This is a genomic window from Actinomycetospora sp. CA-084318 (genome assembly GCF_050955885.1).
Lineage (GTDB): Bacteria > Actinomycetota > Actinomycetes > Mycobacteriales > Pseudonocardiaceae > Actinomycetospora.
The window spans coordinates 4,848,615-4,959,623 of record NZ_CP192098.1 but is presented as its reverse complement, the minus strand read 5'-3'; the positions used below and the strand labels follow the sequence as shown (position 1 = coordinate 4,959,623).

Genomic DNA, 111,009 nt, shown 5'->3' with positions numbered 1-111,009 from the left:
CCGGTCGGCGGCCGGGCGGGATCGCCACGCGGGTGCACGACGAGCACGTCGCGGTCGGCCTCGTGCAGCCAGGTGATCACGACGAGCTCGTCCCCGGCGGCGACGTCGGCGGCGGCCTCGGCGACCGCCTCGTCCAGCACGAGCCACGCGTCGGGCGCGCCCTCGTCGGCCTGCTTCGGGGCGTCGGCGCGGTCGGTCAGGGACGACGAGACGTGGCCGATCGGGCGGACCTCGAACCCGGTCACCGGACGGCGCTCCCGACGATCGAGTCGACGACGGCCGCGACCTGTGCCGGCAGGTCCACGGCGGGCAGGTGCCCCGGCCGGGCCACGACGACGTGGCGGCCCGGACCGTCGGCGATCCCCGCCAGCCGCGGCGGGCCGGCGTCGAACGCGTCGCTCACCACCAGGACGTCGAGCTCGTGCACGGTGCCGTCGACCATCTCCACGCCCGCCGGGCCGACGCGGGCGAGGTCGGAGAGCGCGGCGAGGGCAACGTGGTCGCGGGCGAAGGCCTCGAGGTAGCCGTCGTCGAGCGTCACCGCCCCGGGCGGCCCGTCGGGCAGGAGGCGCGGATCGTCGGTGCGGGCCCGCATGGCGGCGCGGTCGGCGATCACGGGCTCGGCCGGCGTCGGGTCGGCGAACCGGGCCCGGTAGTCGTCGCGCTCCTGCCAGCCGTAGACCGGGTTGTCCCGGCGGACGACGTCGACCGCCCCGTCGCCCAGGACCAGCAGGGACGCCACGCGGTCGACGATCCACGGCACCAGCTGCACGGTGGCCGGGATCGTCCCGACGACGCCGACCCGGCGCCCGGCCAGGTCGTGGCCGTCCTCGGGCCAGGCGGCGGTCCGCACGACGAGGCCTCCGAACGCGGCGGTGTCCACGGCCGGTTCCACCGGGTGTCGCCCGGGGCAGACGACGAGCTCGCGGGCCCGCACGGGACCGCCGGGCGCGGTCTCCAGCCGCCACCGGTCGTCGTCGGGAACGGCGGACAGGACCTGCGTCCGCAGCGAGAGCGAACGACGCAGGTCGAGCCGGTCGGCGACGAAGCGGAACCAGCGCTGCACCTCGTAGCCCGCGGGGTAGCGCTCGCTCCAGCCCCAGTCGCGGTAGAGCCCCTCGTCGACGCGGTACTGGTAGTGCTCGCCCGGGGTGTCCAGGTGCGCGCCCGGGTAGGCGTGCCACCACCAGGTGCCGCCGACGTTCCCGGCCGCGTCGAAGGCGTGCACCCGCAGCCCCTGCTCGCGCAGCAGGTGCAGGGCGAGCAGCCCGGAGAAGCCGGCGCCGACGACGGCCACGTCGAGGTCCATCATCGGATTCTGATGGACGGCATCCCGCTCACGACACTGAACGACGGCAGGTCGATCCCGCGGTTCGGGCTCGGCGTCTACCACGTCCCGCCGGACCGGACCGCCCGCGTGGTCGCGACGGCCCTGGAGCTGGGCTACCGGCACGTCGACACCGCGCAGGGCTACGGCAACGAGGCGCAGGTCGGGGAGGGCCTCCGCGCCTCCGGCGTGTCGCGCGAGGACGTCTGGATCACGACGAAGCTCGACGACGGCCGCCACGGCGACCCGCGCGCGGCCCTCGCGGAGAGCCTCGAGCGGCTGGGCACCGACCACGTCGACCTGTTCCTGATCCACCGGCCCGGCGACCGGGACGTGGACACCTGGCGGGCGTTGCTCGACCTCCGCGACGACGGGGCCGCACGCTCGGTCGGGGTCTCGAACTTCTCCCGCCGCGGGATCCGCGCGCTCGTCGACGCGACCGGCGTGGTGCCCGCGGTGCACCAGATCCGCGCCAACCCGCGGACGCCGCACCGCGCGATGCAGGCCTTCCACCGGCGGCACGGCATCGCGACCGAGGCGTGGGGCCCGCTGCGCGAGGGACGCCTGACGACGCACCCCACGGCCCGGCGGGTTGCCGCGCGGGTCGGAGCCACCCCGGCCCAGGTGCTGCTGCGCTGGCACCTGGACCGGGGGCTGATCGCGTTCCCGAAGAGCGCATCGCCCGAGCGGCTGGCCGAGAACATCGGCGTCGCTCGCGTGCGGCTGGCGCCGCGGGACCTGCGGGCGATCGACCGGATGCGCCGACGGCCGTGACCGTCCCCTAGGAGACGGTCACCGTCAGGTGCTCGTACCCCCGCAACCCGTTGTTGATCATCGGGGTGCGGTCGACGACCTCGAAGCGGCTCACCCGGTCGGCGAGCCGTTCGAGCAGCGTCGACATCTCCAGGCGCGCGAGGTGCATCCCGACGCACACGTGCTCCCCGCGCCCGAACGCGAGGTGGTCGGAGGGCTTGCGCGTGACGTCGAAGCGGTCGGGGTCGGGGTACTTGCGCTCGTCGCGGTTCGCCGAGCCGTAGAGCAGGGCGACGCGGCTGCCGGCTGGAAGGGCGACGCCGTCGATCTCGTGGTCGTCGGTGAGCACCCGGGTGAACTGGGGGACCGGCGTCTCGATCCGCAGCGCCTCGTTGATCGCGTGCGGGATGAGCGAGCGGTCCGCCCGGACCAGGTCCCACTGGTCGGGGTGGTCGGCGAACAGCGCGATCATGGACGCGATCCCGAGGATCGTCGTGTCGAGGCTCGGCGTGACGTAGTCGAGCATCATCACCGGGCACTTCTCGCGCGGCATCTCCCCGCGGTCGGCGGCCTCGTAGAGGTGCGCGGCCCAGCCGTTCGGGTCGATCCGGCCGGGGACCGCGTCGTTCGCGGCGAAGTCGAGGAACTCGCCGACCTTCGGGCCCGCGTCGAGGAAGCGCTGGTTGCGCGGGCCCTGGACGTCCCAGATCGCGGCCGCCCACTCGAGCATCTTCACGCGGTACTCCTCGCCGAGGCCGACGAGCGTGGACACCACGGCCATCGGCAGGTGCTCGGCGAGGTCGGTGACCGCGTCGAACCGGCCCGCGGAGACGACCCGATCGACGACCCGGTCGGCCTCCTCGTTGATCGTCGGGGTGATCTCGCGCATGCGGTCCGGACGCAGCGGCCGGCCGAGGACCGAGCGCATCATCGTGTGGTCCGGCGGGTCGGAGCACAGCGTGATGCCCTCGAGGTTGCGGTTGGTCTCCTCGTCCACGAACACCGACTTCGCGGAGGAGAACGTGCGCCAGTCCATGAGGGCGGCGCGCACGTCGGCGTAGCGGGGCAGCGCGTAGTGCCCGTGCCGGGCCATCTCGACGACGGGTCCGGCGTCCCGGAGCTCGCGGTAGATCGGGTACGGGTCGACCCGGGCGTCGTCGGCGAACAGGTCGACGTCGCTGACCGGGATGTCGCGAACAGCAGTCACGGCGCCATCGTGCTCAATCACCGTGACCCGGGACACCCCGCTGCCGCCGAGCGGAAACCGACGGATGTCCTTTCCTGGACGAACCCGGCACACTGGCAGCGATCCGGCGGCCGAGGAGCACCCATGAGCCAGGACACGCGCATCCAGCAGCACCCGGCCGAGCCCCTCGAACCGCCCACCGGGGCGGCCCGGTTCCGCGGCCTCGGGCCGGGCATCCTGGCCGCCGCCGCGGGCGTCGGCGCGGGCGACCTCGTCGCGACGATGATCGCCGGGGCCGAGTACGGCACCGCCCTGCTGTGGGCGGCGCTGCTCGGCACGGTGCTCAAGCTGGCCCTCGGCGAGGGGGTCGGGCGCTGGCACCTGGCGTCGGGATCGACTCTGCTCGACGGCTGGCGCCGCCTCGGCCGGTGGGCCACCGGGTTCTTCGCGGTCTACATCGTGATCTGGGGCTTCGTGTACGGCGCCACCGCGATGTCGGCGGTGGGCCTGCCGCTGAACGCCCTGTTCGGCGGACTGTCGGTGCGCTACTGGGCGATGATCGCCGGGGTCCTGGGCCTCGCCCTGGTGTGGGCGCAGCGCTACCAGGTCTTCGAGCGGTTCATCACCGTGCTCGTGGCGCTCAAGTTCGTCACGGTCGTGTCGGTCGCCGTGCTGGTCACCCCGAACCTCGGCGACCTGGCCTCGGGGCTCGTGCCGCGCCTGCCGGTGGGGTCGACGGTCTACGTCCTCGGCCTGATCGGCGGCGTCGGCGGCACCATCACGATGGCCGCCTACGGCTACTGGATGTTCGCGAAGGGCTGGAAGGGCACCGGCTGGCTGTCGATGATGCGGCTGGACAACGCCGTCGGGTACGTCATGACCGGCATCTTCGTGGTCGCGATGCTCATCGTCGGCTCCACGCTGCTGCTCGGGCAGGACCTCACCGAGTCCGACCGCGGCCTGCTCACGCTCGGCGAGGTGCTCGCCGCGGACTACGGCCAGTGGGCCCGCGTGCTGTTCCTGGTCGGCTTCCTCGCGGTGACCACCAGCTCGCTGCTCGGGGTGTGGAACGGCGTCAGCCTGCTCTTCGCCGACACCCTGCGGACCCTCCGGCTGCCGCACGGGAGGCGGGCCGAGGTCGCCGAGGCCTCGGTCACCGGCGAGGACGCCGATCCCGTCGCCTACTCCGCGGCGGCCGTGGAGCGCTCGTGGCCGTTCCGGGGCTACCTGATCTGGCTGACCGTGCCGCCCATGGCGCTGCTGTTCATCGACCGGCCGTTCGGGCTGACGCTGGTCTACGGCGTGCTCGGATCGGTGTTCATGCCGTTCCTCGCGATCACGCTGATGCTGCTGCTCAACTCGTCGCGGATCGCCCGGGACGGTCGGTCCGGCTGGCTGTCGAACACCCTGCTCGGGGCGTCGTCGCTGCTGTTCCTGACGCTGCTCGTCACCGACCTCGTGAACCGGCTGGGCTGATCCGGCTCCCGACTCCCAGTGGCAGCCAAGCGTCGTTGCTGTCATCCAGTGGCAGTAGAGCCACATCGTCGATCACGTTGCGCCGCCTGCGAGCGGCCCGGCGGAGGTTCGGCGCAACTTTCAACCAGCGTCGATCCGATCCCGTCGCGGGGCACGGACGTCCCGGTGTGAACGCTTTTCCCGAATCCGTCCCGGACCCGCTCGCGGCCCTGCCGGTGCTGCGGGAGGCCGGGGTGAGCGTCTACTGGGAGCAGCTCGAGGGACGCACGGCCTGGGTGGCCGACCCCGCGTCCCGCGAGGTGTGGCTCTCGCGGGCGATCCCGCCCTCGTCGCTGCTGCATTACTTCGTCCAGGCGTTGCAGGCGCTCGACGACGGGTCGGACGCGGAGCCCGGACCGACGATGGCCCTGGTGCACGCGGCCGACGAGGTCGAGCAGCCCTCGTCGGCGCGGGCGACCCTGCGGTCGGTCTAGAGCCCCTCGCCGAGGCCCGCGATCGCGCCGGAGCCGTGTCCGGCCGCGAGCAGGGGGTCGCGCACGTCGCGGTCGAGGTCGGGCAGGTACCCGGCGAGGACGTCGGCGGGCCCGTCGATCCGGATCTCCCCGGTGAGCGCCGGCAGGACGACGGTGCTCGCCCGCCCGAGGACCTCGCGGTGGTCACCGACCGCGAGCCGTACCGGGGCGCCGACGTTGGTGAGCACGACCGCCGTCGTGACCGGACGGTGCAGCGCCCCGGTCACCTGCCAGCGTTCGAGCGCGAAGTACGGCCCCGCGGTGAGCACCGTGCTCGTGGCGTCGTCGCCGACCTCGAGGTCGAGTCCGGGCCGGAACACCGGACGCGGCTCGGGGTCCCACTCGGCCAGCAGCGCCTCGATGTTCGCCCGCCACGTGTCCTCGTCGAGGGCCGCGCCGTCCTGCATCCGCCACGGCATGGCGTGCTGCTGGACGTCGGAGGTCTGCTCGATCTCGTAGACGAGGGTGTCGGGGCCGAAGCTGTGCAGCGTCCCGCCGGGCACGTAGATCGTCTGTCCCGCCCGCACCGGGAGCCGGCGCAGGACGGCGTCGAAGTCGCCCGCGATCAGGGCGGAGCGCAGCCGGTCGGCGTCGACCCCGTCGCGCGTGCCGCACAGCGCCGTCGCGCCGGGAGCCGCCTCGAGCACGTGCCAGGCCTCGGTCTTGCCGCGCGGGACGCCCTCCAGGCGGCGGGCGGTGGCGTCGTCGGGGTGCAGGTGGACGGGGAGGGTCCCGGCGGCGTCGATGAACTTGGTCAGCACCGGGTAGACGTCCTCGCGCCACCCGCGGCCCACCAGTTCCTCGGGACACGCCTCGACGAGTTCGCACAGCGGGCGTCCCGCCCACGGGCCGGACGTCACGGTCGACGCCATGCCGGCGACGTCGCTGACCTCCCAGGTCTCGGCCACCGGCCCGTCGGGCAGGCCGGTCCGGCCGAGCCGGTCGGCGATTGCGCGCCCGCCGAACACGTGCTGCGCCACCGGGGCGGTGACGTGCAGCGGCAGCCGGCCCGGACCCGTCGTCGGGAAGGGCATCACAGGATCGGCGTGCCGCCGGTGACCGCGATCCGGGCGCCGGAGACGTAGCTCGACTCGTCCGAGGCGAGCATGACGTAGACCGGGGCGAGCTCGGCGGGCTGACCGGGGCGTCCGAGCGGGGTCGAGGTGCCGAAGCCCTCGACGTCCTCGGGCTTCATCGTCGCCGGGATCAGCGGGGTCCAGATCGGGCCGGGCGCGACGCTGTTCGCGCGGATGCCCTTCGGCCCGTACTGCTGGGCGAGGGCGCCGGTGAAGTTGGCGATGCCGGCCTTCGTCGTGTCGTAGGCGATCAGCTGGGGCGGCGGCTGGTCGGAGTTGACCGACGTGGTGTTGATGATCGACGCGCCCGGACGCATGTGCGGCAGCGCCGCCTTGGTCACGTGGAACAGGCTCCCGAGGTTGGTGGCCATCGTGTGGTCCCACTCGTCGTCGGGGATGTCCTCCACGGTGTCGCGCACCATCTGGAACGCGGCGTTGTTGACCAGGACGTCGATCCGGCCGAGCTCGTCGACGGCCGTCGCGACGAGGTCGCGGCACGCCTGCGGGTCGGCCAGGTCGCCGGGGGCGAGGACCGCGCGACGCCCGGCGTCCTCCACCCACCGGGCGGTGGTCCGGGCGTCGTCCTCCTCGGCCGGGAGGTAGCCGATCACCACGTCGGCGCCCTCGCGGGCGAAGGCGATCGCCACGGCGCGGCCGATGCCGCTGTCGGCGCCGGTCACCACGGTCGCCTTGTCGACGAGCCGGCCGCTGCCGCGGTAGGTCTGCTCGCCGTGGTCGGCCGGCGGGTCGAGCAGCGACTCGTGGCCGGGGTGGTCCTGGCCCTGGGCGGGCGGGTTCGTCATGAGGGTCCTCGTTCTCGACGGCGGGTCGCGGCGGATTGCCGGGCCCACGTCGGGGCGAAACGGACGCTCAGGCGTGCTGCTCCTGCGAGCGCTTCGGCAGGAGGTGGGCGATCCCGACGATGAGCCCGCCGACCACGAGACCGATCACCGCCGAGCACAGGGTGTTCACCAGCCAGCCGAGGAAGCCGCCGCCGACGATCTCCTCGAGGTGGTGCACGAACGCGTAGGGCGGGTGGAACCCGAGTTCGTCGACGCCCACCAGCAGGATGTGCCCGCCGACCCAGAGCATCGCGACGATCCCGACGTTCGACAGCGTCGCCAGCACGATCGGCATGGCCTTCACCAGGCCCCGGCCGAGGCCGGCCACCCCGGCGTTCTCGCGCTTCGAGAGCGCGAGCCCGGCGTCATCCATCTTCACGATGAGCGCGACGACCCCGTAGACGAGCACGGTGATGACGACCGCGACGAAGGCGAGGATCACCGCCCGCGACACGAGCCCCTCCGAGGCGACCTCGTTCAGCGCGATCACCATGATCTCGGCGCTGAGGATGAAGTCGGTGCGCACCGCCGACGAGACGATCTTCTTCTCGTTCTCCTCGGGGGCGGCCGCGACGGCCTCGTTGCGGGACTCCGGGTGCTCCTCGTGCCCGGCGATCTTCTCCCACACCTTCTCGGCGCCCTCGTAGGAGAGGTAGAGCCCGCCGAGCATGAGGATCGGGGTGAGCGCCCACGGCGCGAACTGACTGAGCAGCAGGGCGACCGGCAGGATGATCAGGATCTTGTTGATCAGCGAGCCGCGCGCGATCCGTCCGATGATCGACAGCTCGCGCTTCGGCTCCAGGCCCTGCACGTAGCGCGGGGTCACCGCGGCGTCGTCGACGACCACGCCGGCCGCCTTCGCGCTCGCCCGCCCGGCCGCGCCGGCCACGTCGTCGAGCGAGGCGGTCGTGAGCTTCACCAGCGCCGCGACGTCGTCGAGCAGGGCGAACAGTCCGGCTGCCATGACGCGGAGTTTATGTCCTGATTCCCGGGTGGCCAGGGGCGCCTCGAGGGGTCGCGCGGAACGGATCCCTGTGGTGGAGTCCCGTGTGACCTGACACACGTGGAGGTGGGCATGGCGGGCTCGTGGCAGCCGGGTGACTCGGTGGCGGACCGGTGGTTGCTGGATCTGGAGGCGGGCCGGGTCTCGCTCGACGACACGGTGGCCGCGTTGTCGGCGCACGAGTGGCCGGACGCGACGCCGGCCAGTTCGAGCCTGGGCGACACGGACCCGTTCCCCGAGGGCGGCTGGGTGAAGACCATGGACGCCGCCCACGACGACGGGCGGATCACCGACGAGCAGTACAAGGCGATCTACGACGCCTGCCGGAAGCGCTGAGGGACCCGCGATGCCCGCGGTGGAGACGGTCCGTGGCCCGGTCGAGGTCGGCGACCTCGGGACGACGCTCATGCACGAGCACGTGTTCGTGCTGACGCCGGACATGATGCAGAACTACGGCGACGAGTACTGGGACGAGGAGGTCCGCGTCGCGGACGCCGTCACCAAGCTCCGGCGGCTCCGGGACCTCGGCGTGACGACGATCGTCGACCCCACGGTCGTCGGGCTGGGCCGCTACATCCCGCGGGTCGCGCGGATCAACGCGGAGGTCGACCTCAACATCGTCGTGGCCACGGGCCTCTACACCTTCGACGAGATCCCGCACTACCTGCACTACCGCGGGCCGGACACCCTGCTCGGCGGCGACGAGCCGATGGTGGAGATGTTCGTCAAAGACATCCGCGAGGGCATCGGCGGGACCGGGATCAAGGCGGCGTTCCTCAAGGGCGTCGTCGAGGAGCGGGGCCTCACTCCGGACCAGACGCGGGTGCAGCGCGCGATCGCCGCGACGCACGTCGAGACCGGAGTACCGATCACCGTGCACACCAACTCCGCGCACCAGACCGGGCGGCTCGCCCTGGACCTCTACGAGGCGCACGGCGTGGACCTCACCAAGGTCGTCATCGGGCATGCGGGCGACACGAACGACCTGGACTACCTGCGCGAGATCATGGACCGCGGCGCGACCATCGGCTGCGACCGCTTCGGGCTCGACCTGTTCAACCCGACCGAGCAGCGCGTGGCCACCATCGCCGCCCTCTGTCGCGAGGGGTACGCCGACCGGATCGTGCTGGCTCACGACGCCGCCTGCTACATGGACTTCTTCTCGGGGGAGGCCGCCCAGGCCGCCCTCGCCCAGGCAGCGCCGAACTGGCACTACGAGCACATCCACCACGACGTGCTGCCCGCGTTGCGGGAGCAGGGCGTCGACGACCAGCAGATCGCCACGATGCTCGTCGACAACCCGCGTCGCTACTTCGCGGCGCGGTGAGCACGATGAGCCCCGAGCCGCTACCGCGCGGACCCGCACCCTTCGACACCTCCGGCATCACCCGGGCCGCCGACGGGATCGCGCGGTACGACGGTCTCGCGCCCTCCGTCGTCGCGATGGTGCGGGCCTCGGTGGAGCGCCATCCCGACGTCGAGGCGCTCGTCGAGGTGGGCGAGCAGCGGCTCACCTACGCGGAGCTCTGGGAGCGGGCCGCGACGGTCGCGGGCGGGCTCGTGGCCGACGGCGTCGACCGGGGCGACCGGGTGGCCTCGCTCCTCCCGGCGGGGGTCGACTGGGTGGTCGGGTTCCTCGGGACGCTGCTGGCCGGCGCGGTCGCGGTGCCGGTGAACACCCGCTTCGCCCCGCCGGAGGTCGAGCACGTGCTCGCCGACAGCGGGGCCTCGGTGGTGCTGCGGCCGGGCTCGCCGCTGCCGTCGGGCCATCCGCAGGCGCTCGAGGACCTCGTCCCGGGCGACCTGGCCGCGATCTTCTACACGAGCGGGACCACCGGCCGTCCCAAGGGCGCCCGCACCACGCACGGGAACTTCCTGTCCAACGTCGAGACCGCGATCCGGGTGATCGGCATCGACCGGGCCGACGGGCCGACGCTGCGCAACCTGGTCTCGGTCCCGCTGTTCCACGTCACCGGGTGCAACTCGCAACTGCTGGTGCAGCTCGGCCTCGGCGGCACGACCGTCGTCCTGCCCGCCTTCGACGGGGCCGCGTTCGTCTCGACGATCGTCGACGAGCGGATCGACACGCTCGTCAGCGTCCCCGCGATCTACGGGCTGACGCTCGCGCGTGACGACCTCGGCGTGGACCTCTCCCACGTGCGCCGGGTGACCTACGGCGGCGCCCCGATCGCCCCGGCCCTCGTGCGCCGGCTCGCGGAACGGCTTCCGCAGGCGCGGCTCGGCAACGGGTTCGGCCTCACCGAGACGTCCTCGATCTCCACCTTCCTGCCCCACGAGTGGGCGGCCGAGCACGCGGACGCGGTGGGCTTCGCGGCCCCGGTGGTGGACCTCGCGCTCGACGACGTCGACGACGCCGGGGTGGGTGAGCTCCTGATCCGCGGCCCGAACGTCGTCGACGGGTACTGGGCCGCACCGGAGGCGACGGCGGCCACCTTCGTGGACGGCTGGCTGCGCACCGGGGACCTGGCCCGGGTCGACGACGGCATGGTCCGCGTGGTCGACCGGGCCAAGGACGTCATCAACCGCGGCGGCGAGAACGTCTACTCGGTCGAGGTGGAGAACGCGCTCGCCGGCGCCCCCGGGATCGCCGAGGCGGCGGTGGTGGGGGTGCCGGACGACGTGATGGGGGAGAAGGTCGGCGCGGTGCTCATCGGGCGTGGCATCGACGTCGACGCCGTGCTCGCCCACCTCGCCGACCGGCTCGCCGACTTCAAGCTGCCGCAGTACGTGGTGGTCAGCGAGGACCCCCTGCCGCGCAACCCGGGCGGCAAGCTGCTCAAGCGCACCCTGCGCGACCGGACCGACTGGGGTCGACCGGTACGCGGACGGTAGTTCCCCGCGCGCGGCAATGGGCGACGTTCGTCCGTTCGTGACCCGATCGGCGCCGAAATGACTACGGAACGCTCCACGATCCCGCCTATCGTTCCCGACGGGGGGAAGGAAGGGGGCGTCATGTGGATCATCGCACCGCTCACGCCGGGTGCGTGCCGTGCGGACCGGGAGTGGCACCGCCGGGAGGTGGCGGCGCTCGAGCACGAACTGCGGAACATCTGGACCAACGTCTGCCTGGTCACGCACCTCGCGCAGGTGATGCCGCCGCCGGGCGCGATCCTGCAGGCCCCGACGATCGGCCGGATCACGCTCGACGACGCGCCGGCCCGGTTCTCGGTGAAGCTGCGGGCGGGCCAGCTCCCGATCGACTTCGAGCGTCGGGCCGAGCGGTTCGCGGCGGCGTTCCGGGTGCCGAAGGTCGAGATCCGGCCGCTCACCGCCGACCGACAGTGGATCTCGGTCGATCTGCTCGAGCCGTACTGGATCGAGTACCCCGACGAGTACGTGGTCGCCGCGGGGGAGGACCGGACGGTGGTCGACGGCATCCCGGACGCCGAGGAGCTCGAGCCCGCCGAGCGCGTCCGCGTGGTGGACGTCGAGCCGGTGCCCACGACCCGGGGCGGATCGTTCCGCCGGTTCTGGGGAGACCTCTGGCGCGTCCCCACGTCGGACCGGGTCGAGCCGGCGAACTGACCGGCGATGCGCGTGCTGGTCGCCGCCACCGGGGGAGCGGGTCACGTCACGCCGCTCCTCCCGGTCGCCGCGGCCTGTCGGCGGGCGGGTCACGAGGTGGTGCTCAGGTCGGGGTCGGGCTGACGGCGGCGCACCGGCAGATCACCACCCTGGCGGCGGACGCGGCCGACGCGTGGCACCCGGGCCTGACGGCGCGGATCGCGACCACCCCCTACCTCACGTTCTTCCCGCCGTCCCTCGACTCCGGGCCCGGGTCCGACCCGCCCCGGACCTATCGCTTCCGGCCCCCGCCGGCGGTGCCCGAGCCGGTGCCCGACCACTGGGCCGGCGACGACCGGCCGCTCGTGTACGTCACCTTCGGCAGCGTCGCCGCGAGCGTGCCGACCGCGGCCCCGATCTACCACGTGGCCCTGGCGGCGGTGGCGGAGCTGCCGGCCCGGGTCCTGCTCACCACCGGGCACGGGGGCGGCGACCTGCCGGTCCCGCCCGGACCGCACGTGCACGTGGCGCGGTGGGTGCCGCAGGCCGACGTGCTCGCCCGGGCGAGCGCCGTGGTCTGCTACGGCGGGTCGGGCACGGTCCTCGGCGCCCTGACGGCCGGGGTCCCGCTCGTCGTCACGCCGTTGTTCGCCGACCAGCCGGTGAACGCCGACCGGATCGCCGCCGTCGGCGCGGGTGTCCGGGTCGGTCCGCGCGCGGAGGGCGGCCCGACCGCCGCGGTCGATCCGACCGAGCTCCGGCAGGCCGTCGAGCGGGTGCTGTCCGAGCCGGTCTTCGCCGCCGCCGCCCGTCGGCTGGCCGACGAGATCGCGGCGCTGCCGCCCGTGGACGAGGCGGTCGACGTGATCACGGCGCAGGCGGGCTCAGCGGCTCCGGCTCCGCCCAGCGGATGAGGGCGATCGCGACGACGACGAGCGCCCCGCCCGCCGCCTGGGCGCCCGTGGGTCGTTGGGCGACGAGCCACCACGCCGTGAGCACCGCGAAGAGCACCTCGGTCAGCCCGACGAACGAGGCGAGCCGCGAGCCGAGCCGGCCGACCGCGGCGATGCCGGAGAGGTAGGCGAGCGCGGTCGACACGGCGGCGACCAGCAGCACGCCGACCCACCACGGGGCGGTCCACCCGGCGAGGTCGATGGGGGCGGTCGCCGCGCGCAGCGGCAGGACGCCGACCAGACCGAGAACCGCGACGACGGCGCTCCCGACGAGCGTGCCGCCCGCGATGAGCACCAGTGCCGGCGGACCGTCCTGCCCGCGACCCGATGCGGCCGAGAGCTGGAAGTACGCGGCGAGGCAGACCGCAGCGGCCAGCCCCCACACGATCCCGACGACGTCGACCGCCGCCCCGCGCCCGACGTCGAGCACGAGGACGAGGCCCGCGATCGCCAGGGCCGCGCCGAGCAGCGTCAGGGGGCGGGGACGCGCGCCGGACCGGGCCCACGTCCACCCGAGCAGCAGCACCGGCGCGGTGTACTCGATCAGCAGGGCGACGCCCACGGAGAGGCGCTCGACCGCGCCGAAGTAGCAGACCTGCGCCCCGGCGAGCGGGACGACGCCGTAGACGGCGACCGCGGGGAGGTGGCCGGGCCGCGGCCGCCAGCCCCGGGCGAGGAGGACCAGCAGCGGGACCACGAGCAGCAGCGCCGTGCCCGCGAGGCGACCGAGGGCCACGGCGGGCGCCGACCAGCCGGTGGCGAGCAGGGACGCGGCGAACGGCCCGGCCAACCCGAAGGCGAAGCCGGACAGCAGCGCGATCGCGAGGCCCGAGACCGGTTGCGGGGCGGCCCGGACGGTCACGGGACAGTCGGCGTCGGGTCGAATCCCGGGACCCACCGCCGCGCCATGTCGCGGGCCGCGACGGTCACGTCGAGCTGCGCCAGGACGTTCATCCAGCCTCCGGTCACGCGCAGAATCTGCACGTACTCCGGCGGCAGGTCCAGCGCGCGGCCGGTCCCGGCGTGTGCGGCGCTGAAGGGGTTGACCACCCGGGCGCCCTGGCGACGCATCCATGCCTCGGTGAAGTGGAACGTCTCGTGACGCACGGGCTCGGCGAGCGCGCCCACCCAGGCGACGATGTCCTCGGTGCCCGTGTCCGCCGTCACGAACCCGGCCTCTCGGGCGAGGTCGGTGCCGGCCCCGGCGTCCCCGTCGGCGAGGTGGCGCATGATGCGGCTGAGGATCGCCGGGACCCCATCGGGGAGGCGGGCCACGGCGCCGAAGTCGACCACGCCGAGCCGCCCGTCGTCGAGCACGAGGACGTTGCCGGGGTGGGGGTCTGCGTGCAGGAGGCCGACCCGCGCGGGGGAGGAGAACAGCCACTCGACGAGCGCGCCGGCGACGCGGTCGCGCTCGTCCTGGTCGTCGGACCGCCAGCGCGACAGGGGCGCCCCTTCGAGCCACTCGCTGACGAGCACCGCCGGGGCGGACGCGACGACGGCGGGGACGCGGACCTCCGGGTCGCCGGCCGTCGCCGCGACGAAGCGTCGCTGGTGGTCGGCCTCGGTGCGGTAGTCGAGCTCCTCGAGCGTCCGGTCGGCGATCTCGGCGATCAGCCGGCGGGCGTCGAGGCCCGGCAGCGCCACCTCGACCAGTCCGGCGAAGCGACGCAGCGTCCGCAGGTCCGCGGCGAGCACCGTGTCGGCACCCGGGTACTGGACCTTGACCGCGACCTCGCGGCCGTCGTGCCAGGTCGCGCCGTGGACCTGGCCGAGACTGGCGGCACCGTGGGCCTCGTCGTCGAACGTGGTGAAGCGGTCGCGCCAGCGAGCGCCGAGCTGGCGCGCGAGTACCCGGTGGACCTGCTCGGCCGGCATGCCGGCGCTCTGCGTCTGCAGCCGGGTCAGCGCCTCGTGGTACGGCTCGGCGACCTCCGCCGGCATCATCGGCTCAAACACCGCGAGGGTCTGCCCGAGCTTCATCGCCCCGCCGCGCAGCTCGCCGAGCACGGCGAACAGTTGGTGCGCGTTGCGTTCGAGCACGTCGCGGCCGATCGCCTCGGCGTCACCTCCGAGTGCGGCGCGCACCCAACCGCCGACCCGGCGACCCGCGAAGCCCACGGGCAGGCCGCCGAGCCGGCTCGCCCGTCGGAACGTCCCGACGGCAGGTCCTCGGCCATGGCGCTCCTCCCGGCTCCTCGTGATCGACAACGAACGATCAGCGCATGTGGGGACGGGTCGGTCGTCGTGGGGCGATCTCGCCGCCCGGTCCATCGGCAGGCCCTTGGGCCCGGGCGCTCGTCGGAGCATGATCGGCCGCGCCGCGCTCCGACCACCTGTAGGGATGGTCCGGGCGCATCCGTCGACGGTGCTGGAGGAGACCGGGCATGGATCGGTGGACCCGGTTGGTGGAGCACCTCTCGGATGGTGGCGATCGCGTCCGCGTGAGCTGGGCCCAACTCGAGGGTCTCGTCGGCCCGCTTCCTGCGTCCGCATCGAACCACCGTGCGTGGTGGTCGGGCGACCGGCCGCACGTGCGCGCGTGGCGGACTGCGGGGTTCGTGCTCGGAGGACTCGCGCAGGGGGAGTTCGTGGAGTTCCGTCGAGAAGGTCCGACGGTGGCGCCCCGTCGTGCCACCACGGCGGTCGCGACGCCGGTGCGTTCAACGTCGAGGGCCGACATCCTCCTGATCGCATGCGTGAAGACGAAGCGCGACGTTCCGGCCGCGGCCAAGGACCTCTACGTCTCGCCTCTGTTCGCCAAGGAGCGCGCCTACGCGGAGAGTCGACCGATCCCGTGGTTCATCCTCTCGGCCGAATACGGTCTCGTTGCTCCCGACGAGTGGCTGGAGCCGTACGAGAGGTACCTCCCCGACATGTCGTCGAGCGCGCGAACGTCGTGGGGCGCGAGCGTGGTCGAACGACTGGAGGAACTCGCGGGTCCACTCGACGCTGCAGCGGTAGAGATCCATGCGGGCCGGGCCTACATCGACGCTCTGCGCCTGCCTCTGCGTCGGGCGGGCGCTCAGCTGAGCGACCCCCTGGTCGGGCTCCGGCAGGGGGAGCGACTTCGGTGGTACGACGCACGAGCGCACGGGCCGACGACAGCAGTGTCCGTTCCTGCCGCGCAGGCGTCCGCGAACGACGAGGCAGAGGGCGTTGCGGAGGTGGTCATCGCGCACCTCGTGAACCGGCAGGCGGGCGTCTCCCCGGAGGAGTTCATCGCCCGCGGTCGAGGCGGGCTCACGTCGCCGGGCCTGTACAGCTGGTGGGTCGACCAGCAGGGAGCCGATGATTTGACCGCCGGTCTCGGTCAGCCCCTCGAGGAGGGGCTCGTCTACGCCGGTGCGGCCGGCGCCACGCGCTGGCCGAGCGGCCGGCGCTCGACGAACACACTCTGGGGCCGCATCGCAGGGATGCACCTCGGGCGGAGCCAGGAGCTCTCGACGTTCCGGAAGACGCTCGCCGCCATCCTGGCCGCTGCATGGTCAACTCCGGGCTTGTCCGAGGAACGCCTGACAGAGTGGATGCGGCGCCACCTGACCGTGATCTCGGTGGTCAGCGAGGACGCCGACCGCCTGGGCCGGTTGGAGGAGTCGGTCCTCCAGCACCTGGATCCGCCCCTGAACCTCCGAGGGATGGAGCCGACCGCGACGCGCCTTCGCCTGAGGGCGCTGCGTCGCGCACTGCCCAGCCCGCGGCCCCGGACGAGAGGTCGACGGTGATGGTGGCTGCGTGCTGCCGCTCGTGTCCGCGATCGCTCCCGTCCTGCAGGGCCGGGTGCTCTTCGTCGTGCCGACCCGGGCGCCGCGGTTCGCGCTGACGTTCGACGACGGACCCGACCCCGCGACGACGCCGGCGCTGCTCGACGTGCTCGCCCGGCACGCGGCCCACGCGACGTTCTTCCTCATCGGCGAACGGGCGGCGGCGCACCCGGACCTCGTGGCGCGGATCGCGGCGGCGGGGCACGAGATCGGCAACCACAGCTGGCGTGACCGGCCGACCTGGCGGCTCCCGCTCGATGAGTTCCGCGGCGACCTGCGCAGAACACAGCAGCTGCTCGCCGGGTTCGGGCCGGTGCGCTGGTTCCGGCCGGGCTCGGGGTGGCCGACGCCCGGGCACCTGGCGATCGCGGAGGCCGAGGGGCTGCGCTGCGTCCTGGGGAGCGCGGTCGCGGTTGCCGGCTCCGGGGCGGGGACGCCGACGAGTGCGGCCTGGCTCGACCCGGTCGTGCGGCGCGGCTCGGTGGTCGTCCTGCACGAGGGGCCGCAGCGCCTCGGCGTCGCCGACACCGTCGACGGGCTGCTGGCGAGGACCGCACGCCGCGGGCTGTCGGGCGTGACGCTCTCCGACCTGGTCTGAAGGGCGCCCCCGGCAGGATTCGAACCTGCGACACCCGCTTTAGGAGAGCGGTGCTCTATCCCCTGAGCTACGGGGGCCCGGGTGCAGCGTAACCGCTCTCTCGGCCCCGGCCCCGCGCGTGGTGCACCAGGCAGCTGCGGCGGCCCGGAACATGCCTCGTGTGCCTCTCGCGAACGGAGCAGCATCCTCGGCGCCCGCGAGTGGTTCCTCAGACATCGTCACGCGCCTCAGGACCTGCGTGGTGTGCCGTTCGCGGCGGCGAGGGAGGAGGCAGCGGGTCGAGGAGCGCCCGCTCGACCCCGTCCACGAACAGTCGCCCACCCGGGCGGAGCGCGGCGCCGATCGCGCAGAGAGCCGCGCCGCCCGGGTGTCGGCCGTCCAGGACCCCGACCCGCACGGCGAAGGCCAGGTCGAACGGCTCCTCGTCCGGGTGCAGCGCGAAGTCCTCCACGTCGACGCAGCGCACGGCCAGCCGCCCCGCCGCGATCCTGGCCGCACCGGCCGTGCGGAAGGCCCGGACGGCGGCGGGGGAGCGGTCGACGCCGAGCAGGAAGGCCACCCGGCGGGACACCTCACGCGCGGCTGCCCCCGGTCCGCACCCGATCTCGAGCACGCGCATCGAGGGCCCGAGCGGCAGGGCGTCGACGACCGCGGCCAGGCGGGGCGAAAGGGTCGTACGAGGAGGACGGCCGGTGCGCCGCCGACTCATCGGGCCCGGCCCGTGATCAGCGAGCACCTGGGGTGGCGTCGACGGTCCTGTGGCCGCCGAGGGTGCTCGCCGGGTCACGCGTCCAGGGGCTCGGCGAACACCCGGAACTCGTCACGAGCCGTGTGCATCGACCACAGCGTGTCGGCCAGGACGGCCGGGTCCTTGCGCGGGTGCCCGGGCTCGATCGCGCCGGGGATGATCAGCTGCGCGACGTGGATGCCGTCGGCGGCGACCTCGTCGTGCAGCATCGTCGCGAAGGCCCCCAGCCCGGCGAAGGCGATCGACGTGCCGGCCACGCGCGCGGATGGCCGGGCCCCGGACCCGCCGTTCACGAAGAGCACCGTGCCGCGGCCGAGGAACCGCATCCCCGGCAGCACCTGGTGCACCGCGGCGACCGGACCGTAGATCGACGTCTCCACCGGCCCGACGAGGTCGGCGGCGGTGGTCTCGAGGACCGGACGCAGGAAGTCCTTCTGCGGCAGCGGGCTGTACTGCAGCACCTCGATCGGCCCGATCGTCTCGGTGATCTGCTCCAGCGTGCGCGCCAGCGCGACCGGATCGCGGGCGTCGGTGGCGAACCCGTGGGCCGACACGCCCTCCGCGGCGAGGTCGGCGGCCAGGGCGCGCGCCCGGTCGGGGTGGCGGGAGACGAGGGCGACGTCGAGACCCTCCGCCCCGAACCGCCGGGCCGTGGCCGCGCCCAGCCCTCGCCCGGCCCCGATGATCGCGATCGTCGTCACGGGGCCCGGACTGCCCGCGCTCAGGCGTCCTTGAACCCGGTGAGCTGCGCGCCGATCCGTTGCCCCATGGCCGCGCCGAGCGCCTGGAGCCCGGACAGCGGACGCACCATCACCTCGAACTCGGTGATCAGCCCGTCCTCGTCGACGTGGATCAGGTCCACCCCGCGCAGCGCCTTGCCGTCGACCGTCGCCGAGAACTCCAGCACCGCGTCGGACCCGTCGCGGAACTGCCGGTGGTAGCGGAAGTCCTCGAACACGGTGAGCACGGTGGACAGGGCGAGCACCACCGCGTCGCGCGAGGGGTACGGCGTGTGCGCGACCGGCGACCGGAACACCGCGTCGGCGTGCACGATCTCGGGCAGGCCGCTCATGTCCCGCCGCTCGACCATGGCGTGCCAGCGGGCGAGGGTGTCGTCGAGGGTCATGCGTCGAGCGTGCCCGGGGTGTCGTCGTCGCGCACCAGCGCCCCGCCGTGCTCGGTGTACGCGCGCAGGCCGCCCGCCAGGTTCGACGCGTCGACGCCGGCTCCGGCGAGCTGCTCCGCGGCCCGGCCGCCGCGCCCGCCGCCGCGGCAGGTGGTGATCACGGAGCGGCCCGCGAACTCGGTGGGATCCAGCTCGCCGAGCGGTCGGTGCAGTGACCCGGGCGCATGCCCGGTGGCCCACTCGTCCGGCTCCCGCACGTCGACCAGGACGGCCTCCCCGGCCGCCAGCCGGCGTCGGGCCTCGTCGGGATCGATCTCGGTCATCGGGTGCCTCCCAGGTGGACGTCGTCGCGTTGGATCGACCAGGGCGCCGAGCGCCGGCCGAAGCTCGCCGTGAGGTGGAACCGGTCGGCGCGGATCATGGTGTACCGCCACTCGACCGGTCGCTCCCCGGCGGTCCCGAGCCGCTCGATGCGGAAGACGGGCGCGCCCGCAGTGATGTCGAGGAGCTTCCCGACGGCGGAGGTGGCCACCTCCGCGTGGATGCGCTCGCGGCCGCCGTCCACGCGCAGCCCGGCCCGCGTGGCGAGCTCGGTGTACAGGGCAGTGCGGGTGAGGTCGGCTCCGACGAGCGGCTCGGCGTCGGCGAAGGGCAACCACGCGCGGTCCCAGGCCAGGGGCTCGCCGTCGGAGAGCCGGAGCCGTTCGACGAGGAGCAGCGGGGTGGACTCCTCCAGGCCCAGACGCCGGGCGACGACCCCGTCCGCGACGCGCTCGAGGCGCCGGACCTCGCTCGTCTGCGTGCGCCCGGCCTCCTCGACGGCGGTGAACAGGCTGTACGCCTCGCCGACGGGCTGGTCGATGGCCGGCGGCGGGCCCGGGCGCGCGACCCGCGGCGCGCGGCCGCGCTCGGCCACGACCACCCCGTCCGCCCGGAGCTGGGAGAGCGCCTGCCGCACGGTGTAGCGGCTCACCGCGTACTCCTCGGTGAGCGCGATCTCGCCGGGGAAGGCGGCGTCGAACTCGCGCGCGTGGATGCGTCGGACGAGGTCGTCCTGCAGCTGTCCCCACAGCGGCCGCCCGTCGGCCCGGTGCAGTGCCCGCGGTCCCATCGACCACCTCCTCGCTTGACCGTACATCCTGACGAGCCTAATGTCCGGACAGGTCGGTACGGACATTTGCTGCGGAAGGAGTCCGCGTGGCCACCCGAGAGACGACACGTCCCACCACCGGGGTCGCCCCCGCGCCGTCGACCGAACGGGTCGTGCGCCGCTGCCGTGAGGTCGCGCCCGGCCTGCTCGCCGCCCTGGCGGTCGCCGGGGTCGCCACCGCGGCGGGCGCGGAGGTGCCGGTGATCGGGGGTCCGGTGTTCGGCATCGTCATCGGCCTGCTGCTGGCCACCGTCCTCGCGCCGGGCGCCCGGTGGCGTCCGGGCTTCGCGGTGGCGTCGAAGCCGGTGCTGCAGACCTCGATCGTGGTGCTGGGCGCCACGCTCTCGCTCACGCAGGTCGCGTCGGTGGGGGCCTCCTCGCTGCCGGTCATGCTCGGCACGGTGGCCGTGGCGCTCGGCGGGGCCTGGCTCGTCGGCCGCCTGCTCGGGATCGAACGGGACACGACGCTGCTGGTCGGCGTCGGCACGGCGATCTGCGGCGCGTCCGCGATCGCAGCGACGCAGTCGGTGCTGAAGGCCCGCGAGTCGACCGTCGCCTACGCCGTGGGGACGATCTTCGTCTTCAACATCGCCGCGGTCCTGGCGTTCCCGTCGCTCGGGCACCTGCTGGGGCTCGACCCGCACGCCTTCGGGCTCTGGGCGGGCACGGCGATCAACGACACCTCCTCGGTGGTCGCGGCCGGCTACGCCTACGGGGGCGACGCCGGGCCGTACTCGGTGGTCGTGAAGCTCACGCGCAGCCTGATGATCATCCCGGTCGTCATGGCGGTCGCGTTCCTGGTCGCTCGCCGCGGGGGTGCTGCCACGGGCGAGGGGCGTCGGTCGCTGCCGTGGACGCGACTGGTCCCGCTGTTCCTCGTCGGCTTCGTCGTGGCCTCGGCGCTGACGACGATCGGGGTGGTGCCGACGTCGTGGCACCCCGCACTCACGGTGGTCGGCACCTTCCTGATCACCACGGCCCTGGCCGGCATCGGGCTCTCGATGCGGATCGCGGACCTGCGCCGCGCCGGGGTGCGGCCGCTCGTGCTCGGGGCGTGCCTGTGGGTGCTGGTGGCGGCGAGCAGCCTCGGCATCCAGGCGCTGACTGTGAGCTGACCCTCAGCAACCGCTTTCGGTTGTGTCCTACCGGGTACTCGTTAGGCATGCGAAGCAACGGGGATCGCTGGGACATCACGACGAGCGTCGGGGCCACGGCCCTGGCGGTCGCCGCGGCGCGGGCGGTGGAGGGCAGACACCCCGACCCACTCGTCGAGGACCCCTACGCGCAGGCGTTCGTCGACCGCGCGGGGCTCGACGTGAAGCTGCCCGGGACGCCCACGGCGGACGCGGACTCCGAGGGCACCTGGCAGGCCATGTCGACCTACATGGGCGTCCGGTCTCGTTTCTTCGACGAGTTCTTCACCGACGCCGCGGGCGACGGGGTCCGCCAGGTGGTGATCCTCGCCGCCGGGCTCGACGCCCGTGCGTTCCGTCTCGTGTGGCCCGACGCCGTGACGGTGTACGAGGTCGATCAGGACGCGGTGCTCGAGTTCAAGGACCGGGTGCTCGACGAGCAGTCCGCCCACGCGACGGTCCGCCGGGTCCCGGTCACCGTCGACCTGCGCGACGACTGGCCCGCCGCCCTCACCGCGGCCGGGTTCGACCCCTCGGTGCCGACGGCCTGGCTCGCCGAGGGGCTCCTGCCCTACCTGCCCGCCGAGGCCGAGGACCTCCTCTTCGAACGGGTCCAGCAGTTGTCCGCGCCGGGTAGTCGCATCGCCGTCGAGCACTTCGCGGCGGCCTCGACGATGACCGCCGACCACCCGCGGTTCCGCGGGATGCAGCAGGCCCTCGGACTCGAGATCAGCGAGCTGTTCTACCCGGAGGCGCGCGGGCGCACACCCGAGGTCCACCTCTCCGAGCTGGGCTGGAAGGCCCTGGCCACGAGCGCGAAGGACCTCGCCGTCGCCTATGGCCGGCCGCTCGACGACGACACATTGGAGGCCATGGGCCGGGTCGAGCTCCTCGAGGCCGTCCGGCTCTGACGCACGGTCCCGACGGCGGGTGCCCGGCGCCCGCCGTCGAGGTGCTCGGCCGGCCCCGCGGCCGTGATCTCGATCTATGGTGCGTCCCGCTGAACCGATCTCGCCCCTGCCGGGTGGGCACCTCGCTGGTTAGGGTTCCCGACCATGACGACGGTGCTGGTGACCGGTGGTGGCGAGCGGCTCGAGCAGGTGGCGGCCGCGGTGAAGGCGGCGGGTGCCGACGCCGTCGTGGTGGACGACCCGGGCCGACTCGGCGAGGCCGTGAACGGGAAGACCTTCGACGGCTACGTCCAGCTTCCGGTGGCCATGACCCCGAGCGAGGGCAGCGTCGTCGCGAAGGTCGAGCAGTTCCTCACGCAGGGCATGCTCTCCCGCTTCCGGGCGGCCGCGACCGTGCTCCCGACCTTGGCGCCGGGCGCGAACGTCATGCTCGTCGGCGGGCAGACCAACGTCGACGTCGACGCCCCCGATGACGCCGACGCCCGCGCCGCCATGCTGCGCGTGCTCGCCCACGCCCTGCGCGCCGAGCGGGCGCCCGAGCGCCTGACCGTGCGCGTCGCGAACTCGACGTGGACCCCCGAGCAGATCGCCGCCAAGGTGACCGGCACCGGCCCGGCGGGCCCCGGCGAGCAGGGCCCGGAGGACGCCGCGATCGGCAAGGCGTACGCCGACTGGCGCGCCGAGGTCGTCGGGCTGGCCCGGGTGGAGTTCTAGAGGTGCGGAGCTCGTGAGTACTGGTGACGGGTACAGCCGTCACAGGTACTCACGGGCCTCAGGCACCTCTCAGGACTCCTGTCCATAGTGGTGGCATGCGGATCCTCGTCGTCGACGACGACCGGGCCGTGCGCGACTCCCTGCGCCGGTCCCTGGCGTTCAACGGGTACCAGGTCGAGCTGGCCACCGACGGCCAGCAGGCCCTGGACACCATCCAGCAGGAACGTCCGGATGCCCTGGTCCTCGACGTCATGATGCCGCGCCTGGACGGCCTCGAGGTGTGTCGGCGGCTGCGCAGCGCGGGCGACGATCTCCCCGTGCTGGTGCTGACCGCCCGCGAGGCGGTCTCCGACCGGGTCGCCGGGCTCGACGCGGGCGCCGACGACTACCTCGCCAAGCCGTTCGCGCTCGAGGAGCTCCTCGCACGGCTGCGGGCACTGCTGCGGCGCACCTCCCCCGAGGACCGCGACCGCGACGACACGCCCGACCCGCTGACCTTCGCCGACCTCTCGCTCGACCCCGTGACCCGCGACGTGAAGCGCGGCGACCGCGCCATCACGCTCACCCGCACCGAGTTCAGCCTGCTCGAGCTGCTCATCGCGAACCCCCGCCGCGTGCTCACCCGCAGCCGCATCCTCGAGGAGGTCTGGGGCTACGACTTCCCGACGACGGGCAATGCGCTCGAGGTCTACATCGGCTACCTGCGGCGCAAGACCGAGGCGGACGGCGAGCCCCGGCTGATCCACACCGTGCGCGGCGTGGGGTACGTGCTGCGCGCCGACGCCTGACCGGTCAGCGCCGGGGCGTGATGCCCTGCACGTTGATCGACTCCGCGGTGGGGCCGGCGACGAGGCGCGTCGTCGTCATCGCGGAGTCCTGCGTGATCGACGGGTCGCGGTAGAGGCCGAGCTTGAGGTAGTCGCCGCCGTCGAGCAGCGTGCCGCGCGGCGGGTGGTACCCGAGCACCTCCGGTCGCCCGTCGCGCCACACGTCGATCACCGCGTCGTCCGGCGAGCGGGAGAAGTGCACGTGCAGCACCACGTCGATCGTGTCGTCGGGCCGCAGCGGGCCGAGGTCCTGGTGGTCGGTGCCGACGTTGGCGAGCCGCAGCCGGCCCTGCCCCGCCTCCAGGGCGATCGGCGGCGACCCGGAGTTCGCGCGCTGGTGCCACTGCAGGACGAGCTGCCAGGTGTCGGTCGGCAGGTCCTGCAGGCGGCTGACGTCGTGCACCCAGAGGTCGTCGCCCTCCTGGTACTCGGGCAGGTGCGGCAGCACCTCGGCGCGGCGCGCGCCGCCCGGGACCACGAAGCGCAGCCCCGGTCCGTCGACGACGGTGGGCCGCGGGGCGCCGTCGACCTGACCGTCGGCGGCCATGTCGAAGTGGCCGGCGAAGTCCCCGACCGCGGTGTCGAACACGCCCTCGCCCGTGGCGGGACGGGCGGCCAGCGCCCGGCCCGCGGCGAGGGGATCGACCCGCACGGTCGCGGGCGCCTCGTCGTCGGTGATCGCGAGCGCCGGCGGCGGGACGGCGGGCGCGGCCGCGAGGTGGCCGCCGGTGAGGGCGATCGGGACGGCGATCGCGGCGCCGGCGAGCACCGCGGCGAGCAGGAGGCGGGCCCGGCCCGGCCGCGGCGGCTCCGGTGAGCGGTGCGCCGGTGGGCGCGGCAGCGTGGTGGTCATCGCACGCGCCCGACCCCGTCCATGCCTGCTCAACGACGGGCACCAGACCCCGGGTGCGCCGTCCGGGGGACCCGGTGGGCCGATCAGGGCGCCCGGAGCGTCCGTCGGTGTGCCGGGCGGCCCGCGACGTCGGATTCTGCGGGCCCTCGCTGCGCCGTACGGGACCGCCGATCCACAGCAGGCTCATCCGGTCGTCTCATGGAGTCGACGCCGGAACGCGCGTACCCATGGAGGGGTGGCGGATGGTGGACCGGCCCGGTGGGCCGTGGTGACGGGACTCGACGACGCGCGACGGGCGGCGGCGTGGCTGGCGGCGGTGGCCGTCGACTCGCTGGACCTGGTGGGGCAGGGTCTGGCCGCGATGTGGCTGTCCCGGCCGGGCGGCTCACGCGCGCGGCAGCCACAACCGCAGTAGCGCCCCGCCCGACGGCGCCTCGTGCGCGGCGACGCCTCCGTGGTGGCGGGTCGCGGTCTGCGCGACGATCGAGAGGCCGAGCCCCGAGCCCGGCATCGTGCGGGCGTCGGCGGAGCGGAAGAAGCGGTCGAAGACGAGCTCCCGCTCCTCCGGGGCGATCCCGGGGCCCTCGTCGGCGATCTCGAGCACCGCGGTGCCGGGCCGCTCGGGCGCCACACCCTCGCGCAGCACCACGGTCACCGTGGCACCGGGCGGGCTCCACTTGGCCGCGTTGTCGAGCAGGTTGAGCACCGCCCGCTCCAGTGCACTCGCGTCGCCGACGACCTCCAGCGGGGCCAGCTCGGCGGCGAACGTGACGCCGGGGGCCCGCGGCCGTGCCCGGTCGAGCGCACGCTCCACGACCTCGGACAGGTCGAGGTGCTCCGCCGCGATCTCCGGGGGGTCGTCGCGGGCCAGCTCCACGACGTCGCCGACGAGGGTCGCGAGCTCGTCGATCTGCGCCCGGAGGTCGGCGGTGAGCTCGGCCCGGTCCTCCGGCGAGAGCCGCGGCGCGTCCGGCCGGCCGGAGGCGGCCCCCTCCTCGGCGGCGACGAGCAGCTCGAGGTTGGTGCGCAGCGACGTCAGCGGCGTCCGCAGCTCGTGCCCGGCGTCCGCCACCAGACGTCGTTGTCGGTCGATCGACGACGCGAGGGCGGCGAGCATCGCGTTGAAGCTGCGGGTGAGGCGGGCGATCTCGTCGCCGCCGGTGACGGTGATCGGCTGCAGGTCGCCGGTGCGCGCGACCCGCTCGGTCGCCGAGATCAGCCGCTCCACCGGACGCAGCCCGGCACGGGCGATCGCGACACCGACGAGCGCCGCGAGCACCACCCCGATCGCCCCCACGACGACGAGGACGATCGCCAGCCGCGACAGCGTCCGTCGCGTCGGTTCCAGCTCCTGCGCGAGCACCAGCGCCCGGCCCGTCCCCGCCTGCACGGCGACGACCCGGTAGGGCGCGCCGCCGACGACCCCGGTGCGCGGGGGTTGCGGGGTCCCGCGCGCGACCGCGACCTCCTGGCTCCCGATCGGCGGCACACTGCCCTGGATCGACAGGGCACGACCGTCGGCGAGCACGATCGCGACCCGGAAGTCACCCGCGGCGAGCGCGTCGGAGGACACCGCCCGGTAGAGCAGCGAGGGGTCGGCGAGGTCACTGGAGGCCGCCGCGGTGGCCCGCTCGACGAGGCTCTCGTCGAGCTGGTCGTACAGCGCGCGGTAGGCGGTGAGGAAGACCGCGACGGCGATGAGCGCCACGAGCAGCCCGGCCCCGACCGACACCAGGATCGCCACGCGGCGGCGCAGCGGGATCTCCAGGAGCACGTGCCAGCCCGACGGTGGGCCGGGCCGCTCGGTGCCCGCCGCCGCCGTGGCGTCGTCGGGGGCGTCCGGTCCGGGGTTCATCACCCCCGATCCTCCCCGATCACGGCGTGCGAGGACCGTGACCTCCCCGTCGGGCCCGCACGGCGACGATGAGGAAGGCTGGGGAGCCATGAGCGAGACGCCCCGACCCGACGGCGAGCCGGCCCGCGCGGGGGAGGAGCCGTCGACCGTCGAACGGCCCGGTCCGGGCACCGGCTACGGGTCGGGCGGCGGGGTGCGCTGGGCCGACGCGCCGGGTGGTCACGGCGGTGGCGAGGCGACGCGGCCCTGGTCCGGCGGCCCGGCCGCGGACTACGGCTGGGGCCGGCCCGGTCCGTCGTCGGGCATGACCGCCACGCCGCCCGGCGGCTTCCCCGCCGACGCCGGAGCAGGCTGGAGCACCCCCGGTCCCGGTCGCCCGGAGCCCGTTCCCGACGACGGGCGGGGTGGCGTCGGGCGGCGCGGTCTCGTCCTCGTCGCGGTGGTGGCGCTCGTCGCGGGCCTCGTCGGCGGCGCCGTCGCGGGCTCGCTGTTCGCCTCGTCCTCGGTCTCGCAGACCTCGCTCGGGTCCACCTCCGACGCCGATCCGCTGCCGCCGGCCCCGGCCGGCTCGGTGGAGGCCATCGCCGCCACGGTGCTGCCGAGCACGGTGCAGATCGTCGGCTCCTCCGGGGCGGGCTCCGGGGTGGTCATCTCCGCCGACGGGCTGATCATGACGAACAACCACGTCCTCGCCGCCGGTCGCGCCGGGGGCCTGCAGGCGCTGTTCGCGGACGGCACGGCGGCGCCGGTGACGCTCGTCGGGACGGCGCCGTCCGCCGACATCGCGGTGGTCCGCGCGAGCGGGGTGGGCAACCTGCGGCCGGCGACGCTGGGCGACTCCGACGAGCTCAGGCAGGGGCAGGCGGTCGTGGCCGTCGGCTCGCCGCTCGGGCTCTCCGGCACCGTGACCACCGGCATCGTCTCCGCGCTGCGCCGCCCCGTCGCGGCCGGCGGGTCGGCGGCCGACCAGAGCAGCGTCATCGACGCGATCCAGACCGACGCCGCGATCAACCCCGGCAACTCCGGCGGGCCGCTCGCGGACTCCGCCGGACGCATCGTCGGGATCAACACCGCGATCGCGAGCGTCACCGGTGGCGGGGCCGGCCAGGAGGGCGGGTCGATCGGGCTCGGGTTCGCGATCCCGATGAACCACGCGCGGCGTATCGCGACCGAGCTCGTGGAGACCGGGCGCGCCACCCAGGCGATCATCGGCGTGCAGGTCGCCGACCGCGGTGCCCGCGGGGCGTCGATCGCGTCGGTCACGCCCGGGTCGCCGGCCGCGGCGGCCGGGCTGCAGCCGAACGACCTGGTGACCCGGGTCGACGATCGGCCCATCGAGGACGCGAACGCCCTCGTCGCCGCCGTCCAGTCGAGCCCGCCGGGCCAGGTGGTGACGCTGACGGTCGTCTCGGGCGGTGGTGCGCCCCGCGAGGTGCCGGTGACCCTGGGCAGCCAGGTGATCGGCGGGCGCTGACCCGCCGGCTGGTCCCGGCGGTGACCCGTCGGGCTCAGCGGGCGAGGACGGCGAACGCCCGGCCGTCGGGTCGGGCGGTGCCCGTCGGGTCCGGCAGTGCGGACTCCGACCAGGACCGCTCCACGACCCGCAGTCCCGCGGCCTCGGCGACCTCGTCGACGGCCTCGGACCCCAGCACCGCCCACGGGAACCACGTGCGCGGGGTGTCCGGGGTCTCCTCGCGGTCCTCGCGGACCAGGTGCGCGCCGCCCTGCCACAGCCCCGTCCCCGGCTCGACCTCGAGCAGGACGGTGCCGGACTCGGTCAGCAGCTGGTCGCACCGCCGCAGCAGCGCGACCGGGTCGCCGCCGATGCCGATGTTGCCGTCGGCGAGCACCACGTGCTGCCAGCGGCCCTCCCCGGGGAGGCGCTCGAAGGCGTCGCGGTGCAGCACTGCGGCGCCCCGCTGCAGGCACCGCTGCACGGCCTGGACCGAGACGTCGACGCCGAGCGCGGGGACCCCGCGGTCGGCGAGTGCGACCACGAGCCGGCCCGGGCCGCACCCGAGGTCCAGCGTGGCCCCGGAACACCGCTCGAGCAGCCAGTCGTCGGCCTCGTCGGCGTCGTCCTGCCAGCGCTGCACCGCCAGCGGCAGCACCACGCCGTCGGTGCGCACGAGACGGTGCTCGAACCCGGCGAGCGCGGCGTCGAAGACGGTGCCCTCGAGGGTGTCCGCGCCGGCTCCGGGACGTTCGCGGGCGGCGTCGACCACGGCGAACGGCTCGGTCATGGGGCTGCTCACCGACGTCACGGGCGTCCACCTCCGGAAACGGTTGCGGTGGTGCGGCGCAGCGGGGCGGCGTCGTCCCGGTCGCCGAGGAGCTCCGCGACGGCCCGGGCGAACCGGCCGTCGGGCGCGAGGTCGGCCACGGCGACGGCGTCGTCGGCGGTGTCGACGTCGGACAGCGTGTCGAGCTCCGCCACCGCGTCGTGGCCGAGGGCGTCGCGCAGGGCGGCCAGGGTGCGGGCGCCGGTGTCGTCACGAGAGGTCGGGATGGTCGAGATGATCGCCGCCCGACGCGGGTCGCGCAGTGCGAGGGCCCACCAGCCACCGTCGTGGGCGATCCCGATGCCGGCCGGCGTTCCGGACTCGACCGTGCGCAGCGCGCCGTCGAGCAGCGCGGCGTCGAGCTGCGGGGTGTCCATGCCCACCTGCACCGTCGCCGCGCCCGGGAAGAGCTCCGCGGCGTCGGCGTGCACGGCCTCGATGCGCTCGCCGAGCGCGTCCCCGCGCTGGCGGACGACGGAGTGGACGGCGAGGACCTCGGCGATCTCGTCCCCGCGCTCGGCGTCGGCGAGGTCGCCCTCGAGGGCGACGAGCACGCGGGCGCCGGGGACCGCGGCGGCGGCGTCGAGGGTGTCCAGCAGTGCGGCGGCGGCGATGCGCGCCGCGCCCTGCGGGGTCGCGGGCGGGGTGAGCCGCGTCTTCGCCCGGCCGGCGACCGGTGCCTTGGCCAGCACCAGCACCACCCGGGCAATCGGGTCGTCCTGCATGATCGGCGCGTTCGCACCGCCGGGTGTCATCGGTTCACCCGGATCGATGCGCCGTGTGCGCGGGTGCGGGCCAGCGCCTTCGTCATGTCCCGCACCGCGCGGGCCGTGCCGCGCACCGAGCCGGACACCTTGGAGCGCCCGCCCGCGCGCGGCCGGTAGGCCACGTCGACCTCGCGGATCGTCCAGCCCGCCGCGCCCGCCCGGATGAGCAGTTCGAGCGGATAGCCGAAGGCGCGGTCGGTGATGCCGAGGTCGAGCAGCGCCTGTCGGCGGGCGACCCGCACCGGGGCGATGTCGCGGACCCCGACGCCCTGCGCCCGCATGAGACCCGACAGCACGAGGTTGGACAGCCGCGCGTGCCACGGCCACACCCCCTTGGCCGCCGGGACGCGACGGCCGACGACGAGGTCGGCGTCGGTGTCGAGCAGCAGCCGGACCATCGCCGGGAGCTCGGCGGGGTCGAGGGACCCGTCGGCGTCGATCGTCGCGACGACCTCGGTGCGGCTCGCCTCCAGCCCGGCGTGGACCGCGGCGCCGTAGCCCTTGCGCTGCTCGTGCACCACCAGCGCGCCGCGGCCCGCGGCGAGCTCCGGGGTGCCGTCGGTGGAGCCGTTGTCGGCCACCACCGCGTCGAAGCCCTCGGGCAGGGCGTCGAGCACGGCAGGGAGCGCCTCGACCTCGTTCAGGCACGGGAGCACCACATCGACACGACTGCTCACCGTGGTCACGCTATGAGGTCGGGTTCCGACGCGCGCAACCGGGTTGGTTTCTCGTGTCCGCCGTGAAGCGGCGGTGAAGGTGATCCGATCGGAGCACCTTTTCCCGCCGCTCGGGCCCTGCTCACTGCGTCCTGACGTCGGCTTCGTACCCTCCGTGGCGATGAGCACGGTGCTCGGGCCGACGCGCCCGCAGGACGACGAGGCCCCGGACGCCCCCGCACGACGGGGCCCCCGGCTCCGTGGTGACCTGATCGCGGTCGCCCTCGGGTGCGCGCTCGTCGCGGGGGCGGCCCTGTACGGCTGGGCCGCGATCGACCGCGGCGTCAAGATCCTCGTCGGCTGGCCACCGATCCTCGCCGAGTGGATGCCGCACTTCTCGCCGGGCGGGCTCTCCGCGGTCGTCGTGGCGGTGCTGGTGGTGACGGCCGGCCCCACCGTCGCCGCGCGCCTGCGCTGGGGGCCCCTGCTGCTGCTGACCTACGTCGCCGCCGCCGCGTGGACCTTCTGCCTCGCCCTCATCGACGGCTACCAGGTCGGCATCGTCGACCGGCTCACCACGCCGACCGAGTACCTCGTCGAGGTCGGCCGGTACCCGGGGCTCGGCCCGTTCCTCTCGACGTTCGCCGACCGCATCGTCGGGATGACCCCCGACACCCTGGTCACCCACTCCTCGGGGCACCCGCCCCTCGCGACGCTCGTCTACGTGTGGATCGCGCGGTTCTGGGAGCCGGGCGGCGAGGCGGCGTCGTTGGTGACGCTGTTCGTCGGGGCGTCGGCCGCGGTCGCGGTGGCCGTGACGATCGGCGCGCTCGGCGGCGTGACGTGGGGTCCGCTGCGCCCCGGGTCGGTGTCGCTGCCCCTCGCGCCGGACGCCGTCGAGGCCGGCCGGGCCGTCGCCCGCCGCTACATCCCGTTCGGTGTGCTCTTCCCCGGCGCGGTGTGGGTCGGCGTCTCGGCGGACGGGATGTTCGCCGCGGTGTTCGCGTGGGCGGTCGCGTTCTTCGCGCTCGGTGCCGTGCGTCGCGGGGTGCTCGGCTCGGTCCTGTGCCTGATCGGCGGACTCGGCTTCGGCGCGAGCCTGTTCCTGTCCTACGGGCTCGCCGCGTTCGGGCTGGCGCCGGTGGCGGTCGCGGTGCTGGTGCGGCGCTGGTGGCCGCTCGTCGTCGCGACCGTGGGCGTGCTGGCCGTGGTGGGCCTGTTCCACCTCGGCGGGTTCTTCTGGTTCGACGGCTACACCCAGGTCAAGATCCGGTACTACCAGCCCGGCGAGTTCGGCCTGATGCGCCCGTACAGCTACTGGGTGTGGGCCAACTTCGCCGCGTTCGCGCTGGCGATCGGGCCCGCCGTCGTGGCGGGTCTGCGCCGGCTGGCGTGGTGGCCGAAGCAGGCGCCCGTCGCGCTCGTCGCCCTCGTGGGGGTGGCGGTGCTCGCCGTGCTCGTCGCCGACGTCTCGGGGCTCTCCAAGTCCGAGGTCGAGCGCATCTGGCTGCCGTTCGGCACGTGGATGGTGCTGGCCTGCGCCCTGCTGCCGACGAGGTCGGTGCGCTGGTGGCTCGCGGCGCAGGCCGTCCTGGCGCTCCTGGTGAACAGCCTGGTGCTCACCACCTGGTAGGTCGGCTCCGTCCGTCGACGCGACGTGACGGGCCATCACGAGGCGCTCCGGAGAACCGGTGCCGACGGCATCGGTCCCGGGAGCGGTCGGCGGACCGAGGTGACGGCGGGCGACCGCCCGGTCACGGCTCGGAGTCGGTGGGGCCGCACCCGAACTGAACGAACGCGTCGTTCGTGGCTTCCAGCTGCACGAACGACCCGTTCGTTCCGGGAACGGAGCCCTCCGTCGTCAGGAGCGGATCGCGGCGCGCAGCGGGTCGGTGGCGAAGCGGGTGATGCCCTCGGCGAACCCGACCTGCGCGCGGAAGCCGAGCAGTTCGGCGGCCCGGGCGGGGTCGGCGGTCACGTGCCGGACGTCGCCGGGACGGGCGCCGCCCACGATCTGCGGCGCCGGCCCGTCCATGGCCTCCGCGAGCTGGCCCGCGAGGTCGGCGATCGTGCGGACCTCGCCGGAACAGACGTTGAGCGGGGTGCAGGTGCCCGCCGGGGTGGTGTCCTCGGCGGCCTCGAGCGCGGCCACGTTGATGCCGGCGACGTCGCTGACGTGCACGAAGTCGCGCCGCTGCCGCCCGTCCTCCATGACCCGCGGGGCCTCGCCGCGCTCGAGCGACGAGCGGAAGATCGAGGCGACGCCGGCGTACGGCGTGTTCTGCGGCATCCGCGGGCCGTACACGTTGTGGTAGCGCATCGCGTACACCCGGCCGCCCGTCGCGCGGGCCCACGCGACCGCGAGGTGCTCCTGCGCGAGCTTCGTGGCGGCGTAGGTGGAGCGGGGCTCGAGGGCGGCGTCCTCGGGGATGAGCTCACCCTGCAGGTCGCGGCCGCAGACGGGGCACGGCAGGTCGTAGCGGCCGGCGTCGACGTCGGCCTGCGTCCGCGCGGGCGGGGGCTGCACACCGTGCTCGGGGCAGGAGTAGCGGCCCTCGCCGTAGACCACCATCGAGCTCGCCATCACGAGCTTCCGGTGTCCCGACCGGTACATCGCGGCGAGGAGCACGGCGGTGGCGACGTCGTTGTTCTCGGCGAACGCGGGCGCGTCGTTGGGGTCCACGCCGTGCCCGACCATGGCCGCCTGGTGGCAGACCGCGTCGACGTCGGGCAGGAGACGGTCGAGGAGGTCGGCGTCGCGGACGTCGCCGTGGACGAGCTCGTACCGGTCGAGCCACTCCGGGGCCTTGCCGTCGGCGTGGGCCTGCGGGAGCAGGGCGTCGAGGAGCACGGGCGTGTGGCCGCGTTCGGCGAGCTGGTCGGCGATGGCGGAGCCGATGAAACCGGCACCGCCGGTCAGGAGGACGCGCACGGCGGTCACGGTAGGCGTTGCCCCGGCGCCGACTAGGGTCTGGGGTATGGAACTCCCGCGGGCCACGACGACGTCGATCGAGAACCTGGGCGGCAGCGACGACCTGCTCGGTCGGGCGCTCGTCGTCATCGTCGACGACCGCGTCTCCACCGGGGAGCTCGCCGACACCACCGGTCCGCTGGTGACCGAGCTGCTGGGTGAGGCCGGGCTGGTCGTCGACGGCACGATCGTGGTGCCGGGCGAGTCGGTGGCGATCCGCAACGCGCTGAACACGGCCGTCATCGGCGGGGTGGACGTGGTCATCACCGTCGGCGGCACCGGGGTGTCCCCGCGCGCCGTGACCGCCGACGCCACCGCCGGGGTGCTCGACCGCCCGATCCCGGGCATCGCCGAGGCCATCCGCGCCTCCGGGCTCGCCGCCGGCGCGGTCGACGCGGGCCTCTCGCGCGGGCTCGTCGGGGTCTCCGGGTCGACGCTCGTGGTGAACCTGGCGTCCTCGCGCGCCGCGGTCCGCGACGGGATGGCGACGCTGACGCCGCTCATCGCGCACGTGATCGCCGAGCTCTCCGGGCTGGAGGAGAACTGACCGACCCCGACCGTGCCGCACGGGCCCGTCGCCGGGCCCGTGAGGCGTTGTTCGGCGACGTCTCCCCGGCGAGCGCCGACGAGCGGGACGACGCCGACCGGGGGCGGGACGAGGACGCGCGCAGCTTCTACGAGCGGGAGCGGCCACCCCACCACGACCGGGAGCGCTGACCCCGCGTCGGCGCGAGGGCGCCGGGACCCGACACGCCGGTCGCCTCACCGCAGCGTCAGGGTCACCTCCTGACCGATCGTGGCCGCCGCGACCCGCGCGGCGACCGGCCCCGGGAGGGCCACCACCACGACCGGGCTGCTGGAACGGTCCTCCGCGGGCAGGACGGCCAGCACCCGGGCGCCCGGCGCCAGGATCGTCCCGCCCTCCCCACCGCCGCGGGCCCCGCCGACGACGTCGACGAGCGCGCCCGGGCGCACCAGCGCCGCGACCGCCGGGTCGGCCAACCGCAGCGGCACCCCCGCGGCGTCGGCCGTCCCCGCCGAGGCCCGCGCGGCCTCCGGCCCGACCAGCCGGACGTCGGTCAGCACCTCCCCGGCGCGCACCCCACCGACGAGGCGACCACCGGTCACGGCGGCCGCGGTGGTCAGCGCGCCCTCCGGCACGGTGCCGGGCGGACGGCTCACCACGGCGAGGTCGGCGGGGCCGATCGCCTCGCCCGGCGTGAGGTCCCGGGACGCCACCACGACGGGTGACCCCGCCACCTCGGGGGACGCCGCCCCGAGCCCTCCGAGCACGACGGCGAGCACCACGAGCACGCCGGCCACCAGCCGGCGCAGCAGCAGCGCGCGGCGCCACCCCGCGGTGCGCCATCCGACCCGTCGTCCGGAAACCCTCACGCGTCCGACGGTAGGGCGGCGACCGCACCCACCGGGCGTGGAGATCACGCCCTGTGGACAATGGGGGCGGAGCGTGCCGGTTGTGGATGGCCGGGCTCAACCCGATCCGCCGGAGACGTGAGGGGCTGCACCCGAATGGCCGTGGTGCTCGTCCTCCTGGCCTGTCTCGGCAACGCGCTCGCCCTCACGCTGCAGCGCAAGGCCGCCCAGGACAGCGCCCGCCAGCGCGGACTGTCGGCGGGCTCGTTCCGCGACATGGTCCGCCGGCCGCCGTGGCTGTTCGGGATCGTGATCTTCGCCGGCGCCGTGATCTGCCAGGTGCTGGCCCTGCAGCTCGGGTCGATCTCGCTCGTCCAGCCGGTGCTCGTGATGGAGCTGCCGTTCACGCTGCTCGTCGGCTGGTGGATCCTCGGTGGCGCGCTGCGACCCTACGAGTGGTCGGCCGTGGGCCTGATGAGCGTCGGCCTGGTCGTCCTGCTCGCCTGCCTGCGTCCGCACGGCGGGCAGGCGCTCGAGGCCGGCAATGTGCGGTGGGTGCTCGGCACGCTGGTCACGCTGATCGCCCTCGGTGTGTGCGTGTGGATCGCGCGCACGTCCCGCGCGGTGGGCAAGGCGGCGTTCTTCGGCATCGCCGCGGGCATCGGGTCGGGGTTCGTCGCCGTGATCATCAAGGCGATGGCCGACGCGCTCGCACTCGGCGGCCTCGGTGAGGTCCTCGCGACCTGGCAGAGCTACCTGCTGATCCCCGTGGCGCCGGTCGCGTTCTGGACGCTGCAGAGCGGGCTGCGGGCCGGGCGGCTCCTCGCCAGCCAACCGGGGCTCACCCTCGGCAACCCGATCCTCTCGTTCCTCTGGGGCACCGGGCTGCTGGGGGAGGAGGTCGCCGGGGGGTGGTGGCTGCTCGGTGGTGCGGTGGGAGCGCTGATCCTCACCGTCGGTGTCTTCCTGCTGGCCCGCTCGCCGGTGCTCGCGGCGCAGGAAGGCACGCCGACCGCGTCACGCACCACGAAGACCACGAACAGTCGCCGAGTGCTTTGAGCCGTTCACTCCGTCGAGTGAGACTGGTGCTCCAAACATGTTTCGGGGCAACGCGCGACGGGCGGGCGCGTCTCTCGTTGTACAGAGCACGGGGCCACCGACCGCTGGGGAGCGGGTCGAGCCGCGTGTGGGTCCGGGTCGACGGCTCGGGGTCGTCGACCCGGACCTCTCTCTCAGGCGCTCTTGGTCGCGGTCGACGACCCCGCCGAGCCGGACCCCGACGACGTCGAGGACGACCCGGCGCCCGACGACGAGCCCCCCGACGACGAGCTTCCGGACGTGGAACTCCCGGACGACGAGCTGCCGGACCCCGACGACGAGTCCGACGAGGACGACGAGCCGCCCGAGGACTCCGACGAGCCGGACGAGCCCGAGGACGCGGAGGACTCCGACGAGCCCGACGTGCTCGACGAGGAGCCCGAGCGGCTGTCGTTCCGGTAGAACCCGCTGCCCTTGAACACGATGCCGACCGACGAGAACACCTTGCGCAGCCGCCCGCCGCACACGGGGCACTCGGTCAGCGAGGGGTCGGTGAACGCCTGGACCTGCTCGAACCGGTGGTCGCACTCGGTGCAGGCGTAGGGGTAGGTGGGCACGCGCACTCCTGTCATCACCCGGAGGGTCGCCGGGGAGTGTAACTGGCACTCACCCGACGCGAGTGCCAACAACGCCACACCTCAGGCTGTTCCGACCAGCCCCGCCGTCGGGCGCCACACGGAGTGCACGCGGACGTCGTGCGGCTCGCTCGGCAGCTCCGGGAGCAGCTCGTCGTCGGCGACCACCGCGACGATCGTGGTCGACCCGGAGACCAGCGGCAACGTGCGGTCGTAGTACCCGCCACCGCGTCCGAGCCGGACCCCGTCCGGAGCTGCGGCGAGCGCCGGCACCACCACGACGCCCGCCGACGCGACGGCCCCCGGCCCCTCCCGCGGCCGGGACGGCTCGAGCAGGCCGTGCGGCCCGGCCACCAGGTCCCCGCGGTCGCGGAACCCCGCCCAGTCCAGCGGGCCGTCCCCGGCGACGACGGGGAGCAGCACCCGCCGTCCGATCGCGACGGCCGCGTCGAGCAGCGGCAGCGCCCCGTTCGGCGTCGCGCCCGGCTCGGTGCGGACCGGGACGTAGAGGCACAGCGGGCGGGCCGGGTCGGCGCCGAGCGAATCGAGCACGCCGGGCAGGGAGGCGGCGAGGTTCGCGGCGTCCTGCCAGCGCGCCGCCTCCGAGCGTTCCCGACGACGCGCGAGCAGCTGGGCCCGTAGCTCCGCCTTGCCCGCGGTCACTCCAGCGTCCCGGACACCTCCGCCGGACCCTCGACGACGACCGACCCGCGCACCGTCGTCGGGCCGGTGAAGGTGACGTCGCCGCGGACCTCCAGGCGCTCGGCGTCGATCAGGGAGGGGGCTCCGGCGGGGAAGCGGGCCTCGAAGTCGCGCAACATCCCGAAGTGGGCCTTGTCGAGCGAGACCACCGGTGGCTGCCCGTCGAAGTGGGGCACCAGGGCGCCGTCCTCGCGCAGCTCCCAGAGGTCGGACCGGGCGACCAGCAGGTCGTCGGTCGTCTTCACCGGCGCGAAGCGGGTGCGCGGCACCTCGAGCGCCGCCGCCCCCGCGATCGAGGAGACCGCGGCCCCCATCGCCGTCTCCAGCTGGACGACCTTGGTGGAGCCCTTGTCGGTGGGGTCGACCGTCTTGCGGTTGACGATCAGCGGGAGCTCCGGCGCGGCCGGGTCCGCCTCCTGCAGGGCGGTGATCGCCTGCAGGTCGAACCAGATGTTGTTGGTGTTGAAGTAGTGCCACCGCGTGAGGTCGCCGAACGAGGGGTCCCCGTCGGGCACCTGCGCGGACTCGCGGAGCACCAGCCGGCCGTCGCGCATCGCGAGGTGCCCGCCCTTGCGGTCGGACTCCGTGCCGCGCACCACCTCGAGCAGGAACGGCACCTCGTGCTCGGCGAGCCACGCCGCGATCCGCGGGTCGGGCCGGGCGCCGAGGTTGTCGGCGTTCGACACGAAGCACCAGCGCACGCCGGCCTCGAGCAGCGACGCCGCGATCCCGCTCGCCGCGAGCGCCGTGTAGATGTCGCCGTGGCCGGGCGGGCACCACTCCAGCTCCGGGTTGGCGGGCCACTCGACCGGCTCCCACGTCGAGGCGTCGAGCTTCGGCTCGATCCCCTGCAGGAAGTCCAGCGGCAGCCCCTGGTCGGCCAGCCCCGCGTGCGCGGCGAGCCGCTCCAGCGACGGCGGGCGGGTGGTGGGGGAGTCCATGAGCAGCAGCGGCAGCCGCGCGCCGGTCGACGCCCGCAGTGCGAGCGTCTGGCGGGCGATGACGTCGAGGAAGCTCTGGCCGGGCTTGATCTCCAGGGTCGACTTGGGCCCGTCGAGCCCCATGGAGGTGCCCAGGCCGCCGTTGAGCTTGACGACGGCGAGCCGGTCGAGCACCGCGCGCGTGGTCTCCGCGTCGGGCTCGGGCAGGTCCGCCAGGCGGGGCAGCGGTTCGACCGGGGAGAGCTCGTCGCCGGGCACCTTGCCGGCGTCCGGGTCGTCCAGCTGGGCCAGCCGGCGCCGGAACGCGGCGACCTCGATCGGGTGCGCCCCGGCCTTCTCCAGCTTCTCGACGGCGGGGTGGTCGCTGGTCATGCGCTCTCCGGTGATCGAGGTGGGCGGTCCGCCCGGTGTGCCGACGAGGCTAGCGAAGGGGTGCGACACCCTCCTTGCGGGCGCGTCGTTACCCTGCTCCGCCGCCCGGTCGGGGCACGATGGACCCCGTGAGGACCGTGGATGCCCAGCTGCGCCGGGTGCTCGACGCCGCGGTGCGCCCCGCCCCGATCCGGATCGCCATCTCCGAGGCGCAGGGCCTGTTGTGCGCCGAGGAGGTCGTGGCCGACCGTGCGCTCCCGGGGTTCGACCAGGCGGCCGTCGACGGGTTCGCGGTGCGCGCGGTCGACGTGCGCTCCGCCGACGTCGAACCCGTCGAGCTGCCCGTGGTCGGCGAGGTCGCGGCCGGGTCGCGCCAGGCCCATCGGCTGAGCCCGCGCCAGGCCGTGCGCGTCGCCACCGGCGCGCCGCTACCCACGCTGGCCGACGCCGTCGCCCCGCACGACCACACCGACGACGCCGGTCCGTCCAGCCGCGCGCGGGTCACCGTCAAGGCGCCGGTCGCGAGCGCCGAGTTCGTGCGCCGCACCGGCGAGGACGTCGCGCCCGGCGACGTGGCCGTGCGGCGCGGCGTCGTGGTCGGCCCCGCCCAGGTGGGGCTGCTGGCCGCCGTCGGCCGGACCACGGTGCTGGTGCACCCCCGGCCCCGCGTGTCGGTGATCGCGGTCGGCGACGAGCTCGTCGACGTCGACCGCACCCCCTCGGCCGGCCAGGTCGTCGACGTCAACTCCTACGCGCTGGCCGCGGCCGCCCGCGACGCCGGCGCCGAGGTCACCCGCGTGGGCATCGTCGGCGCGGACGCCGCGACCGTGCGCGAGGCCGTCGAGGCGCGGCTCGGGCTCGCCGAGGTGGTGCTCGTGGCCGGCGCGGTCGGCGGGGCGCACGGCGAGGCGGTCGCGGCCGAGCTCGGCGAGCTCGGCCCGGTCGACACCAGCCGCGTCGCGATGCACCCGGGCAGCGTGCAGGGCTTCGCCCGCCTCGGCGACGACGAGATCCCGACCTTCCTGCTGCCCGCGAACCCGACGTCGGCCCTGGTCGTCTTCGAGATCCTCGTGCGCCCGCTCATCCGCCTGGCCCTCGGGCGGCCGGAGCTGCACCGACGCGAGGTCACGGCCCGCCTGCTCTCGCCGGTGGCCTCCCGGCCGGGGCGGCGCAGCTACGTCCGCGGCCGCCTGCTGCGCGACCGCAGCACCGGCGAGTACCTCGCCCAGCCCCTCGGGACGGCGGGCTCGCACCTGCTCTCCTCGCTGGCCGAGGCGAACGCGCTGATCGTCCTCGACGAGGAGACGACCGAGGCCGGGCTCGACACCCCGGTCCGGGTCGCGTTCCTGTCCCCCCGCTAGCGCACACTGCTCTCCATGGGCGGCGCGCCGATCTGGGGAGGGACACGACCCGCCGGTCGGCACCCCGGGTGGCCGGACCGGCTGCGGGCGCTGCGGGTGCCCGCCGGGGTGGTGACGCTGCGCCCGGTGCGCTTCCGCGACGGCCGCGAGTGGTCGCGGCTGCGCCTGCGCGACGAGGACTACCTGACGCCCTGGGAGCCGATGCCGCCCGGGCGCTGGGCCGACCACAACGCGCTCGTCGAGTGGCCGGGCCGCTGGGGCACGCTGCGGGCCATGGGCCGCGCGGGGACGGCGCTGCCCTGGGCACTGACCGTCGACGGTCGCTTCGCCGGGCAGGTGGTCGTCGGCAACATCGTGCGCGAGCCGCTGCTGTCCGCCTACGTCGGCTACTGGGTCTCCGCGGAGCACGCCGGCAAGGGCGCGACGACGGCCGCAGTCGCCCTCGCGGTCGACCACTGCTTCTCCCGCGTCGGGCTGCACCGCGTCGAGGCGACGGTCCGTCCGGAGAACGCGGCGAGCCTGCGCGTGCTCGGCAAGCTCGGGTTCCGCGAGGAGGGGCTGCTCAAGCGCTACCTCGAGGTGGACGGCGACTGGCGCGACCACGTGGTGCTCGCGGTGACCGCGGAGGACGTCCTCCCGGACGGTCTCGTGGCCCGGCTGCTGCGCGCCGGCCGGGCCGAACGCGCCTGACCTGCGGTCCTGACGACCCGTCATGCGGCTCTCACGGCCGGTGACGACGCTCGACCGGCGCTGGACCACCCACACGGCCCAGCCCCTTCAGGGTTTCACCAGCCCATCGAGTGGTCATGGGCCGGACCCCCCAGCCCGGCGCTTCCCTCACTGGAGGGTGATGGTCACGGTTCGCACACGACACGCCGCCGCGGTTCCGGGGCTGATGGGACTCGTGTGACTAGCGTGGCGAGCGGCTGGAGGACGGGGCCACGGGTCGGGGAGGTGGACGGGTGCCGAGTTCATTGGTCTTCACCGCGCTGGTGGTCGCGTGGCTCGCGGTGCTCGTCCCGGTCGTCGCCCGACGTCGCCAGATGGTGCCGCGACCCGCCGACGCCGATCTGAGCGCGCGGGTGCTCGCCCGACCGGAGCGGTCGGCGGGTGTCGCCGGAACGAGCGTCGCGGCGGTGGATGAGGAGGTCACGATGACCAGCACGACCGACGAGGTCCGGGACGAGGACGTCCGCGCTGCGGCGCCGGAGGGTCGGGTCCTCGACCGCGCCCGCCGCGGTCACGACGACGGGTACCTCGACGACGGGTACCTCGACGACGAGGCCTACGCCGACGAGGCCCACGACACCGACGGGTCCTACGACGACGACGTCGACGTCGAGCCCGACCACCGGCCGCGCGCCTACCGGCCCGGGCGGGGCGGCTTCGACGCCGAGGCGGCCGCTGCGGCGGCCCACGCCCGCTACGCGTTCCGCCAGCGGGTGGCGATCGGGCTGATCGTGGTGGCGGTGCTCTCGGCGCTCGCCGCGATCGTCGTCTCGGCCGCGCTCTGGTCGCTGTTCGGGATCACCGTCGTCGGGCTCGCCGGCTACCTGGTCTTCCTGCGGCGTCAGACCCGCATCGAGGACGAGGTCCGTCGTCGTCGCGCCGCGCGCCTCTCCGGCGAGCGCCGCGCGATCGAGGCCCGGCGGGAGCGTCAGGTCGAGCACGAGGAGCGGCTCGCCGCGGCCGAGCAGTGGGGCCGCTACGAGTCCGGCGAGCACGAGGTCCCCGACCTCCCGCAGGCCCGCCGCGGCGACGCCGACGACGAGTACGGCGACGAGTACGACGACGAGGTGCCCGGGCCTCGCTGGATCGCGCCGCGCACCCCGGCGCCGGACATGCCCGCGGGTACCGAACTCGTCGGTGACACCGAGGACGACCCGGCCTTCTGCGACCTCGACGACCACCGCGTCCCGGCCTACCGCCGCGGCGCCTGAGGCCCGCGCGCCCGGCCCCGTCGCCGGGTGGACGCCCACCGACCGCTGCCGCCCCCGACGGCGGCCGGTGGACGTCCACCCGGGGGCGGGGCCGTCGTCGTGAGGAGGGTCGCGGTGCCACCCGCTGATCGCGGGCCGGACGCCGTGGCGTAGAGTTCTCGCCTGTTGGGGCTGTGGCGCAGTTGGTAGCGCGACTCGTTCGCATCGAGTAGGTCAGGGGTTCGATTCCCCTCAGCTCCACCCTGATGACCCCCGTCGGACCCGCTCCGGCGGGGGTCGCGTCGTTCCGGCCCGCCCCGCACACTCGGGGGATGACCGACGGGCTGCCGTGCTGGGCGGACCTCACCGCCGGCGCCGGGCCGGAGTTCTACGGCGCGGTGCTCGGCTGGACGTTCACCGACGAGGGCGCCGCCGCCCACCACGACGCCGTGGCTCTCGCCGACGGACAGCGGGTCGCGGGTCTCGGCGCGCCGGAGGGCAGCCCGCCGGGCTGGACCCTCTACGTCGCGGTGGAGGACGCCGCCGAGGCCGCGGAGGCGGTCGAGGAGGCCGGCGGGCAGGTCCTCCACGGTCCGGACGACGACGGGTCGGGCGGCCTCGTCGTCGTCGCGATCGACGCGGGCGGCGCGGCGTTCGGGCTGTGGGAGGCCGACGAGCACGCGCCCCCGCTGCACTGGGCGGAGGCCGCGTCGGCCGAGCCGGGGCAGACGAAGAGCTTCTACTCGGCGGTGCTCGGGTGGACGCACCGGCCGACCGACGAGCCCGGCACCAGCACGCTGCACCTCGAGGACTCCCCGGCGTTCGGGGCGGTCACGTTCGCCGGGGACGCGCTGCCGCACTGGCTGGTGCACTTCCCGGTCGCCGACGTCGACGCGGCCGGCGCGGCGGCGGAGGCCGCGGGCGGGGTCGTCGTCGGGAAGGACGCGCAGCGGGCGGTGCTCGAGGACCCCACCGGGGCCCGGTTCGCCGTCGTCAGGCGATGAGCTCGTCGAGCAGCAGGTAGATCAGGAAGCCCACGAAGAACCCGACCGACCCGAGCGCGGTCTCGCCCTGCTCGTGCGCCTCGACGAGCAGTTCCTCGGTGGCGAGGTACATGAAGGCGACGGCGCCGAAGGCGAGGACGCCCGCGAGCAGCGTGGGGGAGGCGGCGCCGAGCCAGAGCACCCCGATCGCGGTCCCGACCACGGTGAGCAGCGACAACGCCGTCGGGGCGACGGCGACGAGGGTGCGGGACGCGCCCCCGGCCATCGCGGCGGACAGGGACAGGCCGACGAACAGGTACTCGATGGCGAGCGCGATCGAGAGCAGCACGCCTGTCGTCGCACCCGCCGCGAAGCCCGCGCCCAGGACGACCCCGTCCACGGCGAAGTCGACCCCGGTCGCGACGGCCAGCCCCACGGGCAGCGTGGCCGCGCTCGGACGGGCCTCGAGGGCCTTGCCGGCGGCCCGGAAGCTGAACATCACCGCGATGCCGGCCGCGAACCCGGCGATCGCCACCCACGGCTCCTGGCGCAGCACCCCGGGCAGCAGCTCGATCGCCGCCGCGGCGAAGACCACACCGGCCGCGAAGTGCTGGATGCCGCTGGTCACCCGCCGCCCCGGCGGGCGGATCGCGGCCACCAGCCCGGACACGGCGGCCGCCGCGACGGGGATCAGCGAGAAGAGGACGGCGCGCGTCAGCACCCGGTCAGCGCCAGGACGGGAGCCAGAGCTCGGCGTTCCACCGGGCGGCGGTGATCGAGGCCCCGACGAGGATCGGCCACAGCCAGGCGAAGTTGGCCACGACGACCCCGACGTACAGCGCGACGACCATCCGCCCGGTGGAGCGCCGTTCGGGTCCGGCCGTGCGGCGGCCGAGGATCTCGCCGAGCACGAGGGTGAGCGCCAGGACCAGGAACGGGATCACCGGCGTCATGTAGAAGAAGTACATCTGCCGGTCGATGTCGGTGAACCACGGCAGGATGCCGGCGCCGTAGCCGACGAGCACCGCGGCGTAACGCCAGTCGCGCTGCGTGATCCAGCGCCAGAGGCCCCAGCCGAGGACCGGGAACGCGAGCCACCAGATCGCCGGGGTGCCGATCGCCATGACCGCGCCGACGCAGTCGTCGGAGCCGCAGCCGGCCGCGTTCGGCCCGGACTCGTAGTAGTAGAGCATCGGGCGCAGCCCCATCGGCCACGTCCACGGCTTGGACTCCCAGGGGTGCGGGTTGCCGCGCGGCGTGGAGAGCGTCGCGTGGAACTCCAGCACCTTGGAGGAGAAGTACGCCATCCCGCGGAACCAGTCGGGCAGCCACGACGGCAGCAGCGCGTACAGCCCGACGGCGTCGCCCTTGGCCTCGGCGACGTGCCGGTCGGTGCCGGTCTCCGAGGCGATCCACGGCAGCCAGCTCGCGAGGTAGACCAGGACCGGGATCGCGAGGAACGCCCACACCAGCGGCAGGACGTCGCGGACCAGGGCGCCCACCCACGGCCGCGCCACCCCGGACGCCCGCCGCGCGGCGACGTCGAACCCGACGACGAGCGCGCCGAGGAAGAGCACGTAGTAGAGCCCGGACCACTTGCTCGCCAGCGCGAGCCCGATGCACAGCCCGGCGACGAAGCGCCACCACCGGATCCCGAGGCGCGGGCCGAACGGGGTGTCGAGGATGCGGCCCTCGGCCACCACGGTGGCGAACCGGGCCCGCACGTCGTCGCGGTCGGCGAGGATCGCGGCGAACGCGCCCAGCACGAACACCGCCGGGTACACGTCGATCATCCCGACGCGGCCGGACACCTGGGAGAGGCCGTCGCAGATCAGCAGGACGCCCGCGACCCCGCCGAGCAGCGTCGAGCGGGTGAGCCGGCGCCCGATGCGGATGACGAGCAGGACGCAGACCGTCCCGGCGAGCGCGCTGACCACGCGCCAGCCCACCGGGTCGTACCCGAAGATCCACTGGCCGACCGCCATGAGCTGCTTCGACAGCGGCGGGTGCACCACGAGCTCGTAGCCCGGGTTGTCCTCGTACCCGCCGTTGCGCAGCACCTGCCAGGTCTGCGGCACGTAGTGCTTCTCGTCGAAAACGGGCGTGCCGTTGTCGCTCGGCCAGCCCAGGTTCCAGAGCCGCACCACGCCCGCGACCAGCGTCAGCGCGAGCGTCACCAGCCACCCGCGGAGGCGGTCGGTCGGCATCGGCCGGCCCAGGAGGCTCTCCACCCCGCGCGGCCCCGGCGCGAGCACACCACGCGGATCGGCGTTCCCGACGGCGGGTGTGGTCGGCTTCTCGAGCGTGCTGCCGGCCGTCACGGGAGCTGATCGTACGGCGCGCCGACGTCGATCCGAACCCGCGGGAACCGTGGGGCGCCGGGCGCCCGCCTCGGCATGATCAACGGCCCCTCAGCGGGCTCGTGGGGTCTCGACGAGCCCGCTGAGGGGCCGTTGATCACCAGCCGCTCGGCGAGGGCGCCTACCCTCGGGTCCGTGTCCGACGGTGTCCTCCTGCTCGCCGCGACTCCGCTCGGCCATCCCGACGACGCCTCGCAGCGGCTCCGGGACGCGCTCGCGACGGCGGACGTGGTCGCGGCCGAGGACACCCGGCGGCTCGGGCGGCTCACGGCGGCGCTGGGCGTGACCGTGGCCGGTCGGAAGGTCAGCTTCTACGAGGACGTCGAGCGCGCGCGCATCCCGCGGCTCGTCGAGGACCTGCAGGGCGGCGCGACGGTCCTCGTCGTCACCGACGCCGGCATGCCCGCGGTGTCCGACCCCGGCTACCGCCTGGTCGCGGCGGCCGTCGAGGCCGACGTGCCGGTGCGGTGCCTGCCCGGGCCGTCGGCGGTGCTCGCGGCGCTCGCCGTGTCGGGTCTGCCGACCGACCGGTTCTGCTTCGAGGGGTTCGCGCCGCGGCCCGAGGGTAAACGCCGCAGCTGGCTGGGCGAGCTCGCCGACGAGCCGCGCACCGTCGTCTTCTTCGAGTCGCCGCGGCGGCTCGGGGAGCTGCTCCGGATCGCGGTCGAGGTGCTCGGCCCCGACCGGCGGGCTGCCGTGTGCCGGGAGCTGACGAAGACCCACGAGGAGGTCCTGCGCGGCACGCTCGGCGAGCTCGCGACGTGGGCCGGGGGCGAGGTGCTGGGCGAGATCACCGTGGTCCTCGCCCCCGCCGTCCGGAAGGCCCCCGAGCCCGACGACCTCGCCGCGGAGGTCCTCGCCCGCGCCGAGGGCGGGCTGCGGCTCAAGGACGCGGCGAAGGAGGTCGGCACCGCCCACGGGGTGCCGACCAACGCCCTCTACGACAGCGCCCTGAGGCTCAGGGGACGATGACGAGCTTGCCGCTCACCGCACCGGTGCGGTTGTCCTCCTGGGCCTTCCCGACCTGCTCGAGCGGGTAGACGACCACCTCGGGTGCCCGCACCGTGCCCGCGGCCAGCAGCCCGACGAACTCCGCGAGGGCACCGTCGACGCCGCCGCCGGAGGAGAACGCGACACCCTGGGCGTCGGCGTCGGGGTGGGCGATGGTGACGACGCGGTCGGGCGAGCCGGCGAGCGCGACGAGGTCGGCGAGCGATCCCTTGCCCGCGGTGTCGAACACGGCGTCGACGCGGTCGGTGACGGCGCGGACGTGGTCGACGAGGTCGTCGCCGTAGACGACCGGGGTGGCGCCGAGCGCGCGGACGTCGTCCTGATGACGCTCGCTCGCGGTGCCGATGACCGTGATGCCGCGGGCGAGGGCGACCTGGGTGGCGACGATGCCCACCCCGCCGGACGCGCCGTGCACCAGCAGCACCTGACCGGGCGCGAGGCCCAGCCGCTCCAGCACCACGTAGGCGGTGGCGACGACGGTGGCGAGCGAGCCGGCGACCTCCCAGGGGAGCGCGCCGGGCTTCGCGACGAGCCCGGACGCGTCGGCGACGACCAGCTCGGCCTGCGCTCCGCCGTTCGTGCCGCCGAGCACCTCGTCCCCGACGCGGAAGGCCGTGACGCCCTCGCCGACCGCGTCGACGGTGCCCGCGACGTCGAAGCCGGGGACGACCGGCCGGCGCGGGGCGTCCTGACCGGGCGCGAAGGCGCCGGTGCGCAGCTTCCAGTCCGCGGGGTTCACCCCGGCGGCGCGGACCGCGAGCCGGACCTGGCCGGGACCCGGCTGCGGGTCCTCCCGCTCGACGACCTCGAGGACCTCCGGCCCGCCGTAGCGGGCGTACTGCGCGGCGCGGGATGTCATGTCGGGTGCAAACCGCGCCTGCCGCGGTTCATTCCAGGGTGCGCAGGGCCACCGTCGCGCCCAGCTCCCAGGCGGCCTCGCGGTCGGCGGTCGCGGGCGGACCCGTCGTCGTGACCGGTGCCGCGGCCTGCTCCCAGCTCAGCCCGCCGGTGATGCGCAGGACGTCGCGGACCGCGCCCGCCGTGTCGTCCCCGCCGTGCACGTAGAGCCCGAACGGCAGGCCCGCCGAGTCCTGCAGGGCGGGGTAGTAGATCTGGTCGAAGAAGTGCTTGAGCGCCCCCGACATCGTCCCGATGTTCGCGGGCGTCCCGAGCACGACGCCGTCGGCGGCGAGCAGGTCGGCCGCGCCCGCGGTGAGGGCCGGGCGGGTGACCACCTCGACGGTGCCCGGGAGCTCGTCGGTCCCCGCCCCGGCCAGGACGGCCTCGAGCAGCTCCTGGCAGGCCGGCGAGGGGGTGTGGTGGACGACGAGGAGCCGGGTCACGGCATGGCCGCCTCGACCAGCCCGCGCAGCAGCGCCCCCGTGCGGGCGGCCGCGGCGTGGACCGCGTCGAGCACGGCGAGGTGGTCGATCTTCTCGGCGGTCGTGCCCGCGGCGGGGTTGGAGACGAGCGCGATCCCGACGACGCGTGCCCCGGCCGCCCGGGCGGCGATCGTCTCCAGCACGGTCGACATGCCGACGAGGTCGGCGCCGAGGGTGCGCAGCATGCGGATCTCGGCCGGCGTCTCGAAGTGCGGGCCGACGAGGCCCGCGTAGACCCCCTCGACGAGCGTGGGGTCGAGCGCGCGGGCGGCCGCGCGGAGCTCCGGGTCGTAGGCGTCGGTGAGGTCGACGAACTGCGGGCCGACCAGGGGGGAGCGGGCGGTGAGGTTGAGGTGGTCGGAGATCAGCACCGGCTGGCCGACCGTGTACGACGGGTCGATCCCACCCGCCGCGTTCGTCAGGATCACCGTCGACGCGCCCGCCGCGCAGGCGGTGCGGACGGCGTGCACGGCCTGCGCCTCGCCGTGGCCCTCGTAGAGGTGCGTGCGGCCGAGCAGCACGAGCGCGTGCCCGCCCGCGACCGGCACCGAGCGCGCGATCCCCTTGTGGTCGGGTGCGCCGAGCGGGGTGAACCCGGGCAGGTCGGCGACGGGGATCTCGGCGTCCGGCGTCCCGACCCCGTCCGCGGCGGGGCTCCAGCCCGAGCCCAGGACGACGGCGACCTCGTGGCGGTCGATCCCGGTGCGGCGGGCGAGTTCGGCGGCGGCCTGCTCGGGGGTGCTCATCGGTCCCAGGACCCTAGTGGGACTCAGACCGGCGGGTCGAAGCTGTCCGCGACGGCGGCGAACTGGTCCGGCGCACCCCCCGGGGCGGCGCTCGGCGCGGTCATCCGCACGACCCAGAGGTCGCGGCCGGACGGGATCAACCGCGTCCAGGTGACCCGGTCGTCGACGGCGGCGCCCTGGCCGCTCTGCGTGCGGTACACGGTCTGCTGCACCGGCTCGCTCGCCCCCGAGCGGGCCGGCGAGACCTGCGTCAGCGGCTCGACCCGCACGCCGTCGGCGCCGACCCGCTCCGGCTCGGCCAGCAGCCGGGCGTAGTCCGCCACGGTCTGCGCGGGGTAGAACCCGACGAGCTTGTCGATGCGCAGCTCGCGGTTCGCGTCGTCCGAGACGTACCGCACGACGATGTCCCCGCCGGGCTGCTGCAGGCGGAACTGCTGCCAGGTGGCGGGGACCAGCGCGGTGAAGCCCATGCCGGTGCCGCTGTAGCGGGCGTTGTCGTCGGAGTGCACGACGAGCTGCTCGCCGTCGACGACCGGGCCGTCCGGCGCGAGCGAGATCGAGAACGGCGCCTGTCCGCCGACCAGCCGCGTCACCACGTAGCCGCCCACCAGCCCCGCGAGCGCCAGCAGGACGACGAGGGCCACCACCGCGATCCGCCGGCGCCGCTGCTGTTCCGGCGTGGGTCCGGTCGGGCGGGACGGGGCGAACGGCAGCGGACCCGGGTCGGACGCGAGCGCCTGCGGCCCGCCCGGACGGCGGGGACCGCCCGGGGCGTTCGGGTACGGCGGCCGGCGCGGCGGGTGCGCCGGGTTCGGCCAGGGACCCGGCGTGGTGGGACCCCGGCGCGGCGGCACGCGCGGGGTGACCATGGTCGTCTCGGCCGCCGACGGCGCGGGCACGGGCATGCCGCCGGATGGGGTCGACCGCGGCGTCCCGCCGGAGGGGGTCGTCGTGCGCGTCCCGCCCGGTGGGGTCCCGGTCCGTCCCGACGACGGGTCGGGCGGCGGCGCGCCGGTGGGCTTCGCGTCCGTGTCGCCGGCCTTGCCCTTCGCCGCGGCGGCCGCGGCGGCGGCCGCCGCCGTGCCTGCGACCAGCGTCGTCCGGCCGCCGTCGAGCCCGCCGGGGGCCTCGTCGGCGGTGGTCGTCCGGTCGGCGGGGGTGGCGGGGGTGGGCTCGCCGTCCTCCGCCTCCCCCTCCTCGTCGGCGCCGGCGGGCTCCGGGGCGATGGGCCCGGGGGCGGCGAGCTCCTCGGCCTCGGGCTGGTCGGTGTGCTCCGCGGCCGAGGCGTCGGTGTCCTCGGCGGCCGGGTCCTCGGTCGCCGCCGGGGCGTCCGCCTCCGCCGCCACCTCCCCGGAACCGGTGCCGGCGGCACCGGTCTCCGCGGGCTCCGGCGGGGTGGCGGCCTCCTCGGCCTCCTCGGCCTCCTCGGCCTCGGGGGTCGCCGGCTCCGGGGCGTCGGCCCCGGTCGGCGCGGCGCGCTCCCCCTCCGCCGCGGCTGACGTCGGCTCGGCGGGCTCCGCCTCCGCGGCGGGCGCGGCCCCGTCGCCGGGCTCCGCCTCCACCGCGGGCGCGGCCTCGTCGGCGGGCGCGGCCTCGTCGTTCGCGGCCTCGTCGGAGGCACCGTCCGACGACGCGTCCGACGTCTCGTCCGCGGCCGGTGCGTCCGGGGTCTCCGCCGCGCCGTCCGCGTCGTCGAGCCCGGCCGCGTCGTCGGGACCGACCTCCGGCGCAGCGGGGGAGTCGGCACCCCCCTCGGCGGCCTGCTCGGCGGGGCGTGACGACTCCGGCGCTGCTGCCGCCGCGCCCGCGACCGCCGCCGACCCGCCCGAGCCCGCCGACGCGTCGTCGGGGGAGCGACCGGGCGCCTGCAGGGGTGCGGTGCGCGGGGCGGCGCCCGGACGTTCCGGGGGCACCTGACCGTCGACGAGCGTGCCGCTGCGGCCGCGGGCGACGGGGATGAGACCGGAGTGGGCGTCGGGGTCGGGCCGCGCGGGCGGCGGGAGCCGGAACTCGGTGGTGGCGGGGGAGGGCGGCGACGAGAGGATCGGGCCCTCGGGGTCGGCCATGAGCGGGCGCAGCCGGCGGCGGACGGCCGGCAGCGGCATCCGCAGCGTCGGGTCCTTAACCATGAGCCCGCGGATCACGTCCTGGACGGGGCCCTGGCCGCCGGGGCGGGGGACGTCGCCGTGGACGACGGCGGAGACGGTGGAGACCGGGTCGCCGGCGTCGTAGGGCGGGCGGCCCTCGAGGCAGGCGTAGAGCGTGGCGCCGAGGCCCCAGAGGTCGGCCGGCGGACCGACGGCGCGGCCCATCGCGACCTCGGGCGCGATATAGGGCGGCGAGCCCAGGACGGTGCCGGTCTGGGTCATGGACGACTCGGCGGCGTTGCGCGCGATCCCGAAGTCCGTGAGCTTGATCTGGCCGTCGGTGCCGATGAGGACGTTGCCGGGCTTCACGTCGCGGTGGGTGATGCCGGCGCGGTGGGCGGTCATCAGCGCGGAGGCGACGGCGGAGCCGATCTCGGCGGTCTCGGACGGCGTGAGCGTGCCCCGCTCGCCGATGTAGGAGGCCAGGCTGCGCGAGGGCAGCAGCTCCATGACGACGTAGGGCTCGGCGTTGACCTCGACGACGTCGTAGAGGGTGACGACGTTGGGGTGGCTGAGCATCGCGGTGGCGCGCGCCTCGCGCAGCGTCCGCTCCCGCACGATGGCCCGTTCCGAGACCGGGACCAGGGAGAGCCGGACCTCCTTGACGGCCACCGGGCGGTGCAGGACCTCGTCGTAGGCCGACCACACCGTGCCCATCGCGCCGCGCCCGAGTTCGGAGTCGAGGCGGTACCGCCCGACCAGGCGGCGGGTGTCGGCGGGGCGGGGACTCACCCCTCCATGATGGCGTCCCCTCCGACCGTGGCCCCCGCCCCACCCGTCCGGCCGCGCACCGCGGCGACCCTCCGGGACGGACGGTGGTGCGCGACCGACCGCTCACGACCGCCGGGCCGCACGACCGACCGCTCGTCCCGTTTCCCGCTCGTCGACGGACCGCTGACCCGGTGACCTGCGAGAACCGTCCGCTCGTCTCGCGGGCGGAGGGAGACCTCCGCCACTGACAGCATCGTCGGGACCCCTCGGCGCCACCGCCTCGGACCGAGCTGAAGCGGCCGTTCGGGCGATGGATAGTGGTGGGCATCCGCCGCGGAGCGAGCCGCTCCGTGGCTCGAGGAGGTGGAGACGGTGACGCTGCTGCAGACCCGGCCGGACGACCCGAGTGTGGTGGACCTCGGGGCCGGCACCGGCCCGCAGTGGTTGGACGCCTGGCTCGCCGAGCACACCGCCGACGTCGTCGGCTGGCGCCGCGCGATCCACGCCCACCCCGAGCTGGCCCGCGCCGAGCGGATGACCACCGAGCTGTGCGCGAACGTGCTGCGCTCCGCCGGGCTACGGCCGCGTCTGCTGCCCGGCACCGGGCTGGTGTGCGACATCGGGTCCGGGCCGCGCACGATCGCGTTGCGCGCCGACATGGACGCCCTGCCGCTGCACGAGCAGTCCGACCTCCCGTTCGCCTCGCGCACGCCCGGCATCGCGCACATGTGCGGGCACGACGCCCACACCGCCGTCCTGCTCGGGGCGGGCGTCGCCCTCGCCTCCGTCGCCGACCGGCTGCCCGGGCGGGTCCGGCTGGTCTTCCAGCCCGCGGAGGAGGTGCAGCCGGGCGGGGCGCTCGAGGTCATCGCCGCCGACGGGCTCGCCGACGTCGACCGCATCTTCGCCCTGCACTGCGACCCGCGGCTCGAGGTCGGCCGCGTGGGCACGCGCGTCGGGCCGATCACCTCGGCCTGCGACATGCTCGAGCTGCGCCTCACCTCGCCGGGCGGGCACACGTCCCGGCCGCACCTGACGGCCGACCTCGTGCACGCGCTCGGCACCGTCATCACCGGCCTGCCGGACCTGCTGTCGCGCCGCATCGATCCGCGCTCGGGCACCGTGCTGGTGTGGGGTCAGGTCGACGCCGGGCACGCCGCGAACGCGGTGCCCGAGGTCGGCACGCTCTCCGGGACGCTGCGCACCGCCCAGCACCAGACGTGGAACGAGCTCGAGCCGCTGGTCCGCCAGCTCGTGACGGCGCTGCTCGCGCCCACCGGCGTCGGCTACGTGCTGGAGCACCGCCGCGGTGTGCCGCCCGTGGTCAACGACCCCGTGTCGGCCGACCTGCTGGCGCGGGCCGCCGAGCGGGCGGTCGGGCCGGGCGCGGCGACCGACACCGAGCAGTCGTCGGGCGGCGAGGACTTCGGCTGGTACCTCGAGCACGTGCCGGGCGCGATGGGCCGGCTAGGCGTCTGGTCCGGCGAGGGCCCGCAGTCCGACATCCACCAGCCCACCTTCCGGCTCGACGAGCGGGCGTTGCCGGTCGGCGTGCGGACCATGGTGCAGGCGGCGCTGCTGTCGCTGGAGGGCTGAGCACGGTCCCCGTGCCAGCAATGCGTCACTGCTTGCACCCAGTGACAGGAAAGGCGGCTTCGTCGCCCGGCCTGCCATACGCCGTCCGGGCGACGGGTCGCGGGGCCCGGCGAGGCTGTCGGTGGGGTGTTGCACGATGACTCCCGTGACCGCTCCCGCACCCGCGCAGCTGCCGCCCGTCCCGAGCCGCATCGCCTCCGAGCTGGAGGTCGGCGAGGGGCAGGTCCGGTCGGCGATCGAGCTGCTCGACGGCGGGGCCACGGTCCCGTTCGTCGCCCGGTACCGCAAGGAGGCCACGGGCGGGCTGGACGACGCCCAGCTGCGCACGCTGCACGAGCGCCTGGGCTACCTGCGCGAGCTCGAGGAGCGGCGCACGGCGGTCATCGACTCGGTGCGCGAGCAGGGCAAGCTCACCGACGAGCTGCACGCCCAGCTGCTCGGCGCGGAGACGAAGAGCCGGCTCGAGGACGTCTACCTGCCCTACAAGCCGAAGCGCCGGACGAAGGCGATGATCGCCCGGGAGGCCGGGCTCGAGCCGCTCGCCGACGGCCTGCTGGGCGACCCGACCGTCGAGCCGCGGGCCGCGGCCGCCGCGTTCGTCGACCCGGAGCGCGGCGTGGCCGACGCCGACGCCGCGCTCGAGGGGGCGCGGGCCATCCTCGTCGAGCGCCTCGCGGAGGACGCCGACCTGGTCGGTGAACTGCGCGAGCGGATGTGGACGCGCGGACGCCTCACCGCGGTGGTGCGCGAGGGCAAGGCCGACGACGCCGACGCGGCCAAGTTCTCCGACTACTTCGCCTTCGACGAGCCCTTCACCCGGCTCCCCTCGCACCGGATCCTCGCTCTCCTGCGCGGGGAGACCGAGGAGGTCCTCCAGCTCACCTTCGACCCGTGCTCGCACGACGACGACGGCGACACCTCCGCCTACGAGGGACGCATCGCCGCGGTCGCCGGGATCGCCGACCGCGGCCGCCCCGCCGACTCCTGGCTGCTCGGCGTCGCGCGCTGGGCCTGGCGCACCCGCATCTCGTCGCGTCTCGCCGTCGACCTGCGCGTCCGCCTGCGGGAGGTCGCCGAGGAGGGCGCGGTCGGCGTGTTCGCCGGCAACCTGCGCGACCTGCTGCTCGCCGCCCCGGCCGGCGCCCGGCCGACGATGGGCCTCGACCCGGGGCTGCGCACCGGGGTGAAGGTCGCCGTGGTCGACGGCACCGGCAAGGTCGTCGCGTACGACACGATCTACCCGCACGTGCCCCGCAACCAGTGGGACGCCTCGCTGGCCACCCTCGCGAAGCTGGCGGCCGAGCACCGGGTGGAACTGGTCGCGATCGGCAACGGCACCGCGAGCCGGGAGACGCACAAGCTCGCCGTCGAGCTCGCGAAGCTCCGGACCGGCCTGATCCCGGCGATGGTGTCCGAGGCCGGGGCGTCGGTCTACTCGGCGTCCGAGGAGGCGTCGAAGGAGCTGCCCGACCTCGACGTGTCCATCCGCGGCGCGGTCTCCATCGCGCGCCGCCTCCAGGACCCGCTCGCCGAGCTGGTCAAGATCGACCCGAAGTCGATCGGCGTCGGTCAGTACCAGCACGACGTGTCCGGCACGCTGCTGTCCCGGTCGCTCGACGGCGTCGTCGAGGACTGCGTGAACGCGGTCGGGGTCGACGTGAACACGGCCTCGGCGCCGCTGCTGCGTCGCGTGTCGGGCATCTCGAGCGGGCTCGCCACCACGATCGTCGGGTTCCGCGACGAGCACGGTCCGTTCGCGTCCCGGACGGCGCTCACCAAGGTGCCGCGCCTCGGCGCGAAGGCGTTCGAGCAGTGCGCGGGCTTCCTGCGCATCCCCGACGCCACCGACCCGCTCGACCGCTCGGGCGTCCATCCTGAGGCCTACCCGGTGGTGCGGCGGATCGTCGAGCGGACGGGCACCGACGTCGCCTCGCTGGTCGGCAACTCGTCGCTGCTCGGGCGTCTCGACCCGAAGGACTTCACCGACGACACGTTCGGCGTCCCCACCGTCACCGACATCATCGCCGAGCTCGACAAGCCGGGCCGGGACCCGCGCCCGGCCTTCGAGACGGCCACGTTCGCCGAGGGCGTCGAGAAGATCACCGACCTGAACCCCGGCATGGTCCTGGAGGGCGTCGTCACCAACGTCGCCGCCTTCGGGGCGTTCGTCGACGTCGGCGTGCACCAGGACGGGCTCGTGCACATCTCGGCGATGTCCAAGGAGTTCGTGTCCGACCCGCGCGCGGTCGTCGGTCCGGGTGACGTGGTGCGGGTGAAGGTGCTCGAGGTCGACGTGCCCCGCAAGCGCATCTCGCTGACGCTGCGGCTCGACGACGAGCCCGGGGCCGGCTCGGGCGGCAAGGGCGCCCGCGAGGCGGGCGCTCCCCGGGGTGGCCAGCAGCGGGGTGGTCAGCAGCGGGGTGGCTCGCCGGGCCGAGGTGGCCAACAGGGCCAGCAGCGCGGCGGGCAGGGCCAGCAGCGCGGCGGGCAGTCGAAGGGCCGCGGCAACGACCGCGACCGGCGGCCTGCTCCCGGCGGCGCCATGGCCGACGCCCTGCGCCGGGCGGGTTTCGACAAGTAGCCCGTCGCGCGGGGCGGGGCCGGCCGTCGTCCCGCGAGAGGCACGAAGGGCAGCTTCCGCGGCCCGGGAACCTGCCTCGTGTGCACCTCGCGGGCGGCCCCGGGGAGAGGTGCGTCCGCGAGAGGTACACAGCGCACGTTCCAGGGCCCGGCGACCTGCCTGGTGGACACCTCGCGAGGCCAGGAGCCCTACATCGAGGCGGAGCCGGGCCCCACGGAGCGGCAGGGTCGTTCGCGCAGCGCCTGGACGTAGTCGTCGGGAGCGCCCGCGGCCTCGGCCGCATCGGAGAGGACCCCGATGTAGCGCGCGGACGGCAGCCCGCCCTCGTAGGCGTCGAGCACGTAGACCCACGCCAGCTGCGGACCCTCCATGGTCTGCACCCGCAGGCGGAGCTTCTTGTGCATCCCGAGCTCACCGCCCTCCCAGCGGTCGAGCTGGTCGACGTCGAGGGGGCTGACGTCGTAGAGCACCACGAACACCCGCGACGACGGGTCCTCGACGACGGTGGAGAGCGCGCCCTCCCAGCCGAGGTCCTCGCCCCCGAACGTCAGCCGCCAGCCCTCGAGCCAGCCGGTGCCCGAGACAGGCGAGTGGGGCGCGCGTTGCATCATCTGCGCGGGATCCATGTTCGACCCGTACGCGGCGTAGAGCGGCACGGCGCACAGGGTAGCCAGGAGTGCGCCGTTCGTTGTCGACGGTCGAGCCGGAGGGCACACCGCGTCCGCTGAACGGGCACCCGACGCAACGGGCAGGATGGGACCTGTCCGGTCAACCCGGCAGCACCACCACGCAGCCACCACGCAGCAACACGGAGGGACGTCACACCCATGACGCGCATCGTGATCCTCGGCGGCGGACCCGCCGGGTACGAGGCCGCCCTGGTCGCCGCGCAGCACGAGGCCTCCGTCGTGCTGGTCGAGGAGGACAGCGTGGGCGGCTACTGCGTCGCCTACGACTGCGTCCCCTCCAAGACCTTCATCGCCTCGGCCGGCGTCCGTGCCGGGTTCCGGCGCAACGCCGACATGGGCATCGAGGTCGACGAGGACGAGGCGGTCGTCGATCTGCCGCGGGTCAACAGCCGGGTCAAGGGTCTCGCCCTCGCCCAGTCCGGCGACATCAAGGCGACGCTGCAGCGCGCCGGCGTCCGCGTGGTCGACGGCCGGGGCCGCTTCCGCGCCGCGTCCGGCAACAGCGCCACGCACGACATCGAGATCACCCCGTCGAACGGGTCGGCATCCGAGGTCGTCACCGCCGACGTCGCCCTGATCGCCACCGGCGCGTCGCCGCGGGTGCTGCCCGACGCGGTGCCCGACGGGAAGCGCATCCTCACCTGGCGCCAGCTCTACGACCTCCAGGAGCTGCCCGAGCACCTCGTCGTCGTCGGCTCCGGCGTCACCGGCGCCGAGTTCGTGTCCGCCTACGCCGAGCTCGGCGTCCCGGTCACGCTGATCTCCAGCCGCGACCGGGTGCTGCCGCACGAGGACCCGGACGCGGCGGCGACGTTGGAGGAGGTCTTCACCGAGCGCGGGGTCACCATCGAGCCCCGCTCGCGGGCCGACAAGGTCGTCGCCACCGCGGACGGCGTCCGCGTCACGCTCTCCGACGGCCGCGAGGTCACCGGGTCGCACGCGCTGATGACGGTCGGCTCGATCCCGAACACCGGCGACCTCGGGTGCGACGAGGTGGGGCTGGAGCTGCGCGAGTCCGGCCACATCACCGTCGACCGCGTGTCGCGGACCTCGGTGCCGGGCGTCTACGCCGCGGGCGACTGCACCGGGCTGCTGCCGCTCGCGTCGGTCGCGGCCATGCAGGGCCGGATCGCGATGTGGCACGCGCTGGGGGAGGGCGTCGCGCCGCTGCGGCTCAAGACCGTCGCGTCGGCGGTGTTCACCCGGCCCGAGGTGGCGACGGTCGGGATCGGGCACAAGCAGGTCGAGTCCGGGGAGTTCGCCGCCCGCGAGGTGCTCCTGCCACTCGGGACCAATCCGCGCGCCAAGATGCAGGGCCTCGACCGGGGCTTCGTCAAGATCTTCTGCCGGCCGGCCACCGGCGTCGTCATCGGCGGCGTGATCGTCGCCCCGGTGGCGAGCGAACTGGTGCTCCCGCTGGCGATGGCGGTGCAGAACAACCTCACGGTGGACGACCTCGCCCACACGTTCTCGATCTACCCGTCGCTCTCGGGCTCGGTGACCGAGGCGGGCCGTCGGCTCATGCAGCACGACGACCTGGATTAGAGGTGCGCTGCGCGCCTGTGAGTACTAATCCGTGCCGGAGCACGGATTAGTACTCACAGGGCCGTAGGCCACCTACGCCCAGTCGAAGGTGCGCGTGACGGCCTTCTTCCACTCCGCGTAGAGCCGGTCGCGCTCGCCCGGGTCCATGTTCGGCTCCCAGACCTTGTCCTGCGCCCAGTTGTCCCGGATGTCCTGCTCGGACCCCCAGAACCCGACCGCGAGGCCGGCCGCGTAGGCCGCGCCGAGCGCCGTCGTCTCCGAGACCACCGGGCGCACGACCTCGACGCCCAGCAGGTCGGCCTGGAACTGCATGAGCACCTCGTTGCCGACCATGCCGCCGTCGACCTTGAGCGTGGTCAGCGGCACGCCGGAGTCGGCGTTCATGGCGTCGATGACCTCGCGGGTCTGGAACGCCGTGGCCTCCAGCACCGCACGGGCGATGTGGCCCTTGTTGACGTAGCGCGTCAGGCCGACGATCACGCCGCGCGCGTCGGCGCGCCAGTACGGGGCGAACAGCCCGGAGAAGGCGGGGACCACGTAGGCCCCGCCGTTGTCCTCGACCGACTTCGCGAGGTCCTCGATCTCCGGCGCGGAGGCGATCATCCCGAGGTTGTCGCGCAGCCACTGCACCAGCGATCCGGTGACGGCGATCGAGCCCTCGAGCGCGTACACCTGCGGCTGGTCGCCGATCTTGTAGCAGACCGTGGTGAGCAGGCCGTTCTTCGACTCGACCTTCTCGGTGCCCGTGTTGAGCAGCACGAAGTTGCCGGTGCCGTAGGTGTTCTTGGCCTCGCCGACCGACAGGCAGGCCTGCCCGAAGGTCGCCGCCTGCTGGTCGCCGAGGATGCCGGAGACCGGGACGTCGCGGAACGTGCCGCGGGCGCGGATGTTGCCGTAGGTCTCCGACGACGACCGGATCTCCGGCAGCATCGCCATCGGCACCCCGATCTCCTCGCAGAGCTCCGGGTCCCACTCCAGGGTGTCGATGTTCATCAGCAGGGTGCGCGACGCGTTCGTCGGGTCGGTGACGTGCAGGCCGCCCTCGATGCCCCCGGTCGCGTTCCACAGCACCCAGGTGTCCATCGTCCCGAAGGCCAGCTCGCCGCGCTCCGCCCGCTCCCGGGCCCCCTCGACGTGGTCGAGGATCCAGCGTGCCTTCGGCCCGGCGAAGTACGTGGCGAGGGGCAGGCCGGTCTTCGCGCGGTAGCGCTCCGCGCCGCCGCCGAGCGCCCCGAGCTCGTCGCAGATGGCCTGGGTGCGGGTGTCCTGCCAGACGATCGCGTTGTAGATCGGCTCGCCGGTGGCCTTGTCCCAGACGACGGTGGTCTCGCGCTGGTTGGTGATCCCGACGGCCGCGATGCTCGACGCGTCGAGGTCGGCGCGGGCGAGGGCGCCGCCGCAGACCTGGCGCGTGTTGCCCCAGATCTCGGCCGCGTCGTGCTCCACCCAGCCGGCCTTCGGGAAGATCTGCTGGTGCTCGAGCTGGTCGACGGCGACGACCCGCCCGGAGTGGTCGAAGATCATGCATCGCGTGGACGTGGTGCCCTGGTCGATCGCCGCGACGTACTGGGTCATCGAGCGTGCTCCTGTTCTCCGGTCCGTGGGGGACGCGATCGTGTCAGCTGTAGGTGGGCACGACGAGGGACACGAGGGCCGCGAGCGCGGCGCCGAGGAACGGCCCGACGATCGGGACCCACGAGTAGCCCCAGTCGGCGGTGCCCTTGCCGGGGATCGGCAGGACGGCGTACGCCGCCCGGGGGCCGAGGTCACGGGCGGGGTTGATGGCGTAGCCGGTCGGCCCGCCGAGGGCCGCGCCGATCCCGACGACGAGCGCCGTGACGGCCGCGTAGTTGGCGGGGGAGTCGTAGGGCGCCTGCAGCAGGAAGAGCAGCAGCACGAACGTCGCGATCGTCTCGCTGACCAGGTTCCAGACCGGCTTCTTGATCGGCGGGTTGGTCGCGAAGATCCCGACGGTCTCCTCGTTGTGCTCCCGGTTGCCGTCGAACTGCAGCTTGTAGAGCAACCAGGCGAGCCCGGCGCCGACGAAGGCCCCGAGGAACTGCCCGATCAGGTAGAACGGCACGTCCGCCCACGGCGTCTTCCCGGCGATCGCGAGGCCGAGGGTGACCGCGGGGTTGATGTGTCCGCCGGTCGGGTTCGCGATGCTCGCGCCCGCGAAGACACCGACCCCCCAGCCGATGACGATCAGCACCCACGGTGCCGTGTCCCCGTCCTGGTTGGACCGCGGCAGGATCACGTTCGCGACCACGCCGACGCCGAACAGGAGCAGCGTGGCCGTTCCGAGGAACTCCCACAGGATGATCTCTCCGCCGCTGAGGACCGGAGTCACGTCGACCTCCCCCGTCGTGCCCTCGACGCAGCCCGGGTCGGCGTCGACGAGCGCGGCGGACGCTAGTCGCGCACGTCACATGTGTCTATGGTCTTGGATCGGGACGAAAGCGCTTTCCCGACGACGCCGCGCTCACCCTGCCGGGGCCGCGCGCGCGGGTAGCGTGGACGGTGCCGTCGCGGGGGACCCTGGGGGTGTTGCCGCAGGTGGCGACGGGGGAGTGCCCGTTGCACCGCACGGAGCAGAGGCCTGACACCGAACGTACGAGGAGGCCCGACGTGGCTGCCAAGTCCGCCGACAACGGTGCGAGCGAGCCCACGGCGGCCGCCACGCCCGAGGCCGAGTCGCTGGACGCCGTGACCGAGCCCGCGCGCCTCGGTCCCGGCGAGCGCGAGCGGTCATGGGACCGGCTGCAGAACGAACTGTTCGACGTCGTCGTCGTGGGGGGCGGCGTGGTCGGGGTGGGCGCCGCGCTGGACGCCGCGACCCGGGGCCTCTCGGTCGCCCTGGTCGAGGCCCGGGACCTCGCCGCGGGCACGTCCAGCCGGTCGTCGAAGCTGTTCCACGGCGGTCTGCGTTACCTCGAGCAGCTCGACTTCGGGCTGGTCCGCGAGGCGCTGTTCGAGCGCGAGCTGAACATGACGCGGCTGGCGCCGCACCTGATCAAGCCGGTGCCGTTCCTGTACCCGCTGACCCACCACGTGTGGGAGCGGCCGTACGTCACGGCCGGCATCACGCTCTACGACACGATGGGCGGCAAGAGCTCGCTGCCCAAGCAGAAGCAGCTGACCCGTTCGGGGGCGCTGCGGATGGCGCCGGCCCTCAAGCGGGACGCGCTGGTCGGGGCGGTGCGCTACTACGACGCGCAGGCCGACGACGCCCGCCACACGATGATGGTGGGTCGCACCGCCGCGCAGTACGGCGCCGTGGTGCGCACGTCGACGCAGGTCGTCGACTTCATCCACGAGGTGGACCGGATCGCCGGGGTGCGGGTCCGCGACGTCGAGACCGGACGCGAGACCGACGTCCGCGCCCACGTCGTCGTGAACTGCACCGGCGTGTGGACCGACCAGATGCAGCACGCCGCGGGCACCCGCGGCCGGTTCAAGGTGAACGCGTCGAAGGGCGTCCACTTCCTGGTCGCCCGGGACAAGATCCCCTCGGACGTGGGCATGATCCTGCGGACCGAGAAGTCCGTGCTGTTCGTCATCCCGTGGCGCAACCACTGGATCGTCGGCACCACCGACACGTCCTGGCGGCTCGACCTCGCCCACCCGGCCGCCACCCGGCACGACCTCGACTACCTGCTCGAGCACATCAACCGGGTGCTGGTGACGCCGCTGTCGCACGACGACATCGAGGGCGTCTACGCCGGGCTGCGGCCCCTGCTCGCGGGCGAGAGCGAGGAGACCTCGAAGCTCTCGCGCGAGCACGCCGTGTCGCGGGTGATGCCGGGCATGGTGTCGATCGCGGGTGGCAAGTACACGACCTACCGCGTGATGGCCAAGGACGCGCTCGACCTCGCCGTGCAGGACATCCCCGCCCGCGTGGCCCCGTCGATCACCGACCGGGTGCCGCTCATCGGCGCCGACGGCTACTTCGCGCTGGTCAACCAGGCCGAGCACATCGGGCGCACCTACGACCTGCACCCGCACCGCGTGCGGCACCTGCTCGACCGCTACGGCTCGCTGCTGCACGGCCTGCTCGCGATGACCGAGGACGACCCGTCGCTGCGCGAGCCCGTGCCGGGGTCCCCGGACTACCTGCGCGTGGAGATCGCGTACGCCGTCGCCTACGAGGGCGCGCTGCACCTCGACGACGTCCTCACCCGACGCACCCGCATCTCCATCGAGTACGCCCACCGCGGCATCGACTCGGCCGAGTCGGTGGCCGCCCAGATGGCGCCGCTGCTCGGGTGGAGCGCCGAGACCCGTGACGAGGAGGTCCGCTCCTACGTGGAGCGGGTCGAGGCGGAACGGCGCTCGCAGTCGGTGGAGTCCGACGAGGAGGCCGACAAGCTCCGTCTCGCGGCGCCCGACCCCCGGCGCGAGCAGCTCGCCCCGCTCGGCACGGGCTGAGCCCCGGCGCCACGCCGCGAGGGTGACGCCAGGCAGCTCACCGGGCCGGGGAGCGTGCCTGGTGTGAACCTCGCGGTCTCCGCCCATCAGGCAGAACGGCCCCCCACCCCAGTCGGGTGGGGGGCCGTTCGGCGTGTCGGGGATCAGCCGCGCAGCGGCGCCGGGGTCCGGGCGTCCTCGGCGAGCGGCTCGGAGCCGATGAGCTCCACGTCGTGGCGCAGCTCCGGCGTGTGGCGACCCGCCACCACCCGGTCGGCGCGCGGCGCGTGCCCCGGCGCGCTGATCACCACGAGCCACGCGCCCGAGCCCGGCAGCGACAGGTCGTACGACCCGCCCACCGTCTCGGCGCGGCCGTGCTGGACGCCGTGCTCGTCGACCAGCGTCACGATCGCCTCGCCGTCGCGGGACAGCACGACCCGGCCGACGACGCGATGCGTCCCCGTCGACGAGCCGTTCGAGGTCCCGTTCGACGACCCGTCGCCCCGCGCCGCCGCGACCGGCAGCGGACCCGTGGCCGGAGCGGTCTCGGCCCGCTCGTCCTCACGCGCCTCCGCGATCCCGGCGGCCGTGTCGGACGCATCGATCGCGCCCCCGGCGTCGGCCGGCTCCGCCCGGGGGTCGGCCTCCGGGGCGTCGGCCGCCGTCTCGACGTCGGACGTCCTCGGGAGCCGGCGCGGCAGGAAGAGCGACACGATCAGGGCGAGCACCCCGACGACACCGGCCGCCATGAAGCCCGTCCGCAGCCCCTGCGCGTCGGGGGAGCCGCCCGCCGTCGCCGAGGCGATCGCCGAGATCGTCACGAACGCGGCCGTGCCGAACGCCCCGGCGACCTGCTGGAGCGTCGCGAGGATCGCGCTGCCGTGGGAGTACAGCGGCCCGGGCAGGACCGCGAGCGACGACGTCATCAGCGGCGTCATCATCAGGCCGAGACCGGCCATCAGGACGACGTGGATGACGATGACCATCCACAGCGGCGACGTGGCCCCGAGCGAGGCGAAGCCCCACAGCGAGGCCGCCATCATCGCGGCGCCGGGGATGACGAGCGGGCGGGCCCCGAAGCGGTCGAACATGGCCCCGACCGGCCGGCCCAGCAGCCCGAGCACGAGACCGCCCGGCAGCACGGCGAGCCCGGTGACGAACGTGCCCTGGTTCAGCACCGTCTGCAGGTAGAGCGGCAGGAGGATCGCGGCCGCACCGAGCAGCGCCATGAACAGCAGCGCCGCGAGGATCAGCGACACCACGAAGGTGCGGTGCGTGAACGGCCGCAGGTCGAGCAGCGCCGCCTGCCGCTTCTGCAGGGCGAGCTGACGCAGCACGAACAGCACGAGGCTGACCGCGCCGATCACCAGCGGGATCCACGGCGCCACGTGCGGCCCGGAGCCGCCGGACTCCCCGATCGCGGAGAACCCGTACAGGATGCCGCCGAAGCCGACGGCCGAGAGCAGCACCGAGAGCACGTCGAGCGGGACCGACCGGGTCTGCGAGGGCAGCCGCATGAGGACGGCGCCCAGCAGGAGGGCCAGCACGGCCAGCGGCAGGACGATCCAGAACATCCACCGCCAGCCCAGCGACGCGAGCACCGCGCCGCCGATCGTCGGCCCGATGGCCGGCGCCACGGCGATGACGATCGAGATCGTGCCCATCATCGAGCCGCGCCGGTTCTCCGGCACGAGCCGCATCACCGACGTCATCAGCAGCGGGATGACCAGGGCGGTGCCGCACGCCTGCACCACGCGGCCCGTGAGCAGGACGCCGAAGCCGGGGGCCAGCGCGCTGATCAACGTGCCGAGGCTGAACAGGGTCAGCGAGGCGAGGAAGACCTGGCGCGGGGTGAAGCGCTCGAGCAGGAAGCCCGTCGTCGGGATGACGACGGCCATCGTGAGCAGGAACCCGCTGGTGAGCCACTGCACCGTGGTGGTGGAGACGCCGAGGTCCCGCGTGAGGTCGTTCAGCGCGACCGACAGGATCGTCTCGTTGAGGATCATGACGAACGCGGAGACGACGAGGACCGCGATCACCACCCCGGCGCGGGTGCTCCCGGGGTCGGGGGCGGACGGGTCGTCCGTCGCCGTCGGGGCGTCCGGTGTGGTCGGAGCCGTGGCCATGGGGTGACGCACCTTTCGGTGGGTGGAGCGAGGAGGCTGCGCTGACTCCAGAGAACCACGGACCCCTGACAACCTCCGACCGCTTTACGCCCGGACGGGGCGGGGGTCCGCCGTGGACCGAATTATCCGCCGTGTCGGTGGCCGAGGTACGCGAGGACCCCGATCGCCACCGGGACGAGCAGGAAGATCTGCGGGAACCGCAGACCGGTCACGAGGAACAGCACCAGCGCGATCGCCGGGGCGAGCGCCGAGAGCAGTCCCGCGTGCCGCCCCAGCCGGGCGCCGATCGGCGCCACCAGCTCCGGCAGGTCGTCGCGGGCCGCGGCGGCCGCCGGGGGCGGCGGAGGGGCGGCGGACCGCCCGCCCACCGGCACCGACCCGTCGTCGGGAACGGACCGGGGGAAGGCCGGGTGCGGGGCCGGGAGGTCGTCGAACAACCCGTCGAGCTCCGAGCGGAACCGCGCGGTCGAGGCGACGGCCGAGCGCTCGGCGTACTCGCCCGGCTCGAGCCGACCCTCGCGCAGGTGCTCGTCGAGCGCGGCCATCGCGAGCTCGCGCTCACGGTTGCCGATCCGCAGTTCGCCCACCCCGTCCAGGGTAGGCGGACCGCGACGATGTGGCTTTCCTGGCGCTGGGTGCAAGCAGTGACGCTTTGCTTGCACCGGGAACGGGGCTAGTCGGCGATCTCGCAGATCACCGCGCCCTGGTTGACCGACGCGCCCGCCTCGACCGACAGGCCGGTCACGGTGCCGCCCTTGTGCGCGGTCACGGGGTTCTCCATCTTCATCGCCTCGACGACGACGATCTGGTCGCCCGCGGAGACGGTGTCGCCCTCGGAGACCGCGACCTTCACGACGGTGCCCTGCATCGGCGAGGTCACGGCGTCGCCGGAGACCTTCGCGCCGCCGCCGGAGCGCTTGCGCGACTTCTTCTTCGTCGCCGGCGCGGCCGCGCCGCCGCCCCCGCCACCGATCGCGAGGTCACCGGGCAGGGACACCTCGAGGCGCTTGCCACCGACCTCGACGACGACGGTCTGCCGCGGCGCGACCTCGTCCTCGTCGTCGCCGGCCCCGTCGGCCACGTACGGCTCGACGGTGTTGTCCCACTCGGTCTCGATCCACCGGGTGTGCACGGTGAACGAGGACCCGCCCTCGGGCGCGGTGAACGCGGGGTCGGTGACGACGAGGCGGTGGAACGGGATGACCGTCGGGAGGCCCTCGACGACGATCTCGTCCAGGGCGCGCCGGGAACGCTCGAGGGCCTGCTGCCGGTCCTCGCCGGTGACGATCAGCTTGCCGACCATCGAGTCGAAGTTGCCGCCGATGACCGAGCCGTTCTCGACGCCGGCGTCCACGCGGACGCCCGGGCCGGAGGGGGCGACGAAGCGGGTGACGGTGCCCGGCGCCGGGAGGAAGCCGCGGCCGGCGTCCTCGCCGTTGAGCCGGAACTCGATCGAGTGCCCGCGCGGCTCCGGGTCCTGCTTGATCCGCAGCTCCTCGCCGTTGGCGATCCGGAACTGCTCGCGCACGAGGTCGAGGCCGGAGGTCTCCTCGGAGACCGGGTGCTCGACCTGCAGACGGGTGTTGACCTCGAGGAACGAGATCGTGCCGTCCTCGCCGACGAGGAACTCGACCGTGCCCGCACCGGAGTAGCCGGCCTCGAGGCAGATGTCGCGCGCGGAGGTGTGGATGCGCTTGCGCTGCTCGTCGGACAGGAACGGCGCGGGGGCCTCCTCGACGAGCTTCTGGTGGCGGCGCTGCAGCGAGCAGTCGCGGGTCCCGACGACGATGCAGTTGCCGTGCTGGTCGGCGAGCACCTGCGCCTCGACGTGGCGGGGCCGGTCGAGGTAGCGCTCGACGAACGACTCGCCGCGCCCGAACGCCGAGACGGCCTCGCGGACGGCGGCGTCGAACATGTCGGCGATCTCGTCGCGCTCACGGGCGACGCGCATGCCGCGCCCGCCGCCGCCGAACGCGGCCTTGATGGCCACCGGCAGGCCGTGCTCGTCGGCGAACGCGATGACCTCGTCGGCGTCGGCGACCGGGTCCTTGGTGCCGGGCACCAGCGGCGCCCCGGCGCGCTCGGCGATCTTGCGGGCGGTGACCTTGTCACCGAGGTCGCGGATGGCCTGCGGCGACGGCCCGATCCAGATCAGCCCGGCGTCGATCACGGCCTGGGCGAAGTCGGAGTTCTCCGAGAGGAACCCGTAGCCGGGGTGGATGCCGTTCGCGCCGGACTGCTTCGCGGCGTCGATGATCTTCTCGATGTTCAGGTAGGAGTCCGCGGCGGACTCCCCGCCCAGCCCGAACGCCTGGTCCGCGATCCGCACGTGCGGCGCGTCGCGGTCCGGGTCCGCGTACACCGCGACGCTCGTCAGGCCCGCGTCCTTGCACGCCCGCGCCACACGCACGGCGATCTCGCCTCGGTTGGCGATGAGCACGGTGTGCAGGGCGTCCTGCTGAGCCTGCGGAGCCATCGGAGGAGCCTCCCGGGGGACGGTCGCGTCGTTGCGGTGGTGGGGGTCGGGCGCAGTGTAGGGCTGCCGCGCACCGAAGATCGATCGAGTCGCACGGGAACGGTCCGGCGTGACCGTTCTCGGGGACTCTCCCGCACCTCACGGTCCCGCGACACCGCGTCGTGCGTGGTCATGGCCACAGCGACCGTCCCGACGACGGGTGCTGACCGGCGCGGCGCGCCCGGTCGCTACCGTCGTGTCCCGATGACCGAGCGCGGACGATGGTGGGGGCCCGCGGTGGCCGTGTGCGCGTCCGTCGCGGCGCTCGCCGGGACGGTGGCCGTGGTCGCGACGGCCGCGGGCGCGGACTCCGACGCCGCCCGCCGCGACGAGGCCCGCACGACGGCGTCCGGGGGCCCGGTCTCCCCGGTGGCCTCGCCCGCCGTCGCGACCCCGACCGCGCCGCCGGTGACCACGCGCCCCGGCCGCGTCGGCGATCCGACGCTCGGGGCCACGGTGGCCGCGGAGCCGGGCTGGACGACGGCCCGCGCCCAGGACCTGGTGCCCGTCACGCCGGGCCGGTTCCCGACCCTGCTGACGCTCGGCGGGGACGAGGCCCGCGCCGTCGTCCTCCTCGGTCGCCTCGACCCGGCCCGCGGGTTCGGCGAGGACGCCCTGGCCGACGAGGCCCGTCGACTCGTGGGGGCGTTCGCCGACGGGGTGCGCGGCGACCGGGACGGCCGGATCGCCACCGTCTCCGACGAGGCGTCCACCCTCGACGGGCGCGACGCGTTCACCTCGGTCCGTCGGGCGCCCGACGGCACGCTCGTGCGGGTGACCACCGTCGCCGGGTCCCGGGGCGAGCCGGGGCTGGTGCTGCTGGCGGTGGCGACGCCGGGCCGGACGCAGGCGGCCGACGCCACTGCGGCCGACCGCATCGTCCGGTCGCTGTCCGCCTCCGGCGCCGACGCGCCCGGCCGGGCGACCGCCCCGCCGGCCGCAGCCACCCCGGGCGCGCGGGTCAGCCCCTCGCCGGGGCCCGCCACAGGTCGCTGACCTCGACGCCGAGCTCGGCGAGCAGCCGCCGGACCAGCGGCAGGCTGATCCCGATGACGTTGGACGGGTCGCCCTGGATGCCCTCGACGAGCCACCCGCCGAGGCCGTCGAGGGTGAACGCGCCCGCCACCGCCAGCGGCTCGCCCGACGCGAGGTAGGCCTCGAGCTGGGCGGGGGTCGGCTCGGCGAAGGTCACGAACGTCGTCGCGTGCCCGGAGATCTCCGCCTCGACCCGGCCACCGCGCAGCCGCACGAGCGCGTGCCCGGTGACGAGCTCGCCGTGCCGGCCCGCCATCCGCTCCCACCGGGCCCGGGCGTTCTCCACCGTGTGCGGCTTGCCCACCAGCTCGCCGTCGATGTCGAGCATCGAGTCGCAGCCGATGACGACGACGTCGTCCTCCTCGGTCGGCACCTGCCCGGCCACCGCGCGTGCCTTCGCCAGCGCGAGCGCGGTGACCTTCTCGGCCGACGTCGCGTCGCCGAGCTGCGTGAGCAGGGCGTCCTCGTCGACCTCGGAGACGATGACGTCGGGGTCCACCCCCGCGGCGCGCAGCACACCGAGACGGGCGGGGGACGCGGAACCGAGCACGAGACGCACGGCCCGCGACCCTAGGGGCCGGGGCTCAGCGCGGCAGCGCCGGCGCCGACCGGCGAGTGAGCGAACGGCACTCTCGCAGCATCTATGTGCGCGAGAGTGCCGTTCGCTCGGTCAAGAGGGGCTCAGCGCGGCAGCGCCGACATCCGCCACGCGCCCGGCCCGGGCGAGAGCGGACGCCGGACGAGGGCCTCCCGCTCCGACCAGACGGAGCGGGGGCCGGAGTCCTGGGGAGCGGAACCCCCGCCGGACGCGGCCGCGAGCACGGCGGTCAGCGCGGCCACCTCCTCCGGCGAGGGATTGCCGCGGACGATGCGCAGGACGGGTCGGCGCGGCCCGTCGTCGGGAAGCTCCTCCTCCGTCACAGCGGGATGTTCCCGTGCTTCTTGGCCGGCAGCGTCTCGCGCTTCGTCGAGAACGAGCGCAGCGCGCGGGCGACGTAGCCGCGGGTCCACGACGGCGGGACCACCGCGTCGACGTAGCCGCGCTCGGCCGCGACGTACGGGTTGGCGAGGGTGTCCTCGTACTCCTGCTGCAGCTCCGCGCGGCGCGCCTCCACGTCGCCGCCCTCGTCGGAGACCTTCGTGAGCTCCTTGCGGTACAGGATGCTCACCGCGCCCGACGCACCGGTGACGGCGATCTGCGCGGTCGGCCACGCGAGGTTGAGGTCGGCGCCGAGGTGCTTGGAGCCCATGACGTCGTACGCGCCGCCGTAGGCCTTGCGGCAGATGACGGTGATCAGCGGGACGGTCGCCTCGGCGTACGCGTAGATCAGCTTCGCGCCGCGCCGGATGATGCCGTTGTACTCCTGGTCGGTTCCGGGCAGGAAGCCCGGCACGTCGACGAAGGTCACGACCGGCACGTTGAACGCGTCGCAGGTGCGCACGAAGCGCGCCGCCTTCTCGCTGGCGCCGATGTCGAGGCAACCGGCGAGCTGGGAGGGCTGGTTCGCGACGAAGCCGACCGGCCGGCCCTCGATGCGTCCGTAGCCCACGACGATGTTCGCCGCGTACAGCTCCTGGACCTCCAGGAACTCCTCGTCGTCGACGACGCGGCGGATGACCTCGCGGATGTCGTAGGGCTGGTTCGGGGAGTCCGGCACCAGCGCGTCGAGCTCGAGGTCGGCCTCCGACAGGTTCTCCTCGACGGCGCCCGACTCCTCGTCCGCGGGCAGGCGCGGCGGCTCGGAGAGGTTGTTCGACGGCAGGTAGCCCAGGAGCTCCTGCACGTAGGCGATCGCGTCGTCCTCGTCGGAAGCGAGGTAGTGCGCGTTGCCCGAGGTGGTGTTGTGGGTCCGGGCGCCGCCGAGGGTCTCGAACTCGACGTCCTCGCCGGTGACGGTCTTGATGACGTCCGGTCCGGTGATGAACATGAACGACGTCTCGTCGACCATCACCGTGAAGTCGGTGAGCGCGGGGGAGTACACCGCGCCGCCGGCCGCCGGGCCCATGACGAGCGAGATCTGCGGGACGACGCCCGAGGCGTGCGAGTTCCGGCGGAAGATCTCGCCGTAGAGCCCGAGCGCGACGACGCCCTCCTGGATGCGCGCGCCGCCGCCGTCGTTGATGCCGATCACGGGGCAGCCGATCTTCATGGCCACGTCCATAACCTTGACGATCTTCTCGCCGTAGACCTCGCCGAGCGCGCCGCCGAAGACGGTGGCGTCCTGGGAGAACACGCAGACCGGGCGGCCGTCGACGGTGCCCTGGCCGGTGACCACGCCGTCGCCGTAGGGGCGGTTCGCGTCCAGGCCGAAGTTCGTGGAGCGGTGGCGGGCCATCGCGTCGAACTCGAGGAAGCTGCCCTCGTCGAGCAGGAGGTCGATGCGCTCGCGGGCGGTCTTGCGGCCCTTCGCGTGCTGCCGCTCGACGGCCCGCTCCGAGCCGGCGTGGACGACGTCGTCCTGGCGCCGGTGCCAGTCCGCGAGCTTGCCGGCCGAGGTGTGGACGTCGGGTTCGTCCGCAGCCTCGTCGGGCTCGGGTGGCGGCTTCGTCGCGGCGGTCATGGGCCGGACCATAGCGAGGTCCACGGTGCTCCACCCACCGGTGCACAGGGGTGATGATGGGCACTGCTCTACCGTGCTCGGGATGATCCCGGGAGTGCAGGACGCCGCCGCCTGGAAGGCGTTGCAGACCACCGTCGTCGCACCGGTGGGGCCGTGGGCCCGCCTCGACGTGGTGGACGCCACGGGCTCGACGAACGCCGACCTGGCCGCCGCGGCCGCGCAGGGCGCCCCGGACCGCTCGGTCCTCGTGGCCCACCACCAGACGGCGGGCCGGGGGCGGCGGCAGCGGACGTGGGAGTCGGGCCCCGCGGAGGGCCTCACCTTCTCGCTGCTGCTGCGCCCCACCCCGGTGCCGCCGCAGCAGTGGGGCTGGGCGCCGCTGATCGCGGGCCTCGCGCTGGTGCTGGCGATGGAGGACTACCGCGCCCCGGCCTCCGTGGCGACGCTGGAGACCGGCCTGAAGTGGCCGAACGACCTGCTGCTCGGCCCCGACCAGCGCAAGGGCGCCGGCATCCTGTCCGAGGTCGTGCCGGGCGGCGACGCGGGCAACGCCCTCGTCGTCGGGATCGGGATCAACGTGTCGACGCCGGAGGCCGAGCTGCCCGAGGGCGGGACCTCGCTGCTCGCGCAGAGCGTCCGGCGGTCGCGGCCGGACGTGCTCGGCGACGTGCTCGCGGTGTTCGCCTCGCTCGAGGACGACTGGCGCGCGGCCCGCGGTGACGCGGCGCGCGCCGGGCTGCTCTCCGGCTACCGGCAGCGGTGTTCGACCCTCGGGCGCGAGGTCCGCGTGGCACTGCCCGGCGACCGCGAGCTGGTGGGCGTGGCCGAGGACGTCGACGACGACGGCCGGCTCGTGGTCCGCGGGCCCGACGGCAGCTCGACGACGGTCGCCGCGGGCGACGTCGTGCACGTGCGCCCGGTCTGAGCTCACCCGTCCGGGGTCCGCGCGCGGCGCGGGACCTCGAATCCCGCCCGCCGCGCGGATACGCTCGATCGGCGCACCGCCGGCGGGAGGGGGAGGTCCGTGGCGTACCCGGAGCGGCTCCTCGTGGCCGGCGAGCGGGTGGTGCGCCACGTCCGCCCGCACTGGCGGATGCTCGTCGTGCCCGCGCTGCTGCCGCCCCTCGTGGCGTTCGTGGGGGCCTGGCTGGTCGCCGTGGCCCGCCCGACGGCGTGGGCGACCGCCGTGCTGATCGCGGTCGGGGTGCTCGCGGTTGGGGTGCTCGGCTGGTTCTGCGTGGCGCCGGTCGCCCGCTGGCGCGCGACGCACTTCGTGGTCACCGACCGCCGGGTCCTGGTGCGCGAGGGCGTGTTCTCCCGCTCGGGCATCGTCGTCGTCGGGCGCAGCATCACCAGCGTCCGCACGGTGCGCGGCTGGCTGGACCGCCTCCTCGGGGCGGGCACGCTCGTCGTCGGGGTGGACGACACGCGCGAGCCGTGGCGCTTCGACGGCCTCGGCCGCGTCGAGCGCGTCGCCGCCGAGATCGAGCGGATGGCCGAGCGGCGCGGCGGGCTCGACCCCGACCGGTGGGGCACGTGGGACGACGACGATCCCGACGTCGACCTCGAGGAGCCGGACGACGACGAGGTCGGCGACGACCTCGACGACCTCGACGACGACGTCGTGGACGCCGAGTGGGACGACGAGCCCGAACCGGAGCGCTTCCCGCGGCTGAAGCGCCTGTCCGGCCGTCGTCGGGAACTCCCGGCCGGCCGCTGAGTCGCCCCTTCCCGAGCGAACGGCACTCTCGCGCACATAGATGTTGCGAGGGTGCCGTTCGCTCGGAACGGCGAGAACCCGACGGAACCGATCGGCGCCCGACACCGTCAGCACCCGTGTGAGAGTGGACGCGTTGCCGGGCTGGATCGAGGCGCTCGGGCTCGCCCCGGGCACCGTCGTCGTGGGGAACCCGGGCCGGGTGGACCGGGTGTGGTGCGTGCACCCGGGCCCGGAGCGGACGTGGGAGGTCTACTGGTTCGAGGGCGGCGAGCGGTACGCCTGGACACGGTTCGACGAGGAGTCGGCGGCCTGCTTCCACGTCGTCGGGCGGCTGGCGTGGACGCAGATGATGCGCGGCGCGCTCAGGGCCGGATGACGGCGAGCACCGCGTCGTGCAGGGCGCCGTTGGTCGACAGCGCCTCGCCGCCGTCGATCCGCGGGTGCCCGGAGAAGTCGGTCAGCCGGCCGCCGGCCTCGCGCACGACGACGGCGGGGGCGGCGAGGTCCCACGCACTCGCGCCGGGCTCGACGGCGGCGTCCAGCAGGCCCTCGGCGACGAGCATGTGGTGGTGGAAGTCGCCGAAGGCGCGGCTCTCCCAGGTGGCCTCGGTGAGGGCGAGCCAGCGGTCGCGGGTGCCGATCTCGCGCCAGTAGTCGAGGTCGGTGGTGGAGACGTAGGCGTCGGCGAGGTCGGTGATCCCGGAGACCGAGAGCGGTGCCGCCTCGATCCCGCGGGCGACGTCGGAGGTGAAGGCGCCCTGGCCGCGCGCCGCCCACCAGCGGCGGCCGAGGGCGGGGGCGCTGACCACCCCGACGACGGGTTCCCCGCCGCTCATCAGCGCCAGCAGCGTGGCGAACACGGGGACGCCGCGGGAGAAGTTCTTGGTGCCGTCGATGGGGTCGACGATCCAGTGCCGGGCGGCCGGGTCGGAGACCGAGGAACCGCGCTCCTCGCCGAGCACGGCGTCGTCGGGACGCTCGGCGGCGATGCGGCGCCGGACCTCGTCCTCGCAGGCGACGTCGGCGTCGGTGACCGGGGTGCGGTCGGGCTTGCGGTCGACCACCAGGTCGCTCGCGCGGAACCGGGAGAGGGTCACGCGGTCGGCGGCGTCGGCGATGCGACGGGCGAGGTCGAGGTCCCTGGCGAGGTCAGTGGTCACGGCGGTCATCCTGCCGGGGACCTGTCCCACACGGATCGCGCACCGGGCGGTCTACGCTGGTCGTTCATGACCACGGTGCTCCTCGTCGAGGACGATGCGGCGATCGCCGGACCGCTGTCCCGGGCCCTGACCCGCGAGGGCTACGAGGTGGACGTGGTGGACGACGGTCCGTCCGCCGTGACCCGTGCCGGCGAGGGCGAGGTCGACCTCATGGTGCTCGACCTCGGGCTGCCCGGCATGGACGGCCTGGAGGTCTGCCGCCGGGTGCGCGCCGGGAAGCCCGACCTGCCGGTGCTGATGCTCACCGCCCGCACCGACGAGGTCGACTTCGTGGTCGGGCTCGACGCCGGCGCGGACGACTACGTCGGCAAGCCCTTCCGGCTGGCCGAGCTGCTCGCCCGGGTGCGCGCGCTGCTGCGCCGCCGGGCCCCGGAGATCCTCGACGCGGGCGGGGTGCGGATGGAGCCGTCGGCGCGCCGCGTGCTCGTGGACGGGGTGGAGGTAGGGCTCGCCAACAAGGAGTTCGAGCTGCTGCGGGTGCTGCTGGCGCACGCCGGCCAGGTCGTGTCGCGCGAGGAGATCCTCCGCGAGGTGTGGAACGACCCGGAGATGAAGACCTCCAAGACCCTCGACATGCACATGTCGTGGCTGCGCCGCAAGCTCGGCGACACCGACGGCGGCCCCTCGGGCGGCAAGCGCATCTCGACGGTCCGCGGGGTCGGGTTCCGCTTCAACACGTAAGCCATGCGGCGCCGCATCCTCGTCTCGACGCTGTTGGTCGTCGCGATCACCGTCACCGTGCTCGGCGGCCCGCTGGCGCTGACGACGTGGCGGCTCGTGGAGGACTTCACCCACGCCGACCTCGCCGGGCGGCTGCGTCAGGTGGTGGCCACCCTCGATTCGCAGCTGCAGTCCGACCGGCCGGTGGACCTGTCCGCGGTGGCGATCGCGGTGCCGCCGGGCGGGTCGCTGGTGGTCCGCACGCCGCGGGGGACGAGCGCGATCGGCGACACCACCGATCCCGACCAGGTCGCCGAGAGCGCCTCGTTCGGCATCAACGGCTCGGCCGTCATCGCCGAGCCGGCCGCCGAGATGCGGTCGCGGCAGCTGCAGGCGACCGCGCTCGTGCTGACGGCGATCGTGCTGTCGGTGGCGGTCGGGGCGGTCGTCGCGACCCTCACGGCCCGCCGCCTCGCCGACCCCCTGCAACAGGTCGCGGGGCGGGCGGCCCGCCTCGGTGCGGGCGACTTCCGGCAGGCGCCGCTGCGCCACGGGATCCCCGAGCTCGACCGCGTCGCCGACGTGCTCGACTCCTCGGCGGTCGCCCTCGCGGAGCTCGTGCAGCGCGAGCGGGATCTCGTCGGCGACGTCTCCCACCAGCTCCGGAGCCGCCTCACCGCCCTGCAGCTGCGTCTCGACGAGCTCTCCTCGCACCCCGACCCGGAAGTCTCGGCGGAGGGCGGGGCGGCGCTGGAGCAGGCCGAACGCCTCGCCGAGGTGCTCGACGAGCTGCTGAACTCCGCGCGGGCGGCCCGGGCGGCGAGCGCGTCCCCGCTGGAGCTCGACGGGGAGCTCGCCGCGGTCGCCGCCGAGTGGCACGACGCGGCGTCCGGGCAGGGCCGCGCGCTGCGCGTGCGGGTGGCCGACGGGCTCGTCGCGCGGGCCACGTCCGCGCGGCTGCGCGAGGCGCTCGGCGTGCTCGTGGACAACGCCCTGCGGCACGGGGCCGGCACGATCACGATCGCCGCGCGGCACTCCGACCACGACACGATCGTCGTCGAGGTCTCCGACAACGGCGACGGGGTGCCCTCGGAGCTGGCGCCGCACGTGTTCGACCGCGGGGTGTCCGGCTCGGCGTCCACCGGCGTCGGGCTCGCGCTCGCCCGGGCGCTCGTGGAGGCCGACGGTGGGCGCCTGGAGCTGGCGCGGACGAAGCCCGCCGTGTTCGCGCTGTTCCTGCCGGTGCCGCGGACCGACCAGGTGGTCGCCTCGCCCCGTCCGCTGCCTGCGACGGGCCCGCGCTGACGGTGCTCAACCCCAGTGGCAGCGAAGCGTCGTTGCTGTCACTGGCTGACAGCAACGACGCTTCGCTGCCACGTGGGGGCAGGGTCAGCCCGCGAGCGCCGTCGGGAAGACCCAGCGACGGAACGCCCACCAGCGGAAGGCCATGGCGAGCAGGGTCCCGACGATCTGCGCGCTCACGAGGTCGGCGACCTGCTCGGTGAACGCGGAGACCGCGGGCGTCGCGAGGTCGAGGACGTAGCGCGAGACGCCCAGCGGCGCGGCGTTGATCGCGAGCGCGGCCCCGCTGACGACGAAGTACAGGACCGCTTCCCGACGACGCGCGAGGCCGCCCCGGGCGCGGAAGGACCACTCGCGGTTCGCGACGTAGCCGACGAGCGTGGCCACGAGCACGGCCAGGATCTTCGCGGTGACCGGCTTGGGCTCGAGGACCGTGCTCTTGAGCAGCAGGAAGACGCCGGTGTCGACGACGAAGGTGCTCGCGCCGACGAGGGCGAACCGCACCAGCTCGCCGTGCCGGTGCCACGCCGCACTCAGGCGGGACACCGTGGCGGAACTCATCGCGGACGAGTCTAGGACGTGCGGCGCGGAGGGCCCCGGGGGATCGACAGCAGGAGAAGGCAAGCTTAGGCTCACCTCAGTCACGATCGAGGGAGGACGCGATGTCGCTGCGGCTGCCGGTGGGTGAGGTGACCGCCCTGCTCGGGCCGGGCCTGGTCCGTCGCCGGGTGATGGCGGCGCTCGACGACGCCTGCGTCCCCGGCACGGTGCGGCTGACGGCCGCGAAGGACGAGTCCGCGCTCGCGCGGCGCGCCACCGTGGCCTCGGCGGCCGGGGCGGCCGTGGTGCTCGCCGACCGGCTGACCGACGGCCTCGAGGCGGCCGAGCGTCGGACGGTGCTCGCCGGCCTCCGCGACCTGGCCGCGGCGGGTGCCGCCGTCCTCGTGGACGACGTCGACCCGGTCGCGACGGTCGCGGTGGCGGACGGGGCGCTGCGGGCCGACCGGACCGGCGCCCTCGTCCTGGAGCGTCTCGACGAGGCCTACTTGGCCTCGTAGGTCAGGCAGTCGGCGACGTCGGCGCCCTGGCCGCCGATCTCGACCGACGAGGCGGTGCACTCGAGTTTGTCGTTGAACCTGCACTCGGAGCGGTGGCAGGCACCGACGAGGCCGCCCTGGTCGACGCCGCCGCGGAACGAGATCTCCACGAACGTGCCGCAGGCGGAGCCGCCCACGGTGATGGCGCCGGCGTGGCACGAGGAGTTCTCGTTGTACGAACAGCTCGTGGCGGCGCAGGACTGGACGGTCGGCAACTCGCGCATCGAAGTCATGCCGTCAGGATGTCCGGATCGCCGGGTCCTCAACAGCAAGCGAAGGCTCCACTCACCTCGGCGCGTCGTCGTCGTCCCGATGCGCTGACCTGGGACGACGCCGATCGATGCGGCGGGGCGACCGCTCGGGGCGCCCATGATCGGGACTCATGTCACCGGATCGGGCCATCGTCCGGGTCGCCGTGACCAAGGCGTGCCTGACCTTCGCCCGTTCGGCCCTTGCTCCCGCGCTCACCCGCCGTTCACCGGCCCGGCAGACTGACACGCCGTGCGTATCGGCCTGACCGTCCTGCCCGAGCACCCGCGCGACGAGGCGACCCGGCGCTGGCGGGCCGTCGAGGAGCTCGGGTTCGCCACCGGCTGGACCTACGACCACCTCGGCTGGCGCACGCTGGTCGACGGGCCCTGGTACGGGGCGGTGCCCACCCTCTCGTCGGCCGCGATGGTCACCGAGCGGATCGAGATCGGCCCCTTCGTCGTCAGCCCGAACGTGCGCTCGCCCGTCCCGTTCGCCCGCGACGTGATCACGCTCGACGAGCTCTCCCGGGGCCGGTTCACGGCGGCGCTCGGCGCGGGCACCCCGCGGGGCTACGACACCGAGGTGCTGGGCCTGCCGCGTCCGGCGAGCCGGCTGGCGCGGTTCGAGGAGTTCACGGTGCTGCTCGACCGGTTGCTCACCGAGGAGCGGGTCACGCACCACGGCGAGTACTACACCGCGGTCGAGGCCCGCAACGCGCCCGGCTGCGTCCAGCGGCCGCGGGTGCCGTTCGTCCTCGCCGCCGACGGACCACGCACCGTCGACCTCGCCGCCCGGCTCGGCGAGGGGTGGGTGACCACGGGGCGCGGCGGCGACGACCTCGACGCCTGGTGGCGCGGCGTCGCGGACCTCGTCACGGCCTACGACGAGGCCCGCGCGCGGGCCGGGCACGGCTCGGCGTCGGGAAGGCGCATCCTCAACACCGACGGCGCCCCGGTCTACCCGCTCTCCTCGGCGGGCCTGGTCGACGACGTGGTGGGCCGGGCGGGCGAGCTCGGCTTCACCGACGTCGCCGTCGCCTGGCCCCGCCGGGAGGGCGTCTTCGCGGGCGACGAGGACGTGCTGACCGCGATCAGCCCTTCGTCGCCACCACGAGGGAGCTCTGGCCGTTGAGGCGCTGGGTCAGCGGGTCGAGCGTGCGGCCGTAGGACTTGGCGACCTCGGTGGCCACGAACGATTCGGTGGTCCAGCCCCGGGAGCGCAGCGTCGCGGCGGGATCCGGGCGCTCGTCGGTGTGGATCAGCTCCTGCATGTCCACCCCCATCGTCGCGGCGACACGACGGAACGAGGGGTCGGAGAGCTGCTGCCCGATGTTGGTGAAGTCCTCGATCGCCCACTCCGAGCCCGGCGCCGACAGGTCGTCGATCGCGTCCACCAGTGCGGACTGTGCCTCGGCCGGCAGGTAGGGCAGGAGGCCCTCGGTGAGCCACGCGGTGGGCGTCGACCGGTCGAAGCCGGCCGCCGCGAGCGCGGCGGGCCAGTCGTCGCGGAGGTCGGCGAGCACGGTGCGGCGGTCGCAGCGGGGAACCGCCCCCTCCTGCTCGAGTACCGCGTCCTTGAACTCGATCATCTTCGCCTGGTCCACCTCGTAGACCACGGTGCCCGCGGGCCAGTCGAGGCGCTGGGCGCGGGTGTCGAGCCCGGAGGCGAGGACGACGACCTGGCGCAGACCCCGCTCCGTGGCCCCGGCGAAGAACTCGTCGAAGAACCGCGTCCGGGTCCCCATGTAGCCCGACATCATCTGCCAGAGCTGGTCCTCGGAGTCGTCGGTCGGCTCGGTCGGCCGGGTCGCGAGGGGCTGCGGCGGGTTCGCGGCGTGGACGAAGGCCTCGGCGTACGGGTCGGAGATCAGCCCGTCCGGCCGGTGCGTGTCGACGGCCCGCCCCGCCGCCACCACGAGCGCCGTCAGACCCACGCTCGACACCACGTCCCACTGCTCGAAACGGCTGGTCGTCACGTCCGCCTCCTCAACTCGATTGTTAGCGTCAACAATCAGCATGTGCGGGACCCCGGGTCCCGCACAAGCGCAGCGTGAGAGGTCCGACACCCTCCGTGCCCGTACGGCATCCGGGCGTGGTTCGTGCTAGACGACGGCGCATGACGATCGGCGCGGGCCGGGCCCGCCAGGAGCAGGTCTACCGGGACGGCGTCTCGGGGTCCCGGCCCCGGGTCCCGACGACGGTGGGGGAGCTCGAGCGACGCGGTCGGCGCGCGATGTCGCGCCGGGCCGACGCCTACGTCACCGGCGGCGCGGGCGCGGAGGCCACCGTGCGCGCCAACCGGGCGGCGTTCGAGCGGTGGCAGACGGTGCCTCGCGTCCTGCGCGACGTGGGGTCCCGGGACCTGTCGACCGAGCTCTTCGGACGCCGCCTGGAGCACCCGCTGCTGCTCGCCCCGATCGGTGCGCTCGACCTCGTGCGGCGCGGCGCCGACCTCGCCGTCGCCCGCGGGGCCGCCGCCGCGGGCGTCCCGATGATCGTCAGCAACCAGGCCGGCACGGCGATGGAGTCGCTCGCCGGGATCGGACGGCGGTGGTTCCAGCTCTACTGGTCGACCTCCGACGAGCTGGTCGACAGCTTCCTGGCGCGGGCCGAGGCGAGCGGGTGCGAGGCCGTCGTCGTCACCCTCGACACCACGATGCTCGGCTGGCGCCCGCGCGACCTCGACCTGGGGCACCTCCCGTTCAGCCGCGGCCTCGGGATCGCGCAGTACACCTCCGACCCGGTGTTCTCCCGGCTCGCGCGGGAACGGGCGGCCGCGTCACGCTCGGGCCCGTCGCCGCGGATCACCCCGGTCGCGGTGCGCACGTTCGCCGAGATCACCCGCAACTTCCCGGGGTCGACGCTGGAGAACCTGCGCTCCCCGGTCCCGCGGGCCGCCGTCGAGACCTTCCTCGACGTCTACTCGCGCCCGCACCTGAGCTGGGCCGACGTCGCGACCCTCCGGTCACGGACCTCCCTGCCGGTGGTGCTCAAGGGCGTCCTGCATCCCGACGACGCCCGTCGCGCGGTCGACGCCGGCGTCGACGCGGTGCTCGTGTCCAACCACGGCGGACGGCAGGTGGACCACGCGATCGCGGCACTGGACGCGCTGCCCGGGGTGGTGGAGGCCGTCGCCGACCGGCTGCCCGTGCTGCTCGACTCGGGGGTCCGCACCGGGGCCGACGCGGCCGTCGCGCTGGCCCTGGGGGCCCGGGCGGTCTGCCTCGGCCGGCCGTTCGTCTGGGGGCTGGCGCTGGCCGGCGCGGACGGGGTCGCGCAGGTCGTCGCCGACGTCCTCGCCGAGCTCGACCTGACCGTCGGGCTCGCCGGTGCCTCGTCCGCGGCGGAGCTCGAGGTGCAGCGGCGCTACTGAGGTCCCTCGACCGCGAGGGGGCGCCGGGTGACCGAGACCCCGCCCATCATCGCGAAGCCGGTGACCCTGATGCGCGGACCGCCCGTGCCGGAGGGCGCGCCCGCCTGGTCGGAGAAGCCGCCCATGAACCCGACGCCCGTGACCTCGACGACGGTGTCCGGGTCGACCACGACCTCGCACCCGCCCATCAGCGCGAACGCCTGCACGGTGACGTCGACCCCGACCCCGCGCAGGTCGACGTTCGCGCCGCCCATCACGGACACGACCTGCAGCGTCAGCCCTCGCGTGTCCAGGTTCGCGTGGCGCAGGTCGAGACTCGTCCCGCCCATGACGCTCACGGCCCGGTGGGTGAGCCCCGGCGTCCACGTCCCCGACCGGTCCGCGCCGCTCATCACGGCGACCGACCCGCTGGAGTCCGGACGCTCCGTCCCGACGACGGGCCGCGCGGGTCGCGCGGTCGGCTCCGGGAGCGGCGCCAGGTCCGCCGTGATCGGCGCCAGCTCGTGGCGGAAGGTGGCGGCGTACGCGGCCCGCTGCCGCTCGTCGCCCTCGACCATCGTGAGGCGACCGTCGCCGACCGCGCGCCGGACGAGATCGGCCACCTGCTCGCGCTCCGCGTCCGAGGCGCGGACGGCCGGGGTCGGGTCGTTCATGCCGCGCAGCCTCCCGCGTCGCCGCCGTGTTGTCAGCCGTGGCCCACGGCTGACGTCCGGTGTCAGCAGGACGCCACGCTCGATGGCCGGCGTGGGTGGCCGATCCGTCGCACTGGACGCGTCGGAGGAGCCATCGGCGCGTGCCGGCCGGGACGGTCCGGGGGACGACCATGGTCAGTGCAGCAGGACGTCGAGGACGGGTTCGAGAAGGCCGCGCCGCGGCGTGCGGTCGGTGACCACCTCGAGGTCGAGGACGTCCAGGTCGACGACGGGGCCGTCCGCGGTGAGCCGGCTCCCGTCCGTGCCCCAGTGCCCGGAGGAGACCGTTCCCGACGACGGGACGGTGGTCGTCGGTCGGCTCGGGGCGCGCCCGGACCCGCCGGAGCTGCCCGACCCCGAACTGCCCGACCCCGAACTGCCCGACCCGGAGCTGTCCGACCCGGAGCTACGGGACCCCGAGCTGCCGACCCCGACGACCCGGTGCCCGTCGAGGCCCGGCCGCCGGACCCGGTGGCACCGGTCCCCGGCCCGGTCGTGTCCGGCACGCCCGGCCCACCCGGGGACGGTGACACGGGAGCCGGCACCGATCCGTCGTCGGGAACGGGAACGGGAACTGGAACGGGGACCGGGACGGGCGGGGCGACCGGCACCGACCCGACGTCGGGGAGCAGCGGCGGCCCGGCGACCGGGGTCCCGGGGCCGAGCGTGGTCAGGGCCGTGGCGGTCGCGAGACCGAGCCCGGCGAGGCCGACGACCGCAGCCCCGAGGCGCCGGGCCCGCGGGATCTCCGCGGAGCGGGTGAGGCCGCCGAGGGCGCCGAGCACGCCGACGACCCCGGTGCCCGCGACGACGAGTTCCGCGGTCCCCGGCACCCACACCCCCTGGCGGGCGGCCAGGTAGCCGGCGAGGGCCGCGCCGAGCACCAGGGGTGCGATCGCGGTGCGCACGATGCCGGAGTTGACCTCGCGCAGCTCGGCGGCGAGGGCGCGGCAGTCGGCGCACTCGCGCAGGTGCTCCTCGACCTTCGCGGCGTCGCGTTTCGAGAGCCCGCCGCGGGTCCAGGCGCCGAGCTTCTCCTCGGTCTCGCGGTGCCGGCGGTCCTTCGGCGGGGCGCCGGGTCCACCGCCCGCGAGGTGTTCCTGCAGGTAGGCCTGGCGCAGCCCCTCCCGGGCGCGGTAGCCGAGGGCGGAGACGGCGTTGGGTGTCAGACCGAACAGCGGGGCGATGTCGGCGGGGGAGTCGCCCTCGACCTCGAGGTGCCAGAGGACGGCCTGCCAGCGCTCGGGGAGGGTCGCGAAGGCGCGGGCGGCCAGTGAGCGCTCGAGGCCGGCGACGGCGGGGTCGGCGAACGGGACGACCGTCCGCTCCGGGTCGACGCCGATGACCTCGCCCATGTCCTCGGTGAGGTCGAGCCGGCGTTCGGCGCGGGTGCGGTCGTAGGCGAGGTGGCGCAGCGAGGTGAGCAGGTACGCGCGGAACGCCTCGGTGGGCCCGCCGCCGGCGCGCAGGATCTCGAGCAGGCGGGCGAAGGCGGCGGAGACGAGGTCGTCGGCGTCGGCGGGGGAGCGGGCGAGCTGCCGGGCGAGGGCGCGGGCGGCGTCACGGTGGCGGTCGTAGAGGGTGCCGAACGCGACCGTGGACTCGGTGTCGGCGGGGCGGCCGCGGATGACGGCGAGCAGGTCGGCGTCACTGGGTCCGGGCAGCGCGGAACCCGACGCGGCACCGCCGACCTCGGCCATCCGGACACACCTCCCCCCTCGCCGACGAGTCTGCGGGCGGTTCGGGGAGGATCCCGGCAGTGTCACCGTCACGGATGACCGTCTCGCGCGTCGCCAGGGGGAGCGGTCGGCGATCGACACGGTCGGTCACGCCGCCCGACACGACGGCGGAGGCGCGGGAGCAGTGGAGGTACGTGGCATGACGCTCGCGGACGAGCGGACGGACGAGGTCGTCGACACCCCCGCCGTGGGTGCCGATCCCGCCCCCCTCGCCCGTGGCGCCGGGGTGGGACGTTCCGGACCCGCGCACGACGCCCTGAAGGAACGCTGGTTCGCGTGCAGCAACGCGCTCGGGTGGTCCGTGGCGAGCGAGTGGCCCGACCCCGCCGTCGACGACGTGTGCGACGTGGTCCTCTCCGGCCGGGTCGGTCCGCCGCTGGAGCAGGCGCTCACCCGCTGGGCGGGCGCGCGGGCCGCGGCCGGCATCGGGCTCGACGAGACCCTCTCCGACCTGGCGGCGCTGCACACCGCGGTCAGCGGCGCCCTGGGCGACCTCGGGGAACGACGACGCCTGGGGCTGCCGGGCGCCGAGGGGTCGCGGCTGGTGCGCGTGGTGTCGCTGGGCTGGACCGACGTGGCCTGCGGCGACCTGACCGACGCGGCGGCGCTCGACCCGCTCTCCGGGCTGGCCAGCGCCCGCTACCTGCGCACCCGCCTCGCCGAGGTCTACCGGGAGGCCCGCGCGCACGGGACCTCGGTGAGCGAGCGGACCGCGCTCGTCGTCGTGACCCTGCAGGTGGCCGGGTGGTCGCGCGTGGCCCCGCTGACCGTGGCCGGGGACGCCGCGGCGGTGGTGTTCGACGCCGGGGAGACGATCGCGGTGGTCGGCCGGTCCACGGTCGTCGTGCTCGCGCCGCGGGAGGGTCTGGCGGGGCGCGTCCGGGTCCTGCGCGGTCTGCTCGCCCGGCGGCTGGCGGGCGCCTCCGGGGTGCTCGGGGCCCCCAGCGCGCGGATCGTCGCGCTCCCCGCCGCGATCGACGGGGTCGGTGACGTGCTCGCGAAGCTGCGCGACGCCGAGCCCGCGGTGCCGCGGCGGGACCGGATCCTCGGGTTCGACGTGCCCGTGATCGCCCCGGAGCACGACGCCGACTAGGTTCTCCGCCCGTGGAGGAGCGCACCGGCCTGCCCGTCGTCGCCATGGTCGGCGGCGGTCAGCTCGCCCGCATGACCCACCAGGCGGCGATCTCCCTCGGGCAGACGCTGCGCGTGCTGGCGACCTCGCCCGACGAGGCCGCGGCGATGGTGACGCCCGACGTCCGCATCGGTGACCACCGGGACCTCGAGGCGCTGCGGGCGGTCGCGGTCGGCGCGGAGGCGCTGACCTTCGACCACGAGCACGTCCCGGGCGAGCTGCTGACGACGCTCGTCGCCGAGGGCGTGACGGTGCACCCGGGCCCGGAGGCCCTGCTCCACGCCCAGGACAAGCTCGTCATGCGACGACGCCTGGCCGAGCTCGGCGAGCCGGTCCCGGCCTTCGCGCCGGTGACCTCGGCCGCGGAGCTGGAGACCTTCGCCGGCGAGCACGGCTGGCCGGTGGTCCTCAAGGCCGCGCGCGGCGGCTACGACGGCCGGGGCGTGTGGGTGGTCGACTCCGCCGACGAGGCCCGGCCGCTGGTCGCCGAACTCCTCGAGGCGGGCACGCCGCTGCTCGTCGAGGAGAAGGTGGAGCTGGCGCGGGAGCTCGCCGTCGTGCTGGCGCGTTCGCCGTTCGGGCAGGCCGCCGTGTACCCGGCGGTCGAGACCGTCCAGTCCGACGGCATCAACACCGAGGTCCTCGCGCCCGCGCCCGGCCTGTCCGAGGACACCGCGGAGGAGATCGAGGAGCTGGCGATCCGCATCGCCGCCGCGACCGGCGTGGTCGGCCTGCTCGCCGTCGAGCTGTTCGAGACCCCCTCCGGCCGGGTGCTGGTCAACGAGCTCGCGATGCGCCCCCACAACTCGGCGCACTGGTCGATGGACGGCGCGGTCACCGGGCAGTTCGAGCAGCACCTGCGCGCGGTGCTCGACTATCCGCTCGGGTCGACCGCGACGCTGCGCCCGGCGTGCGTGATGGCGAACGTCCTCGGCGGCGACCCGGTCCCGACGACCGGTCCCGACGAGCGGCTGCACCACACCCTCGCCCGGTTCCCGGAGGCGCGGGTGCACCTGTACGGCAAGGGTGAGCGCCCGGGGCGCAAGCTCGGGCACGTGACGATCACCGGTGACGACATGGCCGAGGTCCGCCGGCGCGCCCGGCTGGCCGCCGACCACCTCGCCACCGGTGTCTGGACCGACGGATGGAGTGCGCACTAGATGTCCGGCTCGGAACTGGTCCCCGGTCAGGCGGTCGCGACGACGGATGCGTCGTCCCAGGTTTCTGACGCGCGGCTGCCCCCGCTGGTCGGCATCGTCATGGGGTCGGACTCCGACTGGCCGACGATGCAGGCGGCGGCCGCCGCCCTCGACGAGTTCGGCGTCCCGTGGGAGGCGCGGGTGCTCTCGGCGCACCGCACGCCGCGGGCGATGCTGGAGTGGTCCGAGACGGCCGCGTCGCGCGGGCTGCGCGTGGTGGTCGCCGGCGCAGGCGGGGCGGCGCACCTGCCCGGCATGGTCGCCGCGGCCACGGTGCTGCCGGTGATCGGCGTGCCGGTCCCGCTCAAGCACCTGGACGGCATGGACTCCCTGCTCTCCATCGTGCAGATGCCCGCGGGTGTGCCGGTGGCGACGGTGTCGATCGGCGGCGCCCGCAACGGCGGCCTCCTGGCCGTGCGCATCCTCGCGGCCGCCGACGCCGGGCTCGCCGCGCGGATGGCCGACTTCCAGGCCGACCTGCGCACCTCGGTGGCGGGCAAGGACGAGGCCGTGCGGAAGCTGGGTCCGGCTTCCTGAGGGCGATCCCCTCCCTGGGTGGCAGCGAAGCGTCGTTGCTGGCGTCCAGTGACAGCTGTGCCGCATCGTCGATCGGACACAGCGACACTAGCCGAGCCGGACCCTGACGTGTCTCGCGCCTACCGTGGTCGGAGTGGACCTCAGGATCTTCACCGAGCCCCAGCAGGGTGCGACCTACGGCGACCTGCTCCGGGTCGCCCGCACCGCGGAGGACGCGGGCTACGACGCGTTCTTCCGCTCCGACCATTACCGCGCCATGGGCGGCGCCTCCGGCGAGCCGGGCCCCACGGACGCCTGGACCACGCTCTCCGCGCTCGCCGTGCAGACCGAGCGCATCCGGCTGGGCACGCTCGTCACGTCCGCGACCTTCCGGCTGCCCGGGCCGCTCGCGATCCAGGTCGCGCAGGCCGACGAGATGTCGGGCGGGCGGGTCGAGCTCGGGCTCGGCGCCGGGTGGTTCGAGGCCGAGCACAGCGGCTACGGCATCCCGTTCCCGTCGACCGGCGAGCGGTTCGACCGGCTGGCCGAACAGCTCGCCATCGTCACCGGCCTCTGGTCGACCCCGGCGGGGGAGACCTTCTCGTTCGAGGGCGAGCACTACACGGTGACGGATTCACCGGCGCTGCCGAAGCCGGTCCAGCGGCCGCTCCCGGTGATCGTCGGCGGGACCGGGCCCCGTCGCACGCCGGCCCTGGCGGCCCGCCACGCCACGGAGTTCAACGTGCCCTTCTCGCCGCTGGAGAAGGCGGCCACGCAGTTCGAGCGGGTCGCCGCGGCGTGCACCGAGGCCGGTCGTGATCCGGCGGACCTGATCCGGTCGTTCGCCCACACGCTCGTGCTCGGCCGCGACGAGGCCGCCGTGACCCGGCGGGCCCAGGCGCTGGGGATCGACGGCGACCAGCTCGCCGACAACCCGCTGGCGGGGACACCCGCGCAGATCGTCGACGCCCTCGGCACCTGGCGGGAGCGCACCGGCGCCGACCGCGTCTACGTCCAGGTGCTCGACCTGGCCGACCTCGACGCGATCGAGCTCGTCGCCGCGGAGGTGGCGCCCCAGCTGGGGTAGAGCACGCGGTGGGCCCCGCACGCGCAGCGTTGGTAGCGCACGGGGCCCTCGCTCGTCGGATGGCTCGAGGTGGTCGTCCAGCGGTGGCTCGCGGTCATGTCCCCGAGCGTGCTGTCATGGTCTTGTGCACCTCAACCCTTACGGGCGTGACGCGGTCCTCCTCGCGGCGGACCTGGCGAACGACCCGCCGTCGGGGCGCCGGGACCTGGTCGACCGCTGCCGCGACGCCGGCCTCGTCGTCGACGCCACGGCGGAGGACGACCTCGAACGCACGCGTGACCTGCTCGACCGGTGGGTGTGCATCGTCGACGCGCCCGGTCCCGCGGAGCGCGCGGCGCTCACCAACGACCTGCTGGCCGAGTTCTGCGGCCACCCCCGGCTGACCGACCACGCCGACGATGGCTACCACCTGCACTTCCGCGACGCCGACCTCCCGGTCGGGCGGGTGCTGTGCTCGCTGGTCGCGATGGGGACGGCGCTGCACCTGGCCGGGCGCGGGATGCACCGGCTCGGCCGGTGCGCGGTCGAGGGCTGCGACCGCGTCTTCGCCGACGTCTCGCGGACCGGGCGGCAGCGCTACTGCTCCACCGCCTGCGCCAACCGCGACGCGGTGCGTCGGCACCGCTCGCGAGAGCCATCCCACGAACGATAGGACGTCCAACCATTTGGGCGTACCGTCTGTCACGAGCACGTTTCGGTTGGGAGGAGTTCGCGGTGAACCCGGAGTTCGACGTCTACGACCTGGGTGAGGAGCGGGCCGCGCTGCGCGAGGCCATCCGAGCCCTGAGCGAGAAGGAGATCGCGCCGTTCGCGGCGGAGGTCGACCAGCAGGCCCGGTTCCCGCAGGAGGCCCGGGAGGCGCTGACCGCCTCCGGCTTCCACGCCATCCACATCCCGGAGCAGTACTCCGGTGAGGGCGCGGACTCGATCGTGGCCTGCATGGTCATCGAGGAGGTCGCGCGGGTCGACGCGTCGGCCTCGCTGATCCCGGCGGTGAACAAGCTCGGCTCGATGCCGATCATCCTGTCCGGCTCCGAGGAGCTGAAGCAGGAGGTGCTGCCCACCATCGCGAGCGGGCAGTCGATGATCAGCTACGCGCTGTCCGAGCGCGAGGCCGGCTCCGACACCGTCTCGATGCGCACCCGCGCGCAGCAGGACGGCGACGACTGGGTCCTCAACGGCACCAAGTGCTGGATCACCAACGGCGGCGTGTCCGACTGGTACACCGTCATGGCCAAGACCGACCCCGACAAGGGCGCCAACGGCATCTCCGCCTTCGTGGTCCACAAGGACGACCCCGGTTTCTCGGTCGGCCCGAAGGAGCACAAGCTCGGCATCAAGGGCTCGCCCACCACCGAGATCTACTTCGAGAACTGCCGGGTCCCCGGGAGCCGGATCATCGGCGAGCCCGGCACCGGTCTGAAGACCGCGTTCGCCACCCTCGACCACACCCGCCCGACCATCGGCGCGCAGGCCGTGGGCATCGCCCAGGGTGCGCTCGACGCGGCCGTGGCGTACGTCAAGGACCGCAAGCAGTTCGGCAAGGCGGTCGCCGAGTTCCAGGGCGTCCAGTTCATGCTCGCCGACATGGCGATGAAGATCGAGGCCGCCCGCCACCTCGTCTACGTCGCCGCCGCCAAGGCCGAGCGCGGCGAGAAGAACATCGGGCTCGTCGCCTCCGCGTCGAAGTGCTTCGCGTCGGACGTCGCGATGGAGGTGACGACGGACGCCGTGCAGCTGTTCGGCGGCGCCGGCTACACCACCGACTTCCCGGTCGAGCGCATGATGCGCGACGCCAAGATCACCCAGATCTACGAGGGCACGAACCAGATCCAGCGCATGGTCATGGGCCGCCAGGTCCTGCGCGGCTGAGCTACAACCGCCCGCTGACCTTCTCGGCCCCGGCCCGCCGGTCGAGGGCCGAGAGGTCGGCGTGGCGCACCTGGACGAGCGACCCGCCGGCCGCCAGGACGGCGAGCAGACCGTCGACCAGGCCGCCTTCGGCCGCCACGGGCCAGTCGGCCGTGGACAGCAGCCGCGTGTCGGCGTCGTAGCCGAGCGCCGCGGCTCGTCGTCGGGACAGGTCCACCACCGCGTCCACGGTCGCGTCGCCGAGCGCCGGCGCGCTCCCGGCGACCGGGTCCGGCGTGAAGTGGTCCCCGTGCATCCGGACCTCGCTCGCGTAGTCGACCGCGTCGCCCGGCAGGTCCGCGAGCGGACGCCCGAAGGCGTCCAGCGAGAAGCCGACGACCAGGTCCGCGGTCGCGCCGAGGTGCTCGGCGTCGACCAGGGCCACCGCCACGTCGTCGGCGTCGGCGGGGACGACCTGCGCCCCGCACCACCACGCCCCGAGCAGCGCGACGGCCTTCTGCCAGTGCGCCGGCAGCGCCACCGACACCCGCGTCCCGGGCTCGACGTCGCACTCGTCGCGGAGCAGGTTCGCGGTCTTGGCCACCCAGTTCGCCAGGGTCTCGCCGGAGAACTCGAGCCGCTCGCCGGTCGCGTCGTCGTAGAACGTGATGAGCGGACGGCGGGCGTCGGCGGCGAGGACGGGGGCCAGCAGGGCGTCGGTGACGGTCATCGGGCGGCGAGCCTAGCCGGTGGGACCGACCGGGCTCAGTTGACGCAGGGGATGCCGTCCGCCGTGATCGGCGGCTGCGGGGGAGGCGGCGGCGCGCTGTCCGCGCTGTCCGACGGCGCGACCACGGCGCCCGGGCCCCGGTAGTCCGACGCCAGCAGCACCTGGACCCCGCTCGGCGGCACCGAGGCGTCGGGACGGGTGGGCAGCCCGCCCAGCGCCCGGGCGACCACCCCGGCCCCGGCGTCGCCGCCCGGGCCGAAGAGGACCGCGGAGCTCGGCGCGGTCTGGTCGGCGTTGCCCGAGCGCAGCTGCGTGTAGCCCTGCGCCCCGAGGATCTGCACCACCCGGGCGGCGGCGCCGCCGGTGCCGGAGGCGTTGCGGACGTCCACCGGAATCTGCGCAGGCGCCGGTCCGGTGGGCACCACGGGGGCGTCCTCGGGGCCGATCGCATCGGAGACGAACCGCTTGACCTCGCTCTCGTCCACCTTGAGCGCGTCCCCGGACGTGGTGCTGATCCCGCCCTCGGTGGGGATCGTCATGAAGGTGACCGAGCCGCCGCTGACGCCCTGCATCTGCTGGGCGAAGCCGAGCAGGTCCCAGTCGCCGTCGAGGACGACCGACTGCTTCACGGCCTCGAGCAGCCGGCTCAGCGTGATCGGGTCGGCGAGGGTGCCGGCCGAGAGCACCTTGTGCGAGAGCCCGGCGAGGAACGCCTGCTGGCGGCGCACCCGGTCCAGGTCGCCGAGCGGCAGGCCGTGTCGCTGGCGGACGAACGCGAGGGCGTCGTGCCCCGACACCGACCGCGGTCCGGCGGCGAAGTGCGCGCCGGAGAAGTCGTCGTCCACCGCGTTCTTGAGACAGACGTCGACGCCGCCGATCGCGTTGGTGAGGTTGAAGAAGCCGAGGAGGTTGATCTCGGCGTAGTGGTCGACGCTGATCCCGGTGAGCTCCTGGACGGTCTCGACCAGGGCGGCGCGACCCGCCTCCGAGGAGCGCACGTCGACGTCGCGGGGATCGGCGTCGCCCTCGGAGACCAGCTGCTGCGCCATCGCGGCCTTCGCGCCCGGGTAGACCGAGTTGAGCTTCCCCTTGCCCGACGACCACGGCAGCCCCACGTAGCTGTCCCGGGGCAGCGAGAAGGCGACCGCGCGGCTGCCGTCGTTCGGCACCCGGACCAGGATCATCGAGTCGGTGTTCAGCTCCCCGTCGGCCGAGCCGGCGTCGAGCTGGGCGAGCACGCTGCGGGGGAGCGGGTTGCCCTGCGCGTCGTTCCGGCTGTCGGTCCCGACGAGCAGGATGTCGGTGGCGCCGTCGGCGGCGGTGCCCTTCTTCGAGAGGGCACCCGACGTCGCGAAGCTGCCCGAGAGCGCGGCCCAGGCGGTGCCGCTCACGGCGAGGATCAGCACGGACATCACGGTCACGACGACGCGCAGCATGCGCCACGGCCGCCGCCGGGGGCCGTCGGGCGGCGGCGGTCCGGGCCGCGGCGGGGCCGGACGCGGCGGGGAGGGTCGGGACGGCGGGCCGGACGGGCGGGGCGGACCCTCGCGCAACGTCACCGACGACGGAGGACGGCCCATCCCGGCCGGGGCGCCACGCCCGGCGGGCCCGGCGCCGGCGCCCGAGGGGCGCAGCTCGCGGAGGTCGCTGCGACGCAGCCGGGCGGAGGCGCCCCCGGGCGGCTGCGGAGCTCCCCGCGGAGGCTCACGGCGGCGGTCGGCGTCCGCCGGCCCCGCCCCGGGCCGCCCTGCGGACGGGCCGAACCGCCGCGCGGGATCGCGACGAGGACGGCCACGGTCGTCGTCCACGTGGCGCCTCCCCTCACGGTCTGAAGTCAGCGGCGGTTCTCGGTGTCTGTCACGACGGGGCTCGGCGGTGCGGCCCCCTGAGACATCGTCGTCCCGGTCGACCGGCTCAAGGGCAGGCTAGACGGCCTCACCCGAGTTTCTCGGGCACCACCCGTTCGGACCCGCCGCGGCGCGTCGGAGGATGACACAGCATCACCCGGCCGTGCGGGCCGGGATCGATCTTCGGAGGCTGCGCGTGCGGTGGATGGTGACGGGAGCGGGCGGAGCCCTCGGGACGGACCTCGTCCGGGTGCTGACCGCGAGCGGTGAGCGGTTCCGCGCGTTCGTGCGCGCCGATCTCGACATCACCGACGCCGAGGCGGTGGACGCGGCCGTCGGCGACTGGGCCGGTGGGGTCGACGAGCCGGCGGTCCTGCTCAACGCGGCCGCCTTCACCGCCGTCGACCTCGCCGAGACCGACGCGGACGCCACCCGCGCCGCCCACGCGGTGAACGCCGACGCCCCCGGTCTGCTCGCCGCGGCGTGCGCCCGGCACGGCGCCCGTCTCGTGCACGTCTCCACCGACTACGTCTTCGACGGCCGCGGGCCCGCCGGCCGTCCCGGTGCGGGCTACGAGCCCGACGACCCCACCGGCGCCCGCAGTGTCTACGGCCGGACGAAGGAGCTGGGCGAGCAGCGCGTGCGGGACGCCCTCGAGGCCCACCACGTCGTCCGCACCGCCTGGGTCTACGGCGACACCGGCAGCAACTTCGTCGCGACGATGGCGCGGCTGGCCGGCCAGCGCGACACCCTCGACGTCGTCGACGACCAGCACGGGTCCCCGACGTGGTCGGCCGACCTGGCCGAGGCGCTCGTGGCGCTGGGTCGCTCGGACGCGCCCGCCGGGACCCTGCACGCGACGGGCGGCGGCGCCACCACCTGGTGCGGGTTCGCCCGCGCCGTCTTCGAGGAACTGGGCGCGGACCCGCACCGCGTCCACGGCTGCACCACCGAGCAGTTCCCCCGGCCCGCCCCGCGGCCGGCCTGGTCGGTGCTGTCCCCGGACTCGTGGGCCGCCGCCGGACTCGCGCCGCTGCGCGACTGGCGCGACGCGCTGCACGCCGCCGTCGAGCGCCACCCGGGGCTGCTCGGCCGCTGACGGGACCGGACGGCCCGTCCGGCGCACACCCGTCGTCCGCACGATCGTCCGGGACCGGACCGAAGATTTTTCCGGGCATGTCGGCGACGAGCCGTCACCTCCCGGCGCCCGGCGCGTTCACGACGTATGGCGTTGGAGACGGTGCTGCTCGCCCTGCTCGGCGTGGTCGCGGTCTGGCTCGTGATCGACGCGGGCCGGGAACGCCACCGCCTGCGGGCCCGCATGGACCGCGCCACCCGTCGGGCGGCCACGCCGCCCCCGCTGCCGGTCGCGCCGCCCGTCCGCGCCGTCCGGCCCGCCCCGAACACCGGCGGGCTCGGCCCCGGGTCCTGGCAGTACTGGCCGGTCGCGCTCCCGGCCTCCGACGAGACCCGGCGGTAGACCCACCTCCGGGGACGCCTCCACCCCCGGCGAGGATGGGTGCATGCCCTACGGAGACGAGCTCGCCGTCGTCGTCGTGACCTACTCGCCGGGCGTTTCGCTCCCCGCGTTCCTGGACTCGCTGGCCGGGGCGACGACCCGCCGTCCCACCGTGGTCCTCGCCGACAACGGCTCCACCGACGGCGTCCCCGAGGCGGCGGCCGCCGCCGGGCGGGCGCAGCTGCTGCCCATGGGCGAGAACCTCGGCTACGGCGCGGCGGCGAACCGCGCGGTCGCGGGCCTGCCGGGCGAGGTCGGCTGGGTGCTGGTGTCCAACCCCGACATCGTGCTGGGCCCGGACTCGCTGGACCGGCTCCTCGTGGCGGCCGGGCGCTGGCCCCGGGCGGGGTCGCTCGGTCCGCTCATCCGCACCGACGGCGAGGTCTACCCGTCGGCGCGCCTCGTGCCGTCGCTCGGTCGCGGGGTGGGGCACGCCGTGTTCGGCACGGTGTGGCCCGCCAACCCGTGGACCCGCTCCTACCGGCAGGAGGGCTCGGTCGCCGAGCGGACCGCCGGATGGCTCTCCGGCTCCTGCCTGCTGCTGCGGCGCGAGGCGTGGGAATCGGTCGACGGGTTCGACCCGCGCTTCTTCATGTACTTCGAGGACGTCGACCTCGGCGACCGGCTCGGCCGCGCCGGCTGGCTCAACGTCTACGTGCCGGAGGCCGAGGTGGTGCACACCGGCGGCCACGCGACCGAGGCCGACGTCCCGACCTCCGCGCGCATGCTCCGGGAGCACCACCGCAGCGCCTACCGCTTCCTGGCCGACCGCTACCGGGGCCGGCGTTGGGCCCCGCTGCGGGCCGGTCTGCGCGCCGCGCTCGGGGTGCGGGCGCGGTGGAGCACGCGGCACGCGGTCTGACGCCCCCCGGCCGGTGACAGGAAAGCGTCGTTGCTGTCAGCCAGTGACAGTAACGACGCTTCGCTGCCACCGGGGGACGGGGCCCTCAGCGCCGGAACAGACGCTTCCAGAACGGCAGCTTCACGCCGACCGGCGGCGTGGTGGGGGAGTCGTCCGGACGCGGCTGGTCCTCCCGGCCCCGCCGGTCCTGGTCCTGGGCCGGGAACGGGGCCGTCGGCGGCCGGGTCGCGGCCGTGCGCACGGTCGGTGCCTCGGCGGGCACGGGCCGCATCAGGGTGGGATCCGAGACCTCCACCGGGGTGGTCTCCGGTTCCCGCGGGGTCCAGCCCTGGGGCTGGCGGTGCCGCCCGTCCCGGTGGTGCAGGGCGCCCGGGTGGGGCCGTTGGTGGCGTTGCGTGATCGCCTCGTCCGAGCGCAGTGCCGACTGCGGGATCATCTGCGTGGCGGACGCGTCGAAGGGTGACTGAGCGCTGTCAGGCGTCACCACGGTGGCGTTGCGTTGCTGCGCCCGGGCGATAGCCTCCTGGGCGCGGTCCCACGCGTTCGACGGCTCCACCACGCTTCTCCTGCCCGGCTCCCGGCGACGGATAGGGCGTCCGGTAGGCCCCGGAGGACCCGGACCGGTGACTGCCGAGTGGCGTTCACACTAGCGCCCGGACGCGACGCCGTCGTCACGCCGGGCCTCCAGGACCGACCCAGGAGGGGACGAACGTGACGGACACGGGGGGAACGGCGCAGGGCACGGCGGCGGTGGTGCTGGTCGGTGGCCAGGGCAGCCGCCTGCGGCCACTGACGGCCTCGACACCGAAGCCGATGCTGCCGACCGCAGGGGTGCCGTTCATCGGGCACCTCCTCTCGCGCATCGCGAGCGCCGGCATCCGGCGGGTGGTGCTCGGGACGAGCTACCGCGCGGAGGTGTTCGCGGACTACCTGGGCGACGGCTCCGCCTTCGGGCTCGAGCTCGAGTGCGTGCCCGAGCCCGAGCCGCTCGGCACCGGCGGCGGCATCCGGCACGCCGCGGCCGCCCTCGACCCCGCCTTCTCCGAGGTCATGGTCTTCAACGGCGACATCCTCTCCGGGGTCGACCTCGGCGCCGTGCTCGCCGAGCACCGGACCTCCGGCGCCGACGCCACGTTGCACCTGGTCCGCGTGCCCGACCCGACCGCCTTCGGCTGCGTCCCCACCGACGCGACCGGGCGGGTCCAGGCGTTCCTCGAGAAGACGCTCAACCCGCCGACCGACCAGGTAAACGCCGGGTGCTACGTCTTCCGGCGCTCCGTGATCGACGCGATCCCCGAGGGTCGGCCGGTCAGCGTCGAGCGCGAGACGTTCCCCGGTCTCCTGCGCGAGGGCCGCCGCCTGCAGGGGCACGTGGAGTCCTCCTACTGGCTCGACCTCGGCACCCCCGCCGCCTTCGTCCGTGGCTGCGCCGACCTGGTGCAGGGCATCGCCCCGACCTCCGCGCTGCCCGGGCCGGTCGGCACCGCCCTGCTGCTCGAGGGCGCGAAGACCGCAGCCACCGCGTCGGTGTCCGACGGCACCACGCTCGGCCGCGACGTCGTCGTGGGGGACGGGTCGCGCGTCATCGGCTCGGTGGTGATGGACGGCGCCCGCATCGGCGACAACGTCGTCGTGACCCGCTCCGTCATCGGCCCCCGCGCGGTGATCGGCGACGAGACGGTGGTCAGCGACGCGGTGATCGGTGACGACGTCTCCGTCGGCGCGGGCTGTGAGCTGCTCGACGGCGTCCGTCTGTGGCCCGGTCTCGCGATCCCGGACGGCGGTCTGCGATTCTCGGGGAGTGGCTGAGGCGCTCCTCGAGTCCGGGACGGCCGGGACCCGTCGCTGGGTCCCGGGCTACGTCCTCGACATCGCCGCCCTGATCGGGCCCCTGCGCCACGGCAAGGGCGACCCGACCTGCCGCATCGACGAGACCGGCGTGGTCTGGCGGGTGTGTTCGACCCCGCTCGGCCCGGCGACCACCCGCATCCGCCGCGCGGGCACCGAGGTGGTCGCCGACGCGTGGGGCCCGGGCGCCGAGTGGGTGCTCGACGGTCTGCCCGCGCTGCTCGGTGCGGACGACGACGACGCCGGGTTCGTCGGCCACCACCCGCTGGTCGCGGACGCGAGGCACCGCCTGCCCGGGCTGCGGCTCGGCGCGTGCGGTGCGGTGTGGGACCAGCTCTTCGCCGCGATCCTGGAGCAGAAGGTCACCGGCATCGAGGCGCACCGTTCCTGGCGGGAGCTGTGCTGGCGCTTCGGCGGCGCCGCGCCCGGCCCGGCGCCGAAGGGCATGCGGGTGCCGCCGACGCCGCGGGAGACCAAGGCGATCCCGGACTGGGAGTGGCACAAGGCCGGCGTCGACCAGTCCCGGCGCCGCGCGATCCTCGCGTCCGCGACCGTCGCGCACCGGCTCGAGAAGGCCGTCGAGCTGCGTGGGGTCGAGGGCCGGTCGCTGCTGCGCAAGGTGCCCGGGATCGGGGTGTGGACCGCCGCGGAGGTCGCCCAGCGCGCCTGGGGCGACCCGGACGCCGTGTCGATCGGCGACTTCCACATCCCCTCCACCGTCGGCTACGCGCTCGTCGGCCGGAAGCTCGACGACGCCGGGATGATGGAGGTCCTCGCCTGCTACGCCCCGCAGCGGCAGCGGGCGGTGCGCTACATCGAGGCGTCCGGCTTCCGACGACCCCGCTTCGGCCCCCGCTACTCCCCGCGCGACTTCCGGGAGTGGTGATGGCCGGCTGGAGCGCCGCCGAGGTCGCCCGCGCGAGCGGGCTGCCGCTCACGGCGCTGCGCCCGGGCCTGTGGTCCCGGGCGGACGTCGTCGAGCTGCAGCGGACGCTGCTCGGCCGCGAGCTGGGCCTTCCCGACGACGGGTCGGTCTCGTCCGAGGAGCTCCTCGCGGTCCTCGAGGCCGTCCGCGACCGGGTCGAGCGCCGGATCGCCGCGGTCCGCGGCACGCTCGAGGGCCGGCGGCACACCCCGGAGGAGATCCTCGACGGGTTCGGGGAGCCGGTGGTGCCCGACGAGACCCTCGACGACCTCGGCCTCGCCTGGGCCCGCACCTGGACCGCGGGCGAGACGGTCGACTCCGCGGCCGCCCGCTCCGTGGCGGAGCACCACCGCGCGGTCGCCGGGCCCGACGTCAGCGAGGCCCTGGCGCTCGTGCTCGACCGACACGGCCTCGGGGTCGCCGCCTACGCCCGGGACGCCCTCGCGCTCACCCGCTGACTGAGCACCTGCTGTGCATCCGGGCCGGACGCTGGCCCGGGCGCGGGCGGCGCGGCCAGTCTCGCCGCCGTGATCATCCGACGTCTCCTCCCCGCGCTGGTCCTGCTCGCCGTGCTGGTGACCGCCGGCTGCGGGGCCTCCGCCCACGCGGCGGGGACCGCCCGGCACGCCGTCGACGGCACCGTGACCGCCGAGTCCGGGACCACGTGGACGGTGCGCACCACCGACGGCCGGGACCTGACCGTGCAGCTGACCCCGACCACCCGCTTCGGGCGCACGCACCAGCCGTCGAGCGCCGACCGGTTCCCCACCGGATCCCGGGTCCGGGTCCTCGGCACCGTCGCCGGCACCACGATCACGGCCCGCCGGGTGCTCCCGCCCCTGTCGACCCGCGCCGGGCAGACCCCGACGCCCACTCCCACCCCCACGTCGACGCCGTCCCGCGCGCCCGCCACCCCGACGACCACCCCGACGGCGCCCTCCCCGGCCGCGGCCGACGGGACGGCAACGGAGGCCGTGCAGGCCGCGGTGGCGGCGGCACCGAGCGGGGTCGCCGTCGGCGTGGCGGCCCTCGACACGGCGGACGGGGACGTCGTCGGCGGCACCACCGGCGCGACCGGGTTCGAGTCGGCGTCGGTGGTCAAGCTGGTCACGGTCGTCGACCTGCTGCACCGGTCCGAGACCGGCGACATCACGCTGAGCGGGGACGACATGACCGCGATCGGGCGTGCGCTGAGCCTGTCCGACGACGACGCCATGGACACGCTGTGGGAGGAGTACGGCGGCACGCAGACCGTCACCGACGTCGTGTCCCTGGTCGGTCTCCACGACACCACGCCGTCGACCGACCCCGACGAGTGGGGCGAGACAGTGATCTCCGCCCGCGACGTCCTCGCCGTCTACCGGTACGCGTTCACCTCGCTCTCGCCCGCCGACCAGCAGGTGGTGCGCTCCGGACTGCTCGGCGCCGCCGACGCGGGCGCGGACGGCTTCGACCAGGCCTTCGGGCTCCTCGACCCGCCCCGGCCGGCCGGGGCGATGGCCAAGCAGGGCTGGATGTCCGACGGCGACCTCTACCTGCACACCACGGGCGTGCCCGCCGCCGGCTCGCCCTGGGTGGTCGCCGTGCTCACCCGGCAGCCCGGCGGTGACTCCTGGGACACCGCCCGCGCCGCCGTCGACACCGTCACCCGGGCCCTCACGACCCGGCTGGCGGCCCCGGCGGCGTGAGCACCGAACGCGCGAACGCCACGTCGTCGGGAACCTCCGCGACCGGCCACCAGCGCAGGTCGACCGACTCCTCGCTGCGCACCGCCGTCGCCCCTGCGGGCGCCCGCACCAGGTAGCGGACGTCCAGGTGGCGGGTGGGCACCCCCAACGAGCAGGTGACGGGGTGGACGTCGAGGTGCACCGGGGCGTCCGAGATCGTCAGGCCCTCGATGCCGGACTCCTCGGTCGCCTCGCGCAGCGCCGCGGCCCGCAGCGTCGGGTCGTCCGCCTCGATGTGGCCGCCGAGCTGCACCCACCGCCCCACCCGCGGGTGCAGCGTGAGCAGGGTGTGCTCCCCGGCCGCGTCGACCACCAGCGCGGAAGCCGTGAGGTGCCCGGGGACGCACGCCCGCTCGCAGGCGTCGGGGCGCGCGGCGAGGTAGGCGAGCAGGGCGAACCGGATCGCGGACTGGTCGGGCGACGGGGCGTCCCACGCGGTCAGCACGGCCACCGCGTCGTCGTGCACGGGGGTCACCGCTCCACCAACCGCTCGTCGGCCGTCAGCGCACCGCGCGGGGCGGGGGGCTCCGCGGGACGGCCGACGGCGACCGCGCCGAGCGGCTCCCACGTCGCCGGCAGGTCGAGCACCGCGCGGACCGGGTCGGCGGCGAAGATCGTCGAGCCGATCCAGCACGACCCCAGGCCCTCGGCCGCGAGCGCCACCAGCAGGCCCTGCACCGCCGCGCCACCGGCGACGGTGAACATCGTGTCCTCGCACGCGGACCGGCGTGCGTCGGGGTAGTCGTGCGACCCGCCGTCGGGCCCCCGCACGAGGAACGGCAGGACCAGCTCCGGCGCCCGGTACAGCAGGTCCCCGCGGGCGAGCCGCTTCGCCACCTGCGCCGCGGTGAACCCGTCGGCCTCCAGGTCCGCGCGCCACGCGGTGCCCATCGCGTCGAGCAGTTCCCGGCGGCGGGCCGCGTCGCGCAGCCAGACGAAGCGCACCGGCCGGGAGTGGTGCGGGGCGGGCGCGGTCAGGCCGGCGGCGACGGCGCGGCGCACGGCGTCGGGGTCGACCGGCTCCGCGGCGAACGCGCGGACCGACCGCCGTGCCGGCACGGCCTCCCGGCGCCCCCGCGCGATGGCCTCGTCCGCGCCGAGCCAGAACAGGTCCTCCTCGACGGGGCGGACCAGGGCACCCGCCGTCGGGCCGTCGCCGGCCAGCCCGCCGAGCCCCCGGACGACCGCGACCGGGACCCCGCCGAGCTTGCCCTTCACCAGGTCGGCCGCCGCCGCGATCTCGTCGGCGACCGCGACCTCGGTGACCAGCAGTTCGTTGCCCTGCCGGTCCACCGCGCCGCCGTAGCCGTGCAGCGCGACGAGCCCGGCCGAGCCGATCGCCGCGTCGGTCTGCCCCAGCCGCCAGCAGCGGCCCATCGTGTCGGTGACGACGACGGCGACGTCGACCCCGAGGCCGTCGGCCAGGGCGGCCCGCAGGCGCGCGGCGGACCCGTCGGGGTCCTCCGGCAGCAGCGCCACCTCGTCGGTCTCGACGTTGGACCCGTCGACGCCGGCGGCGGCCTGCACGATGCCGAGCCGGTTCGTGACGATCTTGGTGCGGCCCTTCGTCGCGAGCAGCCGGACCGACTCCTGGTCGATCAGCCGTCGCCGCGCCGCGTCCCGCTCGTCGGGGTCGCTCGGGACCGTGACCAGGCGGCCCTCGACCTTCGAGAACACCTTCGAGGTGACCACCACGACGTCGCCGTCGGCCACCTGCCCGCGCAGCGCGTCGACGAGGGCGGCGGCCAGGTCGTCGCCGGGGCGGAACTCGGGCAGGCCCGGCACGCCCCAGGCGTGGAGGCCGCCCGCCGCGGCGTGGTCGGCCCGGGGGGACTCAGACATGCAGCCCCGCCACGTCGATCGCCGCCCGGACCATCGCGGCCGTGGCCTCCGGGTCGGTCATGAGCAGCGGCACGGAGCGCACGGCCACGCCCGGGACGTCGGCGGTGTCGGTCTCGTGGACGAGCCAGCCGTCGAGCAGCCCGCCGGCCGAGCGAGCGCCGTAGTGCCGCCCGACGCCCTCCGCCGAGACCTCGACGCCCACCGCGTCCAGGCACGCCTCGGCCATGCCGCGCACCGCGCGCCCGCCGACGATCGGGCTGATCCCGACGACGGGTGCGGGCGCGGCCGCGAGGGCCGCCCGGAGGCCGGGGACGTCGACGATCGTGCCGACGCTGACGACCGGGTTGGACGGGGCGAGCAGGACGAGGTCCGCCTCGGCGATCGCGGTGAGCGCGGCCGGACACGCGCTCGCCTGGTCGCGCCCGACGGAGGCGAACCCGTGGGCCGGCGGGACGGCGCGGTGGCGGACCCACCACTCCTGGAAGTGCACCGCCTTCCGCTCGCCGGAGTCCGGGTCGTCGATCACGACGTGCGTCTCGATCCGGTCGTCGCTGGCCGGGATCAGGGCGACGCCGGGCCGCCAGCGGTTGCACAGGGCCTCGGTGACCTGCGAGAGCGGGTAGCCCGCGCGCAGCATGCGGGTGCGCACGAGGTGCGTGGCGACGTCCCGGTCGCCCAGCCCGAACCACGTCGGGTCGGCGCCGTAGGCCTCGAGCTCCGCCTTCACCGACCACGTCTCGTCGGCCCGCCCCCAGCCCTTCTGCGCGTCGATGCCGCCGCCGAGGGTGTACATGCAGGTGTCGAGATCCGGGCAGACCCGCAGACCGTGCAGCCAGAGGTCGTCGCCCACGTTGACCACCGCGGAGACGTCGCCCTGCCCGCCGAGTGCCGCCAGCACCCCCTGCAGGAACCGCGCGCCGCCGACGCCCCCGACCAGAACCGTGACCTTCACACGGTGATCGTGCCCCCGACCCCCGACGGCGTGCCGGGTCGGGGTCCGACCCGGCATCGGGGCCCGGCCTAGCGTTGCCAGAAGAAGAAGATCGAGCGGCCGGCCTCGGCGAGCGCGAGGTCGCCGCCGGTCGAGGAGTAGACGAACGAGGCGAAGCCGAACAGCGCCTGCGCGGCGGGGGAGAAGAGCAGCAGCACCACGAACAGCAGCAGCGGGGCGTACGGGGTGAACGGGGCGACGCGCTGCCGCGTGTGCTCCGAGAGGTACGGGTCGAGGACGCCCCAGCCGTCCAGACCGGGGATCGGCAGGATGTTCAGCACGAAGGCGAGCACCTGGATGAGGGCGAGGAAGGACAGGCCTGCGCCGAGGTAGACCGGGACCAGCGGGACGAGCAGCGCGAGGAGCACGGCGAGCACGAGGTTGACCAGCGGGCCGGCGAGCGAGACCAGGCTCATCGCCCAGCGGGCGCGGAGCGTGCCGCGGGCGATGTAGACCGCGCCGCCGGGCAGCGGGATGCCGCCGATCAGCAGGAACAGCACCGGCAGCACGAAGGTCAGCCCGGGGTTGGCGTACTTCGTGATGTCGAGGGTGAGGTAGCCGCGGGCCTTGACCCAGGGGTCGCCGCAGCGGTGCGCGGTCAGCGCGTGGGCGAACTCGTGCAGGCAGAGGGAGACGCACCACCCGGCCAGGATGATGATCACCACGCCGGCGGTGATCGCGATCTCGGAGCCGAGGAGCGTGAGGACGCACCCCGCCACCGTCGCGGCGAGGAGCCCCAGGAAGATGGGGCTGGTCCGGGTCAGGCTCCCACCGGAGCGCAGGCTGGCCACGGCGCCAGTGTCCCAGGTCGGGCCGCCGGAGGTGGCCACGCAGCGTCGATGAGCGTCGGAAACACGTTCACCGCACGTGACGACCGTCCGTCGCGACATGCGGCCATGCAGGGGACTCAACTTGACCCACATGGAACGACACCGATGTAATTCCTGCCGACGTACACGCCGGCGCGGGGCCGGCGCTCCGCCAGCTGGGGAGTGCTAGCGGTGAGGGAGGCCGTGTGAACGGTGCGGAGAGCGGGTCGGTGGTGCTGGGCAGCGTGAGGTTCGACGGGACGTCCGGGACGTCGCTGGCGGCGGGGGGACCCCAGGGGGGCGGGCGCCCGCGGGACGTCCTGGGAGAGTTGTTCGCCGTGGCCGGCGAGGACGAGCAGGAGTGGCAGGAACGCGCCCTGTGCGCGCAGACCGATCCCGAGGCGTTCTTCCCGGAGAAGGGCGGATCGACCCGGGAGGCCAAGCAGATCTGCAACAGCTGCGAGGTGCGCTCCGAGTGCCTGGAGTATGCCCTCGGCCACGACGAGCGCTTCGGCATCTGGGGCGGTCTCTCCGAGCGGGAGCGTCGCCGGCTCAAGCGTCGGGTCGTCTGACCCGCCCACGCCCACCACACTCCCCGCGGGGCGTGTGAGCACCCTGTCTGTCCACGCCGTCGGACCCCCCTTCTAGTCTCGGGCACCGCCCGGTGGCCACCGGGCGACACCGACGGCGGGGAGGACTGCGGTGGCCCCCACGGCGCCCGTGCTGGCGGTCCTGGTCTGTCACGACGGCGAGGCGTGGCTCCCCGAGACCCTCGGGGCGCTCGGCCGGCTCTCGGTCGCCCCGCGGCGCGTCGTCGCGGTGGACACCGGCTCGAGGGACTCCACGCCCGACCTGCTGCGGTCCTCCAACCGGGTCGACGTCGTGCTCGACCTCCCCCGGGACACCCCGTTCGGCACGGCCGTCGCGGCGGCCGTGGCCGACGCGGACCGGCGGTGGGGACGCGAGGGCGACCGGAGCTCGGGCGACTGGCTCTGGGTGCTCCACGACGACGCCGCTCCCGAGCCGTCCTGCCTCGACGTGCTGCTCTCGGTCGCCGAGACCTCACCGGCCGCCGCGATGCTCGGCCCGCTCCAGCTCGACTGGGACGATCCCCGGCTCGTCGTCGAGGCCGGCCTGTCCACCGACGCCTCCGGGCACCGGCAGACCGGCATCGGCTCCGACGAGCTCGACCTCGGGCAGTTCGCCACCAACTCCGAGGTGCTGGCGGTCGGGTCGGCCGGCGCCCTGATCCGCCGCCGGGAGTGGGACGCCCTCGGCGGGTACGACTCGGCGTTCGGGCTCCTGCGCGAGGACCTCGACCTCGGCTGGCGGGTGAACCGCGCCGGGGGCCTCGTGCTCTGCGTCCCGTCCGCCCGGCTGCACCACGCCCGCGCGGTGACCGTCGGCGCGCGCGGGCTCGACGCCCGGGGCACCGACGGCGGGCTGCGCACCACCGACCGCCGCAACGGCATGACGACGGTCCTCGCCAACGGCTCCGGGGCCGCGTACGCGATCGGTCTCGTGCGGCTCCCGCTGCTCGCCGTGCTGCGGGCCCTGGGCTTCCTGCTGCTGCGCCGGCCGCGCGCGGCCAATGCCGAGCTGGGCGCGATGGGTCGGCTGGTGGCCGACCTCGGCGAGGTCCGGGAGGCGCGGCGCCGCCGACTCGTGCCCGCCGCCGGGTCCGGGGACGTCCGCGGTCTGCTCACCAGCCGCACCACGCGGCTGCGCAACGCCGTCTCCGGCGGCCTGGCCAGCATCGTGCGCAACCGGGTGCGCGACGACCTCGACCTCGGGCGGCTGCCGGACTGGGCGGCCCGCCCCGCGCGGGTGGCGGCGTCCTCGGTCGCGTCGACCGAGGGCCCGGAGGACGGGCAGCTGCTCGTCGGCCAGGGCGCGCTGCCGGCCGGGGCGACCGCGCCGAAGCGGTCGAGCCGCCGCAAGGCCGGGCTGCGCCGGCCTGGCGGCGAGTCGGTCGCCGTCTCCCTCGCGGGGTCGTCCGCCGCCGGCGAGGCCGGACCCACGGAGCTCATCGCCCGCAGCGGGCGCCACCGCACGGTCGCCGACCCGGAGGCCGCCACCGCGCTCGTCGGGATCCCCGACCCCCGCGAGGCCCCGGCCGCCGAGGCCGACCCGCACCTCGTCGTCGTGCCCGTCACCCCGGGCCGGGTCCTGCGGGAGCTGCTGCTCGCCCCGCCGCTGCTGATGGTCCTGGCGCTGACGGTGGTGTCGCTGCTGGCGCACCGCTCGCGCCTCGGCCTCGACCTCGCCGGCGGGCGCATCCGGGCGCTGCCCGAGCTCGGCCCGCTGTGGAGCGCCTACCTCGCCGAGTGGCACCCGGTGGCCGGCGGCACGGCCGCGCCGGCCTCGGCGGCGCTCGCCGTCCTCGGCGTGCTCGGCGGACTGCTCTGGCCCGTCGCCGGCTCGTCGGGACCCGCGGTCGCCGTCTCGCTGCTGCTGCTCGGCGCGCTGCCGCTGGCGGGGCTGTCGGCCTACGTGTCCGCCCGGCCGATCCGCGTCGGCCGCGTGCTGCGCGCGCTCGCCGCGTCGGTGTACGCCCTGCTCGGCATCACCGGGGCGGCCGTCGCGCAGGGCCGGCTCGACGGCGTCGTCGTCGTCGTGCTGCTGCCGCTCGTGCTCGCCGGGGTCGCCGCCGTGCTGCGCGGCAGCCGCACCGCCGCGGGCGACGAGGGACCGCGGGGCCGCCGCACGTCGTGGTGGAGCGCGGCGGCGGGCACCTCGTTGCTGCTCGCCGTGGTCTCCGCCTTCGCGCCCCTGGTGCACGTGATGGTGCTCGTGGTGGTCGTCGTCGGCTTCGTCGCGGTCCCGGCGCCCGCCGGGGCGGCGAGGCGCCGCGCGGTGGCGCTCGCCGCCGTCGTCGTGCTGCCGGTGCTGCTGCTCCTGCCCTGGCCCTCGACGTTGCTGCGGGCCCCGCAGGTGCTGCTGCACGGCACCGGCTCGCCGGTCACCGAACGGTTCGCGAGCACGTTCGGCGTGCTCTCGCTCGACCCGGGCGGTGCCGGGTCGCTGCCCGTGGTCGGGCTGATCGTCCTGGTCGTCGCGGTGGGCGGGGCGTTGCTCGCGCCGCGCCGCACGATGGTCCCCGGCCTCGCGGTGATGCTGCTGGGCATCGTCGCCGCCGGCATCGTCGGCACCGTCCCGCTGGCGCCGCTCTCGGGTGGCGACCCCCGCCCGGGCTGGACCGGCCCCGCCCTCGCCTTCGCCGCGTGCGGCGCGCTGTGGAGCCTGCTGGCGCTCGTCGCCGAGGCCCGCGCCGTCCCGCTCGGCACGCTGGTCACCGGCCGCTCCGGCCCGCGCCACCGCCCCGCGCCCCGGCAGCTGGGGGACCCCTCGATCGACCTCGGGCCCGACGGCGTCCTCTCGCGCGTCGGCGGCGGGGCGCGCTCCGCCGCGTCGCGCGTCGGCACGGCGCTCTCCTCGCGCCTGCGGGTCCGCGCGAGCGCGGCCTCCACCGGGCGGGCCCGCGGCGTCGCCGTGCCGGTGGTGGCCGCGACGGCGTTCGCCCTCGCCGTGTGCGCCGTGCTCGTCGGCCCCCGCGGACCGCTGGCCGCCCGGCCCGCCCCCGCCCTGGACGCGGCGCTCGCCGGCCGGGTGGCCGCCTCGGGAGCCACCGTCGTCGAGGTCGGGCTCACGCCACGCGCGGACGGGCCGGGCTTCGCGCTCGACGCCGACGCCACCCGCCGCGCGGGCGCCGACCTGCCGCGCTACGGCGACGACGACCTGGTGCCCGTCGGCGCGGCCCCCGCCCGGCTGACCCGCGACGTCACCGCGCTGCTCTCCGGCGACCCGGCGACCGTGCAGGCCGGCGCGGCGGAGCTCGCCGCCTCGGGCACGTCGACGGTGGTCCTGCCCGACGCCGCGGTGGCCGACCGCGCGGCGAGCGCGGGCTCGCCGCTGCTCACCCCGGCGGCGCCCACCTCGGACGGCCGCTCGGTGCTGACGATCGGCCTGCCGGTGGCGGGCGCGGTGATCCTCGAGCCTCCGGTGTCCGACGACGCCACCGACGCCAAGGCGGCGCCACGGCGACCGTCGGGCATCGCGGCGCTGCCCGCGGTCCCGCCCTCGGTCGGCGTACTGATCTCGCCGGGGGCCGACCGGCGGCTCGTGGTGCTCGCGGCGGAGCGGGAGTCGGGCTGGACCGCGACGGTGGGCGGCGCACCGGCCGACATCGTGCCCGCGTGGGGCCACCTCGTCGGGGTGCCGGTGCCCGCGCAGGGCGGCCCGGTGGTGATCGGCCGGGACACGACGCTGCGGGCCCTGCTCCTGCTGCTGCAACTGGCGCTGGTGCTGTTCACGGTGCTGTCGGCGCTGCCGTCGCGGACCCGGCTGGACTGAGTCGGGCGAGGCTGAGTTCCTAAGGGACGTCAAGCCGCGGGGTGGGTCGTAGAGTGCGTCGCTGACGGGCCGGTCGATGGAGCGCTGTGCGACTCCTTGCTTCGCCGGCCCGTCCCTGTCGTGGTCCGGGCGCGGGTGGCTTCGGTGTTGATCCTGCTGGCCAGCGCCCGGCCCTCGGGTTCGGTGATCTCGCGGCCGTCGAGGTCGCGGAGGCGGTAGTGCTCGCCGCTGCGCCAGCATGCGGCGATGCGGGTCACCAGGACCGCGGCCAGGGTGCAGAGTGCGCTGTTGTGGTGTTTGCCGCGGTCGCGTAGCCGCTGGTAGCGGGCGGCGAGGCCGGGGTCGGTCTTTCGGGCGTGGTCGGCGGCGATGAACAGCGACCAGCGCAGGACGTGATCGCCGGCCTTGGTGGGGCCCTGGTGGGTCTCGGAGGTGCCGGACTGACTGATCTTGGGGACCAGTCCGGTGTAGGCGCGGACCGCGGCCAGGTCACGGAAGCGGTTGGGGTCGCCGAGGCGGCCCAGGATCGCGGCGGCCAGGACCGGACCGAGTCCGGGGACCGAGGCGAGGATGCCGGTGGGATCAGCGTCCTGGTAGGCCGCGGCGATCCGGTCGTCGACGTGGTCGATCTCGTCGTCGAGTCCGCGCAGCAGGCGGGTCTCGGCGGCGATGTCTTCGGCGAGTTCGGCGAAGTCGATGGCGCCCTCGGGCCAGAGCGACAGCGTCGCGCGGGCGGCGGCGAGCAGGGCATCGGCCTTGTCCTCGCGCCAGGCCCCGCGGCTGGTGCGGATCAGCAGCCGAGTCAGCCGGGCCCGCCCCAGTCTGAGCAGGGCGTGCGGATCGCTGTAGCGCTCGAGCACGCTGCAGGCCGCTTTCCCCGGGTCGGTGCCCAGAGCGGCGGTCCAGGCGGGTCCGAGTAGCTCGAGTAGCGCGTCGAGACGCTGCAGCGAGGCGGTGCGTCGCGCGACCAGGCCGGCGCGACGGCCGACGGTGCGGCGCAACCCCTCAGCCGGTCCCAGTCCGGGGGTCTCGACCAACCCGTCGGGGTGCAGCAGCGGTATTCGAGCCAGCAGTTCGCAGTCGAGCCGATCGGTCTTGGCGTGCTTGTTGTAGTACTTCCGCAAGTCCGCGGACTGTTCCGGGGGGACCAGTCGCACCTGCGCGCCCCGATGACGTAGCCAGGCCGCCAGCGCCACCCACGCGTTGCGGGTCGGTTCCATCACGACCACGACCGGCACGTCACCCTGGTCGGCGCGGACCGCCTCGACCGTTCTCCAGAGCGTCTCGAGATCCTCGCTGCCGGTCTGGAAGCGGCGGTTGGTCCACAGCAGCGCGCCGGTCTCATCGGCCAGCGCCGCGCGGTGGGCCTCCCGGCATGCCACGTCGATACCCAGCCGGAGCTCGCGCACGGGCTCTCCTTCCTCGTCGTCTCCTCGGGTCCCGGTGACTCCGCGACCGCAGCAGGCTTCGACCCGGACATCTGAGTAGGAGTCCGCAGCGCGGCTCCGCGTTCCCAACAAGGCCCCGGCCTGACACGGCCGCGGCACGGGCGCCTCGACGATCAGTACAGAGGACTGCCGATCCAGTCGGGGCCAGCCGTAGACACCCGTACCGCGAACCTCACCCCAGACCTCCTGGAGCTGCCACCGACGCTAGATGTCGGGGGTCGCCGCTACCGTCCGCGGCATGCTCGATCACTTCGGGGTCCCGGTCGCCGACGTCGACGCCGCCGTGGCCCGCTACCTGCAGATCTTCGCGCCCCTCGGGTTCACCGAGGCGATGCGCATCCCGCACCAGGGGAGCGCCGTCGTCGGGCTCGCCGGGGCCGCCGGGGTGCCGCAGTTCTGGCTCAGCCCGGGCGGGCCGGTGGACCGGGAGCTGCACATCGCGTTCTCGGCGCCGGACCGCGCGGCGGTCGACGCCGTGCACGAGGCGGCCGTGGCCGCCGGGGTGGAGGTGCTGCACGCCCCGCGCGAGTGGCCCGAGTACCACCCGGGCTACTACGGGGTGTTCCTGCGCGACCCCGACGGGCACAACGTCGAGGCCGTGCACCACGGCTTCTAGGGGCCCGCAGGGGGCTCCTAGGCCTGGTCGCTCTCGTCGTCGATCGTGTCCGGCTCGACGCCGAGGTACTCCGCCACCTGCTCCACGAGCACGTCGTGCAGCAGGTCGGCGAGGTCCTCGCCGTCGAGTGCGCGCGCCTCGAGCGGGCGGCGGTAGAGCACGATGCGGGCGCGGGTGGGCGCGCCGCGCCGGTCCACGCCGGCCGGAACGAGCCGGGCGAGCGGGATGTCGCCGTCGCCCACCACGCCGTCGTCGTCGGGCGCGGGGGTCGACACGTCGGGCACGTCGTCGACGGCGACGTCCAGGTCCTCGAGCTCGGCGCCCCACCGGTCCTCGATGGGCTCCAGGGCCTCGAGCACCACGGCGTCGAACCGCTCCGCGCGCGTGCGCGCCGCGGGCGCGCCCGCGGGGTAGAGCGGCGCCCGCATGCCGCGGCCCCGCCGGTCGCGCCGTCGCGGCGACCGGCCCGGCTGGGCGCCGCCCGTCCGCGTCCCGCCCGAGCGCCCGCCGATGCGGGTACCACCCCTCGCCATGAGCGGCGAGCCTACGCCCTCGCACCCGTCGGTCGAGGTCACGGCGGGCACACCCGCGCCCGCCGCCGGCGCGAGGGGCGCACCAGGCAGCCCGCGAGGCGGTCCCGCATGTCTCCTGTCCCTCTCGCCGGCGAGGTGGGGGAGGGGCGGCGCGGGGATGCCGCCCGGCGCGGACCCGCGGTTCACCCGACGCGCCGAGCGAGCCTGCGCGACGGCGGGCACGGGCGGCGTCTATCGTCTCCTCCCGTGCGAGGAGTACGGAAGTGCTCACGGACCGGGTGCGGCCGTGCGGCCGTGGCCACGTTGACGTACGTCTACTCCGATTCGACGGCCGTCGTGGGTCCGTTGGCGACCAGTGCGGAGCCGCACTCGTACGACCTCTGCGAGTTCCACGCCCTGCGCCTCACCGCTCCCCGTGGGTGGGAGGTCGTGCGCTACGAGGGCGAGTTCCCCTCGGAGCCGAGCGCGGACGACCTGACCGCGCTGGCCGAGGCCGTGCGCGAGGCCGGCCGGGCCGAGCCGCCGACGGAGGCCGTCGGCCTGGGCGCCGTGGCCGGCACCGGGCGCCGTGGGCACCTCCGGGTGCTGCCCGACCCGTCCACGTCCTGACGCGCCGGGCCACCCCATCGGGTGGCCGCCGAGCCGCACGCCGTCGGACCCGGCCGATACGCTGCCGGGCGTGAGCAGTTCAGCAGCCACCGAGTCCGCGCAGGCCGCCCGTTCCCGCGTCATCGGCCAGGTGATCAAGGCCTACGACGTCCGGGGTCTGGTCGGCGAGCAGCTCGACGCCGCGTTCGTGCGCGACGTGGGTGCCGCCTTCGCCGAGCTGCTGACCTCCGAGGCCGGCGGGCCGCCCGCGAACGGCATCGTCGTCGGCCACGACATGCGCGACTCGTCGCCCGAGCTCGCCGCGGCCTTCGCCGAGGGCGTCACCGGCCGCGGCGTCGACGTCGTCGAGATCGGGCTGGCCAGCACCGACATGCTCTACTACGCCTCCGGCGTGCTCGACGCCCCCGGCGCCATGTTCACCGCGAGCCACAACCCGGCGACCTACAACGGCATCAAGCTCTGCCGCGCCGGCGCGAGCCCCGTCGGGCAGGACACCGGCCTCGACGACATCGCCGCGATGCTCGACCGCGGGCCCGGCGAGGTCCCCGGCTCCGCCGCCACCCCGGGCACCGTGCGGCAGCAGGAGATGCGCGAGGGGTACGCGGAGTACCTGCGCGGCCTGGTCGACCTGTCGGGCATCCGGCCGCTGTCGATCGTGGTCGACGCCGGCAACGGGATGGCCGGCTACACCGTGCCCGCGGTGCTCGACCCGCTGCCGATCGACGTGCACCCGCTCTACTTCGAGCTCGACGGCACGTTCCCCAACCACGAGGCCAACCCGCTCGACCCGGACAACCTGGTCGACCTGCAGCGCGAGGTCTCCAACCTCGGCCACGCCGACGCCGGACTCGCGTTCGACGGTGACGCCGACCGCGTCTTCCTCGTCGACGAGCGCGGCGAGGCCGTCAGCCCGAGCGCGATCACCGCGCTGGTCGCCACCCGCGAGCTGGCCAAGGAGCCGGGCTCCACGATCATCCACAACCTGATCACCTCGCGGGCCGTGCCGGAGATCGTCACCGAGGCGGGCGGCAAGCCCGTCCGCACGCGGGTCGGCCACTCGTTCATCAAGGCGACGATGGCCCAGACCGGCGCGATCTTCGGTGGCGAGCACTCGGCGCACTACTACTTCCGTGACTTCTTCCGGGCCGACTCGGGGATGCTCGCGGCGCTGCACGTCCTCGCCGCCCTCGGCGGGCAGGACCGGCCGCTCTCGGAGCTCATGGCGCAGTACTCGCGCTACGCCGCCTCCGGCGAGGTCAACTCGACGGTGGAGGACCCGCGGGCCAGGATGGCGGAGGTGGAGCAGCTCTACGCCGACCGGGACGACGTCACCACCGACACCCTCGACGGGCTGACGGTGCAGTTCGGCAACGGCGACTGGTTCAACCTGCGTCCCTCCAACACCGAGCCGCTGCTGCGCCTCAACGTGGAGGCCTCGGACGCCGACGCGGTGGCCGCGCTGCGCGACGAGGTGCTCGCGGTGGTGCGGCGATGAGCACCGCCGGCCCGCTCGGGCTCGACCCGGCCCTGCTCGAGATCCTCGCCTGCCCGGCGCCCGACCACGGCGAGCTGCGCCCCGACGTGGAGGCGTCCACGCTGACCTGCACGGTCTGCGGGCGGACGTACCCGGTCACCGACGGCATCCCCGTGCTGCTGCTCTCCGAGGCCGCGAACGGCCCCGACGCGGGTCCGGACGGCGGGTCGAGCGACACCGCGGGCGGGTGAGCGCGGTGCTCGACGAGGCACTGCTCGACGACACCGGCCGCCTGCTCGACGCCGACCGGGCCGGCGTGCTGCGCGCCGCCGCGACCGCGGGCGCCCAGGTCCGCGCGACGTGGGCGGCCGCGCAGGAGGCCGGGCTCGCCACGCTCGAGGGGCTGCGGCCGCGGGCTCTCGTCCTGCTCGCCCGGCCGGGCCCGGAACGCGCGAGCGCGGAGATCACCGCCGCGCTGCTCGAGCCGACCTGCCCGTGCCCGGTGGTGGTCACGGGCACCGCGCCGCCCTGGCTCGGCCCGCTCGACGTCGTGGTGGTGTCCCACCGCGGATCGGAGCAGGACCCGGCCGACGCCGTGATCGCCGAGGCCGTGGACCGTGCCGTTCGCCGCAACGCCTCCGTCGTGCTCACCGGGCCGCCGGACGGTCCGGCCGTCGCGGCCGCCGCCGGGCGCGCCATCCAGGTGAGCCCGCGCGTCCCGGTGCTGGACGGGCTCGCTGCCGCGACCGACCTCGCCGCCGCCTACGCGACGGCCCGCGCGCTGGACCTGCTCGACGTCGACGGCGAGGCGCTCGCCGACCGGCTCGACGACGAGGCCGAGCGCAGCGGCCCGCGGCACGAGGCGTTCGTCGCCCCGGCCAAGGCGCTCGCGCTCCGGCTGGCCGAGCACACCCCGCTGCTGTGGGGCACCGACGCGACCGCCGTCGCCGTCGCCGGGTACGGAGCCGCGGCGCTGGCCGCGCACGCCGGCGTCGTCGCCCACGCGGGCGGGCTGAGCGGGGCGGTCGGCGTTCCGGCCCTGGCCGCCCGGCTCGACGGCGGCACCGGCGTCGACTCGATCTTCGCCGACCCGTTCGACGACCCCGGCCCCGACGGTCCGCCACCGCGGCTCGTCGTCGTGAACGTGGCCGAGGACGTCCCGACACGACGGCTGGCCCAGGACGCCGAACGGCGCTGGCCGGCCGCGGACACCCTCGAGCTCGACGACCTCGAGCTCGCCGGGCCCGGTGTCGGCCGGGACGCGGTACGGGCCGGTGTGCTCGCGCTGCGGC

At 74.9% G+C, this 111,009-nt stretch carries 110 protein-coding genes, 2 tRNA genes and 2 pseudogenes (2 of these 114 running past the window's edge); 60 read left to right on the top strand and 54 right to left on the bottom strand.

Annotated features, from left to right (window positions below; all coding sequences use genetic code 11):
• Together tsaA and ACQPYX_RS24160 are read right to left on the bottom strand one after the other, a co-directional pair.
• Nucleotides 1-245, bottom strand: the 5' portion of a protein-coding gene (gene tsaA, locus ACQPYX_RS24165; protein WP_433799798.1) for a tRNA (N6-threonylcarbamoyladenosine(37)-N6)-methyltransferase TrmO. Its footprint begins 172 nt before the window's first position; only the first 245 of its 417 coding nucleotides appear in the window; the start codon lies at nt 243-245; its stop codon lies off the left edge, out of view.
• A complete protein-coding gene (locus tag ACQPYX_RS24160) occupies nt 242-1,309 on the bottom strand; it encodes a flavin-containing monooxygenase (protein WP_433799797.1) in 1,068 nt (355 codons plus the stop codon). The genes tsaA and ACQPYX_RS24160 overlap by 4 nt, the downstream gene beginning before the upstream one ends.
• A 12-nt stretch (nt 1,310-1,321) precedes the next feature.
• Between ACQPYX_RS24160 and ACQPYX_RS24155 the strand changes: the two genes are divergently transcribed.
• Nucleotides 1,322-2,101 (top strand): aldo/keto reductase, encoded by a 780-nt coding sequence (locus ACQPYX_RS24155; protein WP_433799795.1) that lies wholly within the window; start codon nt 1,322-1,324, stop codon nt 2,099-2,101.
• A gap of 7 nt (nt 2,102-2,108) precedes the next feature.
• Here the strand turns inward: ACQPYX_RS24155 and ACQPYX_RS24150 are convergent, their stop codons facing one another.
• Complete coding sequence (locus ACQPYX_RS24150; protein ID WP_433799794.1) at nt 2,109-3,287, bottom strand: cytochrome P450; 1,179 nt, start codon at nt 3,285-3,287, stop codon at nt 2,109-2,111.
• A 123-nt stretch (nt 3,288-3,410) separates the two neighbouring features.
• Between ACQPYX_RS24150 and ACQPYX_RS24145 the strand changes: the two genes are divergently transcribed.
• Complete coding sequence (locus tag ACQPYX_RS24145) at nt 3,411-4,742, top strand: Nramp family divalent metal transporter (RefSeq protein ID WP_433799792.1); 1,332 nt, start codon at nt 3,411-3,413, stop codon at nt 4,740-4,742.
• Between the two features lie 167 nt (nt 4,743-4,909).
• Nucleotides 4,910-5,215, top strand: coding sequence for a hypothetical protein (locus tag ACQPYX_RS24140; RefSeq protein WP_433799790.1), 306 nt, complete (start codon nt 4,910-4,912; stop codon nt 5,213-5,215).
• Here ACQPYX_RS24140 and ACQPYX_RS24135 read toward each other — a convergent pair.
• The 3 genes from ACQPYX_RS24135 to ACQPYX_RS24125 form a co-directional block, all read right to left on the bottom strand.
• Entirely contained in the window at nt 5,212-6,288 is a 1,077-nt protein-coding gene (locus ACQPYX_RS24135) for a class I mannose-6-phosphate isomerase (protein ID WP_433799789.1), read from the bottom strand. The genes ACQPYX_RS24140 and ACQPYX_RS24135 overlap by 4 nt on opposite strands.
• Nucleotides 6,288-7,133, bottom strand: coding sequence for an SDR family oxidoreductase (locus tag ACQPYX_RS24130; RefSeq protein WP_433799788.1), 846 nt, complete (start codon nt 7,131-7,133; stop codon nt 6,288-6,290). Before ACQPYX_RS24130 ends, ACQPYX_RS24135 begins: the two co-directional genes overlap by 1 nt.
• 67 nt (nt 7,134-7,200) lie before the next feature.
• A complete protein-coding gene (locus ACQPYX_RS24125; RefSeq protein ID WP_433799787.1) occupies nt 7,201-8,136 on the bottom strand; it encodes a DUF808 domain-containing protein in 936 nt (311 codons plus the stop codon).
• A gap of 111 nt (nt 8,137-8,247) precedes the next feature.
• On the opposite strand from ACQPYX_RS24125, the gene ACQPYX_RS24120 reads away from it, so the two are divergent.
• The 5 genes from ACQPYX_RS24120 to ACQPYX_RS24100 all read left to right on the top strand — a co-directional run bounded on the left by ACQPYX_RS24120 (nt 8,248) and on the right by ACQPYX_RS24100 (nt 12,614).
• Entirely contained in the window at nt 8,248-8,511 is a 264-nt protein-coding gene (locus tag ACQPYX_RS24120; RefSeq protein ID WP_179794674.1) for a hypothetical protein, read from the top strand.
• Nucleotides 8,512-8,521: 10 nt separating this feature from the next.
• Nucleotides 8,522-9,502, top strand: a complete 981-nt coding sequence (locus tag ACQPYX_RS24115) for a phosphotriesterase family protein (protein WP_433799786.1) — start codon at nt 8,522-8,524, stop codon at nt 9,500-9,502.
• A 5-nt stretch (nt 9,503-9,507) separates the two neighbouring features.
• On the top strand, nt 9,508-11,028 hold the full coding sequence (locus ACQPYX_RS24110; RefSeq protein WP_433799785.1) for a class I adenylate-forming enzyme family protein: 1,521 nt from the start codon (nt 9,508-9,510) through the stop codon (nt 11,026-11,028).
• A gap of 120 nt (nt 11,029-11,148) precedes the next feature.
• Nucleotides 11,149-11,721: a hypothetical protein gene (locus tag ACQPYX_RS24105; RefSeq protein WP_433799784.1), complete on the top strand. Its 573-nt coding sequence runs from the start codon at nt 11,149-11,151 to the stop codon at nt 11,719-11,721.
• 308 nt (nt 11,722-12,029) lie between these two features.
• Nucleotides 12,030-12,614 carry a glycosyltransferase gene (locus tag ACQPYX_RS24100; RefSeq protein ID WP_433799783.1) on the top strand — a complete coding sequence of 195 codons (585 nt, stop codon included), beginning with the start codon at nt 12,030-12,032 and terminating at the stop codon, nt 12,612-12,614.
• Here the strand turns inward: ACQPYX_RS24100 and ACQPYX_RS24095 are convergent.
• Both ACQPYX_RS24095 and ACQPYX_RS24090 read right to left on the bottom strand, forming a co-directional pair.
• A complete protein-coding gene (locus ACQPYX_RS24095) occupies nt 12,568-13,515 on the bottom strand; it encodes an EamA family transporter (RefSeq protein ID WP_433799782.1) in 948 nt (315 codons plus the stop codon). The two genes, ACQPYX_RS24100 and ACQPYX_RS24095, sit on opposite strands and share 47 nt — an antisense overlap.
• Complete coding sequence (locus tag ACQPYX_RS24090; protein ID WP_433799781.1) at nt 13,512-14,741, bottom strand: ABC1 kinase family protein; 1,230 nt, start codon at nt 14,739-14,741, stop codon at nt 13,512-13,514. The genes ACQPYX_RS24095 and ACQPYX_RS24090 overlap by 4 nt, the downstream gene beginning before the upstream one ends.
• Nucleotides 14,742-15,040: 299 nt before the next feature.
• Between ACQPYX_RS24090 and ACQPYX_RS24085 the strand changes: the two genes are divergently transcribed.
• Entirely contained in the window at nt 15,041-16,378 is a 1,338-nt protein-coding gene (locus ACQPYX_RS24085; protein ID WP_433799780.1) for a DUF6884 domain-containing protein, read from the top strand.
• A 10-nt stretch (nt 16,379-16,388) separates the two neighbouring features.
• On the top strand, nt 16,389-17,015 hold the full coding sequence (locus tag ACQPYX_RS24080; RefSeq protein ID WP_433799779.1) for a polysaccharide deacetylase family protein: 627 nt from the start codon (nt 16,389-16,391) through the stop codon (nt 17,013-17,015).
• A gap of 4 nt (nt 17,016-17,019) precedes the next feature.
• On the opposite strand, the gene ACQPYX_RS24075 is transcribed toward ACQPYX_RS24080, so the two are convergent.
• The 6 genes from ACQPYX_RS24075 to ACQPYX_RS24050 all read right to left on the bottom strand — a co-directional run bounded on the left by ACQPYX_RS24075 (nt 17,020) and on the right by ACQPYX_RS24050 (nt 20,000).
• Nucleotides 17,020-17,092: transfer RNA gene (locus ACQPYX_RS24075), tRNA-Arg, on the bottom strand.
• 131 nt (nt 17,093-17,223) lie between these two features.
• Nucleotides 17,224-17,724, bottom strand: a complete 501-nt coding sequence (locus ACQPYX_RS24070) for an SAM-dependent methyltransferase (protein WP_433799778.1) — start codon at nt 17,722-17,724, stop codon at nt 17,224-17,226.
• Nucleotides 17,725-17,798: 74 nt separating this feature from the next.
• A complete protein-coding gene (locus ACQPYX_RS24065) occupies nt 17,799-18,464 on the bottom strand; it encodes an SDR family NAD(P)-dependent oxidoreductase (RefSeq protein WP_433799777.1) in 666 nt (221 codons plus the stop codon).
• Between the two features lie 20 nt (nt 18,465-18,484).
• Nucleotides 18,485-18,889, bottom strand: coding sequence for a nuclear transport factor 2 family protein (locus ACQPYX_RS24060; protein ID WP_433799776.1), 405 nt, complete (start codon nt 18,887-18,889; stop codon nt 18,485-18,487).
• Nucleotides 18,886-19,212, bottom strand: a complete 327-nt coding sequence (locus tag ACQPYX_RS24055) for a rhodanese-like domain-containing protein (protein WP_433799775.1) — start codon at nt 19,210-19,212, stop codon at nt 18,886-18,888. Before ACQPYX_RS24055 ends, ACQPYX_RS24060 begins: the two co-directional genes overlap by 4 nt.
• Nucleotides 19,209-20,000 (bottom strand): GntR family transcriptional regulator, encoded by a 792-nt coding sequence (locus ACQPYX_RS24050; protein WP_433799774.1) that lies wholly within the window; start codon nt 19,998-20,000, stop codon nt 19,209-19,211. The genes ACQPYX_RS24055 and ACQPYX_RS24050 overlap by 4 nt, the downstream gene beginning before the upstream one ends.
• Nucleotides 20,001-20,086: 86 nt before the next feature.
• Between ACQPYX_RS24050 and ACQPYX_RS24045 the strand changes: the two genes are divergently transcribed.
• From ACQPYX_RS24045 to ACQPYX_RS24030, 4 genes are all read left to right on the top strand, one after another.
• On the top strand, nt 20,087-21,154 hold the full coding sequence (locus ACQPYX_RS24045; RefSeq protein WP_433799773.1) for a YeiH family protein: 1,068 nt from the start codon (nt 20,087-20,089) through the stop codon (nt 21,152-21,154).
• Nucleotides 21,155-21,201: 47 nt separating this feature from the next.
• On the top strand, nt 21,202-22,083 hold the full coding sequence (locus tag ACQPYX_RS24040; protein ID WP_433799772.1) for an SAM-dependent methyltransferase: 882 nt from the start codon (nt 21,202-21,204) through the stop codon (nt 22,081-22,083).
• A 144-nt stretch (nt 22,084-22,227) separates the two neighbouring features.
• Nucleotides 22,228-22,797, top strand: a complete 570-nt coding sequence (locus ACQPYX_RS24035; RefSeq protein ID WP_433799771.1) for a hypothetical protein — start codon at nt 22,228-22,230, stop codon at nt 22,795-22,797.
• Between the two features lie 95 nt (nt 22,798-22,892).
• Complete coding sequence (locus tag ACQPYX_RS24030; protein WP_230755086.1) at nt 22,893-23,585, top strand: response regulator transcription factor; 693 nt, start codon at nt 22,893-22,895, stop codon at nt 23,583-23,585.
• Between the two features lie 4 nt (nt 23,586-23,589).
• Here ACQPYX_RS24030 and ACQPYX_RS24025 read toward each other — a convergent pair whose 3' ends face one another.
• On the bottom strand, nt 23,590-24,477 hold the full coding sequence (locus tag ACQPYX_RS24025; RefSeq protein WP_433799770.1) for a heparin lyase I family protein: 888 nt from the start codon (nt 24,475-24,477) through the stop codon (nt 23,590-23,592).
• Between the two features lie 235 nt (nt 24,478-24,712).
• Between ACQPYX_RS24025 and ACQPYX_RS24020 the strand changes: the two genes are divergently transcribed.
• Nucleotides 24,713-24,892, top strand: coding sequence for a hypothetical protein (locus tag ACQPYX_RS24020; RefSeq protein ID WP_433799769.1), 180 nt, complete (start codon nt 24,713-24,715; stop codon nt 24,890-24,892).
• On the opposite strand, the gene ACQPYX_RS24015 is transcribed toward ACQPYX_RS24020, so the two are convergent.
• Nucleotides 24,863-26,332, bottom strand: a complete 1,470-nt coding sequence (locus ACQPYX_RS24015; RefSeq protein ID WP_433799768.1) for an ATP-binding protein — start codon at nt 26,330-26,332, stop codon at nt 24,863-24,865. The genes ACQPYX_RS24020 and ACQPYX_RS24015 overlap by 30 nt on opposite strands.
• Before the next feature lie 88 nt (nt 26,333-26,420).
• Between ACQPYX_RS24015 and ACQPYX_RS24010 the strand changes: the two genes are divergently transcribed.
• Nucleotides 26,421-27,806 carry a S1C family serine protease gene (locus tag ACQPYX_RS24010; protein WP_433799767.1) on the top strand — a complete coding sequence of 462 codons (1,386 nt, stop codon included), beginning with the start codon at nt 26,421-26,423 and terminating at the stop codon, nt 27,804-27,806.
• 34 nt (nt 27,807-27,840) lie between these two features.
• Here the strand turns inward: ACQPYX_RS24010 and ACQPYX_RS24005 are convergent, their stop codons facing one another.
• Genes ACQPYX_RS24005 through ACQPYX_RS23995 form a run of 3 tightly spaced genes read right to left on the bottom strand, consistent with a single transcriptional unit; the run spans nt 27,841 to nt 30,058 of the window.
• Nucleotides 27,841-28,575: a class I SAM-dependent methyltransferase gene (locus tag ACQPYX_RS24005; RefSeq protein WP_433799766.1), complete on the bottom strand. Its 735-nt coding sequence runs from the start codon at nt 28,573-28,575 to the stop codon at nt 27,841-27,843.
• A gap of 17 nt (nt 28,576-28,592) precedes the next feature.
• Nucleotides 28,593-29,369, bottom strand: a complete 777-nt coding sequence (locus tag ACQPYX_RS24000) for a TIGR04282 family arsenosugar biosynthesis glycosyltransferase (protein ID WP_433799764.1) — start codon at nt 29,367-29,369, stop codon at nt 28,593-28,595.
• Nucleotides 29,366-30,058: a glycosyltransferase family 2 protein gene (locus tag ACQPYX_RS23995; RefSeq protein WP_433799763.1), complete on the bottom strand. Its 693-nt coding sequence runs from the start codon at nt 30,056-30,058 to the stop codon at nt 29,366-29,368. Before ACQPYX_RS23995 ends, ACQPYX_RS24000 begins: the two co-directional genes overlap by 4 nt.
• A gap of 160 nt (nt 30,059-30,218) precedes the next feature.
• Here ACQPYX_RS23995 and ACQPYX_RS23990 point away from each other — a divergent pair, with 160 nt between their 5' ends.
• Nucleotides 30,219-31,670: a hypothetical protein gene (locus ACQPYX_RS23990; protein ID WP_433799762.1), complete on the top strand. Its 1,452-nt coding sequence runs from the start codon at nt 30,219-30,221 to the stop codon at nt 31,668-31,670.
• A gap of 228 nt (nt 31,671-31,898) precedes the next feature.
• On the opposite strand, the gene ACQPYX_RS23985 is transcribed toward ACQPYX_RS23990, so the two are convergent.
• Nucleotides 31,899-32,969, bottom strand: a complete 1,071-nt coding sequence (locus ACQPYX_RS23985; protein WP_433799761.1) for an NAD-dependent epimerase/dehydratase family protein — start codon at nt 32,967-32,969, stop codon at nt 31,899-31,901.
• Between the two features lie 46 nt (nt 32,970-33,015).
• Here ACQPYX_RS23985 and ACQPYX_RS23980 point away from each other — a divergent pair, with 46 nt between their 5' ends.
• Nucleotides 33,016-33,555 (top strand): MogA/MoaB family molybdenum cofactor biosynthesis protein, encoded by a 540-nt coding sequence (locus ACQPYX_RS23980; protein WP_433799760.1) that lies wholly within the window; start codon nt 33,016-33,018, stop codon nt 33,553-33,555.
• Nucleotides 33,556-33,602: 47 nt separating this feature from the next.
• Complete coding sequence (locus ACQPYX_RS23975) at nt 33,603-33,725, top strand: hypothetical protein (RefSeq protein ID WP_255694365.1); 123 nt, start codon at nt 33,603-33,605, stop codon at nt 33,723-33,725.
• Between the two features lie 45 nt (nt 33,726-33,770).
• Here the strand turns inward: ACQPYX_RS23975 and ACQPYX_RS23970 are convergent, their stop codons facing one another.
• Nucleotides 33,771-34,403, bottom strand: coding sequence for an SAF domain-containing protein (locus ACQPYX_RS23970; protein WP_433799759.1), 633 nt, complete (start codon nt 34,401-34,403; stop codon nt 33,771-33,773).
• 141 nt (nt 34,404-34,544) lie between these two features.
• On the opposite strand from ACQPYX_RS23970, the gene ACQPYX_RS23965 reads away from it, so the two are divergent.
• Both ACQPYX_RS23965 and ACQPYX_RS23960 read left to right on the top strand, forming a co-directional pair.
• Nucleotides 34,545-35,441, top strand: a complete 897-nt coding sequence (locus ACQPYX_RS23965) for a DMT family transporter (RefSeq protein ID WP_433799758.1) — start codon at nt 34,545-34,547, stop codon at nt 35,439-35,441.
• Nucleotides 35,442-35,624: 183 nt separating this feature from the next.
• Nucleotides 35,625-35,882, top strand: coding sequence for a hypothetical protein (locus tag ACQPYX_RS23960; protein WP_433803843.1), 258 nt, complete (start codon nt 35,625-35,627; stop codon nt 35,880-35,882).
• Between the two features lie 62 nt (nt 35,883-35,944).
• On the opposite strand, the pseudogene ACQPYX_RS23955 reads toward ACQPYX_RS23960, so the two are convergent.
• The 3 genes and pseudogenes from ACQPYX_RS23955 to ACQPYX_RS23945 all read right to left on the bottom strand — a co-directional run.
• Nucleotides 35,945-36,052: pseudogene (locus ACQPYX_RS23955) on the bottom strand (FmdB family zinc ribbon protein); the annotation flags it as partial.
• Between the two features lie 66 nt (nt 36,053-36,118).
• Nucleotides 36,119-36,718, bottom strand: coding sequence for a 5-formyltetrahydrofolate cyclo-ligase (locus ACQPYX_RS23950; protein WP_433799757.1), 600 nt, complete (start codon nt 36,716-36,718; stop codon nt 36,119-36,121).
• Entirely contained in the window at nt 36,715-38,070 is a 1,356-nt protein-coding gene (locus ACQPYX_RS23945) for a UTP--glucose-1-phosphate uridylyltransferase (RefSeq protein WP_433799756.1), read from the bottom strand. The genes ACQPYX_RS23950 and ACQPYX_RS23945 overlap by 4 nt, the downstream gene beginning before the upstream one ends.
• Before the next feature lie 119 nt (nt 38,071-38,189).
• On the opposite strand from ACQPYX_RS23945, the gene glp reads away from it, so the two are divergent.
• The 5 genes from glp to ACQPYX_RS23920 all read left to right on the top strand — a co-directional run bounded on the left by glp (nt 38,190) and on the right by ACQPYX_RS23920 (nt 42,354).
• The gene (gene glp / locus ACQPYX_RS23940; RefSeq protein WP_433799755.1) at nt 38,190-39,431 is read left to right on the top strand and encodes a molybdotransferase-like divisome protein Glp; all 1,242 of its coding nucleotides are present in this window, start codon (nt 38,190-38,192) and stop codon (nt 39,429-39,431) included.
• Between the two features lie 15 nt (nt 39,432-39,446).
• A complete protein-coding gene (locus ACQPYX_RS23935; RefSeq protein WP_230755118.1) occupies nt 39,447-40,121 on the top strand; it encodes a GNAT family N-acetyltransferase in 675 nt (224 codons plus the stop codon).
• A gap of 272 nt (nt 40,122-40,393) precedes the next feature.
• Nucleotides 40,394-41,371: a divisome protein SepX/GlpR gene (sepX, locus tag ACQPYX_RS23930; protein ID WP_433799754.1), complete on the top strand. Its 978-nt coding sequence runs from the start codon at nt 40,394-40,396 to the stop codon at nt 41,369-41,371.
• 167 nt (nt 41,372-41,538) lie between these two features.
• A tRNA-Ala gene (locus ACQPYX_RS23925) sits at nt 41,539-41,611 on the top strand.
• A 71-nt stretch (nt 41,612-41,682) separates the two neighbouring features.
• Nucleotides 41,683-42,354, top strand: coding sequence for a VOC family protein (locus ACQPYX_RS23920; protein ID WP_433799753.1), 672 nt, complete (start codon nt 41,683-41,685; stop codon nt 42,352-42,354).
• On the opposite strand, the gene ACQPYX_RS23915 is transcribed toward ACQPYX_RS23920, so the two are convergent.
• Entirely contained in the window at nt 42,344-43,054 is a 711-nt protein-coding gene (locus ACQPYX_RS23915) for a ZIP family metal transporter (protein ID WP_433799752.1), read from the bottom strand. The two genes, ACQPYX_RS23920 and ACQPYX_RS23915, sit on opposite strands and share 11 nt — an antisense overlap.
• Before the next feature lie 4 nt (nt 43,055-43,058).
• A complete protein-coding gene (locus tag ACQPYX_RS23910; RefSeq protein WP_433799751.1) occupies nt 43,059-44,654 on the bottom strand; it encodes a dolichyl-phosphate-mannose--protein mannosyltransferase in 1,596 nt (531 codons plus the stop codon).
• A 174-nt stretch (nt 44,655-44,828) separates the two neighbouring features.
• Here ACQPYX_RS23910 and rsmI point away from each other — a divergent pair, with 174 nt between their 5' ends.
• Nucleotides 44,829-45,665: a 16S rRNA (cytidine(1402)-2'-O)-methyltransferase gene (gene rsmI, locus ACQPYX_RS23905; protein WP_433799750.1), complete on the top strand. Its 837-nt coding sequence runs from the start codon at nt 44,829-44,831 to the stop codon at nt 45,663-45,665.
• Here rsmI and ACQPYX_RS23900 read toward each other — a convergent pair.
• Genes ACQPYX_RS23900 through ACQPYX_RS23885 form a run of 4 tightly spaced genes read right to left on the bottom strand, consistent with a single transcriptional unit; the run spans nt 45,652 to nt 50,711 of the window.
• Nucleotides 45,652-46,563: an NADP-dependent oxidoreductase gene (locus ACQPYX_RS23900; protein WP_433799748.1), complete on the bottom strand. Its 912-nt coding sequence runs from the start codon at nt 46,561-46,563 to the stop codon at nt 45,652-45,654. The two genes, rsmI and ACQPYX_RS23900, sit on opposite strands and share 14 nt — an antisense overlap.
• A gap of 28 nt (nt 46,564-46,591) precedes the next feature.
• Nucleotides 46,592-47,047 carry a flavodoxin family protein gene (locus ACQPYX_RS23895; protein ID WP_433799747.1) on the bottom strand — a complete coding sequence of 152 codons (456 nt, stop codon included), beginning with the start codon at nt 47,045-47,047 and terminating at the stop codon, nt 46,592-46,594.
• Entirely contained in the window at nt 47,044-47,832 is a 789-nt protein-coding gene (locus ACQPYX_RS23890) for a purine-nucleoside phosphorylase (RefSeq protein ID WP_433799746.1), read from the bottom strand. Before ACQPYX_RS23890 ends, ACQPYX_RS23895 begins: the two co-directional genes overlap by 4 nt.
• A gap of 23 nt (nt 47,833-47,855) precedes the next feature.
• Nucleotides 47,856-50,711, bottom strand: a complete 2,856-nt coding sequence (locus ACQPYX_RS23885; RefSeq protein ID WP_433799745.1) for a protein kinase domain-containing protein — start codon at nt 50,709-50,711, stop codon at nt 47,856-47,858.
• Between the two features lie 351 nt (nt 50,712-51,062).
• Between ACQPYX_RS23885 and ACQPYX_RS23880 the strand changes: the two genes are divergently transcribed.
• Together ACQPYX_RS23880 and ACQPYX_RS23875 are read left to right on the top strand one after the other, a co-directional pair.
• Nucleotides 51,063-52,286, top strand: a complete 1,224-nt coding sequence (locus tag ACQPYX_RS23880) for an amidohydrolase (RefSeq protein WP_433799744.1) — start codon at nt 51,063-51,065, stop codon at nt 52,284-52,286.
• 145 nt (nt 52,287-52,431) lie between these two features.
• On the top strand, nt 52,432-54,867 hold the full coding sequence (locus tag ACQPYX_RS23875) for a Tex family protein (protein ID WP_433799743.1): 2,436 nt from the start codon (nt 52,432-52,434) through the stop codon (nt 54,865-54,867).
• Nucleotides 54,868-55,055: 188 nt separating this feature from the next.
• On the opposite strand, the gene ACQPYX_RS23870 is transcribed toward ACQPYX_RS23875, so the two are convergent.
• On the bottom strand, nt 55,056-55,523 hold the full coding sequence (locus ACQPYX_RS23870; protein WP_433799742.1) for a gamma-glutamylcyclotransferase: 468 nt from the start codon (nt 55,521-55,523) through the stop codon (nt 55,056-55,058).
• Nucleotides 55,524-55,694: 171 nt separating this feature from the next.
• Between ACQPYX_RS23870 and ACQPYX_RS23865 the strand changes: the two genes are divergently transcribed.
• A complete protein-coding gene (locus ACQPYX_RS23865) occupies nt 55,695-57,101 on the top strand; it encodes an NAD(P)H-quinone dehydrogenase (protein ID WP_433799741.1) in 1,407 nt (468 codons plus the stop codon).
• Nucleotides 57,102-57,173: 72 nt separating this feature from the next.
• Here ACQPYX_RS23865 and glpK read toward each other — a convergent pair whose 3' ends face one another.
• Together glpK and ACQPYX_RS23855 are read right to left on the bottom strand one after the other, a co-directional pair.
• Nucleotides 57,174-58,676, bottom strand: coding sequence for a glycerol kinase GlpK (glpK, locus tag ACQPYX_RS23860; RefSeq protein WP_433799740.1), 1,503 nt, complete (start codon nt 58,674-58,676; stop codon nt 57,174-57,176).
• A gap of 43 nt (nt 58,677-58,719) precedes the next feature.
• A complete protein-coding gene (locus tag ACQPYX_RS23855; RefSeq protein WP_433799739.1) occupies nt 58,720-59,451 on the bottom strand; it encodes an MIP/aquaporin family protein in 732 nt (243 codons plus the stop codon).
• Nucleotides 59,452-59,798: 347 nt separating this feature from the next.
• Here ACQPYX_RS23855 and ACQPYX_RS23850 point away from each other — a divergent pair, with 347 nt between their 5' ends.
• Nucleotides 59,799-61,529, top strand: a complete 1,731-nt coding sequence (locus tag ACQPYX_RS23850; protein WP_433803795.1) for a glycerol-3-phosphate dehydrogenase/oxidase — start codon at nt 59,799-59,801, stop codon at nt 61,527-61,529.
• Between the two features lie 671 nt (nt 61,530-62,200).
• Here ACQPYX_RS23850 and ACQPYX_RS23845 read toward each other — a convergent pair.
• From ACQPYX_RS23845 to ACQPYX_RS23835, 3 genes and pseudogenes are all read right to left on the bottom strand, one after another.
• Nucleotides 62,201-63,634, bottom strand: a pseudogene (locus tag ACQPYX_RS23845) (DHA2 family efflux MFS transporter permease subunit); the annotation flags it as partial.
• A 122-nt stretch (nt 63,635-63,756) separates the two neighbouring features.
• Nucleotides 63,757-64,221 (bottom strand): DUF1707 SHOCT-like domain-containing protein, encoded by a 465-nt coding sequence (locus ACQPYX_RS23840; protein ID WP_433799738.1) that lies wholly within the window; start codon nt 64,219-64,221, stop codon nt 63,757-63,759.
• A gap of 86 nt (nt 64,222-64,307) precedes the next feature.
• A complete protein-coding gene (locus tag ACQPYX_RS23835) occupies nt 64,308-66,110 on the bottom strand; it encodes an acetyl/propionyl/methylcrotonyl-CoA carboxylase subunit alpha (protein ID WP_433799737.1) in 1,803 nt (600 codons plus the stop codon).
• Between the two features lie 243 nt (nt 66,111-66,353).
• On the opposite strand from ACQPYX_RS23835, the gene ACQPYX_RS23830 reads away from it, so the two are divergent.
• Nucleotides 66,354-67,145: a hypothetical protein gene (locus ACQPYX_RS23830; RefSeq protein WP_433799736.1), complete on the top strand. Its 792-nt coding sequence runs from the start codon at nt 66,354-66,356 to the stop codon at nt 67,143-67,145.
• Here ACQPYX_RS23830 and ACQPYX_RS23825 read toward each other — a convergent pair.
• The 3 genes from ACQPYX_RS23825 to ACQPYX_RS23815 all read right to left on the bottom strand — a co-directional run bounded on the left by ACQPYX_RS23825 (nt 67,111) and on the right by ACQPYX_RS23815 (nt 69,745).
• Nucleotides 67,111-67,743, bottom strand: a complete 633-nt coding sequence (locus ACQPYX_RS23825; protein ID WP_433799734.1) for a Maf family protein — start codon at nt 67,741-67,743, stop codon at nt 67,111-67,113. The two genes, ACQPYX_RS23830 and ACQPYX_RS23825, sit on opposite strands and share 35 nt — an antisense overlap.
• A gap of 122 nt (nt 67,744-67,865) precedes the next feature.
• A complete protein-coding gene (locus ACQPYX_RS23820; protein ID WP_433799733.1) occupies nt 67,866-68,105 on the bottom strand; it encodes an acyl-CoA carboxylase subunit epsilon in 240 nt (79 codons plus the stop codon).
• A complete protein-coding gene (locus ACQPYX_RS23815) occupies nt 68,102-69,745 on the bottom strand; it encodes an acyl-CoA carboxylase subunit beta (protein ID WP_433799732.1) in 1,644 nt (547 codons plus the stop codon). The genes ACQPYX_RS23820 and ACQPYX_RS23815 overlap by 4 nt, the downstream gene beginning before the upstream one ends.
• An 82-nt stretch (nt 69,746-69,827) precedes the next feature.
• Here ACQPYX_RS23815 and ACQPYX_RS23810 point away from each other — a divergent pair, with 82 nt between their 5' ends.
• The 3 genes from ACQPYX_RS23810 to ACQPYX_RS23800 all read left to right on the top strand — a co-directional run bounded on the left by ACQPYX_RS23810 (nt 69,828) and on the right by ACQPYX_RS23800 (nt 71,841).
• A complete protein-coding gene (locus tag ACQPYX_RS23810; protein WP_433799731.1) occupies nt 69,828-70,670 on the top strand; it encodes a biotin--[acetyl-CoA-carboxylase] ligase in 843 nt (280 codons plus the stop codon).
• A gap of 99 nt (nt 70,671-70,769) precedes the next feature.
• Entirely contained in the window at nt 70,770-71,465 is a 696-nt protein-coding gene (locus tag ACQPYX_RS23805) for a PH domain-containing protein (RefSeq protein ID WP_433799730.1), read from the top strand.
• A gap of 124 nt (nt 71,466-71,589) precedes the next feature.
• Nucleotides 71,590-71,841: a hypothetical protein gene (locus ACQPYX_RS23800; protein ID WP_433799729.1), complete on the top strand. Its 252-nt coding sequence runs from the start codon at nt 71,590-71,592 to the stop codon at nt 71,839-71,841.
• Here the strand turns inward: ACQPYX_RS23800 and ACQPYX_RS23795 are convergent.
• Nucleotides 71,828-72,634: an inositol monophosphatase family protein gene (locus tag ACQPYX_RS23795; RefSeq protein ID WP_433799728.1), complete on the bottom strand. Its 807-nt coding sequence runs from the start codon at nt 72,632-72,634 to the stop codon at nt 71,828-71,830. The two genes, ACQPYX_RS23800 and ACQPYX_RS23795, sit on opposite strands and share 14 nt — an antisense overlap.
• A 57-nt stretch (nt 72,635-72,691) precedes the next feature.
• Between ACQPYX_RS23795 and ACQPYX_RS23790 the strand changes: the two genes are divergently transcribed.
• Together ACQPYX_RS23790 and ACQPYX_RS23785 are read left to right on the top strand one after the other, a co-directional pair.
• Entirely contained in the window at nt 72,692-73,366 is a 675-nt protein-coding gene (locus ACQPYX_RS23790; protein WP_230755165.1) for a response regulator transcription factor, read from the top strand.
• Between the two features lie 3 nt (nt 73,367-73,369).
• Nucleotides 73,370-74,650 carry an ATP-binding protein gene (locus ACQPYX_RS23785; RefSeq protein ID WP_433799727.1) on the top strand — a complete coding sequence of 427 codons (1,281 nt, stop codon included), beginning with the start codon at nt 73,370-73,372 and terminating at the stop codon, nt 74,648-74,650.
• 84 nt (nt 74,651-74,734) lie between these two features.
• On the opposite strand, the gene ACQPYX_RS23780 is transcribed toward ACQPYX_RS23785, so the two are convergent.
• Complete coding sequence (locus ACQPYX_RS23780) at nt 74,735-75,208, bottom strand: GtrA family protein (protein ID WP_433799726.1); 474 nt, start codon at nt 75,206-75,208, stop codon at nt 74,735-74,737.
• A 101-nt stretch (nt 75,209-75,309) separates the two neighbouring features.
• Between ACQPYX_RS23780 and ACQPYX_RS23775 the strand changes: the two genes are divergently transcribed.
• Nucleotides 75,310-75,705 (top strand): hypothetical protein, encoded by a 396-nt coding sequence (locus ACQPYX_RS23775; RefSeq protein ID WP_433799725.1) that lies wholly within the window; start codon nt 75,310-75,312, stop codon nt 75,703-75,705.
• On the opposite strand, the gene ACQPYX_RS23770 is transcribed toward ACQPYX_RS23775, so the two are convergent.
• Entirely contained in the window at nt 75,690-75,977 is a 288-nt protein-coding gene (locus tag ACQPYX_RS23770; protein WP_433799724.1) for a DUF1540 domain-containing protein, read from the bottom strand. The two genes, ACQPYX_RS23775 and ACQPYX_RS23770, sit on opposite strands and share 16 nt — an antisense overlap.
• A gap of 268 nt (nt 75,978-76,245) precedes the next feature.
• Here ACQPYX_RS23770 and ACQPYX_RS23765 point away from each other — a divergent pair, with 268 nt between their 5' ends.
• The gene (locus ACQPYX_RS23765; protein WP_433799722.1) at nt 76,246-77,127 is read left to right on the top strand and encodes an LLM class flavin-dependent oxidoreductase; all 882 of its coding nucleotides are present in this window, start codon (nt 76,246-76,248) and stop codon (nt 77,125-77,127) included.
• Here ACQPYX_RS23765 and ACQPYX_RS23760 read toward each other — a convergent pair.
• On the bottom strand, nt 77,087-77,971 hold the full coding sequence (locus ACQPYX_RS23760; RefSeq protein WP_433799721.1) for a class I SAM-dependent methyltransferase: 885 nt from the start codon (nt 77,969-77,971) through the stop codon (nt 77,087-77,089). The two genes, ACQPYX_RS23765 and ACQPYX_RS23760, sit on opposite strands and share 41 nt — an antisense overlap.
• A gap of 140 nt (nt 77,972-78,111) precedes the next feature.
• Between ACQPYX_RS23760 and ACQPYX_RS23755 the strand changes: the two genes are divergently transcribed.
• Entirely contained in the window at nt 78,112-79,368 is a 1,257-nt protein-coding gene (locus ACQPYX_RS23755; protein ID WP_433799720.1) for an alpha-hydroxy-acid oxidizing protein, read from the top strand.
• On the opposite strand, the gene ACQPYX_RS23750 is transcribed toward ACQPYX_RS23755, so the two are convergent.
• Both ACQPYX_RS23750 and ACQPYX_RS23745 read right to left on the bottom strand, forming a co-directional pair.
• Nucleotides 79,362-80,021: a DUF1707 SHOCT-like domain-containing protein gene (locus tag ACQPYX_RS23750; RefSeq protein ID WP_433799719.1), complete on the bottom strand. Its 660-nt coding sequence runs from the start codon at nt 80,019-80,021 to the stop codon at nt 79,362-79,364. The genes ACQPYX_RS23755 and ACQPYX_RS23750 overlap by 7 nt on opposite strands.
• 62 nt (nt 80,022-80,083) lie before the next feature.
• Nucleotides 80,084-81,760 carry a sigma-70 family RNA polymerase sigma factor gene (locus ACQPYX_RS23745; protein WP_433799718.1) on the bottom strand — a complete coding sequence of 559 codons (1,677 nt, stop codon included), beginning with the start codon at nt 81,758-81,760 and terminating at the stop codon, nt 80,084-80,086.
• Between the two features lie 178 nt (nt 81,761-81,938).
• Here ACQPYX_RS23745 and ACQPYX_RS23740 point away from each other — a divergent pair, with 178 nt between their 5' ends.
• The 6 genes from ACQPYX_RS23740 to ACQPYX_RS23715 all read left to right on the top strand — a co-directional run bounded on the left by ACQPYX_RS23740 (nt 81,939) and on the right by ACQPYX_RS23715 (nt 87,605).
• On the top strand, nt 81,939-82,892 hold the full coding sequence (locus ACQPYX_RS23740; RefSeq protein ID WP_433799717.1) for a GGDEF domain-containing protein: 954 nt from the start codon (nt 81,939-81,941) through the stop codon (nt 82,890-82,892).
• Between the two features lie 11 nt (nt 82,893-82,903).
• Nucleotides 82,904-84,091, top strand: coding sequence for a 5-(carboxyamino)imidazole ribonucleotide synthase (locus ACQPYX_RS23735; protein ID WP_433799716.1), 1,188 nt, complete (start codon nt 82,904-82,906; stop codon nt 84,089-84,091).
• 75 nt (nt 84,092-84,166) lie between these two features.
• Nucleotides 84,167-84,667 (top strand): 5-(carboxyamino)imidazole ribonucleotide mutase, encoded by a 501-nt coding sequence (gene purE, locus ACQPYX_RS23730; RefSeq protein ID WP_433803794.1) that lies wholly within the window; start codon nt 84,167-84,169, stop codon nt 84,665-84,667.
• A 133-nt stretch (nt 84,668-84,800) separates the two neighbouring features.
• Complete coding sequence (locus ACQPYX_RS23725) at nt 84,801-85,733, top strand: LLM class F420-dependent oxidoreductase (protein ID WP_433799715.1); 933 nt, start codon at nt 84,801-84,803, stop codon at nt 85,731-85,733.
• A 124-nt stretch (nt 85,734-85,857) separates the two neighbouring features.
• A complete protein-coding gene (locus ACQPYX_RS23720) occupies nt 85,858-86,385 on the top strand; it encodes a CGNR zinc finger domain-containing protein (protein WP_433799714.1) in 528 nt (175 codons plus the stop codon).
• A 62-nt stretch (nt 86,386-86,447) separates the two neighbouring features.
• The gene (locus ACQPYX_RS23715; protein WP_433799713.1) at nt 86,448-87,605 is read left to right on the top strand and encodes an acyl-CoA dehydrogenase; all 1,158 of its coding nucleotides are present in this window, start codon (nt 86,448-86,450) and stop codon (nt 87,603-87,605) included.
• Nucleotide 87,606: 1 nt separating this feature from the next.
• On the opposite strand, the gene ACQPYX_RS23710 is transcribed toward ACQPYX_RS23715, so the two are convergent.
• Together ACQPYX_RS23710 and ACQPYX_RS23705 are read right to left on the bottom strand one after the other, a co-directional pair.
• Nucleotides 87,607-88,314 carry a TIGR03089 family protein gene (locus tag ACQPYX_RS23710; RefSeq protein WP_433799712.1) on the bottom strand — a complete coding sequence of 236 codons (708 nt, stop codon included), beginning with the start codon at nt 88,312-88,314 and terminating at the stop codon, nt 87,607-87,609.
• Nucleotides 88,315-88,349: 35 nt separating this feature from the next.
• Complete coding sequence (locus ACQPYX_RS23705; protein ID WP_433799711.1) at nt 88,350-90,122, bottom strand: LCP family protein; 1,773 nt, start codon at nt 90,120-90,122, stop codon at nt 88,350-88,352.
• A 244-nt stretch (nt 90,123-90,366) separates the two neighbouring features.
• Between ACQPYX_RS23705 and rfbD the strand changes: the two genes are divergently transcribed.
• The 3 genes from rfbD to ACQPYX_RS23690 all read left to right on the top strand — a co-directional run bounded on the left by rfbD (nt 90,367) and on the right by ACQPYX_RS23690 (nt 92,542).
• Complete coding sequence (rfbD, locus tag ACQPYX_RS23700) at nt 90,367-91,260, top strand: dTDP-4-dehydrorhamnose reductase (RefSeq protein WP_433799710.1); 894 nt, start codon at nt 90,367-90,369, stop codon at nt 91,258-91,260.
• A 126-nt stretch (nt 91,261-91,386) separates the two neighbouring features.
• Nucleotides 91,387-91,641, top strand: coding sequence for a hypothetical protein (locus tag ACQPYX_RS23695; RefSeq protein ID WP_433799709.1), 255 nt, complete (start codon nt 91,387-91,389; stop codon nt 91,639-91,641).
• Between the two features lie 43 nt (nt 91,642-91,684).
• Nucleotides 91,685-92,542 carry a glycosyltransferase family 2 protein gene (locus tag ACQPYX_RS23690; protein ID WP_433799708.1) on the top strand — a complete coding sequence of 286 codons (858 nt, stop codon included), beginning with the start codon at nt 91,685-91,687 and terminating at the stop codon, nt 92,540-92,542.
• Nucleotides 92,543-92,627: 85 nt separating this feature from the next.
• On the opposite strand, the gene ACQPYX_RS23685 is transcribed toward ACQPYX_RS23690, so the two are convergent.
• Nucleotides 92,628-93,101: a hypothetical protein gene (locus ACQPYX_RS23685; protein ID WP_433799707.1), complete on the bottom strand. Its 474-nt coding sequence runs from the start codon at nt 93,099-93,101 to the stop codon at nt 92,628-92,630.
• Nucleotides 93,102-93,253: 152 nt separating this feature from the next.
• Here ACQPYX_RS23685 and ACQPYX_RS23680 point away from each other — a divergent pair, with 152 nt between their 5' ends.
• The 4 genes from ACQPYX_RS23680 to ACQPYX_RS23665 all read left to right on the top strand — a co-directional run bounded on the left by ACQPYX_RS23680 (nt 93,254) and on the right by ACQPYX_RS23665 (nt 97,003).
• A complete protein-coding gene (locus ACQPYX_RS23680; RefSeq protein ID WP_433799706.1) occupies nt 93,254-94,351 on the top strand; it encodes a sugar phosphate nucleotidyltransferase in 1,098 nt (365 codons plus the stop codon).
• Nucleotides 94,344-95,276: a DNA-3-methyladenine glycosylase family protein gene (locus ACQPYX_RS23675; protein ID WP_433799704.1), complete on the top strand. Its 933-nt coding sequence runs from the start codon at nt 94,344-94,346 to the stop codon at nt 95,274-95,276. Before ACQPYX_RS23680 ends, ACQPYX_RS23675 begins: the two co-directional genes overlap by 8 nt.
• Complete coding sequence (locus tag ACQPYX_RS23670) at nt 95,276-95,773, top strand: hypothetical protein (RefSeq protein WP_433799703.1); 498 nt, start codon at nt 95,276-95,278, stop codon at nt 95,771-95,773. Before ACQPYX_RS23675 ends, ACQPYX_RS23670 begins: the two co-directional genes overlap by 1 nt.
• 69 nt (nt 95,774-95,842) lie before the next feature.
• A complete protein-coding gene (locus ACQPYX_RS23665) occupies nt 95,843-97,003 on the top strand; it encodes a hypothetical protein (RefSeq protein WP_433799702.1) in 1,161 nt (386 codons plus the stop codon).
• Here ACQPYX_RS23665 and ACQPYX_RS23660 read toward each other — a convergent pair.
• The 4 genes from ACQPYX_RS23660 to ACQPYX_RS23645 form a co-directional block, all read right to left on the bottom strand.
• Nucleotides 96,972-97,517 carry an NUDIX hydrolase gene (locus tag ACQPYX_RS23660; protein ID WP_433799700.1) on the bottom strand — a complete coding sequence of 182 codons (546 nt, stop codon included), beginning with the start codon at nt 97,515-97,517 and terminating at the stop codon, nt 96,972-96,974. The genes ACQPYX_RS23665 and ACQPYX_RS23660 overlap by 32 nt on opposite strands.
• Entirely contained in the window at nt 97,514-98,884 is a 1,371-nt protein-coding gene (locus ACQPYX_RS23655) for a coenzyme F420-0:L-glutamate ligase (RefSeq protein ID WP_433799699.1), read from the bottom strand. Before ACQPYX_RS23655 ends, ACQPYX_RS23660 begins: the two co-directional genes overlap by 4 nt.
• Nucleotides 98,877-99,836 carry a 2-phospho-L-lactate transferase gene (cofD, locus tag ACQPYX_RS23650; protein ID WP_433799698.1) on the bottom strand — a complete coding sequence of 320 codons (960 nt, stop codon included), beginning with the start codon at nt 99,834-99,836 and terminating at the stop codon, nt 98,877-98,879. The genes ACQPYX_RS23655 and cofD overlap by 8 nt, the downstream gene beginning before the upstream one ends.
• 68 nt (nt 99,837-99,904) lie before the next feature.
• Complete coding sequence (locus tag ACQPYX_RS23645; protein WP_433799696.1) at nt 99,905-100,666, bottom strand: site-2 protease family protein; 762 nt, start codon at nt 100,664-100,666, stop codon at nt 99,905-99,907.
• 338 nt (nt 100,667-101,004) lie between these two features.
• On the opposite strand from ACQPYX_RS23645, the gene ACQPYX_RS23640 reads away from it, so the two are divergent.
• Together ACQPYX_RS23640 and ACQPYX_RS23635 are read left to right on the top strand one after the other, a co-directional pair.
• Nucleotides 101,005-101,256, top strand: a complete 252-nt coding sequence (locus ACQPYX_RS23640) for a WhiB family transcriptional regulator (RefSeq protein WP_230755641.1) — start codon at nt 101,005-101,007, stop codon at nt 101,254-101,256.
• Nucleotides 101,257-101,386: 130 nt separating this feature from the next.
• Nucleotides 101,387-105,037 (top strand): glycosyltransferase, encoded by a 3,651-nt coding sequence (locus ACQPYX_RS23635; protein ID WP_433799694.1) that lies wholly within the window; start codon nt 101,387-101,389, stop codon nt 105,035-105,037.
• 29 nt (nt 105,038-105,066) lie between these two features.
• Here the strand turns inward: ACQPYX_RS23635 and ACQPYX_RS23630 are convergent, their stop codons facing one another.
• Entirely contained in the window at nt 105,067-106,446 is a 1,380-nt protein-coding gene (locus ACQPYX_RS23630) for an IS110 family transposase (RefSeq protein ID WP_433799693.1), read from the bottom strand.
• Between the two features lie 277 nt (nt 106,447-106,723).
• On the opposite strand from ACQPYX_RS23630, the gene ACQPYX_RS23625 reads away from it, so the two are divergent.
• Nucleotides 106,724-107,101, top strand: coding sequence for a VOC family protein (locus tag ACQPYX_RS23625; protein ID WP_433799692.1), 378 nt, complete (start codon nt 106,724-106,726; stop codon nt 107,099-107,101).
• 17 nt (nt 107,102-107,118) lie between these two features.
• On the opposite strand, the gene ACQPYX_RS23620 is transcribed toward ACQPYX_RS23625, so the two are convergent.
• Nucleotides 107,119-107,634: a metallopeptidase family protein gene (locus ACQPYX_RS23620; protein WP_433799691.1), complete on the bottom strand. Its 516-nt coding sequence runs from the start codon at nt 107,632-107,634 to the stop codon at nt 107,119-107,121.
• A gap of 246 nt (nt 107,635-107,880) precedes the next feature.
• Here ACQPYX_RS23620 and ACQPYX_RS23615 point away from each other — a divergent pair, with 246 nt between their 5' ends.
• From ACQPYX_RS23615 to ACQPYX_RS23600, 4 genes are all read left to right on the top strand, one after another.
• On the top strand, nt 107,881-108,243 hold the full coding sequence (locus ACQPYX_RS23615) for a DUF3499 domain-containing protein (RefSeq protein WP_433799690.1): 363 nt from the start codon (nt 107,881-107,883) through the stop codon (nt 108,241-108,243).
• 121 nt (nt 108,244-108,364) lie between these two features.
• Entirely contained in the window at nt 108,365-109,738 is a 1,374-nt protein-coding gene (locus tag ACQPYX_RS23610) for a phosphomannomutase/phosphoglucomutase (RefSeq protein WP_433803793.1), read from the top strand.
• On the top strand, nt 109,735-109,968 hold the full coding sequence (locus tag ACQPYX_RS23605; protein ID WP_433799689.1) for a Trm112 family protein: 234 nt from the start codon (nt 109,735-109,737) through the stop codon (nt 109,966-109,968). Before ACQPYX_RS23610 ends, ACQPYX_RS23605 begins: the two co-directional genes overlap by 4 nt.
• On the top strand, nt 109,965-111,009 hold the 5' portion of the coding sequence (locus ACQPYX_RS23600) for a hypothetical protein (RefSeq protein WP_433799688.1). Its footprint extends 101 nt past the window's final position; the window shows 1,045 of its 1,146 coding nt (coding positions 1-1,045); the start codon lies at nt 109,965-109,967; the stop codon falls past the right edge of the window. Before ACQPYX_RS23605 ends, ACQPYX_RS23600 begins: the two co-directional genes overlap by 4 nt.

Coding starts and splice junctions, on each gene's coding strand:
- ACQPYX_RS24160 (WP_433799797.1), bottom strand. CDS start 1,309: ATGGACCTCGACGTGGCCGTCGTCGGCGCCGGCTTCTCCGGGCTGCTC.
- ACQPYX_RS24155 (WP_433799795.1), top strand. CDS start 1,322: ATGGACGGCATCCCGCTCACGACACTGAACGACGGCAGGTCGATCCCG.
- ACQPYX_RS24145 (WP_433799792.1), top strand. CDS start 3,411: ATGAGCCAGGACACGCGCATCCAGCAGCACCCGGCCGAGCCCCTCGAA.
- ACQPYX_RS24135 (WP_433799789.1), bottom strand. CDS start 6,288: ATGCCCTTCCCGACGACGGGTCCGGGCCGGCTGCCGCTGCACGTCACC.
- ACQPYX_RS24130 (WP_433799788.1), bottom strand. CDS start 7,133: ATGACGAACCCGCCCGCCCAGGGCCAGGACCACCCCGGCCACGAGTCG.
- ACQPYX_RS24125 (WP_433799787.1), bottom strand. CDS start 8,136: ATGGCAGCCGGACTGTTCGCCCTGCTCGACGACGTCGCGGCGCTGGTG.
- ACQPYX_RS24120 (WP_179794674.1), top strand. CDS start 8,248: ATGGCGGGCTCGTGGCAGCCGGGTGACTCGGTGGCGGACCGGTGGTTG.
- ACQPYX_RS24115 (WP_433799786.1), top strand. CDS start 8,522: ATGCCCGCGGTGGAGACGGTCCGTGGCCCGGTCGAGGTCGGCGACCTC.
- ACQPYX_RS24110 (WP_433799785.1), top strand. CDS start 9,508: ATGAGCCCCGAGCCGCTACCGCGCGGACCCGCACCCTTCGACACCTCC.
- ACQPYX_RS24105 (WP_433799784.1), top strand. CDS start 11,149: ATGTGGATCATCGCACCGCTCACGCCGGGTGCGTGCCGTGCGGACCGG.
- ACQPYX_RS24085 (WP_433799780.1), top strand. CDS start 15,041: ATGGATCGGTGGACCCGGTTGGTGGAGCACCTCTCGGATGGTGGCGAT.
- ACQPYX_RS24070 (WP_433799778.1), bottom strand. CDS start 17,724: ATGAGTCGGCGGCGCACCGGCCGTCCTCCTCGTACGACCCTTTCGCCC.
- ACQPYX_RS24060 (WP_433799776.1), bottom strand. CDS start 18,889: ATGACCCTCGACGACACCCTCGCCCGCTGGCACGCCATGGTCGAGCGG.
- ACQPYX_RS24055 (WP_433799775.1), bottom strand. CDS start 19,212: ATGACCGAGATCGATCCCGACGAGGCCCGACGCCGGCTGGCGGCCGGG.
- ACQPYX_RS24050 (WP_433799774.1), bottom strand. CDS start 20,000: ATGGGACCGCGGGCACTGCACCGGGCCGACGGGCGGCCGCTGTGGGGA.
- ACQPYX_RS24040 (WP_433799772.1), top strand. CDS start 21,202: ATGCGAAGCAACGGGGATCGCTGGGACATCACGACGAGCGTCGGGGCC.
- ACQPYX_RS24035 (WP_433799771.1), top strand. CDS start 22,228: ATGACGACGGTGCTGGTGACCGGTGGTGGCGAGCGGCTCGAGCAGGTG.
- ACQPYX_RS24030 (WP_230755086.1), top strand. CDS start 22,893: ATGCGGATCCTCGTCGTCGACGACGACCGGGCCGTGCGCGACTCCCTG.
- ACQPYX_RS24025 (WP_433799770.1), bottom strand. CDS start 24,477: ATGACCACCACGCTGCCGCGCCCACCGGCGCACCGCTCACCGGAGCCG.
- ACQPYX_RS24015 (WP_433799768.1), bottom strand. CDS start 26,332: ATGAACCCCGGACCGGACGCCCCCGACGACGCCACGGCGGCGGCGGGC.
- ACQPYX_RS24010 (WP_433799767.1), top strand. CDS start 26,421: ATGAGCGAGACGCCCCGACCCGACGGCGAGCCGGCCCGCGCGGGGGAG.
- ACQPYX_RS24005 (WP_433799766.1), bottom strand. CDS start 28,575: ATGACCGAGCCGTTCGCCGTGGTCGACGCCGCCCGCGAACGTCCCGGA.
- ACQPYX_RS24000 (WP_433799764.1), bottom strand. CDS start 29,369: ATGACACCCGGCGGTGCGAACGCGCCGATCATGCAGGACGACCCGATT.
- ACQPYX_RS23990 (WP_433799762.1), top strand. CDS start 30,219: ATGAGCACGGTGCTCGGGCCGACGCGCCCGCAGGACGACGAGGCCCCG.
- ACQPYX_RS23980 (WP_433799760.1), top strand. CDS start 33,016: ATGGAACTCCCGCGGGCCACGACGACGTCGATCGAGAACCTGGGCGGC.
- ACQPYX_RS23945 (WP_433799756.1), bottom strand. CDS start 38,070: ATGACCAGCGACCACCCCGCCGTCGAGAAGCTGGAGAAGGCCGGGGCG.
- glp (WP_433799755.1), top strand. CDS start 38,190: ATGGACCCCGTGAGGACCGTGGATGCCCAGCTGCGCCGGGTGCTCGAC.
- ACQPYX_RS23935 (WP_230755118.1), top strand. CDS start 39,447: ATGGGCGGCGCGCCGATCTGGGGAGGGACACGACCCGCCGGTCGGCAC.
- ACQPYX_RS23920 (WP_433799753.1), top strand. CDS start 41,683: ATGACCGACGGGCTGCCGTGCTGGGCGGACCTCACCGCCGGCGCCGGG.
- ACQPYX_RS23900 (WP_433799748.1), bottom strand. CDS start 46,563: ATGACATCCCGCGCCGCGCAGTACGCCCGCTACGGCGGGCCGGAGGTC.
- ACQPYX_RS23890 (WP_433799746.1), bottom strand. CDS start 47,832: ATGAGCACCCCCGAGCAGGCCGCCGCCGAACTCGCCCGCCGCACCGGG.
- ACQPYX_RS23865 (WP_433799741.1), top strand. CDS start 55,695: ATGACGCGCATCGTGATCCTCGGCGGCGGACCCGCCGGGTACGAGGCC.
- glpK (WP_433799740.1), bottom strand. CDS start 58,676: ATGACCCAGTACGTCGCGGCGATCGACCAGGGCACCACGTCCACGCGA.
- ACQPYX_RS23835 (WP_433799737.1), bottom strand. CDS start 66,110: ATGGCTCCGCAGGCTCAGCAGGACGCCCTGCACACCGTGCTCATCGCC.
- ACQPYX_RS23830 (WP_433799736.1), top strand. CDS start 66,354: ATGACCGAGCGCGGACGATGGTGGGGGCCCGCGGTGGCCGTGTGCGCG.
- ACQPYX_RS23815 (WP_433799732.1), bottom strand. CDS start 69,745: ATGACCGCCGCGACGAAGCCGCCACCCGAGCCCGACGAGGCTGCGGAC.
- ACQPYX_RS23810 (WP_433799731.1), top strand. CDS start 69,828: ATGATCCCGGGAGTGCAGGACGCCGCCGCCTGGAAGGCGTTGCAGACC.
- ACQPYX_RS23795 (WP_433799728.1), bottom strand. CDS start 72,634: ATGACCGCCGTGACCACTGACCTCGCCAGGGACCTCGACCTCGCCCGT.
- ACQPYX_RS23790 (WP_230755165.1), top strand. CDS start 72,692: ATGACCACGGTGCTCCTCGTCGAGGACGATGCGGCGATCGCCGGACCG.
- ACQPYX_RS23785 (WP_433799727.1), top strand. CDS start 73,370: ATGCGGCGCCGCATCCTCGTCTCGACGCTGTTGGTCGTCGCGATCACC.
- ACQPYX_RS23780 (WP_433799726.1), bottom strand. CDS start 75,208: ATGAGTTCCGCCACGGTGTCCCGCCTGAGTGCGGCGTGGCACCGGCAC.
- ACQPYX_RS23775 (WP_433799725.1), top strand. CDS start 75,310: ATGTCGCTGCGGCTGCCGGTGGGTGAGGTGACCGCCCTGCTCGGGCCG.
- ACQPYX_RS23770 (WP_433799724.1), bottom strand. CDS start 75,977: ATGACTTCGATGCGCGAGTTGCCGACCGTCCAGTCCTGCGCCGCCACG.
- ACQPYX_RS23755 (WP_433799720.1), top strand. CDS start 78,112: ATGACGATCGGCGCGGGCCGGGCCCGCCAGGAGCAGGTCTACCGGGAC.
- ACQPYX_RS23750 (WP_433799719.1), bottom strand. CDS start 80,021: ATGAACGACCCGACCCCGGCCGTCCGCGCCTCGGACGCGGAGCGCGAG.
- ACQPYX_RS23745 (WP_433799718.1), bottom strand. CDS start 81,760: ATGGCCGAGGTCGGCGGTGCCGCGTCGGGTTCCGCGCTGCCCGGACCC.
- ACQPYX_RS23740 (WP_433799717.1), top strand. CDS start 81,939: ATGACGCTCGCGGACGAGCGGACGGACGAGGTCGTCGACACCCCCGCC.
- ACQPYX_RS23710 (WP_433799712.1), bottom strand. CDS start 88,314: ATGACCGTCACCGACGCCCTGCTGGCCCCCGTCCTCGCCGCCGACGCC.
- rfbD (WP_433799710.1), top strand. CDS start 90,367: ATGGTGACGGGAGCGGGCGGAGCCCTCGGGACGGACCTCGTCCGGGTG.
- ACQPYX_RS23695 (WP_433799709.1), top strand. CDS start 91,387: ATGGCGTTGGAGACGGTGCTGCTCGCCCTGCTCGGCGTGGTCGCGGTC.
- ACQPYX_RS23690 (WP_433799708.1), top strand. CDS start 91,685: ATGCCCTACGGAGACGAGCTCGCCGTCGTCGTCGTGACCTACTCGCCG.
- ACQPYX_RS23670 (WP_433799703.1), top strand. CDS start 95,276: ATGGCCGGCTGGAGCGCCGCCGAGGTCGCCCGCGCGAGCGGGCTGCCG.
- ACQPYX_RS23655 (WP_433799699.1), bottom strand. CDS start 98,884: ATGTCTGAGTCCCCCCGGGCCGACCACGCCGCGGCGGGCGGCCTCCAC.
- ACQPYX_RS23625 (WP_433799692.1), top strand. CDS start 106,724: ATGCTCGATCACTTCGGGGTCCCGGTCGCCGACGTCGACGCCGCCGTG.
- ACQPYX_RS23620 (WP_433799691.1), bottom strand. CDS start 107,634: ATGGCGAGGGGTGGTACCCGCATCGGCGGGCGCTCGGGCGGGACGCGG.
- ACQPYX_RS23605 (WP_433799689.1), top strand. CDS start 109,735: ATGAGCACCGCCGGCCCGCTCGGGCTCGACCCGGCCCTGCTCGAGATC.